Here is a 90,903-nt window from a genome sequence, read left to right on the forward strand (position 1 = left end):
TGTTGGACGGCTGGCCGATCAGCCAGCAGCCCAGACGCGGACGGGCCGGGTTCAGGTCGGTGATCAGGGCGCAGGAATCGCCGGGCGACGAGTTCTGCTCGTCGTACTCGTTGACGCCGTACGAGATCGAGGTCGTCAGCCAGTCGGTCCAGATGCCGGTGTAGCGGCCGATCCAGTTCTCGCCGCCGAAGCGGAACACCGACTCGCCCTGGGTGGTGACCAGCTGGCCCGTGGCCGGGTCGAACGTCGTGGTCTCGCTGGTCTGCTCCTGCTCGTCCTTGAAGTAGGTGAACTCCAGGCGGTGGTCGTCGGTCAGCAGGAAGTCGACCTTGGCGCCGTAGAACGGATCGTCCGTCATGACGCGCGTGCCGGTGCCGTTCACCGTGCCGTTGAAGAACTCACGGTCGCGGATGTTGTACAGACCGAAGATGAACAGGCGGTCGCGGATGATCGGGCCGCCGAAGTCGAAGATCAGGTCCGACGACTCGGTTTCGTCGTACTGGTTCAGGGCCAGATAGGTGTCCGGCGAGTTCTCCTGCAGGCTGTTCGGCTCCCAATAGGCGGTGATGCCGAACTCCCACTCGTTGCCGCCCGACTTGGTCGTGCCGTTCAGCACGCCGCCGGTGCCGCGGCCGAATTCCGAGGAGTAGCCGCCGGTCTTGGTTTCAAGCGTCTGGTAGAACTCGAACGGAACGATCGACGAGCCGGTGAAGTCACGGAATTTCGTGATGTTCAGGCCGTTGACGAAGTAGGTGTTCTCACCGGCCGAGGCGCCGCCGATGGTCGGGATGCCGCCGAAGGCGTTGTCCGACGCGGTCACGCCCGGGGCCAGCAGGGCCACGGCGTTGCCGCTGCGGGCGATCGGCACGTTGCGCGACAGCTCCTCGACGTTGACGGTCAGACCCGTGGTCGTGGCGTCGAACTCCGACACGGCCTGACGCACGCCGACGACGACGATGTCGTCCACGGCGGTGGCGCCCGAGGTGTCCACGCCGCCGACGCGGCCGACGGTGAAGACCAGCGAGGTGGTGCCGCCGGCGCCCACCGAGATGGTTTCCGTCAGGGTTTCATTGCCCGACGAGGTGACGGTCGCAACGTACTGGCCCTGCGGCAGGGCCACAGCGCGGAACGAACCGTCGGCGCCCGTGGTGTAGGTGCGGGTGAAGCCCTGCGACACCGACTGCAGCGTCACGGTCGCGCCCGAAACCCGCGCGCCGGTCTGGGTTTCGACGGTGCCGGCCACGGCGCCCTGGACCAGGTTCTGGGCGGCCGCCTGGGTCGGGGCCAGCAGCACGGCGGCGGCCGGAACGGCGACGAGCGCCATCAGCGACGCGGAGCCGATCATCGTCGAGTGCAGCAAACGCTGCCGAATGGTGTGAGTCTTCAAGAGACGTCCTCCTAGGGCCGATGCGAAGCTTCCCGTTTCCGGGCCCCTCGTCGCACCGACGTTGAGCATCCGCGAGCCCCAATGCACGCAGATTGCCTCCAACCTAGCCGAACGACGGGCGCCGGGTCACCACAATTACGGCTCCGTAATCCAATCGTCGCGACAATGTCGCAATCGGGCCACACCACCGCAAGGCGCTGATTTGGCGCGAAAAAACTTGGTTTCCGCGAGGTTTCCTCAGCGACCGGCGGTCGCCGCGCGCCCCTGGGCCGCCGTCCTCGCGGCACAATTCGCCGGCGGAGCGAGACGGCGGGAAGCGCGGAGATTCGGCCTCAGCGGATAATGGCGACGCGAGCCGCATAGGGCGCCGGTTCGGGCGTGCAGGAAGCCGCCGCGAGCTGCGCCGCCATGATACAGAGAAACGCGGCGGCCACGGTCAGGAGCCGATTTGACACAGAAAGGGCGGCGGCGACGGCCATGACGAGCATCCTGAAGGGCGTTTACGCCTCGTTAAGGCAAGCCCCGGGCCAGGGGCGCGGCGCATGATCCCCTTCGTGCGCGACTTCGACCCACGCCCCGGCGAGGAAGTCCGCCTGACGCCGCGGGCGTCCCGCGTGACCGCGGGCAATCCCGGCCCCTTCACCTTCACCGGCACGAACAGCTTCATCGTCGGCGGACCCGGCCCGGGCGCCGGCGTGGCCGTGATCGACCCGGGGCCGGACGACCCGCGTCACCTGCAGGCCCTGCTGGAGGCGCTGGACGGCCGTCGCGTCGTCGCCGTGCTGCTGACCCACACCCACCGCGACCACGCGCCCCTCGCCCACCCCCTCGCGGACGCCGTCGGCGCCCCCGTGCTGGCGGCCCCGTCGCCTGCACGGGAGACCCACGCCTCGACCCCGGACGAAGAGGAGACGGCCGGCGTCAGGCCCGATCGCGTCCTGTGCGACGGCGATCTGGTCGAGGGCGACGGCTGGACCCTCCGCACGCTGGCGACGCCCGGCCATGCGTCCAATCACCTGTGCTTCGAGATGATCGAGGAGAACGCCCTGTTCAGCGGCGACCACGTCATGGGCTGGTCGACCACCGTCGTCGCGCCGCCGGACGGCGACATGACGGCCTACATGACGAGTCTGGACAAGGTGATCGGCCGCCGGTTCGGGCGCCTGTTCCCGGCGCACGGCGGGCAGATCGACGACCCGGCGCCCTTCCTGGCCGCCTATCGCGATCACCGGCTGGCGCGGGACGCCCAGATCCTGGCCCGGCTGGACGCCGGCGACCGGACGATCGCGGAGATGGTCCCGGTCCTCTACGCGGACGTCGACCGGCGCCTGTGGCCGGCCGCGTCGCTTTCGGTGTGGGCGCATCTGATCGCGCTGGAGCGCGCCGGCCGCGTCACGGCCCGACCGGCGCCGTCGCCGGACGCGCTCTACGCCCCCGCCTGAGCCGCGATGGCCCGGGCCAGGGCGGAGGCGAGACGGCAGGTCTCGCCCGCCTGCGCCACGTCCGACCGCGCCGTCACGCGCACGTCGGTGCGCCCCGGCCGGATGCGCACCACGGCGTCGTGCGCGAGGCCGAACCAGAAACCCCGGCGCTCTCCCTCGGCCCGGAACGCCGCCGAGCCGATGACGGTGAAGCCCGCGGCCTCCAGCGCCGCGGCGGCGCGTTCCGGGGCCAGCTGACTGGGAGTCGGGACCGCCCCGAGGCAGGCTTGCGGCCCGGCCGGAGACACGGCGCGCACGGCGCCAGCCGCGGCACGGCGCTGACCCAGCATCCGCGAGAACCCCGGAGGGTCGTCCGGATCGCTGGTCACGTCCCAGGGCGAGGGCGTCTGGTAGGTCTGCCAGCGCAGACCCAGGGACGCCGCCGTGCCGCCGGCCGCGAGCACGGCGACCGCCGCGGCCAGCCCCACCGTCCTCGGGCGGCGCATCGACCAGACGGCGAGGGCGATCGCGCAGGCCACGCCGACGAGCGTGAGCGCCGGGGCGACCGCGAAGGTCAGCGTGCGCAGGCCGAATTCGGGCGTCCATAGCCCGGCCCGCGATCCCAGGGCCGCGACGAAGACCGTCGCCCCTCCGGCCAGCGCCCCGGCGACCAGCCAGGACGCCTGCGTCAGGTCGGAGCCCTTGCGCGCCATCGGATCAAGCCTGCGCCGTCGGCAGGCGATAGTCCTTCAGCCGCTCACGAACGAGCTTCTTGTCGATCTTGCCGGTGGCGCCCAGCGGGATGTCGTCCACGAAGACGACGTCGTCGGGCATCCACCACTTGGCGATCTTGCCCTGCAGGAAGTCGAGATGCTCCTGCTTGTTCTGGCTTTCGCCGGGCTTAAGCTTCAGCACCAGCACGGGCCGCTCGTCCCACTTGGGATGGGCCGCGCCGATCACGGCCGCGAGTTCGACCTTGGGGTGGCCGACGGCGATGTTTTCGATCTCGATGGAGCTGATCCACTCGCCGCCGGACTTGATCACGTCCTTGGCGCGGTCGGTGATCTGCATGAAGCCGTGCTCGTCGACCGTGGCGACGTCGCCGGTGTCGAAGAAGCCCTCGTTGTCCAGGATCTCGCCGCCCTCGCCCTTGAAATAGGCGGCGGAGATGGTCGGGCCGCGCACCATCAGCCGGCCGTAGGTCGTTCCGTCGTGCGGCATCTGCTGGCCGGCGTAGTTCTTCAGCTTCAGCTCGACGCCCAGCGGGGGCACGCCCTGCTTGATGCGCCACTTCATGCCCTCGTCGTAGGGCAGGGCCGCCAGTTCGGGCGTCAGGTTCGACAGCGTGCCGATGGGCGAGGTCTCGGTCATGCCCCAGCCCTGCAGCACCTCGACCCCGAACTCGTCGTTGAAGGCGCGGATCAGGCTTTCCGGCACGGCCGAGCCGCCGATCAGCACGCGCTTCACCGTCGACAGCTTCAAGCCCTTCTCGCGCATGTGCGCCAGCAGTCCCTGCCAGACGGTCGGAACCGCAGCCGAGAAGGTGACGCCTTCGCTCTCCAGCAGCTCGTAGATGGCCTCGCCGTCCATCCGCGCGCCGGGCATGACCAGCTTGGCCCCCGACGCCGGCGCGGCGAAGGCGATGCCCCAGGCGTTGGCGTGGAACATCGGCACCACCGGCAGGATCGTCTCCTTCGGAGAGGGCCCCAGCACGGTCGACTGCATGCCCAGCAGGGTGTGGATGAAGTTCGACCGGTGAGAGTACAGGACACCCTTGGGATTTCCGGTCGTGCCCGAGGTGTAGCAGAGGCCGCAGGCCGTCTGCTCGTCGAAGCCGCCCCATTCCACTTCGCCGGAAGCGCCCGCGACGATCTGCTCGTAGCATTCCGCCTGCGGCAGCTTCGTCGCCGGCATGGTGTACTCGTCGGTCATGACGACGACCCGCTCGACCGAGGGGCAGTGCGGCAGCACCGCCTCCAGCAGCGGAATGAAGGTCAGGTCGACGAAGATGATTTTGTCTTCGGCGTGATTGATGATGTAGCCGAGCTGTTCGGGGAACAGGCGCGGGTTCAGGGTGTGGCACACCGCCCCGATGCCCATGATGCCGTACCAGACCTCGATGTGGCGGGCGGTGTTCCAGGCCAGGGTGGCGACGCGGTCGCCGGGCTTCACCCCCCAGTCCAGCAGCGCCTTCGACACCTTCTTCGCGCGACCGTGGATTTCGGAATAGGTGGTGCGGACCACCGGCCCCTCGACCGAGCGCGTCACCACCTCGCGGTGGGGATGCCAGTTCTTCGCATGGTCCAGGATCTTGTCGACCGTCAGGGGCCAGTCCTGCATCAATCCCAGCATCGTCGATCCCCATCGTTTGCCGTCTGATCGCGGCGTGGCGGGCACGCTATCGGCGCGGCGGGGCCAGCGCAACGTGACGCAAGGTCATCCATCGGTCGGCAACGGAGCGGAAACCGTGCCCTGCGCACCATGGTCCGCATGACCTCGGACGCTCTGCGACATCCCGCCGCCCGTGCCCTGACGTTGCTGCCGCTGCCCGGGCTGCTGATCGGCGCCGGCGTCGTCTTCATCGCGGGCGTGATGCCGACGATCGTCACTTTCGGCATCGTCTGGATGGTCATCTTCTGCGCCGCGCCCCTGGCGCTGCTGGTCCAGATGGCCGGAGCCGGCGCCGCCTCGGCCTATTTCGGCTTCGGCGCGCTTCTGCTGCTGCACCTCGTGGTCTTCCACGCGCCCCTGGTCGGAGGACTCGTCGCCCGGAACCGGTCTCTGACGGGGATGGGCCTGAACACGGCGGTGGTCGGCTGGTCGCCGCTGCTGGGCGGCTGGATCGCGCTGCAGCGTCTGGGCGACGCCTGGCCGGGCTAGTCCGGGCGGGCGCGTCGACCTAGAAGGCCTCATGACCCTGCTGATCGCGATCACCGGCGGCTCCGGATCGGGCAAGACGACCCTGGCCGAGGCGCTGGTCGCGGCCATGCGGCCCGGCGCCGCCGTGCTGCTGAGCGAGGACGACTGGTACGTCGACGCCGCCGCCCTGCCCGGCTTCGATCCAGCTGCGTTCGACTTCGACCATCTGGACGCCCGCGACCACGCCCTGATGACCGCCCAGCTGGCCGAGCTGAAGGCCGGGCGGGCGGTCGAGGCGCCCGTCTATTCGATGGAGACCCACGGCCGGGAAGCCTTCACCCGCCGGGTTGAACCGGCCGAGGCGATCGTGGTCGAGGGCGTGCACGTGCTGAGCACGCCGGAGCTCGCGGCTCTGTACGACGTGAAGGTGTTCGTCGACACGCCGGCCGACATCCGCTTCATCCGCCGCCTGCTCCGCGACCAGATCGAGCGGAAGCGGACGGCGGACTCGGTGGTGAGCCAGTATCTGAAGACCGTGCGGCCGGGCCACGAGCGCTTCACCGAGCCGGCGCGCGCGGCTGCGGACTTCGTCGTCGCCGACTCGACGGCGGCCGTCCGGCTGGTCGATTCCGAGGCGGTGCTGCGGCTGGCCGCGCCGCTGATGGTGCATCCGCTGATCCGCCCCCTTCTCGCGGAACCGGCGGCGCCGTAACGTCGTTCGGCACGACTCGCCCCGCGCCTTGGGGCGATCTGCGAACAACGGCGATAGACTGCATGCACGGCCCCTCCTCCGGCGCGGAACCGGATCCCCGACGCGAAGCCATCCTGCGGCATGCGCGACGTCGCTTCACCGCCGATGGCTTCGCCGGCACGAAGATGGAGGCGGTGGCACGCGAGGCCGGGGTCTCCACCGCCACCCTCTACGCCCAGTTCGCCGGCAAGTCGGACCTCTTCTCGGCCGTCATCGACGACGCGGCGGAGGAGTTCACCGTCCAGATGAAGCGGGTGTTCGAGCGCGACGGCTCGGCGCGCGACCGTCTGATCGAATTCGCCGCGGGCTACGCCCGCTTCATGGCCGATCCCTTCGTCCGCTCGGTGTTCCGCCTGGTGATGGCCGAACGGCCGCGGTTCCGCGACGTGGCGGTGAAATTCTTCGAGAAGGGCAAGAGCGATTTCGGCGCCTACGTCATCCAGGTCATCCAGGACATGTGCGTGCGCGGGGAACTGCGGGTCGAGCATCCGTCGTGGGCCGCGGGCCAGCTGTTCGGCATGATCGAGCACCCGGTCTTCTTCATGCCGCTGGTCACGGGCGACGAGGTCATGCCGGTGCGCGCCTGCGACCAGATCGCCGCCGACGCGGTCGAGACCTTCCTGGCCCGCTACGGAGTCGTGCGCCGCTGACCTCTCAGGGCTGGAGCCGCGTCTTCGTCCAGCCCTCACCGGCGTGGTCGAACCGCAGCCGGTCGTGCAGGCGGAACGGCCGGTCGCGCCAGAACTCCACGGCCCGCGGGACCACGCGCCAGCCGGTCCAGTGCGGCGGCCGCGTCACCTCCCCCTCGCCGAAGCGCGCCGTCTCTCGCACCACGGCATCTTCCAGATCGGCCCGGGCCGCCAGCGGCCGCGACTGCTCCGACGCCCAGGCCCCGATCCGGCTTTCCCGCGCGCGGCTGGCGAAATAGGCGTCGGCCTCGGCCGCCGTGACCGGCTCGACGGCGCCGCGCACCCGGACCTGACGCCGCAGGGTCTTCCAGTGGAACAGCAGGGCCGCCCGCGGCTGCCCGGCCAGTTGGCCGCCCTTTGCGCTTTCGGCGTTGGAGTAGAAGGTGAACCCCCGGTCGTCGACGTCCTTGAGCAGAACCATCCGGGCGTCGGGCATGCCCTCCGCGTCGACGGTGGACAGACACATGGCGTTGGCGTCGTTCGGCTCGTGCCGCAGCGCCTCGGCCAGCCAGTCGACGAACAGGCCGATGGGCTCCGGACGGTCGAAGATCGTCTCGTCCCCGTTGGCGGCCAGGGCGGCGGCATAGTCGCGCGCGTACTCCTCACGCGACGGACTGGGCGGGATCACGGGGGCGGTCATGCGTCTGCGATAGCGCGCGGCGGGAAGCGGCGGAAGTGCGGCACGGTTAACCCGGCATTGACCCTGATCGGGGCCTTTGTCAGGGATGCGTGGGGAAGCCGCACCTCTGACCGTCGCCGAGGCCCGGGCCGTCCTGGGGCTGGAGGGGCCCGCGCACGGGCCGGCGCTGACGGCCGCCTTCCGCCGCGCGGTCAAGGCGGCGCGGCCGGACCTGCCCGGCGGCGACGAATGGACCTTTCGCCGCGTCATCGCCGCCCACGACCTGCTGAAGCGGCTGGACGCTCCGCTGGCCCTGCCCTCGCCCGCCGTGCGTCAGCCGGCGCCCCCGACGCTGGCGATCTCGCCGCTGGAGGCCCTGTCCGGCGGCGTGGCCACGGTCCGCACGGGCGGCAGGCGCCTGCGTGCCGCCTACGGCCCGGGACTGCGCACCGGCGATCGGCTGCGGCTGAAGGGCGCGGGACGTGACGGCACGGACCTGTATCTGGCCGTGGTCATCCGCGGGTGCGGGACGCTGTCCGCGGTCGGCGACGATCTGCACATGACCGCCCCGGTGACGCGTCAGCAGCTGCGCCACGGCGGCCGGCTGGAGATCGCCACCCATGCGGGGCCGCGCTCGGCCTGGCTGGTCCCGGACCATCCGACGCTGCGGCTGCGGCTGCGAGACCTGGGCCTGCCGCCGCGCGGAAACCGCCGGCGGGGGCACCTGTTCGTCACGCTGGAGCCGGTCGAGGACGCTCCGTCGGCCTCGGTCGACCTGCGCGCCCGCTTCGCCCGCGACTGGACGCCGGAGCGCCGCGCGGCCTAAGCCTTCGAGGTCATGTCGCACAACACTTTCGGCCACCTGTTCCGCGTCACCACCTGGGGCGAAAGCCATGGGCCGGCCATCGGCTGCGTGGTGGACGGGTGCCCGCCGGGCATTTCCCTGACCGAAGCGGACATCCAGCCGTGGCTGGACCGGCGCAAACCCGGCGGCAGCCGTTTCGTCACCCAGCGCAAGGAGAGCGACGCGGTCCGCATCCTGTCCGGCACGTTCGACGACGGCGCCGGCCCGGTGACGACCGGCACGCCGATCTCGCTGATGATCGAGAACGAGGACGCGCGCTCGAAGGACTACGGCGAGATCGCCCGGTCCTGGCGCCCCGGCCACGCCGACTTCACCTATGACGCCAAGTACGGCGTTCGGGATCCGCGCGGTGGAGGTCGCTCGTCGGCGCGCGAGACGGCCATGCGCGTCGCCGCCGGCGCCGTGGCGCGCAAGGTGCTGGGCGACCGGATCACGATCCGCGCCGGCGTGACCCAGCTGGGCCCGCACCGCATCGCCGAAGACGCCGTCGAGTTCGACGCCGTCCACGACAACCCCCTGTTCGCCGCTTCGGCCGACGTCGTGGCGGCGTGGTCCGACTATCTGGACGGGGTGCGCAAGGCGGGCTCGTCCATAGGCGCGGTGGTGTCGCTGGAGGTCGCCGGCGCCCCCGCCGGCTGGGGCGCGCCGGTCTACGGCAAGCTGGACGCCGAACTGGCCGCCGCCCTGATGTCGATCAACGCGGTCAAGGGCGTGGAGATCGGCGCGGGCTTCGCCTCGGCCGAACTGTCGGGCGAGGACAACGCCGACGAGATGCGCATGGGACCGGACGGACGGCCGGTCTTCCTGTCGAACAAGGCGGGCGGCGTGCTGGGGGGCATTTCGACCGGCCGGCCGATCACCGCGCGGGTCGCGTTCAAGCCGACCTCCTCCATCCTGACGCCGCGCCGCAGCGTGACGCGGGACGGTCAGGACACCGACCTGCGGACCGTCGGCCGTCACGATCCCTGCGTCGCCCTGCGCGGGGTGCCGGTGGTCGAGGCGATGGCGGCCTGCGTGCTGGCGGACGCGATGCTGCGGCACCGGGGACAGGTGGGGTGAAGCCTGTGACTGCCTACCGCCACAAACTCCGTTGGAGGGTATGGCGTATTTGGCAGGCCCTGCGCCGTGCAGCCGGGAATGTCGGCTCCGTGATTGCAGGTCCACTGGCCGTAGCCGTCTGCGTTGTGGTTCCCGGAGTGATCGCGTTCGGCTGGAAATACCTGCCGCCGCATGATCACCGAATCTGGGTGGGGCAGGTGGTTGCAACTGGCCCGGTGCGAGCAACGTCAGCTAACCAGCCCATTGCGCTGATCCGCATCGGTGCAGACGTCGTTCGATTCGAAGGCCCTTCAGTCGCGGGCTGTACCGTCGGCGACTATGCGGACGTTCAGAAGACCTACACCACGCGAAACGGCCGAAGGGGTTCGCCCACCCTCATCGGGACCGATTTGATTAGCCGCTGCCGCCCCCTTCCGTAACCGACACTGTTTCCCATATGGATGTTCAGCGAGGTTTCTAGCCCTCGGATTCCGGGACCTTCCCCATGATCGACGTTCGACCCTTCACCACCCTCGGCGGCGCGGACCACGGCTGGCTCAAGGCGCGCCATCACTTCTCGTTCGCCAACTACTACGACCCGTCCCGCATGGGCTGGGGCCGGCTGCGCGTCTGGAACGACGACGAGATCGCGGCCCAGTCGGGCTTTCCGCCCCACCCGCACGCGGACATGGAGATCATCACCTACGTCCGCAGCGGCGCGATCACCCACCAGGACTCGATGGGCAACCAGGGCCGCACCGGCGCGGGCGACGTGCAGGTGATGAGCGCGGGCACCGGCGTGCGCCACGCCGAGTTCAATCTGGAGCCGGAGACCACCACCCTGTTCCAGATCTGGATCGAGACCGACAAGCCCGGCGCCCAGCCCGGGTGGGGCCAGCGGAAGTTTCCCAAGGCCGACCGCTCGGGCCGCTTCACCGTCGTCGCCTCGGGCGATCCGGCCGACGGCGCCCTGCACATCAACGCCGATGCGAAGGTGCTGGCCGCCACGCTGAAGGCCGGCGAGACGATCACCTACGATCTGGCCGAGGGCCGCCGCGCCTATCTGGTGCCCGCCGTCGGCGAGGTCGAGGTCAACGGCGTGACGCTGAACGCCCGCGACGGCGCCGGCATCAAGGACGAGCCGACGCTCACCGTGACGGCCAGGGCCGACGCCGAGCTGGTCATGGTCGACAGCCTCTGAGCGCCGCCTTGAGAAGGCCCGCGTCGGCGGTCAGTGTTCGTTCACCAAACCGGGCCTAGATCGGGCCCAGTCGGGAGAATGATCATGAAGACCGTCGCGCGGGCCGCCGCCCTGACCGCCATCGTGGGCGGATCGCTCATGCTGCAAGGGTGCCTGGTCGGGGCCGTGGTCGGAACCGGCGCGGCCGTCGTCGGCGGCGCGGCCAAGGTGACCGGCGCGGTCGTCGGCGCCGGGGTCGACGCCGTCACAACGTCCGACGAGGAAACGAAGGCCAGACGCGAGCGCGAGCAGCGCGAGTGGGAACGCGAGCAGCGCCGCTGCGAGCAGCGCCGCGCGTCAGGGCGCGACTGCTAGAGCGTCAGCTCGCACCGTTCCCCGATCGTGGGGCGCAGGACGGTGATCTTCGAAAGTCCCGGAAACGCGGGCGCCAGCCGGTCGGCGAACCAGGCGCAGATCGCCTCCAGACTGGGCGTCTCCAGACCCGGATGCTCGTTCAGCAGGCCGTGATCCAGCTCGGCCGCCGCCGCCTTCAGCGAGGCCTCCAGCCTCGTCAGGTCGACGACGAATCCCATGTCGCCGCCCGGCGTGCCGCGAACGGACGCCTCCACGCGGAACGAGTGGCCGTGCACGCGCCGGTGCGGACTGCCCTCCGGTCCGTGGGGGAAATGATGCGCCGCGTCGAAATGCGCGGCCTTGGTGACTTCGAAAACGCGGGTCATCTCACGCCGATGTACTTGTGCGTCTGGACGCTCAGGCGCCAGCGCGGGTGTCGCAGACAGTAGTCCACCGCCGCGGCGGTGTTCGCGGCCTGATCCGGCCCGTCCATGGGCTGAAGCCAGAAGCGCTCGAAATCGAGACGCTCGAACCGCTCCGGCATGGCCTTCGGCTGGGGAAAGACCAGCTTCAGCTCCTGTCCCCGGGTCTGAACCACCGGCGCGTCGGCCTTGGGACTGACGCAGATCCAGTCGATCCCGTCGGGCGCCGCGACCGTGCCGTTGGTCTCGACCGCGATGGAAAAGCCGCGCGCGTGCAGGGCGTCGATCAGCGCCGGGTCCAGCTGGAGCAGCGGTTCACCGCCCGTGCAGACGACCAGTCGGTCGCGCGCTCCGCCCATCCAGCGCGCCCCGACATGGTCCGCCAGCGCCTCGGCCGTCACGAACTTGCCGCCGCCGTCCCCGTCCGTGCCGACGAAGTCGGTGTCGCAGAAATCGCAGATCGCGCCCGCCCGATCCCGCTCCAGCCCGTTCCACAGATTGCAGCCGGCGAAGCGCAGGAACACCGCCGCGCGGCCCGCCTGTCCGCCCTCGCCCTGCACCGTCAGGAAGCACTCCTTGACCGCATAGGTCATCGGCTGGCCTCCCACTCGGCCCAGCCCCTGGCCCGCAGCTCGCACGCCGGGCAGTCGCCGCAGCCGTGGCCCCAGGCGTGCGGGTCGCCGCGCTCGCCGCGATAGCAGGTGTGGCTGTCCTCAACGATCAGCCGCACGAGAGGCTCGCCACCCAGGTCGTGCGCCAGCGCCCAGGTGTCGGCCTTGGTCAGCCGCATCAGCGGCGTCTCGATCGCCACCGCCTTGTCCAATCCCAGGGACAGCGCCCGCTCCATGGCGTCGATCGTGTCGCGGCGGCAGTCGGGATAGCCGCTGAAGTCCGTCTCGCACATGCCGCCGACCAGCACGTCCAGCCCGCGCCGGTCGGCCAGAGCCGCCGCGCAAGTCAGGAACACCAGATTGCGCCCCGGCACGAAGGTGGTCGGCAGGCCCCGCGCGTCCATTTCGATCTCGCGTTCGGCGGTCAGGGCGCTGTCGGCGATGCGGCCGTAGCCGGTAAGGTCCACGACGTGGTCCGGCCCCAGCCGCGCGGCGCGGTCGGCGTCCAGCCCCGCCATCCGCTCGCGCACCGTCAGCCGCGCCCGCATCTCCACCGCATGCCGCTGGCCATAGTCGAAGCCGACCGTCTCGACGCGCGCGAACCGGTCCAGCGCCCACGCGAGGCAGGTCGCGCTGTCCTGCCCGCCCGAGAACAGGACCAGGGCGGAAGACGCGACGGACGGGGCGGGCTGGACTGCGGACATGACGACCCTGCGGTCGGCCCGGGGGCCGCGCGCATGTGAAGGTTGGTTCCGGCGATGTGCGGAAGGCGCGCCTCATACACCCGCGCGCGCCGCGAGGCAAAAACGAGCGATTTTCCGCTTAACCGTTCCGCAAAGGCTCCGCGCTAATGTCCGGCGGTATCACGGAGTTTCGGCCAGTATGCCGACCATCGAAACCCTGACGCAGCGGATCGACCCCGTTTCGCTCGAGGCCACCGGCGCGCAGATTTTCGCGCGGTTCGACGCCGAACCCGACACATTGTGCCTTCCGGTGGTCGTCGACGGCCGCCCGGTCGGCCTGATCGAGCGCAACGACTTCCTGATGAAGTTGGCGGCGCCGCTGGGGCACGCCCTGTACCTCTCGCGCGACGCGACGCACGTCATGGACCCGGAACCTGCGGTGGTTCAGGCGGGAATGCGGCTGGAGACGGTCTGCGACGTGATGCTCAGGGCGGGTCCGGGCCAGCTGATGCGGGGCTTCGTCGTGACGGACGGCGGGAAGTACCACTCCGTCGGCACGGCCGCCTCGCTGCTGCAGGCGGCCAACCAGATCCATCAGCAACGCGACGCGGCCATGGCCGAGCAGTCGCGCCGCCTGAACGACACCCGCGCCCAGGCCCTCGCCGCCGCGCGCGCCAAGAGCCAGTTCCTCGGAATCATGAGCCACGAGCTTCGCACGCCGATGAACGGCGTCCTGGCCGTCGCCGAGCTGTTGCGGCGCCAGCCCCTGAACGCCCAGGCCCAGGCTCACGTCTCGACCATCGTCGAATCCTCCGAGACCCTGATCCGCATCCTGCAGGACGCGCTGGACCTGTCGCGCGCCGAGGCCGGCGAACTGGAACTCAACGTCGGGCCCACGCCCCTGCGCGCCCTGATGGACGACGTGCAGGCCCTCTGGGCGCCGCGCGCGTCGCAGGACGACGTCAGCCTGATGATCGGCTACGAGGGCGACACCGAACTGGCCGCGCACGTCGATCCCGTGCGGCTCAAGCAGGTCTTCAACAACCTGATCGGCAACGCCCTGAAGTTCGCCCGCAACGGCGTGGTCGAGGCCGGGCTGAAGGCCTGGGCCGAAGGCGATCGGGTCCGCGTCGAGGCCCGCGTGCGCGACGACGGCCCGGGCGTCGACCCCGACCGCGTGGACGCCATTTTCGAACCCTTCGTCCACGGCTCCGGACCGGACGGCGCCGGCCTGGGTCTGGCCATCTGCCGCCAGATCGTCGACCGGATGAACGGCCGCATCTGGGCGGAGAACAATGCCGGTCGCGGCGCCACCTTCGCCTTCGACCTCGATCTGCCGCGCGCCGAGATCGCGGTGGAACGCGCCGCGGAGGTTTCGGACCTGATCGAGCTCAGCGCGGTGGAAAACCCCCACGTCCTGATCGTCGACGACAACGCCACCAACCGCATCGTCGCGCAGGCCCTGTGCGAGATGTTCGGCTGTACCTCCGAGACCGCCGAGGACGGGGTGGAGGCCGTCGAGGCCGTGCGCGAACGCCGCTTCGACCTGGTGTTGATGGACATCAAGATGCCGCGGATGGACGGCGTCCAGGCGACGCGGGCGATACGCGCGCTGGAAGGGGCGGCCGGCCGCGTGCCGATCGTGGCCCTGACCGCCAACGCCGATCCTGACGACGCCCTGGGCTACATGGCCGAAGGCATGGTCGCGGTGGTCGAAAAGCCCATCAAGCCCGAGCGCCTGAGAATGGCGATGCACGCGGCCCTGACCTCCGTCGTACCGGAGGCGGAAGCGGCCCCGACGGCTCGCGCGGTGGCCTAGTCCGCGGCGGACGACGGGTCGTCGTCGTCCTCCTCGTCATAGCCCACCAGCCGCAGCGCCCGCGCCTTCATGCCGTTGATCTCGGCCCAGCGCAGCAGTCCCTCCTCGCGGCCGTGGGTGATCCACACCTCCTCGGGCGACACCTCGGCGAGGGTGGCGGTCAGCTCGTTCCAGTCGGCGTGGTCGGAGATCACCAGCGGCAACTCCACCCCGCGCTGCTTCGCCCGCGCCCGCACGCCCATCCAGCCCGAGGCGAAGGCCGCGATCGGCTCCGCGAAGCGCCGGGCCCAGCGGTCCTGGATCGCCGACGGCGGCGCGATGGCGATCTCACCGGCCAGCGCGTCCTTCGGCAGGCCGGCCGCAGGGGCGACCGGTCCCAGATCGACCCCCTCGCGCTCGTACAGGGCGTTCAGCCGGGCGAGGGCGCCGTGAACGTGGATGGTCCGGTCCCAGCCCCGCTCGCGCAGCAGGCGGATCACCCGTTGCGCCTTGCCCAGCGCATAGGCGCCGACCAGATGCGCCCGGTGGGGAAACTGGCGGGTGGACAGGATCAACCGGTCGATCTCCTCCCCGTCGGGCGGATGGGAGAAGACCGGCAGGCCGAACGTCGCCTCGGTCACGAAGACGTGGCAGCGCACCGGTTCGAACGGCAGGCAGGTGGAGTCGCGCCGTCGCTTGTAGTCGCCCGAGACGGCGATGGTCAGGCCCTTGTGGGACACCACGGCCTGGGCCGATCCCAGCACGTGCCCGGCCGGAACCAGGGTCACGTCCACGCCGTCGCGACTGATCGTCCGGCCATAGGAGAGCGGCTCGGCGCGACCGCAGAAGTCCGGACCGTAGCGCTCCGCCATGATGGCGAGCGTCTGGGGCGTGGCCACGACCACGCCATGTCCGGGCCGCGCGTGGTCGGCGTGCCCGTGCGTGATCACGGCCCGGTCCACCGGGACCACGGGATCGACGGCGAATCCGCCCGGCGGGCACCACAGGCCCTTGTCCGTGGGATGAAGCAGGGCTTCTGGACGCATGGTCCCGATATGGTGGCGGACCCCGCCCCGCGATAGGGAGGATGCATGTCGACGCCCTCCCTGACCGACCTCCTGCCCCAGCTCGCCTCCGGCGCGGCCCACACGCATGCGCTCGGCTTCGTCTTCGCCGGCGTCGAGGGACGCAAGGTGCGCATCCGCGTGCCGTGGCGACAAAATCTGGTCGGTGATCCGGAGACCGGCGTGCTGGCCGGCGGGCTGGTGACGACCATGCTGGACCACGTCGGCGGTCTGGCGGTTTGGACGGCGCTCGACGCCTTCCGACCGCTGGCCACCCTGGACCTGAGGGTCGACTACATGCGCGCCGCCGAACCGCGGCGCGACCTGTGCGCCGAGGCCGAGTGCTTCCGGCTGACGCACTCCATCGGCTTCGTGCGGGCCTGGGCCTTCGAGGACGATCCGTCGGATCCGGTCGCGGCCTCGCAGGCGGCCTACATGCTGGACTCCGACGGCGGGCGGAAGGCCGGTCACAACAGGCGCGAGGGAGGCGAGCCATGACGGCGCTGGACCGCATCCCCTACGCCGCCTTTCTCGGCCTGACCTCGAGGCGGGTCGACGGTCAGCTGGTCGTCACCCTGCCCTTCGCCGACTCGTTGATCGGCAATCCGATGTTGCCGGCCCTGCACGGCGGCGCGACCGCGGCCCTTCTGGAGATGACGGCGGTCGCCCAGGTCGCCGCGACGTGGCCCGAGACGCGGCTGCCCAAGCCGATCAACGTCTCGGTCGCCTATCTGCGCTCCGGCCGCCCCCAGGACGTCCACGCCCGCGCCCGCATCGGCAAGGCGGGGCGCCGCGTGGTCCACGTTCTGGCCAAGGCCTGGCAGGACGATCCGGACCAGCCGATCGCGACGCTGACCGCGCACTTCCTGCTCGCAACCTGATTTCTGGTTGTGCACGTGAGCACGTCATGATTGTTTCCTGACGCGACGCTTCCGTCGCGCAGGAGATTCGACATGACCCGACGCACCGTGGGCGAAACCCTTGCCCACCGCCTCTACGCCGCCGAGGCCGCCGTGGACGCGGCGCTGGCGGCGGCGGCCCGACTGGCCGCGGAACTTCCCGTCGCGCGAGCCGGCGCCATGGTGTCCGCCGTCACCGGCCAGCGCGCCTTCGACGGCGCGGCCGGCGCGGTGTCCGCCCTCGTTCAGGCCCGCTCCCAGCTGGTGCGGACGCACGGGGTGCTGGCCGCCGTGGCGCGCAAGCTGAAGCTGGACGACCTCGCCGTCGGTCCGGTGGACAAGCCGGAGGACGATCCGCCGATCGGCGGCGGGGTATCGAGGCGGAAACCGGTGGAACCATGGTGAATTTCGTGTTAACGCGACGTTTACCGCAGTTAATGAGGGGTAAACGTTCATGGATAAGTCCACGGTGATCGCCGGCGTCGCCGCCGATCTGCACGCCACCGAAAAGGCCGTCGACGCGGCCATCACCCAGGCCACCACCCTGGTCCAGTCCATGATCGGCGCCCGCGCCGCCCTGGCCGTCTCGCCCGTCGCGGGCGCCGGCTCCCAGGCCAAGGCCATGGAGACCATCGCCGCGCTGGGCGTCGCCCGCGAAGCCATCGTCGCCTGCCACGCCGAGCTGCAGAAGGACCACCGCCGCATGGGCTGGGGCGTCTACGCCGTCGGTCCGGTGGACAAGCCCGACGATTGGGAGACCCCGATCGGCAGCCCGCCGCCGACCAAGACCGGTCACCTGCGCGTCGCGTCCTAAGGTCGCGCCTTAATTCGACGTCATGTACGGGACCGGGCATTCCGGTTCCGTCGGACTCGAGGCATCATCGCCCCCGAGCTTCGGCTTGGGGGCGTTTTGATGCTGGATACCCTTTATTCCCAGGTCGGGGCCGTGATCACGGTGCTGGTCGTGGGCTTCGCCTTCTGGAAGGGCGAGGAGCCGGAGAAGATCGCCGCGGCGGCCTATGGCCTCGGCTGGTTCGCCTCCATGCTCGTTCAGGACGACGCCAACCTCTACGGCATCCAGTGGAGCATGCTGGCGGTCGACCTGATCATGCTGTCGGTGCTGGGCGCGCTGGTCTGGAAGGCCCGGAGAGGGTGGACGGTCTGGGCCACGGCGATGCAGTTGCTCGTGGTCATGAGCCACCTCATGGCGCTGGTCGACGTCCGCCCCTCGGCGTCGTCGTTCTACTTCGTCATCAATCTGGCGGGCTACGGCGTGCTGTTGGCCATCGCCATCGGCACCTTCTGGACCTGGCAGGAGCGTCGCGCGGCCGGTCTGGAATAGGATTTCATTCCTGTTATGCTGCGGCCGACTCACCGGCGGCCCGGCCCATGCCCCTCTCACATCCCCGCCTCTGGCGCGCCCTCGACCGTCTGGCGGAGACGCACGGCCTGAGCCCGTCAGGGCTCGCCCGGCGGGCCGGCCTGGATCCGACCGCATTCAACCCCTCCAAGCGGGAGACCGGCGGGCGGCCTCGCTGGCCTTCGACCGAAAGCCTGAACCGCGTGCTGGAGGTCACCGGCGTCTCGCTGGCCGAGTTCGCGGCGCTGGCGGACGATCCCGGCCCCGCACCCGCCCTGCCCATGCTGGGCCTCGCCCAAGCCGGTCTTGACGGCTTCTTCGACGAGGCGGGCCTGCCCACCGGCGACGGCTGGAGCTGGACCGACCTGCCGCGCCAAGGGCGCAACCTGTTCAGCCTGGAGATCGTAGGCGACTCCATGGTTCCGCTCTACCGCCCCGGCGACAAGGTCATCGTCGACCGCGACGGGCCGGCGCCGCGCCGCGGCGACCGCGTCGTGGTGCGCACCCGGACGGGCGAAACCCTGGCCAAGGAACTGGCGGCCGCCAGCGGCCGCAACCTGACGCTGCGCTCCATCAACCCGGAACACGCCGACAGGATCGTGCCCCGGACCGAGGTCGACTGGATCAGCCGAATCCTCTGGGTCAGCCAGTAACGGGCCCTGAAACGGCGCGCGCCCCCGGCGCGAGCGGCAGGGCGACAAGAAAAAGGCCGCCCCGAAGGGCGGCCTTTCCGTCTCCGCTCGCGCGGATCAGTAGGTCAGGTAGTTGGCGTTGACCCAGCCGCCGCTGGAGATCTGAACCCATTCACCCGACGAGCTGATGGCCTGCAGCGCCTGACCGCGGCTCACGCTGCCGACCTGGCGGTAGTTGGTGCCCGGACCCGAGCGAACGCGGACGTTGGTGGTCGGACGCACGATCGAGGCGTTGGCCGAAGCGCCGGCCCGCGCGCGCTGCTGGTTGCAGCCGATGTAGCTGCCGGCCGCGGCGCCCGCGCCCGCGCCGACCACGGCGCCGAGGGTGCGTTCGTTCTTCGAGATCTGGCTGCCGGCGAGGCCGCCGACGACCGCGCCGATCAGGGCGCCGGCCTGCTGGCGGCCGCCCGGTGCGTCGCAGCTGGTGATGCCGTTCGACTGCGCCGCAGCGACGCCGGGGATGGCGGCGGCCGCGGCCAGGGCGGCGCCCGCGATCAGGGTGTTCTTGATGCCGTTCGACATGGCTCATCTCTCCTTCGAGTTGGTCGATGGAGTGAGAATGCCCCAGCCTGCCCGTCGTATCCGCTGAACCGCTTGTTGTTTTCGGTTCAGATTTCAGCCCGCCAGATCGCCGTTTGCGCCGCGTTCCAGCAGATCGACGGTTTGCGGAAGCCCGTAGATGGCGGCGAAGGAGCCGAACCGCGGCCCCTGCTTCTCGCCCAGCAGCACCTCGTACAGCGCCCCGAACCACGCCCGCAGCGGCTCGAAGGCGTGCGCCTTGCCCACCGCATAGACCTCGTTCTGGATCACCTCGCCGTCGGTCGTGTCCGTCGGCAGGGCCCGAAGACGCGACGCCAGGTCGCGGAACGCCGCCGCCTCCTGCTCGGTCGGCGCCCGGAACGCCTTCGCCGGCCGCACGAAGTCGTCGAAATAGTTCAGCGCATGGCCCATCAGGCGGTCCAGCGTCGGCTCGCTCTCCGGCGTCGCGTCCGGGATGTACCTGGCCATGTAGGCCCACAGCTGCTCCTTTGTGGACGCATTGGCGACGCCGACCAGGTTCAGCAGCAGGCTGAACGACACCGGGCTGGCCACCTTCGGCGGATCGCCCGCGTGGATGTGCCACACGGCGTTGTCGATCCGCTTGGCCGGCTCCTGCGCCTGATACTGGTCGATGAAGCTCAGATAGTCGTCGATCGCCCGCGGGATCACGTTGAAGTGCAGGCTCTTGGCCGACTTGGGCGACTGGAACATGTACCAGGCCAGGCTCTCCGGCGTGCCGTAGCGCAGCCATTCGTCCATGGTCAGGCCGTTGCCCTTGGACTTGGAGATCTTCTTGCCCTCGACGTCGAGGAAGAGCTCGTAGTTGAAGCCCTCCGGCGGCACGCCGCCCATGACGCGGCACAGCTTGGACGACTCGCGCACGCTCTCGATCAGGTCCTTGCCCGACATCTCGTAGTCGACGTCCAGCGCGGTCCAGCGCATGGCCCAGTCGGGCTTCCACTGCAGCTTCACGTGCCCGCCGGTGACCGGCACGGTCGTGCGCCCGCCCGCAGGGTCGTCGAAGGTGATGGTCCCCGCCTCCACGTCCCGCTCCAGCGTCGACACCTGCAGCACGTGGCCCGTCACCGGGCTGATCGGCAGGAAGGGGGAATAGGTCGCGCGCCGCTCCTCGCCCAGCGTCGGCAGCATCACCGCCATGACCTCGTCGAACCGCTCCAGCACGCGCAGCAGCACCGCGTCGAACCGCCCCGAGCGATATTGATCGGTCGAGCTCATGAACTCATAGTCGAAGCCGAAGCCGTCCAGGAACGCCCGCAGCCGCGCGTTGTTGTGCGCGCCGAAACTGTCGTGCGTGCCGAACGGATCGCGCACCTTCGTCAGCGGCAGGTGCAGATCCTCCTTGAGCATCTCGGGGTTCGGCACGCCGTCCGGCACCTTGCGCAGCCCGTCCATGTCGTCGCTGAACGCCACCAGCCGCGTCGGCCAGTGGTCGCCGGTCAGGGCGCGGAAGGCATTGCGCACCATCGTCGTGCGCGCCACCTCGCCGAACGTGCCCATATGCGGCAGACCGGACGGGCCGTAGCCGGTCTCCAGCAGCACCGGCTTCCGCAGCGCCTCGAACGTCGCCAGCGCCTCGTCCGCCTTGCCCGCGTCGATCAGCAGCTTGGCCGCGACGCGGTCCGCGTCCGACAGCCGCTTCTTCAGCACGTGGTCCAGCAGGTTGCGGGCCTGTTCGAACGGCCAGGATCGGGCGTCGCGCGCGAGGGTTTCGAGGTTCTGCAGCATGGCGGGCGGTTTGACGCCTGCGCCCGGCGCGGTCAACGGCGCGTCAGGTCTTCGGTCGCTTCGGCAGCTGCATCCAGTTCTCGAAGCTCATGACGATCTGGCCGTTCTGGTTGCTGACCTCGGTGATGGTGCGCACGCGGCCTCGGTCGGGCTGCTTCTCCGACGGAACCAGCTCCAGCACCTCGCGCCGCACCGTCAGCCGGTCGCCCGGCCGCACCGGCACGCGCCAGCGCAGGTCGTTGACCCCCAGCCCCAGCAGCGGCACGTCGCCGTACAGGTTGGCGTCGACGAAATCCCGCATCACCCGGCTGGCCACGTGCCACCCGCTGGCGATCAGCCCGCCGAACCGCTTCGCCTGCGCGCTGTCGGGGTCGACGTGCATCGGCTGCGGATCGAACTGCCGCGCGAAGTCGATGATCTCCTGCTCGGTGATCTCGAACGCGGGCCCCGTCCAGCTCTCGCCTACGGTCAGGTCGTCGAAATAGCGGTCGGTCATGCGAGAGCTCCTGTCCTGAGCCCTAGATAGCGCGCCGCGCCCGCCCGTCATCGGTCAGGTCCGAAAACTTTCCCACGCCTCGCCCGTCGCCTATCAACGCGCCATGATCGACCGCGCCACACCGATGCTCGTGAGCCTCGACCCGATCCGCACATGGAAGTTCTGGCGCTATTTCGGATTCGAACTGGTCTCGCCCCGGGAAGAGGCGCTGGCTGACGACGACGCCTTTCACTTCATCCTTCGGCGGGGGGAGGTGCAGTTGTACTTCGGCCGGACCGACACGGACTTCACCCAGGCGGAGCACCTCATCAACAGCCGATCCTGCCTCATCGAGGTCGACGACTTCGAAGGCTGGCGCGCCGCCTTCGCCCGCTCTCGCATGGGCTGGAAGATGTTCTATCCGCGTCTCGGCGAGGTGACGGAACACCACTGGGGCCGCCCGGCCTTTTGCGTGGTGGACAGGGACGCCAATCTGGTCTGGATCATCGAGCGACGCGACGATCCGCTTCCGTGATCCCGCTCAGAATCGCGGATTCGGGTTGACCCCGTCGGTCACCGGGGGCGCGACCACGTCCCAATGCTCCACGATGCGACAGTTCTCCACCCTGAACAGGTCGGCGAGCGCGTAGTGTCCCACCCCGGGCGCGGGCGAGAAACGGGCGTGAATGAAGACCAGGTCGTCGTCGGCGACGCTGCGCAGGATTTCCCACCGCGGCTCGGGCACCTCGGCGATCAAGCCTTCCAGAAAGGCGATCGTGGCCTCGCGCGTCCCGCCGGAACGTCCGGCTTGTGCTCCACGAATTCGGGCGACACGAAGCTCTCGAAGGCCGTGCGCGGCTGCAGTTCCACCAGCCCCAGCCGGTAGAAATCAAGCACGAGCTGCTTGTTGGCTTCCGGCGACGAGACGCAACCCTGGGCCAATGCGGGTCCGGCGGCCGCAAGGCCGAGGACGAGGCCGAGGACGACGAGGGTCGGGGCGCGCATGAACTCACAATCCCCAGCGCAGCAGGCGTCTGTCCATACGTCTTGACCGCCCCCGTCGCCCGTGGCCATTGCCGCCGCCTGATGAAGACCGCCGACTTCGACTTCGACCTGCCCGAGGACCGCATCGCGCTCCGGCCCGCCGAGCCGCGCGATTCCGCGCGTCTGCTCGTCGTGCGCGACGGGGGGCTGGAAGACCGCGTCGTCCGCGATCTCCCGGACTTCCTGCGGCCCGGCGACGCTCTGGTGTTCAACGATACGCGCGTAATCCCCGCCCGCATGCCCGGCAGCCGCCACCGCATCGGCGACGACGGACAGACGCTCAGCGTCCCGGTCGAGGCCACCCTGCATCACCGCGACGCGCCGGACGTCTGGTCGGCTTTCATGAAGCCAGGCAAGCGGATCAAGCCCGGCGACCGTATCGTCTTCGGGACCCAGTGGGATTTCGCCCTGATCTTCGACGGGCTGGAGGCCGAGGTCGTGTCCAAGGGCGACGACGGCCTGGTCACCCTGCGCTTCGGCCTGTCGGGTCCGGACCTGGACGCGGCGATCCGCGAGATCGGCGTCATGCCCCTGCCGCCCTATATCTCCGCAAAGCGCGCCGAGGACGACCGCGACCGCGACGACTATCAGACCGTCTATGCCGCCCACGACGGCTCGGTCGCCGCCCCCACCGCCGGGCTGCATTTCACGCCTGAGCTTCTGGACGCGATCCGGGCCCGGGGGGTCTCAACCCACGCCGTCACCCTGCACGTGGGCGCGGGCACCTTCCTGCCGGTCAAGGTCGACGACCTGGCCGAGCACCGCATGCATTCCGAATGGGGCACCGTCCCGGATCACACCGCCGACGCCCTGAACGTCGTGCGCGCCGCCGGGGGCCGCATCGTCTGCGTCGGCACCACCAGCCTGCGCCTGCTGGAAAGCGCGACGGGCGAGGACGGGGTGATCCGCCCCTTCCACGGCGACACCGCCATCTTCATCACGCCCGGCTACCGCTTCCGCGCCGCCGACGTGCTGATGACCAATTTCCACCTGCCGAAGTCGACCCTGTTCATGCTGGTGTCGGCCTTCGCGGGTCTGGAGACGATGCGCGCCGCCTATGCGCATGCGGTGGCCTCGGACTACCGGTTTTACTCTTACGGCGACGGAAGCCTGTTGTTCCGAAAGGACAATCCGGCCTGAACCTTACACGCTTCCCGACCAGGCTATAATGGTCACCCACCGCTGATCCGGACTCTCCGGACTCTCCGGACTCAATTTTTTTGAGGGTGCACCCGGTGCCTCTCGTGCCCCTGTGAGACGCCTTGCCCTTTCCCTTCGACATCACCGCCACCGACGGCCGCGCCCGCACCGGCGTGCTGAAGACGCCCCGCGGGGACATCCGCACGCCCGCCTTCATGCCCGTGGGCACCGCCGCGACGGTCAAGGCGATGACGGTGGATCAGGTGAAGCAGACCGGCGCCGACATCATTCTGGGCAACACCTACCACCTGATGTTGCGGCCCGGGCCGGAGCGGATGGAGAAGCTGGGCGGCCTTCACAGGTTCATGCGCTGGGACAGGCCGATCCTGACGGACAGCGGGGGCTTCCAGGTCATGTCCCTGTCGGGCATCTCGAAGCTGACCGAGGAGGCCGTGACCTTCTCCAGCCACGTCGACGGATCGAAACACGTCCTGACGCCCGAACGCTCCATCGAGATCCAGGCCGATCGCATCGGCGCCGACATCTCGATGCAGCTGGACGAATGCGTCGCCTGGCCGGCGGAGGAACGGCGCGCGCGCGAGGGCATGGAGCTGTCGGCGCGCTGGGCCAGACGGTCCAGGGATGCCTTCGGCGCCCGCGAGACCCAGGCCCTGTTCGGAATCCAGCAGGGCTCGACCTACGAACACCTTCGCCGCGAGAGCTCCGACCGGCTGCGGGAGATCGGCTTCGACGGCTACGCCATCGGCGGCCTGGCCGTCGGAGAAGGCCATCAGGCCATGTGCGAGGTGCTGGACTACGCCCCCGACATGCTGCCCGCCGACCGGCCCCGCTATCTGATGGGCGTGGGCAAGCCCGTCGATCTGGTCGAGGCCGTGTGGCGCGGGGTCGACATGTTCGACTGCGTCCTGCCCACCCGCGCAGGCCGTCACGGACAGGCCTGGACATGGGATGGGCCGCTGAATCTCAAGAACGCCCGTTTCGCCGAGGACGAAAGCCCGCTCGACGCCTCGGTCCCCTGCCCCGCGTCGCAGGAATATTCCCGCGCCTATCTGCACCACCTGATCCGGACCGATGAGATTCTGGGCAAGATCCTGCTGACCTGGCACAATCTGGCTTTTTATCAGGTACTTACGGCGGCCATGCGCGAGGCGGTGGCCGCCGGGCGGTTCGACGGCTTCCGGCGTGACTTCCACGCGCGCCACGCCCCGGCCGGTTAACCGAAACACTCGCGCGTCAGGCTTCATCAGCTTGACAAATCGGCGATTTATTGGAGAACGCCGATTCGGGAGGCGTTCACCATGTCGCTGCAGTCCATCTTCTGTCGACACACCTGGTACTGGTCCGAGCGACATGGCGCGGACCGCTGCCGTCACTGCGGCAAGCTGTCGGACGGCGACGCCGTTCCGGTCATGCCGGCCCCGACCTTCGACCCCCCGCCCGTCACCGCGCCGCCGGCGCGTCCCTTCCAGCTGGCCTCCCAGATGCGCGCCCGCACCCTGGTCGAGCGACTGGACATGCTGGCGGACGGCGGCGACCTGACCCGCGACGAGGTCCTGCAGACCGTGGTCGAGCTGATCGAGGACGGTCAGACCGCGCGGCCGCGCCTGACCGCCGACATGGCGGCCCGCTACTTCGCGGCCCTGGCCGGCGCGCGCCGCCTGCACGCCTGACGCGGGCTCAGCGGGGGCTGACCCCGTGGCCGATGGCCTCGGCCCGGTCCCGGTCGGCCCCGTCGACGCTGGCGATCCAGACGTGGATGTGGTTCGGCGCGGCGGACTGGCGGAACAGGTGCTCCAGCGCCCGGCGTCGCCCCTCCTCCATGACGACGACGGTGGTGCGGCCCCCGGCCTCGACCATCTCTCCATCGTGGATCGGGAACTGGGCGTTCGGCCCGGCATAGATCATCAGCTGGGCCAGACCGCCCTTGCGCACCGTCCAGACCTGGAAGTCGGGACCGGGTCGGCCCGCCGTCAGCGTGTAGCCCTCCGGCAGAGTCACGGCGAACGGCAGGGCCTCGAGCTCGGCCCGCGTCAGCGCGCGCGGCGCGGCCGGCGCGGTCGACGCCGGGGCGGGCGTGGGTGCAGGCGGGGCGCTCGCGGAGGCGGTGGGGCGCGGCTCAGGCGCTGCGGAGACCGGCGCCGGAGTCGCCGGCTGCGGCCGGGTTTGGGGCTGCGGGGCGGCCTGCGTCGGCGGCGGGGCCGCGGGCTCCGGCTGCGGGACCGTTCGGCTTTCGACCGGCCGGCTCTCCGGCTGCGGCGTCGGAACGGTCGCGACGGGACGCGCCGGCATGGCGTTCAGATCGGCGGTGTAGTCCGGCGTCGACTGGGCCGAGACGGCTCCGGCGGCGGCCAGCGTCGACAGGGCTGCGGAGAGGGCGAAGGCGGTGCGGGTCATGCCGCCAGCTTCCTCCCTTAGCCCTTCCCGGGCAAGCGGGACGTCAGGCGGCCGGCAGCTCGATCCAGAAGGTCGCGCCCGCGCCCGGCGTGGACTCCACCCCGATCACGCCGCCCTGCAGCTCGGTGAGGCGCTTGGCGAGGGCCAGGCCGATGCCGTGACCCTCGATCGCCGACCGCTCAAGGCCCAGGCGATTGAACGGCTCGAACAGCTGGGCCTGCTTCTCCGGCGTCAGGCCCGGACCGCGGTCGATGACCTCGATGCGGACGCCGCGGGGGATGCGCCGCGTGGCGAACCGCACCACGCCGCCCTCGGCCCCGTACTTGACCGCATTGCTGGCCAGGTTGCCGATGACCTGGGCCAGACGCTGGGAGTCGGCCAGGGCGACCAGACCGTCGCCGGCGCAGTCCATCTCAAAGCGCAGATTGGCCGCCTCGGGGCGCAGGGCGACCGTACGGCGGACGTCCTCCAGCAGGCCGGGCACGTCGGTGGGGCGCAGGTCGACCTTCACGGCGCCCGCTTCGGCCCGGGCGACGTCCAGCAGGTCGTGAGCCAGCGCCTCGACCTGGCGCGCGGTGCGCACCATCATGTCGGCCATCTCGGCCTGCTGTTCGGTGACGGGCCCGAGCTGGCCGCCCTTCCAGAGGTCGCCGATCCCGATCACGCCGCCGATGGGGCTCTTGATCTCGTGGGCCACGTTGGCCAGCAGGCGGGACTTGGCTTCCGAAGCCGCCTCGGCCCGCACGCGCCCGAGACGGGCCCGTTCGGTCAGGGCGTCGCGCTCCTCAAGCAAGGCCGCGATCAGGAAGATCGGCAGGCAGCCAAGGAAGACCATGGTCTGGGCCATGAGCGCCCGGTCGGCCAGGTCGACGTTGGGTCCGCTGAACGGGCCGACCCCGGCCATGGCGCCGCCGACGGCCGTCAGGGTGACGATCACCAGCGCCGCGGCCGTGCCGAGAATGCGCAGACGCGCCGCGACCAGGATCATCACCGGGATGATGGCGAACCCCATGGGCGAGCGGATCATCACGAACACGGCGACCGTGACGGCCGCCACCAGAGCCATCAGCAAGGCGGCCTCGAGGGCCCGCCACGGCCGCTTCAGCACGGCCAGGTGAGGGCGCGTCAGCGACACGCCGAAGGCCCCGAAGACGGCGAGGCCCAGGGCGTGACCGAACCACCAGGTCTGGAAGGAGGTCAGGGGATCGGCGCCCGCGGTGACCGTCAGCCAGATCGCCGAAAAGGCCGCCGCGGGAATGGGCGCGAGCACCGCGCCGGCCATCAGGAAGCGGATGGCGCCGTCCACGGTCGACAGATTCAGGGTCGGGGCGAAGCGGCGCACCAGCACCACCGCGCCCACGATCTCGATCATGTTGGCGGCGGTGAACATGACCGACAGGCCCGGCGGATTTCCGGCAAGCACCTCGCCCGCCATGATGCCGACCGCCAGCAGGCCGCCGAGGCACAGGTCGTACGCCCGGTCCCGGGACGTTCTCAGCCACACCGCGACGGCCAGGCCCCCGGCGCCCCACAGCGCCGCGACCAGACCTGCCGAGCGCGCGAAGTTGATCGCCGCGACCACCAGGATCAGCACGCCCATGGCGGTCAGGATCGGCACCAGCGGCTGGGCGAAAAAGGCCGACGCGCCCTGTGCGACCGGTGGCGCCTCCGCGCGCGAAGGCGCCGCGTCGGACGCGGGTTCGGCGAGGTCGAGCGCGCGGCTCAGGGGCATGGGGAGGTCACTCGGGCGGACGGATGTCCCTGAATGAACCACAGGTTCCCTAACGATCCCCTGCGATCCCGGTCAGCGCTCGATCGAACGCCCGAACCGCCGCGGCCGGACCTTCCGGATGCTTCCAGACCGCCGCGCTGACGGCCACGAAGTCCGCGCCCGCCCGCGCCAGATCGCCGGCGTTGTCCGGGGTGATCCCGCCGATGGCGACGCAGGGCACCTCCATGGTCTCCTGCCAGATGGTCAGGATCTCCGGGTCGGGGCGGTGGGTCGTCTCCTTCGTCGCCGTGGGGAAGAAGGCGCCGAAGGCGACGTAGTCGGCCCCCGCCTCCGCGGCTTCCATCGCCAGATGCCGGCTGTCGTGGCAGGTCGCGCCGATCATGGCGTGAGGCCCCATCAGCCGGCGGGCCTGCGCCACAGGGGCGTCGCCCTGACCCACATGGACGCCGTCGCAGCCCAAAGCGGCCGCCAGATCCGGCCGGTCGTTCAGGATCACGGCCACCCCCCGCGCCCGGGCGATCGGCCCCAGCCGCCGGACGGCCCGCTCGATCGCCGCGTCAGAAGCCGGCTTGAGGCGGATCTGCAGGGCCGCCACGTCGCCGGCGTCCAGCGCCGCTTCCAGCAGGTCGGCGAACCCTTCGAGATCGTCGATCGCCGACGGGGTGATGAGATACAGGCGACACGCCGGACGGGCGACGGGGGGGCGGGACATGATCCGCCGATGCGCCGCGCCCGCTCCGCGGTCAATCCCCACGTGAGGCCGGGGGCGAAAAGTCCAGCCGCGCCACCTCATGCACTCCCCGTCCGTCCAGCCGACCTTCCACCAGCTCGTAGCCCAGAAGGGCGAACATGCGGTCTCCGAGGAAGATCGGCCGCGCATCGCCGTACCAATCCACGCACGATGCCCGGCAGCCGTCGTCGAAGCCTCTGCGCCGCGCTCCGCCCAGCGCGCCGAGGCCCGTGAGAGTCGCCCCTTCCCGGCGGACGAAGATCATGGAAACCCGTTCGGTCAGGTCCGCGGACGGATCCCGGCTCCAGTCGATCAGCGGCAGGGCCAAGGCGCCGCGCCGGCCGCCCGCGCCCGGGTCGCTTCTGAAGAAGAAGCCGTGACTGCGGGACTCCGCTTCGGCGCCTTCCAGACCGGACAGTCTGGCTGCGATCCGCCCCTCCTCAGACAGGTCCACCAGGTTCAGGGTCGTATGTTCGTGCCCGGTCACGACGAGGGCGTCCGTCCCGACGGGCTCGATCCGCCCCATGCGGCCGGTCATGTCCAGCCGGGTCACGCCGTGGCCGTCCAGTGAGGCCACCAGAAGGACGCTCTTCCTTTCCCCGAGGTCGGCGCCGATCAGCAGATGGTCGCCCACGAAGCGGTTCCGGATCGACCAGGAATCGCCGACCTGATCGTGCAGGCGGCGCATCTCGGGATCGCGCACGACGCCGGATCCGTCGCCGAACCGATGGAGCGGGAGCTGCAGCAGATGCAGGCTTCCGGCCGCGCCTCCCGGCCACATCGCATCGCCGGTCCCCTCGTCGGCGATGAGAACCTCCAGCGCCCCGGCCCGCTCCCTGAACGAGAACTGGTCGACGGGCATGCCCCGGGCGGCGATCGCCTGCGGAGCGCCCTCCGCCAAGGGAAGCCGCACCAGCGTCGCGGGAGTCGCCGCACGCCACGATCCTCGTGGACCCGGGCGAGCGGCCCACAGGTAGAGGGCGTCGGCCGAGGCGTAGAAGGTCCGCGCGTCTCCGCCGACGACGCCGCGCGCGCGACAGTCGAGCGGCACGCTGCCGACGTCGCAAACCGTCACGGCATGAAGGACCTGGGCCTCGAGGGGCGACGCGCGGTCCGCGGCGGAGAGATGAATGTCGCGGGGGCCGGCGATGGTGCGCCAAGGGGCGTCGCGGTCCGCGCTCCAGCGCCGCATCGCGGGCAGCACGTCTTCGGCCAGGACGCGGTCAGATCTCCGCCGACGCACCTCCAGCGGCAGAGGCGCGTAGAGGACGAGCCGGTCGCCGATCAATCGACTGGCGAAGTTGCCGCTCGAGTAGTAATCGGCCGTCCGGATCTGGTGCGCGTCGCGGAAGGCGAGGCGGCCCTCGGGAGAGAGGTCGAAGCGCACGATCTCCGTTGCCCCGGCCAGGTAGTCGTAGCCGATGACCAGGGCATGGTCGCCCGCCAGCAGAAGCTCGTCGTACCAGGCGCCGCGAGCGTCGGCGCCCGGTGGGAAGGCGTCGATCCGGTCGATCGCGCGCATGCCGCCGTCGGCCGTCGAGATGGTGAAGAGACGGCCGCGCCTCAGCACGACCAGGAGATCCCCCCGCGCCTTGACCAAGCCGCCCTCGTCGACGCCGACCTCCTGCACGTTCGTGATGGACGAGTCTTCCGAGTATCCGGCATCCGGCGGCGCCGCGGCGGCCTCCGAGGCGAACATATGCAACTCGACCGCCTCATCGGTGTGCTGCCGCGCCGAAGCGTCCAGCAGATCCGACCTCCTCTGCAGGAAGCCCTCGAGGTCGGCGACGTCGGCGAAGGCCGGGAGCGAAGGTCCCCGATCGGCCCGCGACGCCGCTCCTGCCGCCGCGCCGGCGACCGCCGCCGCCAACGTGAGCGCGAGGCTCGCCAGTGGTTTCATGAAATCCCTCCGTCGAGGAAGCTCAGCCGCAGTCCGTGGCGAATGGATGGCGCGCCCATGCGAACGACTTGCAATCGTCGGAACGAACCTGTTAAAGCGAACCAGTCGCATCTTGATCGAGTTCGCCCGCGTGTACGTCTGCAACTGCAACGGTCTTCGCCAGCGTGACGTCCGGCAGGCCATCGAGGCCGGGGCGACGCGTCCGCGCGACGTCTTCGCTCGCCACAAGTGCCAGGCCCAGTGCGCCAAGTGCGTATGCGACATGCGGAAGATGATCGACGAGACCTGTCGGGCCTACGCCATGGCGGCGGAATAGGCGCTTCCGACTTTCACTCGCATTTTCAATGTGATGAGAAGTGTTCGCAGGTGAACACTTCCTCTGGGCGCGTGTTATCCTGTCGTGACTCGAGGCCCTCCCCGGCCGACCCGCATCAAGGACAGCGCTCATGAAGGCCGACCCCGCGATCATCCGCACGCTCAACGCGGTGCTGACCAACGAGCTGACGGCGGTCAATCAGTACTTTCTGCACGCCCGCATGTTCGAAAGCTGGGGCCTGAAGCATCTCGGCAAGGTGATCTACGACGAGAGCATCGGCGAGATGAAGCACGCCGACATGCTGATCAAGCGGGTGCTGTTTCTCGACGGCCTGCCGAACCTGCAGGACCTGCATAAGCTGAAGATCGGCGAAACCGTGGTCGAATGCCTGGGCGCCGACCTGCAGCTGGAACGCGGCGGGCGCGAGACCCTGATCGCCGGAATCGCCCAGTTCGAGGAGGCCCGCGACTACGTGAGCCGCGAGATCCTGCAGCACATCCTGTCGGACACCGAGGAGCACATCGACTTCCTCGAGAACCAGTTCAAGCTGATCGAGATGATGGGCGAGCCGAACTACATCCAGTCGTCGCTGGGCGAGATCGGGCCGGACGGATCGGCGACGGGGAAGTGATCCCCGTCACCTGACCTCCCGCGCGCTGAGGTGGCTCAGGGCGAGGATCAGGACCAGGGCCCCCAGCCCGCCGCCCAGACCGAGGGCCACATTCACGCGCCACGCCTCGGTCGCCAGCATGTTCACCGGCATCTGCCAAGGGAAGAAGACGCCCGCCTCGGCCGCCGTCGCGACGACGGAGAAGAAGGTGCCGCCGATGCCGATCGCGAGGGCGGGCACGAAGCTGGCGAACCGCATGGCGGTCCAGAACTGGATCGCCGTCAGCAGGATCGCCGCAAGCCACATGCGCCCCACGACGGTGAGATGCTGCATCAGGGCGAGATCGCCGGTCGGCTCGAGCACCGGTTTGATCGTTGCGGCAGCCCGGACGGCGCCCCAGGTCACGGCGAGGTTGAGCAGGCTCATGGCGGCGACGAGGAGCAGCACGCACGCGGCCTTGGCGGCATAGGTCGTCCACCGCGGTCGAGGCAGGGCGCGCAGATGATCCCAGGCCTTCGGCCCATGCTCCATGTGCGCGACCAGCGCCGTCAGGGCGGTCACGCTCATGGGCAGCATGAAGAAGGCCCATATGCCGGCCGAACTGCCCATCCACATCTCCCATGCCATGGGCGCCTTTCCGCGCAACATGTTGAAGAAGATGAAGACGCCGATCAGGCAGGGCGCGGCGACGGCCAGCAGCAGGGCCAGCGAGCGGTTCAGCTTGCGGGCCTCTACGATCAGGGCGGTCAGCATCAGGCGAGCTCCTTGCTGCGTGCCGGCACGGCGTCGGGCGCCGAGGCCTGGCGATAGATTCCTTCCAGCGAGCGGGCGCGCGCGCCGATGGCGAAGACGCCGACCCCTGCGCCGACCATCGCGCGGGTGAGCGCCGCGACGACCGCGTCGTGATCCTCGCCCGGTCGCAGGCGGGCGATCAGACCGCCGTCGCCCGCGACGACCGTCAGGTCGTGGCCGCGCAGCACCCGCGTCGCCTTGGCGGCGTCGTCGACGCGCAGGGCGATCTCCGGCGCCTGATCCGCCTTCAGCCGTGCCAGTTCCCCCTCCAGCACCAGCCGCCCCTCGTGCACTATGCCGACGTGGGTGGCGGTCTGTTCGATCTCGCTGAGCAGATGGCTCGACAGCAGGACGGTCGCGCCGGTGCGATCCGGCAGGGACTTCAGGAAGCGGCGCATGTCGGCGATGCCGTCGGGGTCGAGCCCGTTGGTCGGTTCGTCGAGGATCAGCACCGGCGGCGCGCCGAGCATGGCGCGGGCCAGACCCAGCCGCTGGCGCATGCCCAGCGAATAGTCCGAGACGCGGCGGCGGCCGTTCTCCGTCATCTCGACCACCTCCAGAACCCGGTCGACCTCGGCGGCGGGAAGGCCCAGCAGGGTGCGGGTCAGGTCGAGGTTCTCGCGCCCCGAGAGGTTGGCGTAGAAGCCGTGCGCCTCAAGAAGAGCCCCGGTCTTGCGGGCCGCGGCGATGCGGTCCGCGGCGACGTCTACGCCTCCGACGCGCGCCGAACCGGCCGTGGGCTTCAGCAGGCCCAGCAGCATCTTGAGGGTCGTGGTCTTGCCCGCGCCGTTACGCCCGAGGAAGCCGTAGACGGCGCGCTCCGGCACCGTCATCGAAACGGAGTCGACGGCGGTGTGCCGGCCGAACCTGCGCATCAGGCCCCGTGTCTCGATCGCCGCCATGAGCCGCCTCGCTTGTTTAACTCCGAGCTAAAGTTGCAAAGCGACCGCGTTTAAGTCAAGATTAAAGATCAGACAGCTTCGGAGCCCCTCGTGAGCCAAGCCGACCTCACCCGTTTCCGCGCCATGTGCGGCCAGTTCCGCTGGCTGGCGGTGTTCATGGTGGTGAGCGTGGGCCTGCTGCTGGCACTGATCCACCTGATCTTTCCCGCCATGATCGCCGTCCGCGACGGCGCCCCGCCGCCGGGTTGGATCAACGGCGTGCTGTTCGCCTCGCCGACCGTCTTCTATCTGTTCGCCGTCTGGTCGATCGGCCGGGCGATGGGCCAGCTGGCGCGTGGCCGTCTGATCCAGACGACGTTGGCCAGCGCGCTGAGACGTGTGGGTCTGGCGTTGGGGACCGGGGGGGTGACCAGCGTCTTCCTGGTGACCAACCTGGCCCGCGTGCTGGAAGGCGGCCGCGGCGGCTGGCTGCACTTCGACGTGGCGGGGATGACCCTGGGCATGATCGGGGGCGCGCTGTTTCTGCTGGGCCGGGTCATGGAACAGGCCGGCCGGGTGCAGGCCGAGCTGGACGAGATGATCTGATGCCCGTGCGCGTGACGCTGGACGCGCTGATCGTCCGCAAGGGGCTGAAGGCCAAGGACCTGGCCCAGGAGGTCGGACTGTCGGAGACGCAGCTGTCCCTCTTCCGGTCGGGCAAGGTGAAGGGCATCCGCTTCCGCACCCTGGCGCGACTTTGCGCGGCGCTGGAGTGCACCCCCGGCGACCTGCTGGACTATGCGTTCGATCCGGCGGATCTTGATCCCGCTTCTGACGACGAGTGATCCGTTCGGGACGTGAGGCGTTCGCCCTGCGACCCCATGCCGACTGGCCACGACGGCCCGTCCGAAATATTCACCACTCCATGAAATCCGGAGCGGTCGCCTGATGGACTTCGACGCCCTGCTGCTCTCTCGGATGCAGTTCGCGTTCACGATCGCGTTCCACATCCTGTTTCCGGCCTTCACCATCGGGCTGGCGGCCTTTCTGGCGGTGCTGGAGGGGCTGTGGCTGTGGACGAAGCGGGACGCGTTCAAGACGCTGTACCTGTTCTGGATCAAGATCTTCGCCCTGAGCTTCGGCATGGGCGTCGTGTCCGGCGTGGTGATGAGCTACCAGTTCGGCACCAACTGGTCGGAGTTCATCCGCCTGACCGGCGGGGTCATCGGCCCGCTGCTGGCCTATGAGGTGCTGACGGCCTTCTTCCTCGAGGCGTCGTTCCTGGGCGTCATGCTGTTCGGCTGGAGCCGGGTGGGCAACAAGCTGCACTTCCTCTCGACCGTGCTGGTGGCGATCGGCACCACGATCTCGGCCTTCTGGATCCTGTCGGCCAACAGCTGGATGCAGACGCCCGCCGGGTTCGAAATCCTGCCAGACGGACGGTTCGTGGCGACGGACTTCTGGCAGGTGATCTTCAATCCCAGCTTCCCGTCGCGCCTGGCGCACATGCTGCTGGCGGCCTTCCTGACGACGGCGCTCGTGGTCGGCGCCGTATCCGCATGGCACTTGCTGAAGGCCCGCCGGAACCCGCACCACCCGGGGGTCGTGGAGAGCCGGGTCGGGCTCGTCATGGCCATAGGCCTGCTGGCCGTCGTCGCCCCGCTGCAGCTTGTGGTCGGCCACTGGTCGGGCGAGGTGGCTCACGAGCATCAGCCGTCCAAACTGGCCGCCATCGAGGGCTACTGGGAGACCCGTCCGGATCAGCCGCTGATCCTGTTCGGGATCCCCGACCGGCGCGTTCAGGACAATCATTTCGAGGTCGCGATCCCCGGGCTGGGCAACGTCGTCCAGAACGTGCCGCGCGACGAGGCGATCACGGGGCTGGACGCCTATGCCGTCGCGGACCAGCCGCCGCCGGTCATTCCCTTCTTCGGTTTCCGCATCATGGTGGGGCTGGGCCTGCTGATGATCGCCCTCGGCCTGTGGGGCGCATGGCTCACGTTGCGCATGAAGGTGTTCGCGAGCCCCGCCTTTCTGCGCTTCGCGGTGGCCATGGGGCCATCCGGCTTCATCGCCGTGCTGGCCGGTTGGATGGTGACGGAGGTCGGTCGCCAGCCCTGGGTGGTCTATGGCGTGCTGCGGACGGCGGACGCCGTGTCGCCCGTGCTGGCCAGTCAGGTGGCGACGTCGCTGACGGCTTACGTCGTCGTCTATGCCATCGTGTTCACCGCAGGCGCCCTGTTCATCCTGCGCCTGATGGCGGAGGGGCCGGTGGCGGCGGTGACCGAGCCGGAGCCGCGTCAGGACAGACCGCCGGGCTGGGCCCTGGCCAAGGCCCCCGAAGACGCGCCGGGAGACCCGTCATGAGCCCGGACCTTCCGCTGATCTGGGCCGGGCTGCTGGCGGTGGCCGTGCTGCTCTACGTCCTGCTGGACGGGTTCGATCTGGGCATCGGCATCCTGTTTCCGTTCGCGCGGTCCAAGGAGGACCGGGACGTGATGATGAACACCGTCGCCCCGGTGTGGGACGGCAACGAGACCTGGCTGGTGCTGGGCGGCGGGGGACTGCTGGCGGCCTTCCCGCTGGCCTACTCGATCCTGATGCCCGCGCTTTACCTGCCGGTGCTGCTGATGCTGGGCGGGCTGATCCTGAGGGGCGTGGCGTTCGAGTTCCGCTTTCGGGCGCGCAGGCGGGGCCGGGCCTTCTGGACGCGGATGTTCGCCGGCGGCTCGATGCTGACCACCTTCGCGCAAGGGCTGATCCTGGGCGGCTTCATCCAGGGCGTGACCGTGATCGACGACCGGTTCGCCGGCGGCCAGTTCGACTGGCTGACGCCCTACACCCTGCTGGTCGCATGCGGCCTGACCGCGGGATACGCCCTTCTGGGCGCGACGTGGTTGATGCTCAAGACGAAGGACGACCTGCACGGCGACGCCCGCCGCTGGGCGCGATGGTCGGCGGCGGCGACCGCCGTCCTGCTGGTCCTCGTCAGCGTCGCAACCCTGCTGGTGCATCACCGCGTCGGCCTGCGCTGGGGCGTCGACGTGGCGGAGATGCAGATCCGCTGGGACATGCTGGCGCCGCGCCTGGCCATCCCGGGGCTGGGCCTCGTCGGTCTGGGACTGGTCTTTGCGGGCCTGAGGCGCGGCTCGCACGTGAGACCGTTCGTCGGCGCGCTGGTGGTGTTTCTGTCAGGCTACCTGGGATTGGCGGTCGGCTTCATGCCCTACGTCGTGCCCTATGCGATCGACTTCCGGCAGGGGGCGGCGCCCGACAACGCCCTGGGGCTCATGCTCGTCGGCGCGGTCGTGATCATCCCCATGATCCTGGCCTACACGGCCTGGGTCTACTGGGTCTTCCGGGGAAAGGTCGATGCGGAGAGCGGCTATCATTAGACCCCGGCCTCCCGCCGAGCCGGGGACGCCGCCCCCGCCCTTGTGGCGAAGGCTGGCCTGGTTCCTCGGGCTCTCCCTCGCATCGGCCGGAGCGGTGGCCGCGGTCGCCTATGCCCTGCGCGCCCTGCCCTTCATGGGCGCGGGCTGAGCGGAACCGCCGGCGCGGTCGCGGGCTTTTCCCTCCGTCAACCGAGGAGGCCCCGCATGAGCGTCGAAGACACCCTGGACCAGGCGCTGGACGGCGCGGCGGAGTTCCTGAACGCGGGAGACCGCCCGGCGCACCATGTCGCGCTCGGTCTGGCGCTGACGGTAGGCTTCGCTCTCGCCTCGGCCGCTCTGGCCAAGGGCGTCGTAGAGCCGCGCCGGCGCAGCCGGGCGCAGGCGCTGCGGCGTGAGGGCCCGGTCACCGAGCGACCGCGCGGCTCCCTCGGCCTGCTGATCCCGGCGGTGTTCTCCGCCACGACGCTCTCGGCCCTTCGCGTCTGGAACGCGCCGTCGCGCAAGGAGCGTACGACCGCCCTGTCGCTGTGGGCGGTGGCGCAGGCGGCCAATGCGGCGCTGCTGGCCTTCCGCCCGTCCAGCCGCGCGGGCCAGATCGCGGCGGCGATGACGTCGGCGGGGCTGGCGGCCGCGTTCGCCCACGAGGCGCGCCGCGTGGACGTTGGCGCGGGCAAGCTGGCGGCCCCGTTCGGCGCCACCACGCGGATCGCCAACCGCGTCGAGGATCGGGCGACGCTGCACTGACCGTCCTTGCCCGGACCCGGCCGATCCTCTAGGGACTGCGCCCGTTCCGCGCGCCGCGTCGGCCGCGCCTCCAGACAGCGAATTCTCCGATGGCCAAGATCAACGGCAACACCATCAAGCCGGGCATGGTGCTCCAGCACAACGGCGGCCTGTGGGTCGTGACCAAGGCCAGCCACGTCAAGCCCGGCAAGGGCGGCGCCTTCGCCAACGTCGAGGCCAAGAACCTCGAAACCGGCAACAAGCTGAACGAGCGCTTCCGCTCGGAAGACAAGGTCGAGCGCGTCACGCTGGAGCAGAAGGATTTCTCCTACCTGTACGACGGCGGCGACAGCCTGGTGTTCATGGACGACGCCACCTACGAGCAGATCGAGCTGCAGAAGGACTGGGTGGGCGAAGAGCGCATCCCCTACCTGCAGGAGGGCATGAAGGTCGTCATCGAGATGCACGAAGAGCGTCCGATCGGACTGGAGCTGCCGGAGCAGGTCACCCTGACCGTCGCCGAGACCGAGCCGACGGTGAAGGGCCAGACGGCCTCGTCCTCCTACAAGCCCGCCATCGCCGACAACGGCGTGCGCATCATGATCCCGCCCTACATGTCGGCCGGCGAGCGCATCGTCGTCGACACGACCACGGGCGAATACGTCCGCCGCGCGGACTGACTTCCGCGGCTCCGACCGGGGCCGTCAGCGTTTGAACTTCTCCGCATGACCGGGCCGCGCGCCTTTGAGGTCATGCGGACCAGGAGATCCCCATGGCCCTCGCCTCCGCCCTCTTGCAAGTGATGATGGACGCGGTCCGCAAGACCGCCCGTCCGATGGTCCGCGATTTCGGCGAGGTCGCCCAGCTTCAGGTGTCGCGCAAGGGGCCTGCGGACTTCGTCACCGCCGCGGACGTCAAGGCGGAGCAGACCCTGTTCGAACTGCTGACCAAGGCCCGCCCCGGCTACGGCTTCCTGGGCGAGGAGCGCGGCATGATCGAGGGGACGGACAAGACCCACACCTGGATCGTCGATCCCATCGACGGCACGACCAACTTCATGCACGCCATGCCGCAGTTCGCGATCACCGTGGCCCTGCAGCGCACCGACCACGACGGCCGCGCCGAGATCGTGGCGGGCGTGACCTACAACCCCGTGCAGAACGAGATGTTCTGGGCCGAGAAGGGCAAAGGCGCGCACCTGAACGACACGCGCATCCGCGTGTCGGGGCGCAAGGACCTGGCCGACGGCCTGATCTCGACCGGCCTGCCCTTCCTGGGACGTCCCGGCCATGCGCAGGCGATCAAGGACCTGCACGGCGTGGGCCAGCGCGTGGCCGGCATCCGCCGCCTCGGCGCCGCCTCGCTGGACCTGGCCTGGACCGCCTGCGGCCGGTACGACGCCTTCTACGAGCGGGGCCTGAACATCTGGGACGTGGCGGCCGGCGTGCTGCTGGTCACCGAGGCGGGCGGTGTGGTCACCACCGTCGACGCCGATGGCGACCCGCTGAACGGCAAGCAGATCGTCGCGGGCGGCCCGGACATGCAGGCGAACCTGCGCAAGGTGCTGCAGGCGGCCTGACCCGTCCTCACTCGCCCCTGAACTGAAGCTCGGCCAGACGGGAATACAGGCCGCCGCGGGCGACCAGGTCGTGGTGCGTCCCCTCCTCCACCACCCGGCCTCCGTCCATGACGACGATGCGGTCGGCGCGCAGGACCGTGGCCAGACGGTGGGCGATGACGAGAGTGGTGCGCTCCTCCATCGCCTGATCCAGCGCCGCCTGCACCAGGTGTTCGTTCTCCGAATCGAGGGCGCTGGTGGCCTCGTCCAGCAGCAGTATGGGGGCATGGCGGATCAGCGCGCGGGCGATGGCCAGGCGCTGGCGCTGGCCGCCCGACAGGGTTTTGCCCCGCTCGCCCAAGGGGGTGTCGAACCCCTGCGGCAGGGCCTCGATGAAGGTTCGGGCCTGCGCACGGCCGGCGGCGTCCATGATTTCGTCGTCCGTCGCTGTCTCACGGCCGAATCGCACGTTTTCGGCGGCGGAGCCGGAGAACAGCGGCGCCTCCTGCGAGACCCAGGCGAAGCGGTCGCGCACCTGACCGGGATCGGCCTCGCGGACGTCGACGCCGTCGACCAACACCACGCCGCTCTGCGGGTCGTAGAAGCGCAGCAGCAAGCGGAAGACGGTGGACTTGCCGGCGCCCGACGGGCCGACCAGGGCGACGGTCTCGCCGGGACGCACGGTCAGGGAGAAGCCGTTCAATGCCGGCAGGTCCGGCCGGCCCGGATAGGCGAAGTCGACGCCGGACATCGAAACCTCGCCGCGTGGCGGCGAGGGCAGGACGCGAGGCGACGCCGGAGCCGCGATCAGCGGCTCGGCCCGCATCAGCTCGTCTATCCGTTCCATGGCGCCGGCGGCCTTCTGGACGTCGCCCCAGCTTTCGCCCAGCGCGCCGACGGCGCCGCCGGCGAAGGTGGACAGCAGGACGAACTGCAGCAGGGCGCCCGGGCTCATGCGGCCCGCGATCACGTCCTGGGCGCCGAGCCAGAGCACCAGCGTCACGCCGCCGAACATCACGCCGATGATCAGAGCGGTCATGACGGCGCGGGCCTGCATGCGCCTGATCGAGGTGGCGAAGGACGCCTCGACCGCCGCCTCGAAGCGGCGGACGGCGGTGGCCTCGCGCCCGAAGGCCTGGACCGTCTCGACGCCGTCCACGCTCTCTCCGGCCGAGGCGACGGCCTCGGCGAAGGCGTCCTGGGTCTTGACCGTCAGGCGGCGCACGACCCGACCGAACAGGAAAAGCGGCACGATCAGGACCGGCACGATCAGAACCACCAGCCCGGTCAGCTTGGGCGAGACGAAGAACAGCAGGATGATCGCTCCGATCAGCGTCAACAGGTTGCGCAGGGCGTAAGAGACCGACGTTGTCAGCAGCGTCTCGACGAGAGCGATGTCGGTGGTCAGCCGCGAGAGCACCTCGCCGGTGCGCATCTTCACGTAGAAGCCGGGGTCCAGGGTCAGCACGCGCCGGAACAGTCCCTCGCGCAGGTCGGCGACGATGCGCTCGCCCGTGCGGGTGACGAAGTAGTAGCGGAACGCCGTGGCCAGGCCGAGGAACAGGGCGTTCAGGCCCAGCAGACCGAACCAGAAGTTCAGGCCGGCGCCGCCGCTGAGGAAGCCGTTGTCGATGGCGCCCCGCGCCGTCACGGTCAGGCCGAGCGAGGCGGCGGTGGACAGGAGCAGCCACAGCGCCGCCATCCCCGCATGGCCCGAATGGGCCGCCGCATAGGGCAGCAGGCGCGCGAGCGGCCGGACGTCCTTGCTGCGCGCGCGACGCTCGCCGGCCTCGGACATCCTCTCGGTCAGCTGGGCGCCGGCGCCGGGGCGGCCGGCGGCGGAGGGATCGGCGGAGGCGGGGGCGTCGGTCATGGCCGCGCCTCTTGCCCCGGAACCGTCTCCGGTGTAAACGCCCGCGCTCGCCGCAGGCCCCGTCTGCGGCTCACGTCATTTCAGCGCACCGACGGTCGGCATCGTCACCGCGCGTTTCTGGACCGGATCATCGCCATGAAGGCCGACACCCACCCCGACTACCACTTCATCACCGTGACGATGACGGACGGCACCACCTATCAGACGCGCTCGACCTATCAGAAGGAAGGCGCGACGCTGAACCTGGACATCGACCCGCTGACGCACCCGGCGTGGACCGGCGGCAACGCCCATCTGATGGACCGCGCCGGCCGCGTCTCGAAGTTCAACAACAAGTTCGGCGGCTTCATCAAGAAGTGACGCCCTCCGCGCGTGTGCGCGGAGACACAGGATGCGACTTCGCGTCGCCGCAGCGCCGGTCCGGAAGGGCCGGCGCTTTCGATTCGGCCGGAACGTCGATAAGCTGACCGACGTTTCCCATATGGGGCGCGGGCGGCGAACGCCGTCGCCCGGAACCGTGAGACGGACCGAGCATGAATCGTCGAGAATTGGGCTTGGGCGCCGCGATGGCGGCCCTGACGGGCGCAGCCGCTCCGGCCATGGCCCAGTCCCGGGACCCCGACGCGGTCCAGTTCTACAACACCTTCAACGATCAGCTGGCGCGTCTGCCCGCCACGCTGCAGCCGGACGTCCGCGCCTTCTACGAGAAGAACGGCTGGACCCCCGTGTGGACGCCCGCCCGCCTGCAGCAGCTGCGGACCGTGGCCTCGCGCGCGGAGCGCCACGGGCTGGCCGAGGGCGATCACTTCGACTTCCCGAGGCTGGCCGCCGACCGCGCCCGGTCGGAGATGCTGACGACGGCCGCCCTGCTGTCCTACTGCCGCGTCCTGTCCGAAGGTCGCATCCGTCCCGAGATGGTCGAGGACCTGTGGGAGATGCGCAAGAACCGCGTCGACCTGCCGACCGGCCTGCACGACGCCCTGGCGCGCGACGCCCTGCTGGACTGGGCCGAGGGACTGGCCCCCACGGACATCGGTTACGCCAACCTGTCGGCCGGCTACGTCCGCTATCGCCGCCTGATCCGCGACGGCGGCGGCTGGCCCACGTTCCGCGTCGGCGCGAACATCGAGCCCGGCCAGAGCGACGCGCGCATCCCCGTGCTGATCGAACGCCTGATGGCGGAGGGCGACATCTCGGCGCCGGACGGCGCGCGCCTGCTGGCCGAGGGGATCGTCTACGGGCCGGAACTGCAGGAGGCCGTGCGCGGCTTCCAGGTGCGGCACGGGCTGCTGGGCGACGCGCGCATCGGTTCGGGCACCCAGCGCTCGCTGTCGGCCAGCGCCGAGAACCGCGCCCGCCAGATCGCCCTGAACCTCGAACGCCGCCGCTGGCTGGCGCGCGACGTTCCCGACGAGCGCATCGAGGTGAACACCGCCGCGGCCATCATGGTCTACTGGAAGGACGGTCGTCCGGTTCATTCCAACCGGGTCGTGGTCGGCACGCCGGCGAACCAGACGCCCAGCCTGGAGCGGCCCTTCGCCTCGGTGGTCGCCAATCCGCCCTGGTACGTGCCCGCCGGCATCGCGCGGAACGAAATCCTGCCCAAGGGCCCCGGCTATCTGGCCGCCAACGACATGTACATCCAGAACGGGACGGTCATCCAGCGCGCCGGACCGCGCTCGGCTCTGGGCTACGTCAAGTTCGAGCTGCAGGACAGCTACGCCATCTTCCTGCACGACACGCCGTCCAAGGCGGCGTTCAACAACGCCTATCGCCATCGTTCTCACGGTTGCGTGCGGGTGCAGGGCGCGGTCGACTTCGCCCGCCTGCTGCTGTCGCCCGATCCGGTCAAGCTGGCCGAGTTCGACGCGGCGCAGGACAACCGCCGGACCACGCGCGTGACCACGGGCCGCGAGATCGGGGTGCGCCTGCTGTACTGGACGGCCTTCGTCGACGGTCAGGGCCGCGTCGCGTTCCGCGAGGACGTCTACAAGCGCGACGACAAGCTGGCCGACGCCCTGGGCATCGCGGTGAACCTGCCGGCCCCGGTCATCGACGGCCGCGCGGACGAGAACGACGTCGGGCCGTAAGGATCAGTTCCTGAAGGCCGCAGTCAGCCGGTCCATCTGGCTGAGCACCGGGTTCACCGGAACTTCGGCCTCCGCGTCGACGTACATGCGGCGGTCGAGGTGCAGGGCGCGTTCGTACAGGCGCTCGGCGCGGACGACGTGCTCGATCAGGGCGATCGGCAGATCCGGATGGCTGGGCTCGGTGCGCAGGCGCAATGAGGCGAGACGGTAGCGCGCGTCGCAGGCGGCTTCTGCGGTCATGTCGCCCTCGCGCACCGCGCGCTGAACCAGCAGCCATGAGGCCATCTGCATCAGGCGCGTGGTCAGAGACATGCTTTCCGAGGCATAGGCCAGAGCGGCGGCGCGGCTGAGCAACTTGGATTCCCGCCGCCCGTCGCCGTCCAGATATGCGGCGACCTCCTCGACCAGTTCCATACCCTCGCGGAAGGTGCGCTCGAACAGCTCGGAGGCGGCGAACTCGCGCACCACGACCGCACGCGGCCGACCGGAGGCGACGTCGGGACCGGCGTCGTCAATCATGGAATCCATCGACAGCATACGGGAACGCTCTTGGCACGCGCGGACGGACGGGGCCCGCAGCCCTTGCGCGTGCAACGGTCATGCCAGCGCCGCCCACCCGCGTCACTGACCGAAATTGAACAGGGCGTCAGCCGCCGACTTGCGCTCGGCCTTGCGCTGCATGGCCGCGCGCGTCCGGGCGATCTCGGCCTCCAGGGCGGCGATGCGCTCCTGACAGTCCTCGACGGAGTGCAGGTCCAGGTCCTCCCGTCCCAGTTCGGCCAACGGACCGCGAACGCGCTGGGGCTCCAGATCCTCGAACGACATGACGGCCTCCTTGGCGGCGAGCGGCGCAGCCCTCTATGAAGCGCCGGGGCGCGACGATTGGCAAGCAGCGAGGGCCGGATGCGGGCGATCGGGATCGAGGGCGGGTCGGGGCCGGCGGAAGCGCTGCGCATGGTCGAGCTACCCGATCCGACGCCGGGCCCGGGCGAAATCCTGATCCACGTGCGGGCCGCGGGCGTGAACCGGCCAGACCTGCTGCAGAGGGCAGGTCTGTATCCGCCGCCGCCGGGCGCCAGCGCCGTTCCGGGACTGGAAGTCGCGGGGACGGTCGCCGCGCTGGGAGCGGGAGCGACCCGCTGGCGCGTCGGAGAGGAGGTCTGCGCGCTGCTGGGCGGCGGCGGCTATGCGGAACTGGCCGTGGTGGACGCCCGACACGCGCTGCCCGTTCCGGAAGGTCTCGACCTGATCAAGGCCGCCGCCCTCCCCGAGACGGTGATCACCGTCTGGGCCAACGTGTTCGAGGCCGGGGCGCTGAAAGCCGGGGAGACCCTGCTGCTCCATGGCGCCACCAGCGGCATAGGCGTCACGGCGATCCGGATGGCGAAGGCGCACGGGGCGCGCGTGATCGCCACCTCGCGCGGCGCCGAAAAGGCGCGGGCCGCGGCAAGTCTGGGCGCGGACGTCAGTCTGGACGCGACGGCGGTCGATCTGGCAGCGGCGGTGCGGGAGGCGGGCGGCGCGGACGTCATCCTGGACATGGTCGGCGCGGCCTATGCCGCGGTGAACCAGACGGCGCTGAACCCCTTCGGCCGCTGGGTGGTGATCGGGACCCAGTCGGGGGCGCTGGCGGAGATAGACCTGACGCGGCTGATGCTGAAGCGTCAGGTGCTGACGGGATCGACGCTGAGGTCGCGGCCGGCGGACGAAAAGGCGCGGCTGATCGCGGAGGTCGAACGGGTCGTCTGGCCGTGGGTCGCGGCCGGGCGGGTCAGGCCGCCGATCGACGCGACCTTCCCCCTGGACCGGGCGCGGGACGCCCACCTCCGGCTGGAGGCGGGCGTCCACGTCGGCAAGATCGTGCTGACGGTCTGACCTACCAGCGACCTCCGCCGCGCACCGGGCGCATGGACGAGATGCGGTCGTTCAGGCCGGTGTTGCCGAGGTTGCGGACGTCGCCGTCGAGGGTCTGGCAATAGCCGCGGAAGTAGGCGTCGGTGCACACTTCCCACCGGCCGCGCAGCTGGATCGAGCTGATGCGGTCGTTGAACCCGGTGTTGGACAGGTTCGGCATCTCGCCGTCGATCCGTTGCGACGCGCCGCGGAAGTTGGCGTCGGTGTAGATCACCGCCGAGCCGCGGCCGCCGCCCCAGCCGCCGCCGGGACGGTCGTCGCCCCAGCCGCCGCCCGGACGTCCCGGACGATCCTCGTACTGTCCGCGATGCGGCCCGCAGACCAGGCGACCGTCGTCGTTGGCGATGTTGTACGGGCCGCACTGGGCCAGCTCGATCGACGTGCCGCGCATGCGGCCCTGGCGGTCGCGGCAGTCGGCGTACAGCCGGCCGCGGTTGACGTATTCTTCCTGACAGCTGTCGCGATAGCTGCCCCGCGGGGCGACCCGTTGGGCCCCCGGATCCTGGGCGAAGGCCGGATCCTGGGCGGCCAGGCTGAGCATGGCCACCGCGGCCAGTTCGACAATCGACATGGTTCCCTCCTCGAGAATCTCTCCGACGCAAAACGCGTCCTGGGGAGCGTTGTTCACCCTGCCAGATGAACCTTGGCTGTATGGAGTCGTCGGCGATCCTGCAGACGTGGTTTTCGTTCCCTTTTCGAACGAACCCACCTATAGGGATTTCATTCCGCGCCCGGCCGAAAGGTCGGGCGCCGTCATTTCCGGCGCGTCGCATTCGCTGCGGCCGCCCCGCAGGGAAACGTCATGACCGACATCCTCATGCCCAAGGCCACCGCGGTCTGGCTGGTCGAGAACACCTCGCTGACCTTCGAGCAGATCGCCGACTTCTGCGGCCTGCATCCGCTGGAAGTGCGGGGCATCGCCGACGGCGACGTGGCGCGCGACATCCGCGGGGCCGATCCGCTGGTTAACGGCCAGCTGACCCGCGAGGAGCTGGACAAGGCCCAGAACGACGACTCCTATCGCATGAAGGCCGTGGTCAGCCGCCACGCCGAATTGCTGAAGTCGGCGAAGCCGGCGCCGAAGTACACGCCCGTCTCGCGCCGTCAGGACCGTCCGGACGCCATCATGTGGTTCGTCAAGAACCATCCCGAGGTGACCGACGCCCAGATCGCCAAGATGCTGGGCACCACCAAGGCGACCATCGAGAGCGTTCGCAACCGCACGCACTGGAACACGGCCAACATCAAGCCGGTGGACCCCGTGACGCTGGGTCTGGTCGGTCAGCTGGCGCTGGACGAACTGGTGAAGAAGGCGGCCGAGAAGAAGGCGCGCGACGACGCGAAGTCGGGCGGCGCGACCCTGGCCGCCGCCGGTCAGGCCGAAGAGACCCCGGCCGAACCGGAATTCGTGCCGGAAGAGCGGGAGCGCCCGGGCGCCGAGCCCACGGCCGAGTCGGTTTTCGGCACACGCGACTGACGCGAAACGAAGACGGCCCCGGGGATCATCCCCGGGGCCGCCGTTCCGTCGGTGATTTCGGATCGGGGCCGATCCGCTAGCGCGCGTCCTGCAGCGCGTTGATCTGGTCCTTCAGCCTGAGCTTCTGCAGCTTCAGCGCCTTCAAGTGCAGCGAGTCCGCGGCAGGTCGGCCCGTTTGGCGCTCAATCTCCGATTCCAGAGAGCGGTGACGGTTTCCCAGTTCGCGAATACGAGCCTCGATGGTCATGGCTTGCGCCTCCATGTCTTAGGGACAAGAGCAGTGAGCCTCGCTATTGACGACCTGTGGAATCACATTCCGGTGACGCTCGCCAAGCGCGATGCCCGAATCCAGCCTGGACGCGAAAATGGCCGATGATGTGAACGGAGCCGTATCGGAACGCCCCCGGGTGGTGGTCGGAATCTCGGGCGCCTCGGGGGTGATCTACGGCTTGCGGGCGCTGGAGGCGCTGCGGGAGCTGGGCGTCGAGACCCATCTCGTCGCCACGAAGGCGGCCCTGCTGACCCTGTCGCAGGAGACCGAGCTGTCGGCCGACGACCTCGCGGCCCGCGCCGACGTGACGCACCGGTTGGCGGACGTCGGGGCTTCGATCGCCTCGGGCAGTTTCCGGACGCTGGGCATGATCGTGGCCCCCTGCTCGGTGCGCACGATGAGCGAAATCGCGACGGGCGTGACCTCGTCCCTGCTGACCCGCGCCGCCGACGTGACGCTCAAGGAACGCAGGCCGCTGGTGCTGATGGTGCGGGAGACGCCGCTGCACCTGGGCCATTTGCGCACCATGACCGCGCTCGCCGAGATGGGCGCGATCATCGCCCCTCCGATGCCGGCGTTCTACGCCCGGCCCGCGTCGCTTGAGGAAGTGGTCGACCAGTCGGTCGGGCGGGCCCTGGACGCGCTGGGACTGAACTGGTCGTCGACGCGTCGCTGGACGGGCATGCGTCCCGGATGAGCGACGCGACGGCTCTGTGGGCGTGGGCCGTCCGGGCCTATGGCCGGGAGGGGGTCGCCGAGACCTGCCTGTCCCTGCAGGATCGGGATGAACAGAACGTGCCTCTGCTGCTGTTCGGGGCCTGGTGCGCCGCGACCGGCCGCGCGCTGGACGACGAAACGGTCGAAGCGGCCTGCGACGTCGCGCGGGTCTGGGGCGAAAAGGCCATCGCGCCGCTGCGCGCCGTGCGCCGGGCGCTGAAGGCGCCGCTGATCGACATGGACGGCGACGCGCGGGAGGCCGTCCGTGCGCAGGTGAAGGCGGTCGAGTTGGAAGCCGAGCGGCGGCTGCTGGCGGACCTCGCCGCGCTGACCGGGCCGCCCGGCGCGCCCCGTGCTCCCCTGCCCGAACTGGTCCGGCTGTCGCGGTCTTGGGGCGGCCCCCTGCCCCGGCCCGTGCTGGCCCGTCTGGCCGAACGCCTCTCTGCGTGACATAAGCCGCCGCGCGGACGAGGCTCATGAACGACGAACAGGTTCCCGACGAAGTCGAACTGGCCCTGCGCAAGCGGCTGACCGAGCTGCAGCAGGAGCATGCGGACCTCGACGCGTCGATCGACGCCCTGAGCCGCATGCCCATCCCGGATCAGCTGATGATCGCGCGCCTGAAGCGGAAGAAGCTGACGCTGCGGGACGAGATCGTGAAGATCGAGGCGCGGATCCTGCCGGACATCATCGCCTAGCGGCCGCGCTTGCGCACCCACATCGCCGCGTCGGCCTCGGCCAGCCAGACCTCGGGGTCCTGCTGAGCCGCGAAGGCGCGGACGCCGAAAGACCCGCCCAGGACGGCCGGGTGGCCTTCCCAGCGGAAATCCTCGGCGGCCAGAGCTTCCGAAAGACGACGGGCCTTCTCGCGTCCCTCGTCCAGACCTGCGTTGAGCATCAGCAGGCCGAACTCGTCGCCGCCCAGACGGCCCACGGCGTCGGATTCGCGCAGGTTGGCGACCAGCAGCTCCGCGACGCGGACCAGCGCCGCGTCGCCCGCCGCATGGCCCAGGACGTCGTTGACCGACTTGAACCCGTCCAGGTCGAGATAGAGGAGGCAGGCAGGCGTCCGGTGACGCCGGCAATAGGCCATGGCGCGGTTCAACGCCTCGACGAACCCGCGGCGGTTCAGAGTCGGAGTCAGCACGTCGTGATCGGCCGCCGCCTCGGCGGCCTCGGCGCGCGCGCGGAGCTCGGCCACCTCGGCGCGCAGGCGTTCCACCTCGGCCAGCAGGTCGGCGTCGGACCGGACTTTGGCGGCGGACAGGGACACGGCGCACTCGGGAAGGACGCGACTCAGCCGGCGGCGTCCCCGCGATCCTATCCGCCCCGGTTGCGGGCGCAACGCGAACGCCGTAAACCCCGCGCTTTCCGCGCGAGGGGCTCCGCATGACCGCAGCGGCTCAGGTGGCCATCGTCATGGGCAGCCGTTCGGACTGGCCGACGATGAAGCGCGCCGCCGACGCCCTTGACCGTCTGGGCGTGGCCTGGACCGCGCGGGTCGTCTCCGCCCATCGCACGCCGGACCGTCTGGTCTCGTTCGCGCGCGGCGCGGCGTCCGAGGGCTTCAAGGTCGTGATCGCCGGCGCCGGGGGCGCGGCGCACCTGCCCGGCATGGTGGCCTCCATGACGGAACTGCCGGTGATCGGCGTGCCCGTGCAGTCGAAGGCGCTGAGCGGCCTCGATTCGCTGCTTTCGATCGTCCAGATGCCGGGCGGCGTTCCCGTGGCTACCGTGGCGATCGGCGAAGCGGGCGCGACCAACGCGGGCATTCTGGCGGCCCAGATCCTGGCCCTGGGCGACGCGGAACTGAGCGGACGCCTGAAGGCCTTCCGCGAGGCCCAGACCGAGGCGGTCCACGAGACGGTCGAGGACTGAGTGGACGCCCTGCCCCCCGGTTCGACCCTGGGCATCCTGGGCGGCGGCCAGCTGGGCCGCATGCTGTCGCAGGCCGCCAGCCGGCTGGGCTTCGACGTCGTCATCCTCGATCCGGAGGAAAACAGCCCGGCGGGCCGCGTCTCGCGCGGCCAGATCGTGGCTCCATACGACGATCCGAACGCGCTGGACGTCATGGGCCGGGTCTGCGACGCCGTCACCTTCGAGTTCGAGAACGTGCCGGCCGCCTCGGTCGACCGCATCCGGGCCGGAGGCGCGCGCGTCGCGCCCGGCCCCTTGGCGCTGGCCGTCGCGCAGGACCGGCTGGACGAGAAGACCTTCCTGAACGGGGTGCGGGCCACCACGGTGGCCTTCCATGCCGTGTCGACGATCGAGGACCTGCATGCGGGCCTGGACAGGCTGGGGATGCCCGCCCTGCTGAAGACCCGGCGCGAGGGCTATGACGGCAAAGGGCAGGTCTGGATCAAGTCCACCAGGGACGCGGCGGAAGCCTGGGACGCCCTGGGCGGCCGGCCGTGCATCCTGGAGGCGCGCGCGGACTTCGTGCGGGAACTGTCGATCATCGCCGCGCGCGGCCCGGACGGATCGGTCGCGATCTATCCTCTGGGCGAAAACCGCCACGCGGGCGGCGTGCTGCGCACCACCGTCGCCCCGGCCGCAGTGGACGCCCGCACGGACAAGGCCGCCCGACGCATCGCCCGGGCCGTCCTGAACGGGCTGGACTACGTCGGCGTCGTCGGCATCGAGCTGTTCGACCTCGGCGAGGGGCGTCTGCTGGTCAACGAGATCGCCCCGCGCGTGCACAACACCGGTCACTGGACCCAGGACGGCTGCGCCTGCGACCAGTTCGAACAGCACGTCCGTGCCGTCATGGGCTGGCCGCTGGGCGCCACGCTCCCGCATTCGCGCGTCGAAATGACCAATCTGCTGGGGGACGAGGTGGATCGCTGGGCCGCCCTGTCGGGCAAGGCGGACCTCCGCATCCATCTGTACGGCAAGTCGCCGGCCCGGCCCGGACGCAAGATGGGTCACCTGAACCGCGTGCGCCCGCTGCAACACTGAGCCCAGGCTTCCCCAACGGCATCTTGCGCAAGGAAAATTCCGGCGCACACTGATCTCCAACGACCGCGAAAGTCGACGGTCGAGGGAGGATCATCGATGTCTCGTCTTCTGCGCACCGCCACGCCCGCGGCGCTGGCCGTCGCCGCCGTTTGCGGTCTGGCCTCGGCCGCCTCGGCCCAGAGCTATGGCCGTCTGGTCGTCTTCGGCGACAGCCTGAGCGACAACGGCAACCTGTACGCCGCCAGCTTCAACACCCAGCCGCCCGCCGCCTTCTACTTCAACGGCCGCTTCTCCAACGGGCCGGTGTTCACCGAGCTGCTGGGCTTCAACGCCGGCGTTTCCGCGACCGGCGCGCCGGTGACGGGCAGCATCAACTACGCCTACGGCGGCGCGCGCACCGACGCCTCAGCCTTCCCGCCCGGCATGCGCAATCAGCTGCTGGCCTACACCGGGGCCGGCGGCACCTTCGGCGCCAACGACCTGGTCAGCATCCTGGGCGGCGCGAACAACATCTTCCAGGGAATCGGACCGGCGGTGCTGTCCGGCACGCCGCAGCCGTTCATGCAGAACGTCGCCACCCTGGCGGCGGCGGACGTGAACTTCATCGTCAACAACGTGGCCACGGCCGGGGCCGGCACCATTCTGGTGACCAACCTGCCCAAGCTCAGCCTGACGCCGCAGTTCCGCTCCGGGCCCAACCTCGCGGCCGCGCCGCTGGCTGACTTCGCCGTGACGACCTTCAACGGGGCCCTCTCCACCGGGCTGTTCACCACGGCCGCGGCCCGTCCGGGCACCAACATCATCCTGATGGACATCTACAAGATCGGCGACGTCATCGCCGGCAGCCCCGGCAGCTTCGGCTTCACCAACGTGGTCGACGCCTGCTTCAACCAGACGACGCTGACGGTCTGCTCCTCGCCCAACACCTATTTCTACTGGGACGGAGTGCACCCGACGGCGGCGGGCCACGCCCTGCTGGCGACGCTGGCCGAGGACTATCTCTACTACGGCGACGCCGGCGCGAAGACGGCGCTGCAGGGCGAGACGGCCATGCGGTTCCGTGAGGACATGCTGGACGCCTCGTCCGAGGGCCTGTCCGGCTCGCGCGGCTGGGAGGCCGGCGCCGGCCTGACCTTCGGCGCGCTCTACGATTCGAGCGAGTTCGACGCCCGTGGCCTTGTGCCATCGGCGGATTCGCAAGGCTGGGGCGCGCGCGGCGGCCTGGTCTGGAGCCCGTCGGAAACGTGGCGCGCCTCGCTGTCCGCCTCGTTCCGCAACGCCGAGGTGACGTCGCCCGGCCAGACGTTCGACGTCGAATCGTATGCGGTGGACGTGGCCCTGGGCTGGCGGTCGGGCGACGTCTTCGCCAACGTCGCCGCCGGCGCGGGGGTGGACGACTATGAGAACATCACCCGGCAGACGACGCTCGCACCCATCGTCCACACGGGCGAGACCCGGGGGTCGAGCGTGGGCGCCCGCGCCCAGGCCGGCTTCTGGTTCGGGGGCGACGACTTCCGCATCTCGCCGCGCGCCGCCATCACCTGGACCTCGAGCGAGGTCGAGGGCTACTTCGAGCAGGGCGTGGCGGCGCAGTACCGCTACGAGGACCGCACGGTCACCGCGACCACGGCCGAGGCGACGATCCGGGCCGAGACCCACAAGGGCGGCACGACCATCTTCCTGGAAGGCGGCTATCGCGACGACCTCGACGACGGGTCGGACGCGGTCGGCACCTCGATCGCCGGCAGCCCCTCGCAAGTGCTGTATCGCGACGTCGAGGGTCCGTTCGGCGGTCACATGATCGCCGCCGCGGGCATCGAGGGCGACTGGGCCGGAATGAAGGTCGCCTTCGGCTATCGTGGCCGCTTCGGCGAGCACGCCGACAGCCATCAGGGCGGAATCCAGTTCACCATCCCGCTGCCCTGACGACTTCGTGATCTCCCGGGAAAGGGCGCGGGCACGGGGTCCGCGCCCTTTTCTCATGCCGGGTTCCATGGGTGCGACCGTCCGCCGCGCCCCGTGCCTCATTGTCGTCTCCCCACCCCCTATAACGACGGTTTCATCCGCGCCGGACCCGAGCGTCCGCCGCCCCCAGTTCGACGAACGCCACCGACAGGGAGACGCCGCACGCATGCGACGCCTTATGCCGACCGTCCGCCGCATTCTGATCCACACGGGTCAGGCCGCCGCTCTCGCCACCACCGCCGTGCTCGCCATGGCCGCCGCCCCCAACGCCGATCCCGACCCCGGGGTGGTCGAGGCCTCCGCCACGCCCGCCGCCGTGCCGGTGGTCGCCGTCGCCGAGCCCGCCGGGCCCGTGATGCGCGAAATCATGTTCCATGAGCCCGTGAAGGGCTTCGCCATCAACTCCCGCTACGGCACGCGCCATCTGCCCGGAGAGGCCGCTGCCCGGGCGCACAAGGGAGTCGACTTCGCCGCGCCGACCGGCACGGGCGTCTTCGTCGCCGCCGAGGGCACGGTGCTGCGAACCGGCTATCAGCCGACCGGCTTCGGCCGCTTCGTCGAGGTGCGCCACCCCAACGGCATGACGAGCCTCTACGCCCACCTGAGCCGCGTGGACGTGCGTTCGGGTCAGCAGCTGTACTCGGGCGAACGCGTCGGTCTGGTCGGTTCGACCGGCTATTCGACGGGCCCGCACCTGCACTTCGAGATCCGTCGGAACGGCGCGCACGTCGATCCCAGCCGCATCATCGGCCGGACGTTCGACGTCGTCGTCGAGGGCTGATCAGGCCTTCTTCGTCGTCACCTGCCCGCTGAGCCAGGCGCCGGCCAGAATGGTCAGGATGCAGGCCGCGGGGAACCACGTCGGGTGCCAGAGCGTGCTGATGTTCAGGAAGGTGCCGACCAGCAGCAGGCCCGCCGGAACCCAGGCGTGCCACCCGCGGCCCTTAGCGACCAACGAAGCGATCCAGCCGCCGGCGAAGGCGGCGAGGCCGTAGCCGAGGACGATCACGGCGAACTTCCACGCCGGCATGGCGCGCATGAACGCGGTCACGGCGGCCGCGTCGTTCCAGTTCATTCCAGTCGGCGGCGGGTCGATCATGTGGGTCAGCGCCTGCCACGCCATGACCACCGCGACGGCCACGACCGCGCCGACGACGGCGGCGAGACTCTTTTGAAGCATGTGCGGCCCCTCCCCGGCCGCCCGCACCATCGGATCACGCGCGCCCGCGGTCAATCCGCCGAAGATGACGGGGAATTCACGAACGGGACGCCGGCCGCGGTTGTCAAACGTCCTTTACACCCCTAGCCTTGATCCGAGGCAGACTTCAGGGGCGACGACATGGCGGCGGCACTCACGCTTGACGGCATCGGCAAGCGCTACGGCGAGTTCCAGGCGGTGCGCGATCTCAGCTTTTCGGTCGAGAGGGGCACGATCTGCGGCTTTCTGGGGCCGAACGGGGCGGGCAAGACGTCGACCCTGCGGATGATCCTGGGCCTGCAGCCGCAGACGGAGGGTCGGCTCGAGATTCTGGGCGCGCCCGACGGTCGCAAGGTGCGGGACCGCATCGGCTTCCTTCCCGAAGAGCGCGGGCTCTACAAGAAGATGACTCCCATCGACGCGATCGCCTTCTTCGGCGCGTTGAAGGGACTGCCGACGGGCGAGGGCAAGCGGCGCGCGCGGGCGATGTTGAAGGATCAGGGGCTGGAGCACGCCCAGACCAAGAAGATGAAGGAGCTGTCCAAGGGCATGGCCCAGAAGGTGCAGCTGATCGCCTCGGTCGTGCACGGTCCCGAGTTCGTGATCCTGGACGAGCCGTTCTCCGGTCTGGACCCGGTCAACCAGCAGGGGCTGGAGGCCATGATCCGCGGGCTGGCGGCGAACGGATCGACCGTCCTGTTTTCGACCCATGTGATGCAGCACGCCGAGCGGCTGTGCGACAAGGTCGTGCTGCTGGCGCGCGGCCGTAAGGCCTTCGAGGGCACGGTCGACGAGGCCAAGGCGACGACGCGTCGCTTCCTGGAGCTGGAGGGCGAGATCGCGGAGGACGCGGCGAAGGCCCTGCCCGGCGTGGTCGCGGTGGAGACCCTGCGCACAGAGGGCGCGGTCCGCGTGCTGAAGGCGCAGTTGGCGCCCGGAGGGCGCGGGCAGGACGCGTTGAAGGCCGCCTTTCTGGGCGGGCTGGACGTGCGCCGCTTCGAACTGCGCGAGCCGACGCTGCACGACGCCTTCATCGGCCTGACCGGCGACGACCCGGATCAGGACCAGACCGTCCGCCGCGAGACCGTTTCGGAGGCCGCCCGATGAACCGCACCCTGCTGATCGCCCGTCGGGAGTTCGCCGCCTACGCCAAGACCGTGGGCTTCTGGCTGTCTCTGCTGGCGTTTCCCATGTTCGCCGTGCTGGGCGGCGCCATCCCCATCCTGATGCGGACCTCGGAGCCGGTGCGGGCCGTCGTCCTGGTGGAGGAAGGTCCCGGGGCCCAGGGGCTGGCCGGATCGGTCCGCGACGCCCTGCGCGCCGACGCCGAACGCCGCGCCGAGAACGCCCGCCGGGCGCAGGAGCAGGCGGCCAAAGCCACCGGCATGCCCAAGGAGGCTGTCGCCGCCGCCGAGAAACAGGGCGGCGGGCTGAGCGCCTCGCTGAACCGTCAGCGCCTGCGCATCGTCGACACCCCGGCCGCCCTGGCCTCGGCCGCCCCCGGCGAGGCCCAAACCGAGGCGGCGCGGGACCTGCTGACGGCCGACGTCGAACGCGACCAGCGCATCGACTCGATCGTCTTCCTGACCCGCGACGCGACCGGCAAGCCGTCTGCCCGCGTCTGGACCCGACGCGCCACGGACGACACGGTGGAGGACTTCGTCCGCGACGCGCTGAAGACCACCAACCGCCGCGAGGTGTTCGAGGGCGCGGGCATCGACGGTGCGGTCGTAACCGACACCGAACGGTTCCGGCCCGAGGTGACGGCCTTCTCGCCGCAGTCGGTCAGCGGCGGCGAGGTGTCGTTCCGCGACCGTCTGCCGACCATCATCGGCCTGGCCTCGGCCTTCATCCTGTGGTCGCTGATCATCACGGGCGCCTCGATCCTGCTGAACAGCGTCATGGAGGAGAAGTCGAACAAGATTCTCGAGGTGCTGCTTTCCTCCGCCTCGGCCACCGAGATTCTGACCGGGAAGGTGCTGGGCGTCGCCTTGCTGACGCTGACGGTCATGCTGGTCTGGGTGGGCATCGGCGCGGCGGGCCTGATCGGGACGCGGCCGGACTGGGCCGCGGACGTGGCTTCGGTGATCACCGAAGGAGGCATGATCTGGTACTTCGTCGCCTACGCCGTCGGGGGCTATCTGATGTACGCGGTGCTGTTCGCCGCCATCGGCGCCTTCTGCGAGACGCCGCGCGACGCCCAGACGCTGATGGGGCCGATCATGATGATCCTGGTGATCCCCATCATCGTCGTGCAGATGGCGCTGCGCACGCCCGACGCGCCGCTGGTGAAGATCATGTCGTGGATCCCCTTCTTCACTCCCTTCCTGATGCCCGCGCGCGCGCCGGCCGATCCGCCGCCGGTGGAGGTGTTCGGCACCATGGCCGGCATGTTCGCGACGGCGCTGCTGATGGTCTGGATCGCCGGCCGCGCCTTCCGGGCGGGCGCCCTTTCGGACGTGAAGCTGAGCTGGAAGACCTTCGGCCACGCCATCCGCTCGGGCGGGCGCTGAAGTCGTGACGGCGGGTCGGTGCGCCTGGTGCGGGACCGACCCGCTGTACGTCGCCTATCACGACGAGGAGTGGGGCGTGCCCGAGCGCGATCCGCGCGCCCTGTGGGAGAAGCTCGTGCTGGACGGGATGCAGGCCGGGCTGGCCTGGATCACGATCCTGAGGAAGCGCGAGGGCATCCGGGACGCGTTCGATCAGTTCGATCCGGACGCGGTGGCCGCCTATGACGAGGCGGACGTGGAGCGCCTGCTGGCCGATCCGCGCATCATCCGGTCGCGCGCCAAGATCCGGATGGCGATCGACGGCGCCCGCATATGGGTGCGCATGCGGGACGAAGGCGAGGACTTCTCCGGCTGGCTGTGGAGCTTCGTCGGCGGCGAGCCGATCCAGCGCTCAACGGGGCTGGACGGCCACCTGACGCAATCCCCGGAGTCCGTCGCCATGGCCAAGGCGCTGAAGGCGCGCGGCTTCAAATTCTGCGGCCCGGTGATCGTCTACGCCTTCATGCAGGCCACAGGCATGGTCAACGATCACGTCGACGGCTGCTTCCGGCAGGCCGAGGTCCGTGGCATGTCGGGGGCATGACGGCCGCCCGCCCGAGACCGATTCCCACCCTGACGCTGGAGAAGACGCTGGCGAAAGCCGTCGGCGGCCTGATCTGCGGCGTCGACGAGGCGGGGCGCGGACCGTGGGCGGGGCCGGTGTCGGCGGCGGCGGTGATCCTCAACCCGCGCCGGGTGCCGAAGGGCATAGACGACTCCAAGGTCCTGACCGCCGCGCGGCGCGAGGAGCTGGAGGTCGAAATCAAGGCCAGGGCGGTCGCGTGGGGCGTCGGTTTCGCCTCCGTCGACGAGATCGCCGAACTGAACATCCTGCACGCGACCGGACTGGCCATGTGCCGGGCGATCGAGGCGCTGTCGGCGCAACCTGCCGCCGCTCTGGTCGACGGCAACTATCGCTTCAAGCTGCCCTGCGAGGTCCAGACGGTCGTCGGCGGCGACGGCCTGTCGCTGTCGATCGCCGCGGCGTCGATTCTGGCCAAGACGGCGCGGGACCGGCTGATGATCCAGCTGGACGCGGAGTTCCCCGGCTACGGCTTCGCCAGTCACAAGGGCTACAACGCGCCCATCCATCAGGCGGCGCTGAGGGAACTGGGCCCCTGCCCCGCGCACCGTCGCGGCTGGTCGCCGATCCGGGCCCTGCTGGAAAACGCCTAGAGCCGGAAGGCCGCGCCCATCATCACGCCGAGGAAGGCGCTGAACGCGCCGCCCGTGGCGATCACGACCCAGCGCGGCAGGGCGCGCAGTTCGTCCATCACGGAGGGCATCTCGTAGCCGTCATTGGCGGTGACGTCGTGGAAGCGGCGGGCCTCGGGCGCCTTCCACGCCACCGCGTCGAAGGCGTCGGCGGCGCGGCCGTACATGCGATGGGCGTACTGGCGACGTTCGGGGGTCATCGTCATCTGGTCCATGACGCGGAAACGGAAGGATTCCGCGTCCGGTTCCGAACCGTCAAGCCGCGTCGGCCAGATCGACGCGGCGGTCGGTGACGACGAACAGGTGTTCGACGTTGCGCAGGCGTCCCACGGCGCCGACCTTGTGGCCCTGCGGATTGTGGATGCCGATCCGGGCGCCGACGTAGCGCGGGCGCTCGATCTCGACGACCTGCACCTGCCCCTTGGCCGACAACATCTCGGTCAGGTCGCTCCGGCTCAGATAGCCCTCGTCGTTGAAGCTGACGATCAGGTTCGGCGCCCGCAGCCGCTCGACCACGGTCGCCAGCGCGGGGCCGATGCCCGGACGGCTGTTGAAGGCGCTCTTGCGGGCCTTCACGTCGATCCGCTTGTTGGCGACGCCGTAGACCTCCGGCTTGTCCCAGCGGATCAGGCTCTCCCAGCAGTGATAGTTCGCCAGATAGCTGTGCTGGTTGTAGGGCGGGTCGAGGTAGACGAGGTCGGCCTCGACGTCCGCCGCCGCCTCGACGGCGTCCCTGCAGGTGGCCCGGCCGACGCCCGGCAGCAGGTCCGGCATCCGCAGCTGCAGCGGTTTCAACGCGCGCGGCGCCCAGCGCTTCATGTAGGCCATGTGCACCCCGGCGGTGCTGTCCACCCGGTCGGCCGCCTCCATGAGGGCCACCAGCGCGATGGCCTCCAGCTCCGGCTCGAGCGCCATCTGCGCGATCCGCTCGCGCATGGCGTCGATGCGGGCGCCGTTGTCGGGATGAAAGAAGCGGGCGTCCTCGCAGAAGGTGCGGGTGAACCAGCCCGGCTCGGGCTTCACCGCCGCCAGTTCGGAAAGAGCCCGCTCGGCGGGGCCCAACCAACGGTCCCGGTCGGCCTGAACGTAGGCCGTGGCGAGTACATGGGCGTAGGCGTTGTGATCGTTCGAATGGACCGCGAAGCCTTCGCGCTTCAGCGCGTGCCCCACGCGGGCCGAGCCGCTGAACAGGTCGCAGACGCGGCCTCCGTCGGGCAGGCGCCCCCGCACCGCATGAACGATGCGGTCCAGCAGCGCGCGCTTGGAGCCGAGGTATTTGATCACGCGGAACCCTCGGGGCCCGCGGTCAGCGCTTGCCCTTCTTCGCCGGAGCATGGGCCAGGCGGAGCAGATTCGCAGCCCCCGGGGCGCCGAAGGGGGTGCCGGCCAGGATGAGGATGCGCTGGCCGGGCTGGGCGAGGCCGTACTCCATGGCGGCGGCCACGGCGTCGTCGGTGACCTCCTCCAGCGAGGACGGCTCCCGCCCCAGCCGAGACTCCAGCCCCCAGACCAGCGCCAGCCGACGCGCCGTCGACGCGTTGGGCGTCAGCGCCAGCACCGGTTGCAGCGGCCGCTCGCGCGCCATGCGCCGCGCGGTGCCGCCAAGGGTGGTGAACACCACGACGCAGGCGGTCGACTGGGCCTCGCCGGCCTTGCGCGCCGCAGCGACCAGGGCGTCGGCGTCGATGTCGTCCATGCCGGCGTGTTCGGCGTCCATCAGGCTGGGCCACATGGGGTCGCGCTCGACCCGCTCGATGATGCGGCTCATGACGCCGACGGACTCCAGAGGATAATCCCCCGACGCCGTCTCGGCCGAAAGCATCAGGGCGTCGGCGCCCTCATAGGCCGCATTGGCGACGTCGGAGGCCTCGGCGCGCGTGGGCGCGGGCGCGGACGTCATCGACTCGAGCATCTGGGTGGCGACGATCACCGGCACGCCGCGCTGGCGGGCGGCGCGGATGATCTGCTTCTGCGCGACCGGCACCTCCTCCGGCTCCAGCTCCACGCCCAGGTCGCCGCGCGCGACCATCACGCCGTCGCAGTAGTCGAGGATGGAATCGAGCTGGGCCAGAGCCTGCGGCTTCTCGATCTTGGCCAGACAGGCCGCCTTGCCGCCGACCAGCCGCTTCAGCTCGGCCATGTCCTCGGCCTTCTGCACGAAGCTGAGCGCCACCCAGTCGACGCCGATGCGCAGGGCGAAGGCCAGGTCCTCGCGGTCCTTGGGCGTCAGGGCCGAAACGGGGATGATCGCCTCGGGCACGGCCACGCCCTTGCGGTCCGACAGCTTCGAGCCGCTCTCGACCTCGACGTCGGCCCAGTCGTCGGCGCGTTGGCCGACGCGCAGGCGCACCCGGCCGTCGTCGAGCAGAAGCAGCATGCCGGTGCGCAAAGCCCGGAAGATCTCCGGATGCGGCATCTGCACCCGCGTGGCGTCGCCGGGCGTGGCCTCGAGGTCGAAGCGCATCCGGTGGCCCGGCTTGATGTCGATCTCACCGTCCGCAAACTTGCCCAGACGCAGTTTGGGCCCCTGCAGGTCGGCCAGAACCCCCAGCGGCCGCTTCAGCGCCATCTCGGCTCCCCGCACGGCCTTCAGCGCGGCGGCGTGATCCTCATGGCTGCCGTGGCTGAAGTTCAGGCGGAACACGTCCGCCCCGGCCTGGGCCAGCGCCTTGACCGTGCCCGGCGCACGGCTGGCGGGCCCCAGGGTCGCGACGATGCGGGCGCGGCGGGCTCTGTTCATTCGGCGGTCCTGAGTGACGTCACGCCCTGCATGCCGGGGAAAGCGCCGGCGGGCAAAGCCGGTTCGCGGCCGGAAACACGAAGTTATGGCCGGAGGGTGCGGAAGGTCACGGAATAGCGCAACGCCGCGCCCGGCGCGATGGAGTGCTGCCACCGCGTCCGCGCCGGCCCGTCGAGCAGATAGGCGGAGCGCGGCTCGACCGTCAGCGCCGCCCGTCGCCAGCGCTCGCCCTCGCGCAGCCGGAAGCGCAAGTTCGCCGGAGCGCCGAACGACAGGCCGACGACCCTGTCGAACTCCGGGCGGTCGCGGTGCCAGCCGATGCCGGCGCCGGGGGCGTACTCCGTGACCAGCACGTGACCGAAAGCCTCGGGCGCGACGCCCGCGAACGCGGCCGCCGCCTCCCGCGCCGGTTCGAGGAGGGCGGGAAGCGGAGCCGCGTCACGCAGGCGAGACGCGCTGAAGTCATAGCGCGCGCCATAGGACACGATGCGGCGCAGGCCCTTGAAGCCGTGGAAGTCGAAGGCCTGGAACGGCAGGTCGGCGAACCCGGCCATGATCGCCCCCGCCGCGTCGGGCGGCAGGACGCCCTCCGCATAGGTCAGCCCCCCAGGCAGGACGGGCGGCGCGGCGAACAGATCGGACTGGGCCATGGCGGCTGAACGCCCGGCCGGGCCGATGGTGCGAGCGGCGGGGGTCGAACCCGCATGACCGAAGTCGAGGGATTTTAAGTCCCTTGCGTCTACCAGTTTCGCCACGCTCGCCGAGGGCTACTGCGCCGGACGCAAGGCCCTGAAGTCCACATCGGAGTTGGCCAGCAGCCACAGAAAGGCGGCCCAGGCGGCGACGTTCTGGTCCATGGCCTCGGGATCGATCCGGTCCAGCACGTCGTCGGCGGTGTGGTGCCAGTCGAAATAGTCGGTGCCGTCCTGGTTCAGGCGGAAGGCCGGGACGCCCATCGCGACGGTCGGGCCGGTGTCGGGCCCGCCGCCGGTCGCCGGCGCGCCGTCCCAGATGATGCCCAGCGGCGCCAGCACGGCCATGGCCGCCTTCTGGAAGTCGGTGCTTCCCGCACCCGCCGGCAGGGCCAGGCTGTAGATTGGTCCGGCGCCGAAGTCGCTCTCGCTGATGGCGACGTGGTTCGGCATCGCGTCGCGGCGGCGCTCGGCATAGAAGCGGGCGCCGGCCAGGCCCTGCGCGGGCGGCGGCTGGCTGACTTCTTCCGCGCCCCACCAGACCACGCGGATCGTGCGGCGCGGCTTGACCGGCATGTCGGCGATCAGGGCCAGGGCCGCGGCGGTGATGGCCACGCCCGCGCCGTCGTCGATGGCGCCCGTGCCGAGGTCCCAGCTGTCGAGGTGCCCACCGATGACGATGACCTCGTCGGGGTTCGTGCCGACCACTTCTCCGATGACGTTCTGGGACTTGCTCTCGCGACCGTATCCGCTGGTGGAGGTCAGGCGCAGGCGGATCGGCTGGTCGGAACGGGCCACGATGCGGCGCACCTGATCGGCGTCGGGCGGGCTCATGGCGAAGGCCGGCACCTGCCCCTCGCCCACCGTGGTGGCGCCGGCGTGGGCGAAGCGGTGGTCGTGGGTTCCCAACGACCTCAGCACGAAGGCGACCGCGCCACGCTTGCCGGCCTCGATCGGCCCGCGCCCGCGGATCGGCGAGGTGGCGCCGTAGCCCCGCCCGTCCTGGGCCTGCACCGTGTCCTGCAGCACCATGGCGATCTTGCCGGTCAGGGAGCCTTCTGGCGCGTCCAGCAGTTGCTGGAACGTCTCGAACACCACGACCTCGCCCTCGACGCCGCCGCGCGGCGTGGCGGGCGAGCCGCCGAGAGCCACCACCACCAGCGGCTGCGGGAAGGGCGCGAGGATTTCGGCGGAAGCCGTGCCCCGCTCCCAGTACGCCAGCGGAAAGCTCTCGATTTCGACGTTGGCGAAGCCCAGCTCGCGGAACAGTTCCGCGCCCCAGGCGGCCGAGGCCTGTTCGGACGGCGAGCCGGCGAGACGAGGGCCGAACCGCGTGGTCAGGTCGCTGACGATCTCATAGCCGGCATTGTCGGCCAAAGCCCGGTCGCGCAGCTGGACGGCCTGGGCCACGACCTCGGGCGACTGGGACAGGGCGGGCGTCGCGGCCAGCGTCAGGGCGGACAGGGCGACGGCGGCGAACGATCGGATCAAGGCGCATCCTCCAGCGAGGACGCAGGCGTAGCGCGATCCGTCGCCGGACGGAACGGGGATCAGCCGTTCTGGAAATAGGGCTCCACCGGCCCCTGCAGCTTGACCGTCAGGGCCTTGCCGCGACGATCGACCCGGTTGCCGACGGCCAGGCGGACCCAGCTTTCGGACACGCAGTATTCCTCGACGTTGGTCTTTTCCTCGCCCTTGAAGCGGACGCCCACGCCGCGCGCCAGCACGTCGGCGTCGTGGAAGGGGCTGTCGGGATCGACGGACAGGCGGTCGGGAGGCGTGTCGGACATGGCGGCGCGGTCTCAAGCAAAGGGTCGGGGCGGACGCATAGCCGCCCCTCGCGTTCACGCCAACCTATTCGACCGACTGGCGGGGTCGCTGGGGCGGCTCTGCGGAAGAGGCGGCGGGCGCGGTCTGCGGCTGGGACCGGGCGGGCGTGCTCTGCGGCGGCCGGCTCTGGCTGCGGCGCGGCGTCGGCGCCGGTCGCGTCGATTGCTGGCGCGCCGGGGAAGTCGCGGCGCGCTGGGCCGGCGGCGGGGCCGTCGTCGTGGCGGCCGGCGGCGTGCCAGCGCCGGACGCGGGGGTCGTCGCCGCGGGCGTCGTGGGCGGGGCCGAGGCCGGCGCCGTCGCGGCGGCGGCGCGGGCTGCCAGCGGCGCGGACTGGAATCGGGCCGCCAGCTTCTCCGTCAGGGCGCGGGCCTGGGCCGGCGGCATCTGGGCCATGATGGCGGCCAGGGTGCGCGGCCGCATCGCCGCCGCGACCGGCAGCAGCACCGAATCGTCCAGCTGGGTGAAGACGGCCGCGGCCTCACGGGGACGCATGGCGGAATAGACGGCGACCAGGCGGTCGGTCTCGGCCTTGGCCTTCTCGTCGACCTGGCCCAGCAGGCCCTCGACCTCGCCCTTCACCTTCTCGAGTTCGGCCGTCTGTTCGGCCAGCTTCTGCTCGGCGGCGGCCAGCAGGGGCAGCATGGTGGCGAAGTCGGCGTCGCGGGCGTCGAGCTCCTTGCGGCGATCTCCCAGAGACGAGATCACGCGCAGTTCGGCGGGCGAGATGCCGATCTGGGCCGCCAGCTGCTCCTCCGACAGGGCGCAGACGGCCGTCGCAGAGTTGGCGTTCGCCGTCGCGGCGGCCGGCGCGGCCTCTTCGGCCCACGCCACCGCCCCCTCGAACAGGCCCGGCGCCACGCCGACGGCGCGGACCAGGATGACGCCGCCCACGGCGACGGCGGCGAGGGGCAGGATGCGGGGCAGCTTGCTCATGCGGGAACGCGTCCGGTCAGGCGGCGAAAAGGTCGTCGTCCTGGGCTCGCACGGTCCGGTTAGGGATCCGTTCGGACACAGGGTTAGCGGTCATGGCGCGCACGATGGCGGCGACGTCGTCCCGGCCGGCCCCGGCGCCCGGTCCGGCCAGGGCCTGAATGCGCTGGGCCAGAGAGGCCATGCGGTCGGCGGGTTCGGGCGAGGTGGCCGCAGGCGCAGGCCTTTCGACGCGGCGCGCGGCGGCCGGCGGCGCGGCGGGGTGGCGCTCGGGCAGGTCCCCTCCCCGTGCGATCAGCTTCTCCAGCTCGCCCTTGAGCTCGCGCGCCCTGACGATGCGGTCGTGCAGCAGGTCGGTCTCCTGTCCCGCCGCACGGAGGGAGGCCAGCGCGGCCTCGGCGCGGCCGGCCGCCTCGTTCAGCTCGGTCACCGCCCCGGCGAAGGCCAGCTGGCCCTCGCGCAGGACCTTCAGCCGACGCTCCAGCCGGACGCCGAAGCCGACGGCGCAGACCAACAGCAGCATCAGGACCGAATCCATGACCAGACCGATCATCAGAAACCTCCCTTGGTCAGACCGGCCGCGGCGTCTTTCGAGATCGGGCGTTCGACCCGGACCGCGATGTGCGCGCCCTTTCGGCCCATCTTGCCGACGGTTAGCGGGATCTGGCCGGCGCGGATCGAGACGTCGCTGTCCGGCGTGGCGTTCAGCATCAGGGTGTCGCCGACCTTGAGATTCAACACCTCGGACAGCGGAACCTGGTGCTCGTCCAGGACCGCACGGACCTCGGTCTGGGTCGTCCAGAGCTCGCTGGCCAGGTGGCCTTCCCAGATGTTGTCGCGCCCGAACTTCTCGCCCATGAACTGCTGCAGCAGCATCTTGCGGATGGGCTCCAGCGTCGCATAGGGCAGCAGCAGCTCGATGCGCCCGCCGCGGTCCTCCATGTCGACGCGCAGCTTCACCAGAATGGCGGCGTTGGCGGGCCGGGCGATGGCGGCGAAACGCGGATTGGTCTCCAGCCGGTCGAGGTTGAAGTGCACCGGCGTCAGCGGCTCGAACGCCTGCTGGGCGTCGTGCAGCACGACCTCGACCATGCGCTGGACCAGCACCCGCTCGATGGTGGTGTAGGGCCGGCCCTCGATGCGCAGGGCGGCGGTGCCGCGCCGGCCGCCCAGCAGCACGTCGACGATCGAATAGATCAGGTTGGAATCGACCGTCAGCAGGCCGTAGTTGTCCAGCTCCTCCGCCCGGAACACCGCCAGGATGGCCGGCAGCGGGATCGAGTTCAGATAGTCGCCGAAACGGATCGACGAGATGTTGTCCAGCGACACCTCGACGTTGTCCGATGTGAAGTTGCGCAGGGACGTCGTCATCAGCCGCACGAGGCGGTCGAAGACGATCTCCAGCATCGGCAGCCGCTCGTACGACACGAGGGCCGAGTTGATGATGGCGCGGATGCCGGTGCGGTCCGACGCGTCGTCATCGCCCAGGTCGAACCCAAGAAGGCTGTCGATCTCGTCCTGGTTCAGCACGCGCTCGGGCACCAGCCCGCCGCGGTCGGGCTCCCCGCCGAACGGGTCCGAGGTTTCCAGATTCTCTGCGGTCGCCGCGCTCACTGGACCAGCATCTCCTCGATAAGCACGGCGTCGATCTTGCCGGGCGCCAGGATCAGATTGACGCGGCGAGCCAGTTCGGAGCGCAGCTGGAAGCTGGCGGCCGAGCCCTGCAGCTCCTCCGGGCGCAGCTCCCGCAGGAAGGCCTGCAGCATGTCGTGCAGGCGCGGCATCTGGGACTGGATGACCTCGGCCTGGTGGGCGTCGGACATCTCCAGGGTCAGCTTCAGCTTCAGAAAGGTCGGGCGGCCGTCGGAGGCCTGCACGTTCACGACCATGTCGGGCAGCGTCAGGAAGGTGACGCCGTCGGGGCCCTCGGTGATCTTGCCCAGGGCCGGATCGGCCTCCGCCTCCCCCCCCTTGCCGTGCCCGCCCTTGGCGTCCTTCTTCTCGTCCTTCTTGCCGTGATCGCCGCCCTTTGCCTCGCCGTGGCCTTCCCCGGCGGCGGCCGGCTTGGGCTGCATCAGGAAGAAGGCCGCGCCGCCCCCGCCGCCCAGCAGGAGGACGCCGGCGCCGATGGCGATGAACAGGATCGGCAGCTTCTTCTTCTTCGGCGCGGCTTCGCCGTCGACGGCCCCCTCGCCCTCGACGACCGCGGGGACGTCCGCCCCGCCCTTCTTCTTGCCGAACTTCAGCATCGAATCCGCCCGCACCGTTCCGTCGGTCATTTCGGCCGGACTTGGTTAACGCGCCGTTTAGAACCGGCAGAAGCTGCCGGGCGCCGACGTCGCGATCCCGCGCTGATCCAGCGAATCCGGGGCCGGCCATGTTGGCACGGGCATTGCGACGAGGTTGTGCGAAAGGAGCCGCCCGTGGAAAACGCCGCCTACGTCGGACTGTCCCGCCAGATGACCCTGCGCCGCGAACTCGACGTCGTGGCGAACAACATCGCCAACGCCGAAACGACCGGCTTCAAGGTCGAACAGCTCCTTGTCGGCACCGAGGTGGGCGAGCGCGCCCGCAACGATTCGGTCCGACCGGGCGTCAGCTTCGTGCTGGATCAGGGTCTGGGCCGCGACTATTCGCAGGGCGCCCTGGAGCAGACCGACCGCACCCTGGACTTCGCCATCGAGGGCGAGGGCGCCTTCTTCGTGGTGCAGGACGGGGCGGGCGAGGCCTACACCCGCGACGGCGCCTTCACCCTGGACCCCGAGGGCCGGCTGGTCAGCGGCCAGGGGCGGCCTGTTCTCGGCAACGGCCAGGAGATAGTGCTGGACCCCGCGCTGGGCTCGCCCTCGGTGGCCGCCGACGGGACCATCAGCCAGAACGGCGTGCAGATCGGTCGGCTGACGGCCGTCCGCTTCGACACCCTTTCGGTGCTCGAGAAGGGCGGCGACGGCCTGTACCGCAACACCTCCAACGCCCAGCCCGTCGAGGCCGCGGACGTCCGCATCCATCAGGGAATGCTGGAGGGATCGAACGTCAATCCAATCCTTGAGATCACCAATCTGATCGAGATCCAGCGCGCCTACGAGCGGATCACGAAGATGATCGAAAACGCCAACGACCTGTCGCGCCGCTCCGTCGAGCGGCTGGGCAAGGTCAACTAAGAGAGGGAGCCCACCATGCGCGCTCTTCGCACAGCCGCCTCGGGCATGGCCGCCCAGCAGACGAACGTGGAGGTCATCTCCAACAACATCGCCAACATGAACACGGTGGGCTTCAAGCGTCAGCGCGCCGAGTTCCAGGACCTGCTGTACCACAACGTCGAACGCATGGGCGCGACCTCATCCAGCGCCGGAACCGTGGTGCCGACCGGCATCCAGATCGGCGCGGGCGTGAAGACCGGTTCGGTCTATCGCATCACCGAGCAGGGCACGCCGACGCAGACCGGCAACCGCTTCGACCTGGCCATCGACGGCAAGGGCTATTTCCAGATCACCCTGCCCTCGGGCGAGACCGCCTTCACGCGGGCGGGCAATCTGAGCCTGAACGGCGAGGGCCAGATCGTCACCGACGACGGCTATCTCCTGGAACCCGCCATCAGCATTCCGCAGGACGCGGTCGACGTGTCGATCTCCAAGTCGGGCGAGGTCCAGGTGATCGTCTCGGGCAGCCCGGAACCGCAGGTCGTCGGCACGATCCAGATCGCCACCTTCTTCAACGAGGCCGGTCTGGAGGCCGTCGGCGACAACCTGCTGCTGGAAACGGCCGCCTCCGGCCCGGCCACCGTCGGCACGCCCGGCGACCCCGGCTTCGGCCAGCTGCTGCAGGGCTACACCGAGGCGTCGAACGTGGACGCCGTGTCCGAGATCAGCGCCCTGATCATCGCCCAGCGCGCCTATGAGATGAACTCCAAGGTCATCTCCACCGCCGACGAGATGATGGCCGTCTCGGCGCAGGTGAAGTCGTGATCCGCGCCCTGATCGCCGCTGCGGCCCTGCTGGTCTCCGGGCCGGCCCTCGCCTCCGACGTCACGCTGAAGGCCAATCCGGTCGACGACGACGGTCAGGTCACCCTGGGCGAGGTGTTCGACGGCGCCGGGTCGGCGGCGTCCGTGGTCGTGGCCCGCCGCGTCGGGCCGACGGTCGTGATCGAGGCCGGCACGCTGCAGGCCAGCGCGCGCCGCGCCGGGCTGATCTGGGCCAATCCGCAGGGGCTGCGGCGCGTCGTGGTGCGCGAAGGGGCCCCGGCCGCCTCCGGCCCCGTCGGCGCCGCCCCTTCCGCACGCCGCGCCGGACCGACCGTCGAGGCGCTGACCTATGCGCGCAGCATCGCCGCCGGCGAGGTGATCCAGCCCGAGGACGTGATCTGGGCGCCGATGCAGAACCATCTCGTTCCCGCCGGCGCGCCGCAGGACGTCGACGCCGTCGTCGGCATGTCGGCCCGCCGCGCCCTGCGCTCCGGCGCCGCGGTCCAGCCCAACGATCTGACGGCTCCGAAAGTGATCAGCCGCAACGAGATGGTCACCGTCACCTACTCCGCCCCGGGGGTCACCCTGACCGTCACGGGCCGGGCCCAACGCGACGCCGCGCGCGGCCAGCCGGTGGCGATCACCAATCTGCAGTCGGGCCGCACCATCGACGCGGTCGCCGTCGGCCCCGGCCGTGCCGTGACCGGCCCCGCCGCCCAGGCCGCCCGTTCCAATCCCCAAGCGTTCCAGTGATGGGAAGTCCGCACATGCGTCTGAAGAGCCTCGCCGCCGCCCTGCCCCTGCTCGCGCTCGGCGCCTGCTCCACGGCCATGGAGGCAGTCCGGGGGCCGGAACTGGCGCCCATCGGCTACCCTGCCGCCCTGGTCCCGGTCGAGCAGCAGTACCTGGCCGCGCCGCAGGCGGCCTACGGCTCCGCCCCCCAGGCGGCCAGCGCCAACAGCCTGTTCGCGGGCTCTTCCCGCAGCTTCTTCGGGGACCAGCGCGCCCGCCGCGTCGGCGACATCCTGACCATCGAGATCGACATCGACGACCGGGCCCAGACCTCGAACAGCACGGTGCGCAGCCGCTCGAACGAGATTTCGGCAGGCGTCTCGAACTTCTTCGGTCTTGAGAACAGCCTGGGCCAGGCCTTTCCTGGCGGATTCGACCCCGGGAACATGGTCGGCATGGGAGGCGAGTCCAACGCCCAGGGCACGGGCAGCGTGAATCGGTCGGAGCGGGTGAACCTGACCATCGCCGCCGTCGTCACCGCGGTTCTGCCGAACGGCAACCTCGTGATCCAGGGTCGGCAGGAAGTGCGCACCAACCGTGAAGTCCGCGAATTGACGGTCGCCGGCATCGTGCGGCCCGAGGACATCTCTTCCGCCAACGTCATCCAGCACGACCAGATCGCCGAGGCGCGCATCAGCTACGGCGGCCGGGGCGACATCAGCCGCGTGCAGGCGACCCCCGCGGGCCAGTCGCTGGTGGAGCGGTTCAGTCCCTTCTGAACGGCGCTGCCGCTCGCCAAGCGGTCGCGCGCCACGTGAGCCGCGGGGGTTGCGAATGGAACGCAGCCCCGCCGCGCCAACGGCCACGCTGAAACTCTTAACAGAAACTCGCGTTTGGCCAGTCAGACGCGAGTTTTTTGCCATGCTGAAGTATCTGATCCCCGTCGCCGCCACCCTGTCGCTGGTCGCTTTCGCCGCCCAGAGCCGGTCCGAGGCCGTGATCGACGAGACGCCGCTGGAAGGGCGCCTGGCCTGGCACCTGAGCCATGAGGGCGAGACGGCCAAGCTGGCCTATGGCGTGGCCCATTCCGATCAGATCGTGATCATGCTGACCTGCGCGCCGGGCGACCGCCAGGTTCAGGCCTTCGGCGTCGTCACCCCCACGGGCGCGGCCGTGCAGGAAGGCCCCGTGCCGGTCGATCCCCTGACGGGTCTGGCGATGAGCGACGTCGCCGTGGACATCGACTCCGAGGCCCTCACCTCGCTTCGCGATCGCGACGGTCTGCCGGTCATGGGCGAGGCAGGTCCCGCCGACCTGCCCGTCACGCAGGGTGACAAGGCCGTGATCGACGGCTTCTTCTCCCATTGCGGCGCGACGCGGGCCTAGGGCTCTGCTAGCTTGACCGTTCAGCCGGGGGGCCGGACATGATCCTCGCCATCATCGCGACCGTCGGCGCGCTCGCCCTGCAGGGCCCACGCGACGGCTGGACGTGGACCCTCTACGAGAGCGGGGACAACCTGGTCCTCGCCAACGAGATCCCGGACACCGAGCACCTTCGGGCCACGCTGGAATGCGACGCCGGTTCGGGGGCGGCGACGGTCCGCATCTACGGCTTCGGCCAGGCGGCGGAGTTTTCCCAGCTGCGCGCGGGTCGCGCGACGGCGCAGTCGCAGTCAGACGCGGACGCCGACGGATCTCTGGGCGTGGGCCTGCGCATCGACCATCCCGTCTTCGCCGCCTTCAGCGCCGGGGGGCGGCTGGACGTCAGTTCGGGTGGACGCGCGGGCGCCGTGGCGGTGAACCGCGCCAACCTTGCCAAGCTGCGCCGCTTTGGCGAACTGTGTGCGGGCTGACGCGCAGAGGTCCTCATGTCCCCCATCCGCCTGTCCCTGCTCGGGCTCGCCGCCCTGTCGGTCGCAGCGTGCGCGTCGGTCGAGCCGGCAGGCCCTCTCCCGACCGACGCGTCCGCGCCCCAACCGCTGGCCGGACACGACTGGTTCGGGGCCACCGACGAGGGGATGGCGCACCTGACCTATGGGCGGGCGGAAAGCGACGACGTCTGGCTGACCCTCAGCTGCGCCGCGGGCTCGGGCCGGCTGGCGCTGACCCAATACACCGGCCCGGACGACGGTACGCGCATCGCGCTCGAATCCGGCGGCGAGACCGAGAGCTGGCCCGCGACGCGCGAGCCGGACGAGATGAACGGCGGCGTCTATCTGACGGCCCAGGCGGACGCCGACACGCCGGTGTTCCAGAGGTTCCGCCGCGTGGGCTGGCTGGCCGCCTATGGAGACGGCTGGCGCGAGGCGATGGTGGTCCAGCCGGGCTCGGCCCCGCGCGTCGAGCGCTTCTTCGCCGCCTGCGGCTGACTTGACCGCGCGCTGACCTCCGACGCACCCTCCCCGCCAACGAGGGGGAAAGTCATGCATCGCACCGCCATCACCGCCGGGGCCGCCGCCTTGCTGCTCGCCGCGTGCGCCGCAGACGGCGGCGTCATGGCCCCGACGCAGGCCGCGCGCCCGGCCGCGACGCCGCTGGCGGCCCTCATCGCGGACTATGAGACCTTCCTCCGCCGCCACGATCCGATCACGGCCGGACAGGAGGGTGACGGGGAGGCCCTGACCCGACTGCCCGACAACAGCCGGGAAGGCGAGCTGGCCCGACGACCGGAACTCGTCGCCTTCAAGGCCCGGCTGGACGCCATCGACGCCTCGGCCCTGTCGCTCGACGACCGCATCAACCACGCCTTGCTGGACCGGCTGATCACCCGCGAGATCGAGGGCATCGATCTCGACACCGGCCGCCTCGCCTTCAACTCCGAGGGCGGCGTGGGCCAGTCGTTGGGCTATTTCGCCTCGGTCACCCGCATCGCCACGAAGCAGGACGCCGAGAACTGGCTGGCCCGGATGGCCGGCATTCCCGATCTGTATGCGGCGTCCACCGCCAACGCCCGACGCGGACTGGACACCGGCATGATCCAGCCGCGCTCCGTCGTCGTCAGCGCCGTCTCCCTGGCCGAGACCGACGCGGCGATGACTATCGACCGCGATCCGCTGATGCGGCCGTTGGCCAACCTGCCCGCCTCCATCTCCGAGGCCGATCAGGCCGATCTCCGCGCCCGGGCGCGGACCATCATCGTCGACCGGATCATGCCCGTGCGCCGGGCGTGGCTCGACTTCCTGAAAACGGACTACCTGCCCCGCGCGCCCGAGGCCCCCGGTCTGGGCCTCAAGCCCGGCGGGCGCGACATGTACGCCTGGCTGGTGCGCGGCTACACGACCACGGAGATGACGCCGGATCAGGTCCACGAGCTGGGCCTGCAGGAGGTCGCCCGCATCCGCGCGCGCATGGACGTGGAGATGCGCGCCGCCGGCTGGACCGGCGACTTCGCCGGCTTCCTGAACTTCCTGCGCACGGATCCCCAGTTCTATGCGACCAGCCGCGAGCAGCTGCTGGAAAAGGCGTCGGAGATGTCCAAGCGCGCCGACGACGGCCTGCCCGCCCTGTTCGGCGTCCTGCCCCGCACCCCTTACGGCGTGCGCCCCGTGCCGCTGGAGATCGAGGCCACCTACACCACCGGCCGCTATTTCCCGGGCTCGCTGAAGGGCGGGGTGGCCGGCGGCTACATCGTCAACACCGGCAAGCTGGATCAACGCCCGCTGTACGAACTTCCGGCCCTGACGCTGCACGAGGCGGTGCCCGGCCACCACCTGCAGATCGCCCTGCAGCAGGAGGCCGAGGCCCAGCCCTATTTCCGGCGCGCCGCCGACGTCACCGCCTTCACCGAAGGCTGGGGCCTGTACGCCGAATTCCTGGGCGAGGAGATGGGCTTCTACCGCACGCCCTATGAGCGCTTCGGCCGCCTGAGCTACGAGATGTGGCGCGCCTGCCGGCTGGTCGCCGACACCGGCATGCACTGGAAGGGCTGGTCGGTCGAACAGGCCCGCGCCTGCTTCCGCGACAACTCGGCCCTGGCCCCGCACAACATCGAGACGGAGCTTCAGCGCTACGTCGGCTGGCCCGGCCAGGCCACGGCCTACAAGGTCGGCGAGATCCGCCTGCGCGACATCCGGGCCCGGGCCGAGGCGGCGCTGGGCGACCGCTTCGACGTGCGCCGCTTCCACGACGCCCTGCTGGTGGACGGGCCCCTGCCGCTGGACCTGCTGGACCTCAGAATGGACGCATGGATGGACGCGGAGCGCGGCCGGAACTAGAGCCCCAACTCCGCCCGCGCCTTCTTCGTCAGCTTCTGCGCGACGATCCCGTGGGCGATCTTCAGGTGTTCGGCCAGCTCGTCGTGGGGCCAGTCGGAGGGGTCCTCCAGGTTCACCCACTTCGCCCGGGCCATGTAGGGCGCCGGCCGCGCCCGGCCGCTCTCGGTCAGCACCTCAAAGGCGATGTCCGACGCCTTGAACGACAATCCGCCCGTGGAGCCGAAAACGGCGAACATCTTGCCGCCGACCCGGTAGGCGTCGTGATCCGGGTCCCAGGGATGATCCACCGTCACCCCGGGCAGCGCCAGGCAGACCCTGCCCACTCCGGCCCGATCCATGCTCAGGCCTCGACCCCGACGCCGATCGGGCAGGTCACGCCCGTGCCTCCGATGCCGCAATAGCCGGCGGGGTTCTTGGCCAGATAGCCCTGGTGGTAGCCCTCGGCGAAGTAGAAGGGTCCGGCCGGCACGATCTCGGTCGTGATCGCGCCCCGGCCCGCCGCCGTCAGCGCCGCCTGATAGGCGTCGCGCGACGCCTCGGCCTCAATCCGCTGGGAGTCGTTCAGGACGTAGATGCCCGAGCGGTACTGAGTGCCCAGATCGTTGCCCTGACGCATGCCCTGGGTCGGGTCGTGGTTTTCCCAGAACGCCTTCAGCAGCTCCCCGTACGAGGTCTTCGCAGGATCGAAGACGACCTGGACGAGCTCGTTGTGCCCGGTCTTGCCGGTGCAGACCTCCTCGTAGGTCGGGTTCGGCGTGTAGCCGGCGCCATAGCCGACCGCCGTCACCCAGACGCCCGGCAGGTTCCAGAACACGCGCTCGACGCCCCAGAAGCAGCCCATGCCGAAGATGGCCGTCTGGAACCCCTCGGGATGCGGCCCCTTCAGCGGGCGGCCGGTGAGGAAGTGAACCTCGTCGGTCTCCAGCGGCGTCGCGCGGCCCGGCAGGGCGGCGTCGGGCGAGGGCATGTTCATCTTCTGGGGCAGCATGGCGGTCTCCTCGAAACTCGTCCGCCCATATGGGAGGTCGCGCGCCGCTTGCCGAGGGGGGCGCCATCGTCTATCTCGCACGCCTTCCCCGCCGGGCCCGACCCGACGGCGTCCGCGCAGGTGGACATGGACAGGTGGCCGAGTGGTTGAAGGCGCACGCCTGGAACGCGTGTATAGGGGCAACTCTATCGAGGGTTCGAATCCCTCTCTGTCCGCCACCGGCTTTTCCCTGTAGTCTTGACCACTTGGGTGGATGATCAGGGTCCCGACGCGTCGGGAGGGTTACGCGGGCGAGCGACCTTGCTCCCGATCGGCTCATTGCAATCGTCGGTCTTTTCGGATCGCCAGGTCGGTGCTCGCCGGCCAATGCGACAGCACCGTCCGACGCATTGAGGCCGACGTGACTTCGGCTAGATTGTCGGGGCATTCCGAGAGAGCCCATGCCCGAGCCCGTTCGTTCCATCCTGATCGTCGGCGGAGGCACCGCGGGGTGGATGGCGGCCGCCGCGCTGGAACGCGCGTGCGGGCCGCACGTGACGGTCTCGCTGCTGGAGTCCGAGGAGATCGGCATCGTCGGAGTCGGCGAGGCGACGGTGCCGCCGATACGGGACTTCAACGCCATGATCGGCCTGGACGACGCGGAGTTCATGCGGGCCACCCAGGCGTCTCTGAAACTGGGCATCGAATTCGTCGACTGGGGGGCCAGAGGGACGCGCTATTTCCACCCGTTCGGCACCTTCGGTCCGGGACCGACCCTCGGCGACTTCCAACAGACCTGGATGACGGCCCATGCACGCGGCTCGGGAGGAGACCTGGAAGCGCATTCGATCTGCGCCGCGGCGGCGAAGCTGGGAAAGGCGGGGGTGCGTGACCCCGACCCGCGTTCGCCGCTCGCCAGCCTGTTCACCGCCTATCATTTCGACGCCGGCCTCTATGCCCGATACCTGCGCAAGGTCTGCGAGGCCCGCGGCGTCGAGCGGGTCGAAGGCCAGGTCGTGGAGGTGGTGCAGCGGTCCGGGGACGGATTCGTCGCCGCTGTCACGCTGAAGGACGGCCGCAGCCTGTCGGCCGATCTGTTCATAGACTGCACGGGGTTCCGGGGCCTGCTGATCGAGGGCGCGCTGAAGGCCGGATACGAGGACTGGTCGCACTGGCTGCCGATGAACCGCGCGTGGGCCGTGCCCTGCGCGCGCGTGGGGCCGGCGACGCCCTACACCACCTCGACGGCGCGCCCGGCAGGCTGGCAGTGGCGCATCGCCCTGCAGCACCGCACCGGCAACGGTTACGTCTACTGCTCCGACTTCGCCTCCGACGACGAGACGCGGGAAACCCTGCTGGCGAATCTGGACGGAGAACCGCTGGCCGAGCCGCGTCAACTGAAGTTCGTCACCGGACGGCGCAAGGCCTACTGGCTCAGAAACGTCGTCAGCCTCGGCCTGTCGTCAGGCTTCATCGAACCGCTGGAGTCGACCAGCATCCATCTGGTCCAGTCGGGGATCACCCGTCTGTTGCAGCACTTCCCGGATCGAGAGTTCAGTCAAACCAACATCGACGCCTACAACCGGCGTCTTGGACGCGAGGTCGAGCTGGTGCGGGACTTCGTCATCCTGCACTACCACGCCACCGCCAGGGACGACGAACCCCTGTGGCGGCACGTGCGCGACATGCCCATTCCCGACAGCCTCGCCGAACGGGTGGAGCCCTTCCGCGACCGCGGCCAGCTGTTTCAGGTCGGAGCGGACGAATACTTCTCGATGGGCAGCTGGCTTGCCGTCATGTGGGGCCAGGGCATCCGGCCGCGCGGACTCAATCCCCTTTACGGATTCCAGGATCCGACGCGCGTCGAGGCTTTCCTGGAGGCCTCCGCCGGTCGCGTCGCCCAGGCCGCGCGAGCCCTGCCGGACCACGAGGACTTCCTGAAAGCGCGCGGAATGTGGGCAGGCGAACCGGCCAACGCCGCCTGAGCGGAACCCGGACAAGAAAAAGCCGGACGCGGAAGGGGCCTTCGCGTCCGGCTTTCAGTCGAGGAGCCCGGAGCCCGGAGGCCCGAACCGCCCCAGGAGATCAGTAGCGGTAGTTCAGGCCGAACAGGAAGGTCCGGCCATAGACCTGATGGTCGATGATCCGACGCTCGTCCCCGTTCTCGTAGGTGTAGAAGGGCTCGTCGGTCAGGTTGTTGACCTGGAACAGGACCGAGAAGCCGTCCAGCGGACCGGACTGGAACTCGTAGCCGATCTGCGCGTCGATGATGCTCTCGGCGCCGACCTGACGGAAGGTCCGGCCGTTGCCGAAGCCGGCGACCTCGCCCAGGAACTCCGAGCGATAGCGGTTCGAGGCACGGGCCTGGAAGCCGTCCTTCTCGTAGTAGATCGTGACGTTGGCCACGGTCTCGGACAGGCCCGGGATCGGGTTGGAGCTGCCAGGACTGGTTTCGATGTTGCTCTCGGTCTGCGAGATCGAGAAGTTGCCGCCGAAGCCTTCAAGCGCCGGGTGGAACATGTCGAACGGCAGGGAGACGGCCGCTTCGATGCCGTAGATTTCGCCGCCCGTCCCATTTTCCGGCGTCGACACCGTGCCCTGGCGATAGACGGCCGTTGTCGGCGAATAGCCCGTGTAATCGAACGGCAGGGTCTGGTTGTAGATGTAGGATTCCAGATCCTTGTAGAACACGGCCACCGAGAAGTAGGCCTGCCGGCCGAAGTACTGCTCGAAGGACAGATCGACCACGTTGGCGATCCACGGACGCAGCTCCGGGTTGCCGCCACCGCCGGTGAACGGCGGGTTGGACGGGTCGAACGGAGCCGGCGAGTCCAGGGTGGAGTTGTAGTTGAAGGTCCGGCTGGCGCGCATCTCGTCCATGCGCGCACGAGCAAGAGTGCGCGCCGCGGCGAAGCGCAGGATGCGGCCTTCCTCCAGTTCGAAGATGAGGTTCGTGCTGGGCAGGATTTCCCAGTACTCGTCTCCGCCCTCGACCGCCTGGGTCGAGGACACGCCGGTGCCGATCTGGCGCGAGGCGAAGCCCTGCGAGTCCTGGTCGGTATGCACGAACTGGACGCCGAAGTTGCCGCGCGTCGGCAGGCCGAACATCGTGGTGTCGACGTCAAACTTGACGAACGGCGTCACCACGCTTTCGGTGACCCGCCAGTTCCCCGCGGCGACGTCGGCGTTCGGGTTGCGGACGAGATTGTAGAACCCGCTGTTGACCAGCCCCAAGGCGTCGTAGCTGATCATCCGCGGAATGCCGAGGTAGTCCAGCGACGTCGGCGCGAGGCGGAACTCGTTCGGCACCACGACCGTCGCGCCGCCCGGAACGCCCAGGAAGAACTGGTCGTTCACGAACTGCTTCTCCCGGTGGGAGACGTGCAGCCCCACCTCGACGCCGTCGACGAAGCCCATCATGTCGACGTCGCCCTTGACCGACGTACGCAGCGACGTCAGCTCGTCGGTGATCGACGGGTTGTTGAGGTAGCCGTCCTGACCGCCGGGGATGATGTCGCCGCCCCAGCCCTGCGGGCTGGTGAGGCGGATCAAGTTGAAGTCCCCGTAGTCCAGCATCGGGTCGAAGCGGGTGATGTCGCCGCCCGTCTCGAAGTCGATGGTGTCGGTGGCGCCCGCCGGGCCGCGGCCGGTGCCGGCATAGGTTTCCAGGATGACGTCGGTGCGGTCGACCGAGGAGAAGCTCAGGTCAGCCGAGAAGGACCAGTCGTCGCTGATCTGCTGCTCGATGTTCCAGCCCAGCGAGAGCAGTTCGCTGTCGCGTGTGTTGACGTCGTTGCGGACGACGCCCTTGACCCCACTGTAGGTGCCGGCGGTCACCAGGCCGTCTTCGACCGTGTACCCGGGCTGCAGCGTCGCGGCCGACCAGAACAGCGGCAGTTCGATGCCGCGCAGGATCTGGGTGTTGTCGAACTGCGAATAGAAGGCGTCGAACGTCATGTGCAGCTGGTCGTTCGGCCGGTACTCGAGCACGCCGATCCAGCCGTCGCGTTCCAACTCGGACGACATCACATAGGGCTTGGAACCGCCGATCACGCGGGGACCGCCGCCCGTCACTTCAGGATAGCCCCAGGCGTTGAAACGTTCGGACTGATAAGGGCTTTCGATGTGGGCGTAGCCCAGCACGATCCCGATGGTGTCGTCGGCGAACTGGTCGATGTACGAGATGCTGAAGCGGTTGCCGCTGTCAGTCGTGCCGGCGTTCAAAGCGCCAATGTCGTTCTGCTCATAGCGGAAGTTGGCGGCCAGAGCGCGGCGCCCGTACTCCAGCGGCCGGACGACGCGAAGGTCGGCCGTGCCGGCCAGCCCCTGACCCGTCAGCGCCGCGTCCGGCGTCTTGTAGACCACGACGCTGCCAAGGAGCTCCGACGGATACTGGTCGAATTCGACGCCGCGGTTGTCGCCGGTGGAGACCTGTTCCCGGCCGTTGAGCAGGGCGGTCGTGAAGTCAGGGCCCAGGCCGCGGATCGAGATGTTCTGGCCGCGGCCGTCCAGCCGCTGCAGCGCCAGTCCGGGCAGGCGGCCCAGCGATTCGGCGATGGAGACGTCGGGAAGCTTGCCGATGTCCTCGGCGGTGACGACCTCGACGATCGACGTCTCTTCCCGCTTGGTCGCGATCGAGTTCTCGATCGAGGCGCGGATGCCGGTGACGATGATCTCGTCGACCTCGGTCTCCGGATCCTGGGTCGACGACTGCGCATGGGCTGCGCCCGCCAGGGCCAGACCTAGCGCCAGGGCGGCGCCGCCGGTCAGCAGGCGTGCGCGACGGGTATGCATGGTTCTCATCTCGATCCTCCCGAGCGGCCGCCCTCTAGCGAAGCGATCCGCGGTTCGCAAATCAATGCAAACGCGTTCGAACATTGCAAGTGATTAATCTGCGCGGCCCCGGGACGCCCTCGCAGGAAGCGCAGATTCCCCGCGATTGTTGTCGGCCCTGACACATTATGGCCACATGGCCGCCGCGCCACTGTCTCGTTGACAGGGGGCTCCTGGACTGCAAAAACTTGCAAACGCACGCTGAGGCAATGCACCCCGGCGGCGGGAGGACGTGTCGGAATGGCGGGATGGCGAACGTGGGCGGGCGCGATGGCGGGCGCGGCTGCGCTGACTCAGGGCGTCGGCGGATTCGCCCGCGCGCAGGTCGTCGACGCGACCGCGGAAATGCGGACCCGTCTGCCGCAGGACGAGGTCATCTATTTCCTGCTGCCGGACCGCTTCGCCAACGGAGATCCGGCCAATGACCGGGGCGGCCTGAACGGCGACCGCCTGACCACCGGGTTCGACCCGGCCCATCCGGACTTCTATCACGGCGGCGACCTTGCCGGGCTGACGGAGCGGCTGGATTACATCCAGGGCCTGGGAGTCACGGCGATCTGGATCGCCCCCGTGTTCCGCAACAAGCCGGTCCAGGGCCCGCCGGGCCGGGAGACGGCCGGCCATCACGGCTACTGGATCCTCGACTTCACCTCGGTGGATCCGCACCTCGGCACGGACGCGGAACTGAGGGCGTTCGTCGACGCGGCCCACGCCCGCGGCATCAAGGTCTATCTGGACATCGTCACCAACCACACCGCCGACGTGATCCAATATCGGGGGTGCACCGGCTGCACCTATCGCGGCACGGCGGACCATCCGTGGACCCGCACGGGAGGTGTGGAGGGCCCGGAGATCAACGCCGGCTTCGATCCCACCCGGCCCGAGACCTTCTCCCTCCTGACGCGGGTCGACTGGGCCTACCAGCCCTACGTCCCCGACGCCGAGCGAGACGCCAAGACGCCCGCCTGGCTGAACGACCTGGGCGTCTATCATAACCGTGGCGACTCGACCTTCCGCGGCGAGAGTTCGCTGCTGGGCGATTTCGCCGGGTTGGACGGGGTGATGACCGAGCATCCGCGGGTGGTCCAGGGCTTCATCGACGTCTACGGCGACTGGATCGACAGGCTGGGCATCGACGGCTTCCGGATCGACACGGCCAAGCACGTGAATCCGGAGTTCTGGCAGGCCTTCGTGCCCGCGATGCGGGCGCGGGCGGCGGCGCGAGGCATTCCGAACTTCCACATCTTCGGGGAGGTCTACGACCACGACCCGGCCGCCCTCGCGCGTCACACGCGCGTGGACGGCCTGCCGTCGGTGCTCGACTTCGCCTTCCAGACCAAGGCGACCGACGTCGCCGCCGGGCGGGCCGGGCCCGACGCCCTGGCCCGCGTCCACGCGGCGGATCCGGTCTATGAGGGCGGGGAGCAGGCCGCGCTGACGCTGCCGACGTTCCTCGGCAATCATGACATGGGGCGGATCGGCTGGTTCCTGGCCAAGGACCGGCCGGACATTTCCGACGAGGAACTGCTGGCACGAACCACCCTGGCCCACGCCCTGATGATGTTCTCGCGCGGCGTGCCGGTGATCTATTACGGCGACGAGCAGGGCTTCATGGGCGAGGGCGACTATGGCCGGTCGCGCCACGACATGTGGGCTTCGGACGTTCCGAGCTATCGCGACGGACGCCGCGTCGGCGGGCTGCACGGGCCCTACGACGCCTCAGCCCCCCTCTACGTCCGCCTGTCGGAGATGGCGCGCATCCGGCGCGAGACGCCGCTGCTGCGTCGTGGACTTCAGGTCACGCGTCACGCCGACGACGTGCCCGGCCTTTACGCCTTCTCGCGTCTCGCCGACGATCTGCCGGGCGAGGTTCTGGTGGTCTTCAACACCGGCACGACGCCCCTTGAGGCCCGGGTCGCCGTCCAGCCGACCTCCGCCGACTGGCGCGCGCTTCACGGCGCCTGCGCCCCGCGGGCCTCGGCGCCCGGCTCCGTCACCGTGCGGCTGGCGCCACTCGACTACATCGTTTGCGTATCCGAGGACCCGCGTTGACCGTCCAGACCCTGACCAAGGCCGCCGCGTCGTCCGCGGACCAACCCGCCGAGTGGTGGCGCGGCGCGGTGATCTATCAGATCTATCCGCGCAGCTTCGCCGACTCGAACGGCGACGGCGTGGGCGATCTGCCCGGAATTCTGGCGCGTCTCGATCACGTCGCCTCGCTGGGCGTCGACGCGGTGTGGCTGTCCCCCTTCTATGCCTCGCCGATGAAGGACTTCGGCTACGACGTGGCCGACTATCGCGCCGTTGATCCGATCTTCGGCGATCTCGACGATTTCGACCGCATCCTGGCCCGGGCGCACGACCTGGGCCTGAAGGTCATCACCGACCTGGTCTTCGCCCACACGTCGGACCGGCACGCGTGGTTCCAGGAGGGCCGCCGCGCCCGCACCGGTCCATACGCCGACTGGTACGTCTGGGCCGACGCCAGGCCGGACGGCAGTCCGCCGTCGAACTGGCAGTCGGTCTTCGGCGGCCCTGCGTGGACCTGGGACGCGCGACGCGGCCAGTACTACATGCACAACTTCCTGCCCGAACAGCCGCAGCTGAACCTGCACCTGCCGGAGGTTCAGGACGCCCTGCTGGACGTGGCGCGGTTCTGGCTGGACCGGGGCGTGGACGGCTTCCGCCTGGACGCCATCAACTTCGCGATGCACGACCCCGCGCTGACGGACAATCCCCCCCTGCCGCCCGGCGGCAAGCGGACGCGGCCGTTCGACTTCCAGGACAAGGTTCACAATCAGTCCCAGCCGGGCATCGTCGACTTTCTGAAGCGCGTGCGCGCCCTCACTGACTCCTATGAGGGCCGGTTCACGGTGGCCGAGGTCGGCGGCGATCATGCGGAGCGCGAGATGCAGGCCTTCACCATGGGCGACGAAAGGCTGAACAGCGCCTATGGCTTCCTCTACCTCTATGCCCCTGCCCTCACAGCCAAACTGGCGCGCGAGGGCGCGGAGATATGGCACGGCCGCGATCGCCAGGGGTGGCCCAGCTGGACCTTCTCCAACCACGACGCGCCGCGCGCCGTGTCGCGCTGGGCCGCCGGCCGCGACCGCAAGGCCTTCGCGGAAATGGCGCTGGTCCTGCTGATGTGCCTGCGCGGCACCGCCATCATCTATCAGGGCGAGGAACTGGGCTTGCCCCAGGCCGAGGTGCCGTTCGACCGGCTGAAGGACCCGGAGGCCATCGCCAACTGGCCCCAGACGCTGGGCCGCGACGGGGCACGGACCCCCCTGCCCTGGCGCGCCGACGCGACGTTCGCGGGATTTTCGACCGTCGAGCCCTGGCTCCCCGTGGACCCGGCCCACGTCGATCTTGCCGTGGACCGACAGGAAGCCGATCCGACCTCGACCCTTCACGCCGCACGGAAGGCGGTGGCCCTGCGCCGCCGGCATCCGGGACTGCGTGCGGGCGACATGACCATGCTGGACATGGCCGGCGACCTGCTCGGCTTCACCCGGGGCACCGGGGCCGAGCGGCGGCTGTGCGTCTTCAATCTGGGCTTCCAGCCGGAGAACTGGTCGGCGCCGGACGGCTGGACGGTGGTCGAGCGCGTCAACACGCCGAAAGACCCGATCAAGGCCCTGCCGCCGCTGGCGGGCGTCATCCTGGCGCCGGTCGGATGACGTCAGCCGCCGCAGCTCTCCCGCACGATCAGGTCCGCGGGCACCCGCTCGGAGCGACCGGCCGTCTCGCCGCCGGCGTCCAGCAGTTTGGACACCATCAGGCGACCGGCCTTCTGGGTATCCTGGGCGATCGTGGTCAGGGCGGGGCGGCTGTAGCGGCTGAACGGGACGTTGTCGAAGCCGATCACCGAGACGTCGTGCGGCACGCGCCGGCCCTCGCGTTCCAGCGCCCGCATGGCGCCCAGCGCGATCTGGTCCGAGGCGCAGACGACGCCGTCGAAGGCCACGCCGCGATGGATCAGCGAATCCAGCGAGGCCTCGGCCGACTCGACCTCGAAGTGGGCGTCGACGACCAGATCCGGATCGAACGGCAGGCCCGCAGCCTCCAGCGCCTCGACGTAGCCGCGCTGGCGTTGCATGGCCTCGGGCGGGTCGAGGTCGCCCAGAAACACGATCCGCTTGCGCCCGAGCCGCGCCAGATGAAGCGTCGCGCGGCGCCCGCCTGCGATGTTGTCGGAGCCGACGCAGCAATAGTCCTGGTCCGGCAGCTGGGCGCCCCAGACGACGAACCGCGCCTCGGTCTGAACCAGCCGGTTGAAGGCGCCGTGCAGGGTGCTCTGCCCCAGAAAGATCACGCCCTCCGCGCGGCTGGTCGTCATCGCGGAGATCAGGTCGTCATAGGAAGTCGGCGAGAAATGGCTGATCAGCAGGTCGCAGTCGCGATCGCGGGCGGCCTCGCTGACGCCGGCCATGAGCTCCAGCATGAAGGGGTCGAACAGGCGTCCGTCGCGACCCTGCGGCCGCGGGACCACCAGCGCCAGCGTGGCTTCCGCCCCGATCGGGCCGGACGGCATGTGGCGGCGGAACGGATAGTCGTGCTCGCGCGCCAGCTTCCAGATCAGCTGCTTGGTCCGGTCGTTGACGGCCGGGCTGTCGTTCAGCGCGCGCGAGGCGGTGGAGATCGACACGCCGGCCAGCTTGGCCAGATCCTCCAGACGGGTGGTCTTGCGGCTCACGCGGATTCTCGTCTCTCGAACGCCCTTGCTGCAAAATTTGCTGCAAAGTTTGTGACCGCCCTCATGCGCCCGGAAACCCGGGGTTGGCAAGAGGGCAAGCTTGACCTTGGGAGCGCCGCATGATCGCCCGCCGTCACCTGCTGGCTATGGCCGGCGCCTCGCTGCTGCCGCTGGGCGGAACCGCCGCCGCGCAGACCGCGCCGCTGGTCGCCAAGGCCGCCTCTCCCGACGGCACGATCGAGGTCCAGATCGCGACCGACGGCGACGGCCGGCCGCTGTATTCGGTGACGCGTCTGGGGGCGCCGGTGATCACGGCGTCCAAGTTGGGCTTCATCCTGACCGACGCTCCCAAGCTGGAGCGCGGCTTCCGCCTCGGCGCGCCGGTGATCCGCTCGTCGGACGAGACGTGGGAGCAGCCTTGGGGCGAGCGTCGCACGATCCGGAACCGCTTCACCGAGATGCGCGTGCCCCTGACCGAGCGTGGGGCGCTGGCCCGGCGCATGGACGTGGTCTTCCGCATCTACGACGACGGGCTGGGCTTCCGTTACGAGTTTCTGGAGCAGGCCGCCCTGCCCGCCCTGAACGTGGGCGTCGAGTTGACGGAGTTCACCCTGGCCGAGCCGGGCGAGGCCTGGTGGATCCCGGCCTGGGAGTGGAACCGCGAGGAATATCTCTATAACCGCACGGCCATCGACGCCGTCGGCGCGGCGCAGACGCCGATGACGGTGCGCGCGGCGTCGGGCCTGCACGTCTCGATCCATGAGGCGGCGTGCGAGGACTATGCCGGCATGAACCTGTCGCGCGCCGAGGGCCGCCGGTTCCGCGCCGCCCTGACCCCCGGCCTGTCGGCCGCCGCGGTCGAGCTGACCGTGCCGTGCGTCACGCCCTGGCGCACGCTCCAGATCACCGACACGGCCGGCGAACTGGTCGAATCCAGCCTGATCCTGAACCTGAACGAGCCGAACGTCCTGGGCGACGTCAGCTGGGTGAAGCCGATGAAGTACGTCGGCATCTGGTGGGACATGCATCTGGACCGGAAGACCTGGGCCAGCGGGCCCAGGCACGGCGCCACCACCGACTACACGATCCGGCACATCGACTTCGCGGCCGAGCACGGCTTCGACGGCGTGCTGGTCGAGGGGTGGAACGTCGGCTGGGACGGCGAGTGGTTCGGCAACGGCTGGGACTACAGCTTCACCCAGGCCTATCCGGACTTCGATCTGGAGCGCGTCGCCGCCCATGCGCGGGCCAAGGGCGTGCAGTTGATCAGCCACCACGAGACCGGCGGCAACGGCCACCACTACGAGCAGCAGATGGAGGCCGCCTTCGCCCAGATGGAGCGGCTGGGCCAGCACGCGGTGAAGACCGGCTACGTCGCCGACGCCGGGGGCGCGCGCGTCACCGGCCCGGACGGCAAGCCGCATCTGGCCTGGCACGAGGGCCAGCCGATGGCCCGGCACCACATGCGGGTCATCAAGGCGGCGGCGAAGCACAAGGTCGCGATCAACGCCCACGAGCCGTTCAAGGACACCGGCCTGCGCCGCAAATACCCGAACATGATCACCCGCGAGGGCGCGCGCGGCATGGAGTTCAGCGCCTGGGGCCAGCCGGGCAATCCGCCTGAGCACGAGGCGAACCTGGTCTTCACCCGCCTGCTGGCCGGGCCGATGGACTACACCCCCGGCATCTTCGGCATGGAGACGCGCAGCCCCGACGGCATCGCCACCACCTGGGCCAAGCAGCTGGCGCTGTACGTCGTGATCTACAGCCCGCTGGTCATGGCCGCGGACCTGCTGGAAAACTATGAGGCCAATCCGGAGCCGTTCCGGTTCATCAAGGACGTGCCGGTCGACTGGGCCGAGACCCGCGTCCTGAACGGGGAGATCGGCGACTACGTCACCATCGCCCGCAAGGACCGCAACTCCGACGTCTGGGCTCTGGGGTCGCTGACGGACGAGAATCCCCGCGTGCTGACGGCGCCCCTGACCTTCCTCGACGCCGGCCGCCGCTATCGCGCGGAGATCTATCGCGACGCGCCCGACGCCCATTGGAAGACCAACCGTGAGGCCATCGTCATCGAAAGCCGCGAGGTCACCTCGGCCGACGTTCTGCCCCTGCGTCTGGCCCCCGGCGGCGGGCAGGCGATCCGCTTCGTGCCGCTGGGAAGGGCGCGTCGATGACCCTGGAAACCGCCGCCGCGCCCCCGATGTCCATCCGGCCGCGCCTGTCGCGGCTGGCCATCTGGAACATGTGCGTCGGCTTCTTCGGCATCCAGATCGGCTTCGGTCTGCAGAACGCCAACACCAGCCGCATCTTCCAGACGCTCGGCGCCGAGGTCGACAACCTCGCCATCCTCTGGATCGCCGCGCCCCTGACCGGCCTGATCGTCCAGCCCATCATCGGCCATTTCAGCGACCGCACCTGGGGCCCGCTGGGCCGGCGCCGGCCCTATTTCCTGTTCGGGGCGATCGCGACCACGATCGCCCTGATCTTCATGCCCAACGCGCCCGTGCTCTGGATGGCGGCGGCGACGCTGTGGATCATGGACGCGGCGATCAACGTGACGATGGAGCCGTTCCGCGCCTTCGTGGGCGACAACCTGCCGGAGGAGCAGCGCACCGCGGGCTATGCGATGCAGAGCTTCTTCATCGGCACGGGCGCGGTCTTCGCCTCCTGCCTGCCGTGGCTGCTGACGCAGATGGGCGTGGCCAACACGGCGCCGGAGGGGATCGTCCCCGACAGCGTCCGCATCAGCTTCTACGTCGGCGCCGCCGCCATGCTGACGGCCGTGCTGTGGACCGTCTTCACGACGAAGGAGTACAGCCCCGAACAGATCGACCGGTTCGAAGCGGCGCGCGAGCCCGCGCCGGCCCCGACCGCGGCGCCCCGCGGCCAGACCGCCTGGGCCGTCGGATGGCTGATCGTCGGCGCGGCGCTGTTCGTCGCCATCCAGATGATTCGCGGCCAGGCCGCCGGCCTGCCCGAGGCCGCCGACGACTGGCGTCTGGCGGTCGGAAAGGAGCTGTACGTGCTGGCCGGCTTCGTCGCCGCCTTCGGCCTGCTGAAGCTGCTGGCCGGCTTCATGGGGCGCGGGGGCCGGTCCAACGGCCTGACCGAGATCCTCGACGACATGGCGGCCATGCCCGCGACCATGCGGGACCTGGCCTGGGTCCAGTTCTTCAGCTGGTTCGCCCTGTTCGCCATGTGGATCTACACGACGGCCGCCGTCACGGCGGTCCACTTCGGCTCCAGCGACACGACCTCGGCCGCCTACAATCAGGGCGCCGACTGGGTGGGGGTGCTGTTCGGCGTCTACAACGGCGTCGCGGCGCTGGCGGCCTTCGCCCTGCCCGTGCTGGCCGGCCGGATCGGCAAGCGCGGCGCCCACGCCGCGGCGCTGACGATCGGAGGGATCGGGCTGATCGGCATCTTTCTGATCCGCGATCCGGAGCTGCTGTGGCTGCCCATGGTCGGCGTCGGCGTCGCCTGGGCCTCGATCGTGTCCCTGCCCTACGCCCTGCTCGCGGGGGCCGTGCCGGGGCGCAAGATGGGCGTCTACATGGGGGTGTTCAACATCTTCATCGTGGTGCCCCAGCTGGTCGCCGCGACCCTGCTGGGCCTGATCCTGAACGCCGCCTTCGACGGGCAGGCGATCTGGGCGCTGGTGGTCGGCGGCGGCAGCTTCCTGATCGCGGCCCTGCTGAGCCTGCGCGTGCGCGAGGCAATCCGATGAACCGCCGCGACCTGCTGGCCGCCGCCCTCGCCGCGCCGGCGCTGACGGCCTTCCGCCCGCCCGTCGCCGGCGGGACGCTGGTCGAGCTGACGCAGATGACCTCCGCGCACGTCGCTCCGCGCGACGTCACCGTCTGGCTGCCGCCGGGATACGAGACCGGAGCGGATCGTCATCCGGTGCTCTACATGCACGACGGCCAGAACCTGTTCGATCCCGCCCGCGCGCCCTTCGGCGAGTGGGGAATGGACGAGCATCTGGTGCGGCTGATCGAGACCGGACAGGTGCGCGCCCCGATCGTCGTCGGCGTGCACAACACGCCCCTGCGCCTGCGCGAATACGTGCCCGCCACGATGATCGCCGCCCTGCCGGGCGAGGTGCGGGCGGACCTGATCGGCCTGTACGGCGGCGAGCCCCTGTCGGACGGCTACCTCGCCTTCCTGACCGGGGAGCTGAAGCCGCTGGTCGACCGGACCTGGCGCACCCTGCCCGGCCGCGACGACACGGCGATCATGGGTTCCAGCATGGGCGGCCTGATCTCGCTCTACGCCATGATGCAGAGGCCCGAGGTGTTCGGCGCCGCCGGCTGCGTCTCCACACACTGGCCCCTGCGCATCGAACGGCTGGACGAAGGGCGGCTGGAGGCGTGGCGCGAGGTCGTCGTCCGGACGTGGAGCCGCGTCGTCCGCGACGGCCTGCCCGATCCGGCGACGCACCGCCTCTACATGGATCGGGGCGACGAGACGCTGGATCAGTTCTACCCCTTCTTCCAGTCGCGCATCGACCAGGTGATCCGCGACGCCGGCTGGGGCCCCGACCGCTTCCGTTCTCTGGTCTTCCCCGGCGCGGCGCACGACGAGCCAAGCTGGAACCGGCGGCTGGACGTGCCCCTGACCTTCCTTCTTCCCCCCGTTTCGTGAGTTCCCCCATGCGTCTGCTCGCCGCCGCCTCCGCCCTGGCCCTGCTGACCGCCGCGCCCGCGCTCGCCCAGGACGTCGGCCCCGCCCCCGGCGCGCCGGGCGACGCGCCGACCTGGGTCAACGCCGCCAAGGTCGGCGCCGGGGCGTCCTACGAGGCCTACGTCGACGGCCAGTACCGCGACGGCGGGCCCACCGGCGAGGTGTCCAAAGTCTGGTTCTCCATCGCCGACGGCGTCCTGACGGAGACCATGTGGGGCCTGATCCACGAGGCCCAGATCAAGCAGATGCGTCTGGCCGTCGTCGTCGGCGACGAGGTGGTGGTCGAGGGCGAGGGCACGGACTTCACCGTCGACTACCTGACCAGGGATGATCAGGGCCGGCCCCTGTCGCCGTCGTACCGCGTGACCACCCGGGATCGGCAGGGCCGGTTCGAGATCGAGAAGCGTCTCTTCACCGATCCCGATGGGCAGGCCCTGGTGGTGCGGGTCGAGGTGCGCGCCCTGACCGCCTCGGTCGTGCCGTTCGTCCTGCTGGAGCCGCACATGGCCAACACGGGCGTGGGCGACGCGGGGCGCGTGACGGTCGACGGCCTGTTCGCTCATGAGGGCGCCAGTCATCTGGCCCTGATCCCCGACGTGCCCTTCACCGCCGCCTCGGTGGGCTTCGTCGGCGCCTCGGACGGCCTGACGGACCTGCAGGACAACGGCCGCATGAATCGCGCCCACCCGACCACGGGCGAGGCGACCGGCAACATCATGCTGACCGGCGCCCTGCCCCGCGTGCGTCGCGGCCAGACGCTGAGGCGCGACTTCGTCATCGGCTTCGGTCCCGACGCCGGCGCGGCCGAGGGCGAGGCGCGCGACGCGCACCGGGCCGGGCTGGATCAGGTCCAGGCCGCCTATGACGGAACGGGCGCGGCCGTCGGGTGGACGGATTATCTCGCCTCTCTGGACCAGCTGCCCCGGCTGGCCGCCCAGTCCGGCGACGGCGGCAAGCTGGCCTGGGCCTCGGCCCTGATGCTGAAGGTGCAGGAGGACCGGACCCACGCCGGCGCCCTGATCGCCTCGCTGTCCAACCCGTGGGGCGACACGGTGGACGCCACCAATCCCTCGACCGGCTACAAGGCGGTGTGGCCGCGCGACTTCTATCAGGTGGCCATGGCCTTCCTGGCGCTGGGCGACGCCGAGACGCCGCTGGCGGCCTTCCGCTATCTGCCCCAGGTGCAGGTCCGCGCCGACACGCCGGGCAACAGCGGCGCGACCGGCTGGTTCCTGCAGAAGACCTGGGTCGACGGCACCATCGAATGGGTCGGGGTCCAGCTGGACCAGACCGCCATGCCGATCATGCTGGGCTGGCGCCTCTGGAAGGACGGCCATCTGAACGACGCCCAGATCGCCGCGGCGTACCGCGACATGCTGAAGCCGGCGGCAGACTTCCTGGTCGACGGCGGCACGGTCGGCATCCTGTGGAACGACCGCACCATCACCCCGCCCTGGACCCAGCAGGAGCGGTGGGAGGAGCAGGAGGGCTTCAGCCCGTCGACGACCGCCGCCGTCATCGCCGGCCTGACGGTCGCGGCCGACATCGCCACCGCGTCCGGCGACCCTGAGTCCGCCGCCCGCTATCTGGCCGCCGCCGACGACTATGCGGCCAAGGTCGAGGCTCGCATGTTCACGACGGACGGCTCACTGGGCGACGGCGACTATTTCCTGCGCCTGTCGCGCAACGAGGACCCCAACGACAAGGGGACGCTGGGCGAGAACAACGGCCAGCCGGGCCTGCCGGAGGACCGCATCATCGACGGCGGCTTCCTGGAGCTGGTGCGCTACGGCGTGCGCCGCGCCGACGCCCCGTCCATCGTCGCGACCCTGCCCGAATACGACGACCAGACCCGCGAGGACCGGCTGCGCGTCCGCTACGACTTCGGCCCTGAGGGCGACCGCACCCCGGGCTACAGGCGGTACGGCAACGACGGCTATGGCGAGCAGGCCGACACCGGCGGCAACTACGGAGTCGGCGGCCAGATGCACGCCGGCCAGCGCGGTCGGGTCTGGCCCTTCTTCACTGGCGAGCGCGGCCACTATGAGCTGGCCGCCGCCGCCCTGGACGGCACGGTCACCGAGGCCGAGCGCGCCGCGATCCGCCAGACTTACGTGCGCGGCATGGAACGGTTCGCCAACGCCGGCCTGCTCCTGCCCGAACAGGTCTGGGACGGCGTCGGCGATCCGACCGCCCACCGCTACGCGCCGGGCGAGGGCACCAACTCGGCGACGCCCCTGGCGTGGACCCATGCGGAATATCTGAAGCTGCTCCGCTCGCTGGCCGACGGCGCCGTCTGGGACCGCTACGCCCCGGTGGCCGAGCGGCACGGACGCTGACGCCATGCAGGTCGGTGGACCCACGCCATGAACGCCACGGAGCTGTTTCTCGTCGCGATGCTGGCGGTGTTCACCGTGCCGTATCTGATCTGGCGGGGGTTGCGGACGGAGCACTGGGCGCCTCTGGTGGTGGTGCAGATCGTGACGGGGATCCTGCTGGGGCCGGGGGTTCTGGGGGCGGCGTTTCCGCAGGCGCATGCGGCGGTGTTCTCGCCGACCGTCATCGCGTCGCTGAACGGCGTGGCCTGGTGGGCGGTGATGATCTTCGTCTTCGTCGCGGGGGTCGAGCTGGACCTGCGGCAGGCGTGGCGCGACCGGGTGGAGACCGGGGTGACGGCGGGGCTGGCGCTGGTCGTGCCCCTGGCCTTCGGGGCGGTGGCGGCCGTGGGCCTGCTGCGCTTTCCCGGCTGGGCCGGTCCGGACGCGGCGGCGTGGCAGGTGGTGCTGGGCGTCGGCATGGCCTGCGGCGTCACCGCCCTGCCCATCCTGATCCTGTTCATGCAGAAGCTGGAGATCCTGCGGCAGCCGCTGGGCCAGCGCATCCTGCGCTACGCCAGCCTCGACGACGTCGCCATCTGGGGGGTGCTGGCGCTGATCCTGCTGGACTGGGAGCGGATCGGCCGTCAGGGCGCGTTTCTGGTCGGCTTCGCCGTCGCCGCGGTGGCGGTGCGGGCCTTGATGAAGCGCATCCCGGAGAAGGACCGCTGGTACGTCGCCCTGATCTGGCTGGCCCTGTGCGGCCTGGCCGGCGACTGGTCGGGACTGCACTTCATGGTCGGCGCCTTCCTGGCCGGGGTCGTGCTGGATCAGGAGTGGTTCGGGCGCGAGAGGATGGACGTCTTCCGCGACCACGTCCTGCTGGCGATCATGCCGGTCTTCTTCCTCAGCACCGGCCTGCGCACCCAGTGGGACATGGGCGGCGCCGCCGTCTTCCTGGCCGCCGGCGTCCTGCTGGCCGCCTCGGTGGCGGGCAAGCTGGCGGGCGTGCATCTGGCCGGACGCCTCCTGAACTGGCCGCGCGGACAGGCCTCGGTGATCGGCTGGCTGCTCCAGACCAAGGCCCTGATCATGATCATCTTCGCCAACGTCCTGCTGGACCGCCAGATCATCACCAACGACGCCTTCACCGCCCTGCTGCTGATGGCGGTGGGATCCACCATGCTCACCGTGCCCGTCGTCGCCCCGATGCTGCGACGGTCGACCGCTTCCCCACAGGAACCCGCATGACCGACATGACCGACACGCCGACCGCTTCGAAGGGGACGGGGCTGGCCTTCGCCTATGTGACCACCCTGTTCTTCGCCTGGGGGTTCGCCACCTCGCTGATCGACCCGCTGATCGCGGCGGTGAAGAAG

At 70.1% G+C, this 90,903-nt stretch carries 100 protein-coding genes and 2 tRNA genes (1 of these 102 only partly in view); 60 read left to right on the forward strand and 42 right to left on the reverse strand.

All coding sequences use genetic code 11. The features are described from left to right. Both EFJ44_RS12370 and EFJ44_RS13890 read right to left on the reverse strand, forming a co-directional pair. Nucleotides 1-1,387, reverse strand: partial view of a TonB-dependent receptor gene (locus tag EFJ44_RS12370; RefSeq protein ID WP_164511913.1) — the 5' portion only. Its footprint begins 1,712 nt before the window's first position; the window shows 1,387 of its 3,099 coding nt (coding positions 1-1,387); it begins with the start codon at nucleotides 1,385-1,387; its stop codon lies off the left edge, out of view. A gap of 332 nt (nucleotides 1,388-1,719) precedes the next feature. After that, nucleotides 1,720-1,866 (reverse strand): hypothetical protein, encoded by a 147-nt coding sequence (locus tag EFJ44_RS13890; protein WP_164511914.1) that lies wholly within the window; start codon nucleotides 1,864-1,866, stop codon nucleotides 1,720-1,722. A gap of 63 nt (nucleotides 1,867-1,929) precedes the next feature. Here EFJ44_RS13890 and EFJ44_RS12375 point away from each other — a divergent pair, with 63 nt between their 5' ends. Then, on the forward strand, nucleotides 1,930-2,829 hold the full coding sequence (locus EFJ44_RS12375; protein WP_125257535.1) for an MBL fold metallo-hydrolase: 900 nt from the start codon (nucleotides 1,930-1,932) through the stop codon (nucleotides 2,827-2,829). On the opposite strand, the gene EFJ44_RS12380 is transcribed toward EFJ44_RS12375, so the two are convergent. Continuing rightward, complete coding sequence (locus tag EFJ44_RS12380; protein ID WP_125257536.1) at nucleotides 2,814-3,521, reverse strand: DUF1499 domain-containing protein; 708 nt, start codon at nucleotides 3,519-3,521, stop codon at nucleotides 2,814-2,816. The two genes, EFJ44_RS12375 and EFJ44_RS12380, sit on opposite strands and share 16 nt — an antisense overlap. A 4-nt stretch (nucleotides 3,522-3,525) precedes the next feature. Beyond that, nucleotides 3,526-5,160, reverse strand: coding sequence for a long-chain-fatty-acid--CoA ligase (locus tag EFJ44_RS12385; protein ID WP_125257537.1), 1,635 nt, complete (start codon nucleotides 5,158-5,160; stop codon nucleotides 3,526-3,528). A gap of 138 nt (nucleotides 5,161-5,298) precedes the next feature. On the opposite strand from EFJ44_RS12385, the gene EFJ44_RS12390 reads away from it, so the two are divergent. The 3 genes from EFJ44_RS12390 (at nucleotide 5,299) to EFJ44_RS12400 (ending at nucleotide 7,068) form a co-directional block, all read left to right on the forward strand. After that, a complete protein-coding gene (locus tag EFJ44_RS12390; RefSeq protein ID WP_125257538.1) occupies nucleotides 5,299-5,688 on the forward strand; it encodes a hypothetical protein in 390 nt (129 codons plus the stop codon). A 31-nt stretch (nucleotides 5,689-5,719) separates the two neighbouring features. Then, entirely contained in the window at nucleotides 5,720-6,379 is a 660-nt protein-coding gene (gene udk, locus EFJ44_RS12395; RefSeq protein ID WP_125257539.1) for a uridine kinase, read from the forward strand. Between the two features lie 62 nt (nucleotides 6,380-6,441). Then, nucleotides 6,442-7,068: a TetR/AcrR family transcriptional regulator gene (locus EFJ44_RS12400; protein WP_125257540.1), complete on the forward strand. Its 627-nt coding sequence runs from the start codon at nucleotides 6,442-6,444 to the stop codon at nucleotides 7,066-7,068. 4 nt (nucleotides 7,069-7,072) lie between these two features. Here EFJ44_RS12400 and pdxH read toward each other — a convergent pair whose 3' ends face one another. Beyond that, nucleotides 7,073-7,747, reverse strand: a complete 675-nt coding sequence (gene pdxH / locus EFJ44_RS12405) for a pyridoxamine 5'-phosphate oxidase (RefSeq protein ID WP_125257541.1) — start codon at nucleotides 7,745-7,747, stop codon at nucleotides 7,073-7,075. 85 nt (nucleotides 7,748-7,832) lie between these two features. On the opposite strand from pdxH, the gene EFJ44_RS12410 reads away from it, so the two are divergent. The 4 genes from EFJ44_RS12410 (at nucleotide 7,833) to EFJ44_RS12425 (ending at nucleotide 11,184) form a co-directional block, all read left to right on the forward strand. Further along, the gene (locus tag EFJ44_RS12410) at nucleotides 7,833-8,552 is read left to right on the forward strand and encodes a DnaJ C-terminal domain-containing protein (protein WP_125257542.1); all 720 of its coding nucleotides are present in this window, start codon (nucleotides 7,833-7,835) and stop codon (nucleotides 8,550-8,552) included. Nucleotides 8,553-8,564: 12 nt separating this feature from the next. Beyond that, nucleotides 8,565-9,650 (forward strand): chorismate synthase, encoded by a 1,086-nt coding sequence (gene aroC, locus EFJ44_RS12415; RefSeq protein ID WP_125257543.1) that lies wholly within the window; start codon nucleotides 8,565-8,567, stop codon nucleotides 9,648-9,650. Nucleotides 9,651-10,134: 484 nt separating this feature from the next. Then, complete coding sequence (locus EFJ44_RS12420) at nucleotides 10,135-10,830, forward strand: pirin family protein (RefSeq protein WP_125257544.1); 696 nt, start codon at nucleotides 10,135-10,137, stop codon at nucleotides 10,828-10,830. A gap of 84 nt (nucleotides 10,831-10,914) precedes the next feature. After that, nucleotides 10,915-11,184, forward strand: coding sequence for a hypothetical protein (locus tag EFJ44_RS12425; protein ID WP_241209801.1), 270 nt, complete (start codon nucleotides 10,915-10,917; stop codon nucleotides 11,182-11,184). On the opposite strand, the gene EFJ44_RS12430 is transcribed toward EFJ44_RS12425, so the two are convergent. From EFJ44_RS12430 to queC, 3 genes are read right to left on the reverse strand one after another with little or no spacing between them, the layout of a single operon-like run. Further along, nucleotides 11,181-11,549, reverse strand: coding sequence for a 6-pyruvoyl trahydropterin synthase family protein (locus tag EFJ44_RS12430; protein ID WP_125257545.1), 369 nt, complete (start codon nucleotides 11,547-11,549; stop codon nucleotides 11,181-11,183). The two genes, EFJ44_RS12425 and EFJ44_RS12430, sit on opposite strands and share 4 nt — an antisense overlap. Continuing rightward, complete coding sequence (gene queE / locus EFJ44_RS12435; protein ID WP_125257546.1) at nucleotides 11,546-12,178, reverse strand: 7-carboxy-7-deazaguanine synthase; 633 nt, start codon at nucleotides 12,176-12,178, stop codon at nucleotides 11,546-11,548. Before queE ends, EFJ44_RS12430 begins: the two co-directional genes overlap by 4 nt. Further along, nucleotides 12,175-12,900 carry a 7-cyano-7-deazaguanine synthase QueC gene (gene queC, locus EFJ44_RS12440; protein WP_125257547.1) on the reverse strand — a complete coding sequence of 242 codons (726 nt, stop codon included), beginning with the start codon at nucleotides 12,898-12,900 and terminating at the stop codon, nucleotides 12,175-12,177. Before queC ends, queE begins: the two co-directional genes overlap by 4 nt. A 178-nt stretch (nucleotides 12,901-13,078) precedes the next feature. Here queC and EFJ44_RS12445 point away from each other — a divergent pair, with 178 nt between their 5' ends. Beyond that, complete coding sequence (locus EFJ44_RS12445) at nucleotides 13,079-14,698, forward strand: response regulator (RefSeq protein WP_125257548.1); 1,620 nt, start codon at nucleotides 13,079-13,081, stop codon at nucleotides 14,696-14,698. Here the strand turns inward: EFJ44_RS12445 and EFJ44_RS12450 are convergent. Next, nucleotides 14,695-15,723, reverse strand: a complete 1,029-nt coding sequence (locus tag EFJ44_RS12450) for a ligase-associated DNA damage response exonuclease (RefSeq protein ID WP_125257549.1) — start codon at nucleotides 15,721-15,723, stop codon at nucleotides 14,695-14,697. The genes EFJ44_RS12445 and EFJ44_RS12450 overlap by 4 nt on opposite strands. A 45-nt stretch (nucleotides 15,724-15,768) precedes the next feature. Between EFJ44_RS12450 and EFJ44_RS12455 the strand changes: the two genes are divergently transcribed. The 6 genes from EFJ44_RS12455 (at nucleotide 15,769) to EFJ44_RS12480 (ending at nucleotide 18,653) form a co-directional block, all read left to right on the forward strand. Then, the gene (locus tag EFJ44_RS12455) at nucleotides 15,769-16,239 is read left to right on the forward strand and encodes a PaaI family thioesterase (RefSeq protein ID WP_125257550.1); all 471 of its coding nucleotides are present in this window, start codon (nucleotides 15,769-15,771) and stop codon (nucleotides 16,237-16,239) included. Beyond that, the gene (locus EFJ44_RS12460; protein WP_125257551.1) at nucleotides 16,236-16,622 is read left to right on the forward strand and encodes a PaaI family thioesterase; all 387 of its coding nucleotides are present in this window, start codon (nucleotides 16,236-16,238) and stop codon (nucleotides 16,620-16,622) included. Before EFJ44_RS12455 ends, EFJ44_RS12460 begins: the two co-directional genes overlap by 4 nt. A gap of 72 nt (nucleotides 16,623-16,694) precedes the next feature. Beyond that, complete coding sequence (locus tag EFJ44_RS12465; protein ID WP_125257552.1) at nucleotides 16,695-17,045, forward strand: hypothetical protein; 351 nt, start codon at nucleotides 16,695-16,697, stop codon at nucleotides 17,043-17,045. A 49-nt stretch (nucleotides 17,046-17,094) separates the two neighbouring features. Further along, complete coding sequence (locus tag EFJ44_RS12470) at nucleotides 17,095-17,454, forward strand: hypothetical protein (protein WP_125257553.1); 360 nt, start codon at nucleotides 17,095-17,097, stop codon at nucleotides 17,452-17,454. Nucleotides 17,455-17,553: 99 nt separating this feature from the next. Then, on the forward strand, nucleotides 17,554-17,982 hold the full coding sequence (locus EFJ44_RS12475) for a hypothetical protein (protein WP_125257554.1): 429 nt from the start codon (nucleotides 17,554-17,556) through the stop codon (nucleotides 17,980-17,982). Nucleotides 17,983-18,029: 47 nt separating this feature from the next. Beyond that, on the forward strand, nucleotides 18,030-18,653 hold the full coding sequence (locus EFJ44_RS12480; RefSeq protein WP_125257555.1) for an XRE family transcriptional regulator: 624 nt from the start codon (nucleotides 18,030-18,032) through the stop codon (nucleotides 18,651-18,653). Nucleotides 18,654-18,749: 96 nt separating this feature from the next. Here the strand turns inward: EFJ44_RS12480 and EFJ44_RS12485 are convergent, their stop codons facing one another. The 3 genes from EFJ44_RS12485 to EFJ44_RS12495 all read right to left on the reverse strand — a co-directional run bounded on the left by EFJ44_RS12485 (nucleotide 18,750) and on the right by EFJ44_RS12495 (nucleotide 21,474). Next, complete coding sequence (locus tag EFJ44_RS12485; RefSeq protein ID WP_125257556.1) at nucleotides 18,750-19,214, reverse strand: SH3 domain-containing protein; 465 nt, start codon at nucleotides 19,212-19,214, stop codon at nucleotides 18,750-18,752. A 93-nt stretch (nucleotides 19,215-19,307) separates the two neighbouring features. After that, the gene (locus EFJ44_RS12490) at nucleotides 19,308-20,978 is read right to left on the reverse strand and encodes a lysine--tRNA ligase (RefSeq protein WP_125257557.1); all 1,671 of its coding nucleotides are present in this window, start codon (nucleotides 20,976-20,978) and stop codon (nucleotides 19,308-19,310) included. Between the two features lie 43 nt (nucleotides 20,979-21,021). Further along, entirely contained in the window at nucleotides 21,022-21,474 is a 453-nt protein-coding gene (locus EFJ44_RS12495; protein WP_125257558.1) for a MaoC family dehydratase, read from the reverse strand. Between the two features lie 103 nt (nucleotides 21,475-21,577). Here EFJ44_RS12495 and EFJ44_RS12500 point away from each other — a divergent pair, with 103 nt between their 5' ends. Then, nucleotides 21,578-21,988: a VOC family protein gene (locus EFJ44_RS12500; RefSeq protein WP_125257559.1), complete on the forward strand. Its 411-nt coding sequence runs from the start codon at nucleotides 21,578-21,580 to the stop codon at nucleotides 21,986-21,988. A gap of 6 nt (nucleotides 21,989-21,994) precedes the next feature. Here the strand turns inward: EFJ44_RS12500 and EFJ44_RS12505 are convergent, their stop codons facing one another. Together EFJ44_RS12505 and EFJ44_RS12510 are read right to left on the reverse strand one after the other, a co-directional pair. Then, complete coding sequence (locus tag EFJ44_RS12505) at nucleotides 21,995-22,210, reverse strand: nuclear transport factor 2 family protein (RefSeq protein ID WP_164511915.1); 216 nt, start codon at nucleotides 22,208-22,210, stop codon at nucleotides 21,995-21,997. Beyond that, entirely contained in the window at nucleotides 22,207-22,458 is a 252-nt protein-coding gene (locus tag EFJ44_RS12510) for a hypothetical protein (protein WP_125257561.1), read from the reverse strand. The genes EFJ44_RS12505 and EFJ44_RS12510 overlap by 4 nt, the downstream gene beginning before the upstream one ends. Before the next feature lie 81 nt (nucleotides 22,459-22,539). Here EFJ44_RS12510 and queA point away from each other — a divergent pair, with 81 nt between their 5' ends. From queA to EFJ44_RS12525, 3 genes are all read left to right on the forward strand, one after another. Next, entirely contained in the window at nucleotides 22,540-23,637 is a 1,098-nt protein-coding gene (gene queA, locus EFJ44_RS12515; RefSeq protein WP_125257562.1) for a tRNA preQ1(34) S-adenosylmethionine ribosyltransferase-isomerase QueA, read from the forward strand. A gap of 122 nt (nucleotides 23,638-23,759) precedes the next feature. Beyond that, nucleotides 23,760-24,875 carry a tRNA guanosine(34) transglycosylase Tgt gene (tgt, locus tag EFJ44_RS12520; RefSeq protein ID WP_125257563.1) on the forward strand — a complete coding sequence of 372 codons (1,116 nt, stop codon included), beginning with the start codon at nucleotides 23,760-23,762 and terminating at the stop codon, nucleotides 24,873-24,875. Between the two features lie 81 nt (nucleotides 24,876-24,956). Further along, a complete protein-coding gene (locus EFJ44_RS12525; protein ID WP_125257564.1) occupies nucleotides 24,957-25,328 on the forward strand; it encodes a hypothetical protein in 372 nt (123 codons plus the stop codon). A 7-nt stretch (nucleotides 25,329-25,335) separates the two neighbouring features. Here the strand turns inward: EFJ44_RS12525 and EFJ44_RS12530 are convergent, their stop codons facing one another. Genes EFJ44_RS12530 through EFJ44_RS12545 form a run of 4 tightly spaced genes read right to left on the reverse strand, consistent with a single transcriptional unit; the run spans nucleotide 25,336 to nucleotide 30,414 of the window. Then, complete coding sequence (locus tag EFJ44_RS12530) at nucleotides 25,336-26,052, reverse strand: hypothetical protein (protein ID WP_125257565.1); 717 nt, start codon at nucleotides 26,050-26,052, stop codon at nucleotides 25,336-25,338. 43 nt (nucleotides 26,053-26,095) lie between these two features. Then, entirely contained in the window at nucleotides 26,096-27,784 is a 1,689-nt protein-coding gene (locus tag EFJ44_RS12535; RefSeq protein WP_125257566.1) for a sensor histidine kinase, read from the reverse strand. A gap of 49 nt (nucleotides 27,785-27,833) precedes the next feature. Beyond that, entirely contained in the window at nucleotides 27,834-28,496 is a 663-nt protein-coding gene (thiE, locus tag EFJ44_RS12540; RefSeq protein WP_125257567.1) for a thiamine phosphate synthase, read from the reverse strand. Between the two features lie 31 nt (nucleotides 28,497-28,527). Further along, nucleotides 28,528-30,414 carry a beta-propeller domain-containing protein gene (locus EFJ44_RS12545; RefSeq protein ID WP_164511916.1) on the reverse strand — a complete coding sequence of 629 codons (1,887 nt, stop codon included), beginning with the start codon at nucleotides 30,412-30,414 and terminating at the stop codon, nucleotides 28,528-28,530. A 130-nt stretch (nucleotides 30,415-30,544) separates the two neighbouring features. On the opposite strand from EFJ44_RS12545, the gene EFJ44_RS12550 reads away from it, so the two are divergent. Both EFJ44_RS12550 and bfr read left to right on the forward strand, forming a co-directional pair. Next, entirely contained in the window at nucleotides 30,545-30,730 is a 186-nt protein-coding gene (locus EFJ44_RS12550; protein WP_125257630.1) for a (2Fe-2S)-binding protein, read from the forward strand. 130 nt (nucleotides 30,731-30,860) lie between these two features. Continuing rightward, nucleotides 30,861-31,361, forward strand: a complete 501-nt coding sequence (gene bfr, locus EFJ44_RS12555) for a bacterioferritin (RefSeq protein WP_125257569.1) — start codon at nucleotides 30,861-30,863, stop codon at nucleotides 31,359-31,361. A gap of 6 nt (nucleotides 31,362-31,367) precedes the next feature. On the opposite strand, the gene EFJ44_RS12560 is transcribed toward bfr, so the two are convergent. Beyond that, nucleotides 31,368-32,093, reverse strand: a complete 726-nt coding sequence (locus EFJ44_RS12560) for an ABC transporter permease (protein WP_125257570.1) — start codon at nucleotides 32,091-32,093, stop codon at nucleotides 31,368-31,370. Further along, entirely contained in the window at nucleotides 32,093-33,034 is a 942-nt protein-coding gene (locus tag EFJ44_RS12565) for an ABC transporter ATP-binding protein (protein ID WP_241209802.1), read from the reverse strand. The genes EFJ44_RS12560 and EFJ44_RS12565 overlap by 1 nt, the downstream gene beginning before the upstream one ends. 90 nt (nucleotides 33,035-33,124) lie before the next feature. Between EFJ44_RS12565 and EFJ44_RS12570 the strand changes: the two genes are divergently transcribed. The 7 genes from EFJ44_RS12570 to EFJ44_RS12605 all read left to right on the forward strand — a co-directional run bounded on the left by EFJ44_RS12570 (nucleotide 33,125) and on the right by EFJ44_RS12605 (nucleotide 38,710). Continuing rightward, nucleotides 33,125-33,619, forward strand: a complete 495-nt coding sequence (locus EFJ44_RS12570; RefSeq protein WP_125257571.1) for a DUF2975 domain-containing protein — start codon at nucleotides 33,125-33,127, stop codon at nucleotides 33,617-33,619. Next, nucleotides 33,619-33,858, forward strand: coding sequence for a helix-turn-helix domain-containing protein (locus EFJ44_RS12575; RefSeq protein WP_125257572.1), 240 nt, complete (start codon nucleotides 33,619-33,621; stop codon nucleotides 33,856-33,858). Before EFJ44_RS12570 ends, EFJ44_RS12575 begins: the two co-directional genes overlap by 1 nt. A 103-nt stretch (nucleotides 33,859-33,961) precedes the next feature. Further along, nucleotides 33,962-35,380 (forward strand): cytochrome ubiquinol oxidase subunit I, encoded by a 1,419-nt coding sequence (locus EFJ44_RS12580; protein ID WP_125257573.1) that lies wholly within the window; start codon nucleotides 33,962-33,964, stop codon nucleotides 35,378-35,380. Then, entirely contained in the window at nucleotides 35,377-36,408 is a 1,032-nt protein-coding gene (cydB, locus tag EFJ44_RS12585) for a cytochrome d ubiquinol oxidase subunit II (protein WP_125257574.1), read from the forward strand. The genes EFJ44_RS12580 and cydB overlap by 4 nt, the downstream gene beginning before the upstream one ends. A 204-nt stretch (nucleotides 36,409-36,612) precedes the next feature. Next, nucleotides 36,613-37,152, forward strand: coding sequence for a TspO protein (locus EFJ44_RS12595; protein ID WP_125257576.1), 540 nt, complete (start codon nucleotides 36,613-36,615; stop codon nucleotides 37,150-37,152). Between the two features lie 89 nt (nucleotides 37,153-37,241). After that, a complete protein-coding gene (gene efp, locus EFJ44_RS12600) occupies nucleotides 37,242-37,811 on the forward strand; it encodes an elongation factor P (protein ID WP_125257577.1) in 570 nt (189 codons plus the stop codon). A gap of 92 nt (nucleotides 37,812-37,903) precedes the next feature. Continuing rightward, the gene (locus EFJ44_RS12605; RefSeq protein WP_125257578.1) at nucleotides 37,904-38,710 is read left to right on the forward strand and encodes an inositol monophosphatase family protein; all 807 of its coding nucleotides are present in this window, start codon (nucleotides 37,904-37,906) and stop codon (nucleotides 38,708-38,710) included. Nucleotides 38,711-38,717: 7 nt separating this feature from the next. Here the strand turns inward: EFJ44_RS12605 and EFJ44_RS12610 are convergent, their stop codons facing one another. Further along, nucleotides 38,718-40,562 carry an ABC transporter transmembrane domain-containing protein gene (locus tag EFJ44_RS12610; RefSeq protein WP_125257579.1) on the reverse strand — a complete coding sequence of 615 codons (1,845 nt, stop codon included), beginning with the start codon at nucleotides 40,560-40,562 and terminating at the stop codon, nucleotides 38,718-38,720. Between the two features lie 135 nt (nucleotides 40,563-40,697). Here EFJ44_RS12610 and rpmE point away from each other — a divergent pair, with 135 nt between their 5' ends. Further along, a complete protein-coding gene (rpmE, locus tag EFJ44_RS12615) occupies nucleotides 40,698-40,922 on the forward strand; it encodes a 50S ribosomal protein L31 (protein ID WP_125257580.1) in 225 nt (74 codons plus the stop codon). Between the two features lie 173 nt (nucleotides 40,923-41,095). Beyond that, on the forward strand, nucleotides 41,096-42,652 hold the full coding sequence (locus EFJ44_RS12620; RefSeq protein WP_125257581.1) for a L,D-transpeptidase family protein: 1,557 nt from the start codon (nucleotides 41,096-41,098) through the stop codon (nucleotides 42,650-42,652). A gap of 3 nt (nucleotides 42,653-42,655) precedes the next feature. On the opposite strand, the gene rcdA is transcribed toward EFJ44_RS12620, so the two are convergent. Both rcdA and EFJ44_RS12630 read right to left on the reverse strand, forming a co-directional pair. Further along, on the reverse strand, nucleotides 42,656-43,171 hold the full coding sequence (rcdA, locus tag EFJ44_RS12625; RefSeq protein ID WP_125257582.1) for a protease adaptor protein RcdA: 516 nt from the start codon (nucleotides 43,169-43,171) through the stop codon (nucleotides 42,656-42,658). A 102-nt stretch (nucleotides 43,172-43,273) separates the two neighbouring features. After that, complete coding sequence (locus EFJ44_RS12630; protein WP_125257583.1) at nucleotides 43,274-43,477, reverse strand: DUF1192 domain-containing protein; 204 nt, start codon at nucleotides 43,475-43,477, stop codon at nucleotides 43,274-43,276. Nucleotides 43,478-43,555: 78 nt separating this feature from the next. Between EFJ44_RS12630 and EFJ44_RS12635 the strand changes: the two genes are divergently transcribed. After that, entirely contained in the window at nucleotides 43,556-44,527 is a 972-nt protein-coding gene (locus EFJ44_RS12635) for an NAD(P)H-quinone oxidoreductase (protein WP_125257584.1), read from the forward strand. A 1-nt stretch (nucleotide 44,528) separates the two neighbouring features. Here EFJ44_RS12635 and EFJ44_RS12640 read toward each other — a convergent pair whose 3' ends face one another. Then, nucleotides 44,529-45,137, reverse strand: a complete 609-nt coding sequence (locus tag EFJ44_RS12640; protein WP_125257585.1) for a beta/gamma crystallin-related protein — start codon at nucleotides 45,135-45,137, stop codon at nucleotides 44,529-44,531. Nucleotides 45,138-45,368: 231 nt separating this feature from the next. On the opposite strand from EFJ44_RS12640, the gene EFJ44_RS12645 reads away from it, so the two are divergent. Next, nucleotides 45,369-46,043 carry a DUF1013 domain-containing protein gene (locus EFJ44_RS12645; protein WP_125257586.1) on the forward strand — a complete coding sequence of 225 codons (675 nt, stop codon included), beginning with the start codon at nucleotides 45,369-45,371 and terminating at the stop codon, nucleotides 46,041-46,043. 76 nt (nucleotides 46,044-46,119) lie between these two features. Here the strand turns inward: EFJ44_RS12645 and EFJ44_RS12650 are convergent, their stop codons facing one another. Further along, the gene (locus tag EFJ44_RS12650; RefSeq protein WP_125257587.1) at nucleotides 46,120-46,290 is read right to left on the reverse strand and encodes a YdcH family protein; all 171 of its coding nucleotides are present in this window, start codon (nucleotides 46,288-46,290) and stop codon (nucleotides 46,120-46,122) included. A 118-nt stretch (nucleotides 46,291-46,408) separates the two neighbouring features. Here EFJ44_RS12650 and EFJ44_RS12655 point away from each other — a divergent pair, with 118 nt between their 5' ends. The 3 genes from EFJ44_RS12655 to EFJ44_RS12665 are packed head-to-tail and all read left to right on the forward strand — an operon-like array spanning nucleotide 46,409 to nucleotide 47,729. Further along, nucleotides 46,409-47,011, forward strand: a complete 603-nt coding sequence (locus tag EFJ44_RS12655) for a UbiX family flavin prenyltransferase (protein ID WP_125257588.1) — start codon at nucleotides 46,409-46,411, stop codon at nucleotides 47,009-47,011. Next, a complete protein-coding gene (locus tag EFJ44_RS12660; RefSeq protein WP_125257589.1) occupies nucleotides 47,008-47,481 on the forward strand; it encodes a TIGR02444 family protein in 474 nt (157 codons plus the stop codon). The genes EFJ44_RS12655 and EFJ44_RS12660 overlap by 4 nt, the downstream gene beginning before the upstream one ends. Before the next feature lie 26 nt (nucleotides 47,482-47,507). Beyond that, the gene (locus EFJ44_RS12665; protein ID WP_125257590.1) at nucleotides 47,508-47,729 is read left to right on the forward strand and encodes a YdcH family protein; all 222 of its coding nucleotides are present in this window, start codon (nucleotides 47,508-47,510) and stop codon (nucleotides 47,727-47,729) included. On the opposite strand, the gene EFJ44_RS12670 is transcribed toward EFJ44_RS12665, so the two are convergent. Then, nucleotides 47,726-48,304: a GGDEF domain-containing protein gene (locus tag EFJ44_RS12670; RefSeq protein ID WP_164511917.1), complete on the reverse strand. Its 579-nt coding sequence runs from the start codon at nucleotides 48,302-48,304 to the stop codon at nucleotides 47,726-47,728. The two genes, EFJ44_RS12665 and EFJ44_RS12670, sit on opposite strands and share 4 nt — an antisense overlap. A 116-nt stretch (nucleotides 48,305-48,420) precedes the next feature. On the opposite strand from EFJ44_RS12670, the gene purE reads away from it, so the two are divergent. From purE to EFJ44_RS12690, 4 genes are all read left to right on the forward strand, one after another. Continuing rightward, nucleotides 48,421-48,909 carry a 5-(carboxyamino)imidazole ribonucleotide mutase gene (purE, locus tag EFJ44_RS12675; RefSeq protein WP_125257591.1) on the forward strand — a complete coding sequence of 163 codons (489 nt, stop codon included), beginning with the start codon at nucleotides 48,421-48,423 and terminating at the stop codon, nucleotides 48,907-48,909. After that, entirely contained in the window at nucleotides 48,910-49,989 is a 1,080-nt protein-coding gene (locus EFJ44_RS12680; RefSeq protein ID WP_125257592.1) for a 5-(carboxyamino)imidazole ribonucleotide synthase, read from the forward strand. Between the two features lie 96 nt (nucleotides 49,990-50,085). Further along, complete coding sequence (locus tag EFJ44_RS12685) at nucleotides 50,086-51,915, forward strand: SGNH/GDSL hydrolase family protein (RefSeq protein WP_125257593.1); 1,830 nt, start codon at nucleotides 50,086-50,088, stop codon at nucleotides 51,913-51,915. Between the two features lie 205 nt (nucleotides 51,916-52,120). After that, nucleotides 52,121-52,735, forward strand: coding sequence for a M23 family metallopeptidase (locus EFJ44_RS12690; protein WP_125257594.1), 615 nt, complete (start codon nucleotides 52,121-52,123; stop codon nucleotides 52,733-52,735). Here EFJ44_RS12690 and EFJ44_RS12695 read toward each other — a convergent pair whose 3' ends face one another. Continuing rightward, the gene (locus tag EFJ44_RS12695) at nucleotides 52,736-53,134 is read right to left on the reverse strand and encodes a hypothetical protein (RefSeq protein WP_125257595.1); all 399 of its coding nucleotides are present in this window, start codon (nucleotides 53,132-53,134) and stop codon (nucleotides 52,736-52,738) included. 159 nt (nucleotides 53,135-53,293) lie between these two features. Between EFJ44_RS12695 and EFJ44_RS12700 the strand changes: the two genes are divergently transcribed. From EFJ44_RS12700 to EFJ44_RS12715, 4 genes are read left to right on the forward strand one after another with little or no spacing between them, the layout of a single operon-like run. After that, nucleotides 53,294-54,259, forward strand: coding sequence for an ABC transporter ATP-binding protein (locus EFJ44_RS12700; RefSeq protein ID WP_125257596.1), 966 nt, complete (start codon nucleotides 53,294-53,296; stop codon nucleotides 54,257-54,259). Then, the gene (locus EFJ44_RS12705; protein ID WP_125257597.1) at nucleotides 54,256-55,665 is read left to right on the forward strand and encodes an ABC transporter permease; all 1,410 of its coding nucleotides are present in this window, start codon (nucleotides 54,256-54,258) and stop codon (nucleotides 55,663-55,665) included. The genes EFJ44_RS12700 and EFJ44_RS12705 overlap by 4 nt, the downstream gene beginning before the upstream one ends. Before the next feature lie 4 nt (nucleotides 55,666-55,669). Next, nucleotides 55,670-56,248, forward strand: coding sequence for a DNA-3-methyladenine glycosylase I (locus EFJ44_RS12710; protein ID WP_125257598.1), 579 nt, complete (start codon nucleotides 55,670-55,672; stop codon nucleotides 56,246-56,248). Continuing rightward, nucleotides 56,245-56,880, forward strand: a complete 636-nt coding sequence (locus EFJ44_RS12715; RefSeq protein WP_125257599.1) for a ribonuclease HII — start codon at nucleotides 56,245-56,247, stop codon at nucleotides 56,878-56,880. The genes EFJ44_RS12710 and EFJ44_RS12715 overlap by 4 nt, the downstream gene beginning before the upstream one ends. Here the strand turns inward: EFJ44_RS12715 and EFJ44_RS12720 are convergent. The 11 genes from EFJ44_RS12720 to EFJ44_RS12770 form a co-directional block, all read right to left on the reverse strand. After that, nucleotides 56,877-57,134 (reverse strand): hypothetical protein, encoded by a 258-nt coding sequence (locus EFJ44_RS12720; protein ID WP_125257600.1) that lies wholly within the window; start codon nucleotides 57,132-57,134, stop codon nucleotides 56,877-56,879. The two genes, EFJ44_RS12715 and EFJ44_RS12720, sit on opposite strands and share 4 nt — an antisense overlap. A gap of 40 nt (nucleotides 57,135-57,174) precedes the next feature. After that, nucleotides 57,175-58,203 (reverse strand): DNA adenine methylase, encoded by a 1,029-nt coding sequence (locus EFJ44_RS12725; protein WP_125257601.1) that lies wholly within the window; start codon nucleotides 58,201-58,203, stop codon nucleotides 57,175-57,177. 22 nt (nucleotides 58,204-58,225) lie between these two features. Further along, on the reverse strand, nucleotides 58,226-59,659 hold the full coding sequence (gene pyk / locus EFJ44_RS12730; protein WP_125257602.1) for a pyruvate kinase: 1,434 nt from the start codon (nucleotides 59,657-59,659) through the stop codon (nucleotides 58,226-58,228). Between the two features lie 83 nt (nucleotides 59,660-59,742). Next, nucleotides 59,743-60,309, reverse strand: coding sequence for an alpha-ketoglutarate-dependent dioxygenase AlkB (locus tag EFJ44_RS12735; RefSeq protein ID WP_125257603.1), 567 nt, complete (start codon nucleotides 60,307-60,309; stop codon nucleotides 59,743-59,745). Nucleotides 60,310-60,335: 26 nt separating this feature from the next. Next, nucleotides 60,336-60,420 (reverse strand) — tRNA-Leu (locus tag EFJ44_RS12740). A 6-nt stretch (nucleotides 60,421-60,426) separates the two neighbouring features. Then, nucleotides 60,427-61,842, reverse strand: coding sequence for a M20/M25/M40 family metallo-hydrolase (locus tag EFJ44_RS12745; protein ID WP_125257604.1), 1,416 nt, complete (start codon nucleotides 61,840-61,842; stop codon nucleotides 60,427-60,429). A 59-nt stretch (nucleotides 61,843-61,901) separates the two neighbouring features. After that, a complete protein-coding gene (locus EFJ44_RS12750) occupies nucleotides 61,902-62,141 on the reverse strand; it encodes a DUF3297 family protein (RefSeq protein ID WP_125257605.1) in 240 nt (79 codons plus the stop codon). A 64-nt stretch (nucleotides 62,142-62,205) separates the two neighbouring features. Then, complete coding sequence (locus EFJ44_RS12755) at nucleotides 62,206-63,114, reverse strand: MotE family protein (RefSeq protein WP_125257606.1); 909 nt, start codon at nucleotides 63,112-63,114, stop codon at nucleotides 62,206-62,208. Nucleotides 63,115-63,130: 16 nt separating this feature from the next. Beyond that, nucleotides 63,131-63,664 carry a DUF6468 domain-containing protein gene (locus tag EFJ44_RS12760; protein WP_125257607.1) on the reverse strand — a complete coding sequence of 178 codons (534 nt, stop codon included), beginning with the start codon at nucleotides 63,662-63,664 and terminating at the stop codon, nucleotides 63,131-63,133. Further along, complete coding sequence (fliM, locus tag EFJ44_RS12765; RefSeq protein WP_420897395.1) at nucleotides 63,664-64,725, reverse strand: flagellar motor switch protein FliM; 1,062 nt, start codon at nucleotides 64,723-64,725, stop codon at nucleotides 63,664-63,666. Before fliM ends, EFJ44_RS12760 begins: the two co-directional genes overlap by 1 nt. Then, nucleotides 64,722-65,390: a flagellar basal body-associated FliL family protein gene (locus EFJ44_RS12770; RefSeq protein ID WP_420897396.1), complete on the reverse strand. Its 669-nt coding sequence runs from the start codon at nucleotides 65,388-65,390 to the stop codon at nucleotides 64,722-64,724. The genes fliM and EFJ44_RS12770 overlap by 4 nt, the downstream gene beginning before the upstream one ends. A 144-nt stretch (nucleotides 65,391-65,534) precedes the next feature. Between EFJ44_RS12770 and flgF the strand changes: the two genes are divergently transcribed. The 8 genes from flgF (at nucleotide 65,535) to EFJ44_RS12810 (ending at nucleotide 72,021) form a co-directional block, all read left to right on the forward strand. Further along, a complete protein-coding gene (gene flgF / locus EFJ44_RS12775) occupies nucleotides 65,535-66,272 on the forward strand; it encodes a flagellar basal-body rod protein FlgF (RefSeq protein ID WP_125257608.1) in 738 nt (245 codons plus the stop codon). Nucleotides 66,273-66,287: 15 nt separating this feature from the next. Next, complete coding sequence (flgG, locus tag EFJ44_RS12780; protein WP_125257609.1) at nucleotides 66,288-67,076, forward strand: flagellar basal-body rod protein FlgG; 789 nt, start codon at nucleotides 66,288-66,290, stop codon at nucleotides 67,074-67,076. Continuing rightward, complete coding sequence (gene flgA / locus EFJ44_RS12785) at nucleotides 67,076-67,828, forward strand: flagellar basal body P-ring formation chaperone FlgA (RefSeq protein WP_125257635.1); 753 nt, start codon at nucleotides 67,076-67,078, stop codon at nucleotides 67,826-67,828. Before flgG ends, flgA begins: the two co-directional genes overlap by 1 nt. A gap of 14 nt (nucleotides 67,829-67,842) precedes the next feature. Continuing rightward, nucleotides 67,843-68,586: a flagellar basal body L-ring protein FlgH gene (flgH, locus tag EFJ44_RS12790; protein ID WP_125257610.1), complete on the forward strand. Its 744-nt coding sequence runs from the start codon at nucleotides 67,843-67,845 to the stop codon at nucleotides 68,584-68,586. Nucleotides 68,587-68,728: 142 nt separating this feature from the next. Next, complete coding sequence (locus EFJ44_RS12795; protein ID WP_125257611.1) at nucleotides 68,729-69,193, forward strand: hypothetical protein; 465 nt, start codon at nucleotides 68,729-68,731, stop codon at nucleotides 69,191-69,193. A 38-nt stretch (nucleotides 69,194-69,231) separates the two neighbouring features. Next, nucleotides 69,232-69,660 carry a hypothetical protein gene (locus tag EFJ44_RS12800; RefSeq protein ID WP_125257612.1) on the forward strand — a complete coding sequence of 143 codons (429 nt, stop codon included), beginning with the start codon at nucleotides 69,232-69,234 and terminating at the stop codon, nucleotides 69,658-69,660. A gap of 15 nt (nucleotides 69,661-69,675) precedes the next feature. Beyond that, entirely contained in the window at nucleotides 69,676-70,176 is a 501-nt protein-coding gene (locus EFJ44_RS12805; protein ID WP_125257613.1) for a hypothetical protein, read from the forward strand. A gap of 54 nt (nucleotides 70,177-70,230) precedes the next feature. Next, a complete protein-coding gene (locus EFJ44_RS12810) occupies nucleotides 70,231-72,021 on the forward strand; it encodes a DUF885 domain-containing protein (protein WP_125257614.1) in 1,791 nt (596 codons plus the stop codon). Here EFJ44_RS12810 and EFJ44_RS12815 read toward each other — a convergent pair. Then, nucleotides 72,018-72,359 (reverse strand): MmcQ/YjbR family DNA-binding protein, encoded by a 342-nt coding sequence (locus tag EFJ44_RS12815; protein ID WP_125257615.1) that lies wholly within the window; start codon nucleotides 72,357-72,359, stop codon nucleotides 72,018-72,020. The two genes, EFJ44_RS12810 and EFJ44_RS12815, sit on opposite strands and share 4 nt — an antisense overlap. Nucleotides 72,360-72,361: 2 nt before the next feature. Then, nucleotides 72,362-73,009 carry a peptide-methionine (S)-S-oxide reductase MsrA gene (gene msrA / locus EFJ44_RS12820; protein ID WP_125257616.1) on the reverse strand — a complete coding sequence of 216 codons (648 nt, stop codon included), beginning with the start codon at nucleotides 73,007-73,009 and terminating at the stop codon, nucleotides 72,362-72,364. Between the two features lie 128 nt (nucleotides 73,010-73,137). On the opposite strand from msrA, the gene EFJ44_RS12825 reads away from it, so the two are divergent. After that, nucleotides 73,138-73,227: transfer RNA gene (locus EFJ44_RS12825), tRNA-Ser, on the forward strand. A gap of 222 nt (nucleotides 73,228-73,449) precedes the next feature. Continuing rightward, nucleotides 73,450-74,973: a tryptophan halogenase family protein gene (locus EFJ44_RS12830; RefSeq protein WP_125257617.1), complete on the forward strand. Its 1,524-nt coding sequence runs from the start codon at nucleotides 73,450-73,452 to the stop codon at nucleotides 74,971-74,973. 100 nt (nucleotides 74,974-75,073) lie between these two features. Here the strand turns inward: EFJ44_RS12830 and EFJ44_RS12835 are convergent, their stop codons facing one another. Then, nucleotides 75,074-77,782 carry a TonB-dependent receptor gene (locus EFJ44_RS12835; RefSeq protein ID WP_338142294.1) on the reverse strand — a complete coding sequence of 903 codons (2,709 nt, stop codon included), beginning with the start codon at nucleotides 77,780-77,782 and terminating at the stop codon, nucleotides 75,074-75,076. 279 nt (nucleotides 77,783-78,061) lie between these two features. Between EFJ44_RS12835 and EFJ44_RS12840 the strand changes: the two genes are divergently transcribed. Continuing rightward, nucleotides 78,062-79,873 (forward strand): alpha-amylase family glycosyl hydrolase, encoded by a 1,812-nt coding sequence (locus tag EFJ44_RS12840; RefSeq protein WP_420897397.1) that lies wholly within the window; start codon nucleotides 78,062-78,064, stop codon nucleotides 79,871-79,873. Beyond that, nucleotides 79,870-81,504, forward strand: coding sequence for an alpha-amylase family glycosyl hydrolase (locus tag EFJ44_RS12845; protein ID WP_241209803.1), 1,635 nt, complete (start codon nucleotides 79,870-79,872; stop codon nucleotides 81,502-81,504). Before EFJ44_RS12840 ends, EFJ44_RS12845 begins: the two co-directional genes overlap by 4 nt. Nucleotides 81,505-81,506: 2 nt before the next feature. Here the strand turns inward: EFJ44_RS12845 and EFJ44_RS12850 are convergent, their stop codons facing one another. Further along, nucleotides 81,507-82,610 carry a LacI family DNA-binding transcriptional regulator gene (locus EFJ44_RS12850; protein ID WP_420897398.1) on the reverse strand — a complete coding sequence of 368 codons (1,104 nt, stop codon included), beginning with the start codon at nucleotides 82,608-82,610 and terminating at the stop codon, nucleotides 81,507-81,509. Nucleotides 82,611-82,639: 29 nt separating this feature from the next. Between EFJ44_RS12850 and EFJ44_RS12855 the strand changes: the two genes are divergently transcribed. The 5 genes from EFJ44_RS12855 to EFJ44_RS12875 are packed head-to-tail and all read left to right on the forward strand — an operon-like array spanning nucleotide 82,640 to nucleotide 90,775. Beyond that, the gene (locus EFJ44_RS12855) at nucleotides 82,640-84,700 is read left to right on the forward strand and encodes a glycoside hydrolase family 97 protein (protein WP_125257621.1); all 2,061 of its coding nucleotides are present in this window, start codon (nucleotides 82,640-82,642) and stop codon (nucleotides 84,698-84,700) included. After that, on the forward strand, nucleotides 84,697-86,253 hold the full coding sequence (locus EFJ44_RS12860; RefSeq protein ID WP_241209804.1) for an MFS transporter: 1,557 nt from the start codon (nucleotides 84,697-84,699) through the stop codon (nucleotides 86,251-86,253). The genes EFJ44_RS12855 and EFJ44_RS12860 overlap by 4 nt, the downstream gene beginning before the upstream one ends. Next, nucleotides 86,250-87,170 (forward strand): alpha/beta hydrolase, encoded by a 921-nt coding sequence (locus tag EFJ44_RS12865; RefSeq protein ID WP_125257622.1) that lies wholly within the window; start codon nucleotides 86,250-86,252, stop codon nucleotides 87,168-87,170. The genes EFJ44_RS12860 and EFJ44_RS12865 overlap by 4 nt, the downstream gene beginning before the upstream one ends. 8 nt (nucleotides 87,171-87,178) lie before the next feature. Next, on the forward strand, nucleotides 87,179-89,548 hold the full coding sequence (locus EFJ44_RS12870) for a glucan 1,4-alpha-glucosidase (protein ID WP_125257623.1): 2,370 nt from the start codon (nucleotides 87,179-87,181) through the stop codon (nucleotides 89,546-89,548). Between the two features lie 27 nt (nucleotides 89,549-89,575). Continuing rightward, nucleotides 89,576-90,775 carry a cation:proton antiporter gene (locus tag EFJ44_RS12875; protein WP_125257624.1) on the forward strand — a complete coding sequence of 400 codons (1,200 nt, stop codon included), beginning with the start codon at nucleotides 89,576-89,578 and terminating at the stop codon, nucleotides 90,773-90,775. The last annotated feature ends 128 nt before the right edge of the window (nucleotides 90,776-90,903 follow it).

The organism is Brevundimonas fluminis, from assembly GCF_003934285.1.
GTDB lineage: Bacteria > Pseudomonadota > Alphaproteobacteria > Caulobacterales > Caulobacteraceae > Brevundimonas > Brevundimonas fluminis.

Bases quoted from the DNA above. Each gene is read 5' to 3' on its own strand.
- EFJ44_RS13890 (WP_164511914.1), bottom strand. From the start codon at position 1,866: ATGGCCGTCGCCGCCGCCCTTTCTGTGTCAAATCGGCTCCTGACCGTG.
- EFJ44_RS12375 (WP_125257535.1), top strand. From the start codon at position 1,930: ATGATCCCCTTCGTGCGCGACTTCGACCCACGCCCCGGCGAGGAAGTC.
- EFJ44_RS12380 (WP_125257536.1), bottom strand. From the start codon at position 3,521: ATGGCGCGCAAGGGCTCCGACCTGACGCAGGCGTCCTGGCTGGTCGCC.
- EFJ44_RS12385 (WP_125257537.1), bottom strand. From the start codon at position 5,160: ATGCTGGGATTGATGCAGGACTGGCCCCTGACGGTCGACAAGATCCTG.
- EFJ44_RS12390 (WP_125257538.1), top strand. From the start codon at position 5,299: ATGACCTCGGACGCTCTGCGACATCCCGCCGCCCGTGCCCTGACGTTG.
- udk (WP_125257539.1), top strand. From the start codon at position 5,720: ATGACCCTGCTGATCGCGATCACCGGCGGCTCCGGATCGGGCAAGACG.
- EFJ44_RS12400 (WP_125257540.1), top strand. From the start codon at position 6,442: ATGCACGGCCCCTCCTCCGGCGCGGAACCGGATCCCCGACGCGAAGCC.
- pdxH (WP_125257541.1), bottom strand. From the start codon at position 7,747: ATGACCGCCCCCGTGATCCCGCCCAGTCCGTCGCGTGAGGAGTACGCG.
- EFJ44_RS12410 (WP_125257542.1), top strand. From the start codon at position 7,833: ATGCGTGGGGAAGCCGCACCTCTGACCGTCGCCGAGGCCCGGGCCGTC.
- aroC (WP_125257543.1), top strand. From the start codon at position 8,565: ATGTCGCACAACACTTTCGGCCACCTGTTCCGCGTCACCACCTGGGGC.
- EFJ44_RS12420 (WP_125257544.1), top strand. From the start codon at position 10,135: ATGATCGACGTTCGACCCTTCACCACCCTCGGCGGCGCGGACCACGGC.
- EFJ44_RS12425 (WP_241209801.1), top strand. From the start codon at position 10,915: ATGAAGACCGTCGCGCGGGCCGCCGCCCTGACCGCCATCGTGGGCGGA.
- EFJ44_RS12430 (WP_125257545.1), bottom strand. From the start codon at position 11,549: ATGACCCGCGTTTTCGAAGTCACCAAGGCCGCGCATTTCGACGCGGCG.
- queE (WP_125257546.1), bottom strand. From the start codon at position 12,178: ATGACCTATGCGGTCAAGGAGTGCTTCCTGACGGTGCAGGGCGAGGGC.
- queC (WP_125257547.1), bottom strand. From the start codon at position 12,900: ATGTCCGCAGTCCAGCCCGCCCCGTCCGTCGCGTCTTCCGCCCTGGTC.
- EFJ44_RS12445 (WP_125257548.1), top strand. From the start codon at position 13,079: ATGCCGACCATCGAAACCCTGACGCAGCGGATCGACCCCGTTTCGCTC.
- EFJ44_RS12450 (WP_125257549.1), bottom strand. From the start codon at position 15,723: ATGCGTCCAGAAGCCCTGCTTCATCCCACGGACAAGGGCCTGTGGTGC.
- EFJ44_RS12455 (WP_125257550.1), top strand. From the start codon at position 15,769: ATGTCGACGCCCTCCCTGACCGACCTCCTGCCCCAGCTCGCCTCCGGC.
- EFJ44_RS12460 (WP_125257551.1), top strand. From the start codon at position 16,236: ATGACGGCGCTGGACCGCATCCCCTACGCCGCCTTTCTCGGCCTGACC.
- EFJ44_RS12465 (WP_125257552.1), top strand. From the start codon at position 16,695: ATGACCCGACGCACCGTGGGCGAAACCCTTGCCCACCGCCTCTACGCC.
- EFJ44_RS12470 (WP_125257553.1), top strand. From the start codon at position 17,095: ATGGATAAGTCCACGGTGATCGCCGGCGTCGCCGCCGATCTGCACGCC.
- EFJ44_RS12475 (WP_125257554.1), top strand. From the start codon at position 17,554: ATGCTGGATACCCTTTATTCCCAGGTCGGGGCCGTGATCACGGTGCTG.
- EFJ44_RS12480 (WP_125257555.1), top strand. From the start codon at position 18,030: ATGCCCCTCTCACATCCCCGCCTCTGGCGCGCCCTCGACCGTCTGGCG.
- EFJ44_RS12485 (WP_125257556.1), bottom strand. From the start codon at position 19,214: ATGTCGAACGGCATCAAGAACACCCTGATCGCGGGCGCCGCCCTGGCC.
- EFJ44_RS12490 (WP_125257557.1), bottom strand. From the start codon at position 20,978: ATGCTGCAGAACCTCGAAACCCTCGCGCGCGACGCCCGATCCTGGCCG.
- EFJ44_RS12495 (WP_125257558.1), bottom strand. From the start codon at position 21,474: ATGACCGACCGCTATTTCGACGACCTGACCGTAGGCGAGAGCTGGACG.
- EFJ44_RS12500 (WP_125257559.1), top strand. From the start codon at position 21,578: ATGATCGACCGCGCCACACCGATGCTCGTGAGCCTCGACCCGATCCGC.
- EFJ44_RS12510 (WP_125257561.1), bottom strand. From the start codon at position 22,458: ATGCGCGCCCCGACCCTCGTCGTCCTCGGCCTCGTCCTCGGCCTTGCG.
- queA (WP_125257562.1), top strand. From the start codon at position 22,540: ATGAAGACCGCCGACTTCGACTTCGACCTGCCCGAGGACCGCATCGCG.
- EFJ44_RS12525 (WP_125257564.1), top strand. From the start codon at position 24,957: ATGTCGCTGCAGTCCATCTTCTGTCGACACACCTGGTACTGGTCCGAG.
- EFJ44_RS12530 (WP_125257565.1), bottom strand. From the start codon at position 26,052: ATGACCCGCACCGCCTTCGCCCTCTCCGCAGCCCTGTCGACGCTGGCC.
- EFJ44_RS12535 (WP_125257566.1), bottom strand. From the start codon at position 27,784: ATGCCCCTGAGCCGCGCGCTCGACCTCGCCGAACCCGCGTCCGACGCG.
- thiE (WP_125257567.1), bottom strand. From the start codon at position 28,496: ATGTCCCGCCCCCCCGTCGCCCGTCCGGCGTGTCGCCTGTATCTCATC.
- EFJ44_RS12545 (WP_164511916.1), bottom strand. From the start codon at position 30,414: ATGAAACCACTGGCGAGCCTCGCGCTCACGTTGGCGGCGGCGGTCGCC.
- bfr (WP_125257569.1), top strand. From the start codon at position 30,861: ATGAAGGCCGACCCCGCGATCATCCGCACGCTCAACGCGGTGCTGACC.
- EFJ44_RS12560 (WP_125257570.1), bottom strand. From the start codon at position 32,093: ATGCTGACCGCCCTGATCGTAGAGGCCCGCAAGCTGAACCGCTCGCTG.
- EFJ44_RS12565 (WP_241209802.1), bottom strand. From the start codon at position 33,034: ATGGCGGCGATCGAGACACGGGGCCTGATGCGCAGGTTCGGCCGGCAC.
- EFJ44_RS12575 (WP_125257572.1), top strand. From the start codon at position 33,619: ATGCCCGTGCGCGTGACGCTGGACGCGCTGATCGTCCGCAAGGGGCTG.
- EFJ44_RS12580 (WP_125257573.1), top strand. From the start codon at position 33,962: ATGGACTTCGACGCCCTGCTGCTCTCTCGGATGCAGTTCGCGTTCACG.
- cydB (WP_125257574.1), top strand. From the start codon at position 35,377: ATGAGCCCGGACCTTCCGCTGATCTGGGCCGGGCTGCTGGCGGTGGCC.
- EFJ44_RS12595 (WP_125257576.1), top strand. From the start codon at position 36,613: ATGAGCGTCGAAGACACCCTGGACCAGGCGCTGGACGGCGCGGCGGAG.
- efp (WP_125257577.1), top strand. From the start codon at position 37,242: ATGGCCAAGATCAACGGCAACACCATCAAGCCGGGCATGGTGCTCCAG.
- EFJ44_RS12605 (WP_125257578.1), top strand. From the start codon at position 37,904: ATGGCCCTCGCCTCCGCCCTCTTGCAAGTGATGATGGACGCGGTCCGC.
- EFJ44_RS12610 (WP_125257579.1), bottom strand. From the start codon at position 40,562: ATGACCGACGCCCCCGCCTCCGCCGATCCCTCCGCCGCCGGCCGCCCC.
- rpmE (WP_125257580.1), top strand. From the start codon at position 40,698: ATGAAGGCCGACACCCACCCCGACTACCACTTCATCACCGTGACGATG.
- EFJ44_RS12620 (WP_125257581.1), top strand. From the start codon at position 41,096: ATGAATCGTCGAGAATTGGGCTTGGGCGCCGCGATGGCGGCCCTGACG.
- rcdA (WP_125257582.1), bottom strand. From the start codon at position 43,171: ATGATTGACGACGCCGGTCCCGACGTCGCCTCCGGTCGGCCGCGTGCG.
- EFJ44_RS12630 (WP_125257583.1), bottom strand. From the start codon at position 43,477: ATGTCGTTCGAGGATCTGGAGCCCCAGCGCGTTCGCGGTCCGTTGGCC.
- EFJ44_RS12635 (WP_125257584.1), top strand. From the start codon at position 43,556: ATGCGGGCGATCGGGATCGAGGGCGGGTCGGGGCCGGCGGAAGCGCTG.
- EFJ44_RS12640 (WP_125257585.1), bottom strand. From the start codon at position 45,137: ATGTCGATTGTCGAACTGGCCGCGGTGGCCATGCTCAGCCTGGCCGCC.
- EFJ44_RS12645 (WP_125257586.1), top strand. From the start codon at position 45,369: ATGACCGACATCCTCATGCCCAAGGCCACCGCGGTCTGGCTGGTCGAG.
- EFJ44_RS12650 (WP_125257587.1), bottom strand. From the start codon at position 46,290: ATGACCATCGAGGCTCGTATTCGCGAACTGGGAAACCGTCACCGCTCT.
- EFJ44_RS12655 (WP_125257588.1), top strand. From the start codon at position 46,409: ATGGCCGATGATGTGAACGGAGCCGTATCGGAACGCCCCCGGGTGGTG.
- EFJ44_RS12660 (WP_125257589.1), top strand. From the start codon at position 47,008: ATGAGCGACGCGACGGCTCTGTGGGCGTGGGCCGTCCGGGCCTATGGC.
- EFJ44_RS12665 (WP_125257590.1), top strand. From the start codon at position 47,508: ATGAACGACGAACAGGTTCCCGACGAAGTCGAACTGGCCCTGCGCAAG.
- purE (WP_125257591.1), top strand. From the start codon at position 48,421: ATGACCGCAGCGGCTCAGGTGGCCATCGTCATGGGCAGCCGTTCGGAC.
- EFJ44_RS12685 (WP_125257593.1), top strand. From the start codon at position 50,086: ATGTCTCGTCTTCTGCGCACCGCCACGCCCGCGGCGCTGGCCGTCGCC.
- EFJ44_RS12690 (WP_125257594.1), top strand. From the start codon at position 52,121: ATGCGACGCCTTATGCCGACCGTCCGCCGCATTCTGATCCACACGGGT.
- EFJ44_RS12695 (WP_125257595.1), bottom strand. From the start codon at position 53,134: ATGCTTCAAAAGAGTCTCGCCGCCGTCGTCGGCGCGGTCGTGGCCGTC.
- EFJ44_RS12700 (WP_125257596.1), top strand. From the start codon at position 53,294: ATGGCGGCGGCACTCACGCTTGACGGCATCGGCAAGCGCTACGGCGAG.
- EFJ44_RS12705 (WP_125257597.1), top strand. From the start codon at position 54,256: ATGAACCGCACCCTGCTGATCGCCCGTCGGGAGTTCGCCGCCTACGCC.
- EFJ44_RS12715 (WP_125257599.1), top strand. From the start codon at position 56,245: ATGACGGCCGCCCGCCCGAGACCGATTCCCACCCTGACGCTGGAGAAG.
- EFJ44_RS12720 (WP_125257600.1), bottom strand. From the start codon at position 57,134: ATGGACCAGATGACGATGACCCCCGAACGTCGCCAGTACGCCCATCGC.
- pyk (WP_125257602.1), bottom strand. From the start codon at position 59,659: ATGAACAGAGCCCGCCGCGCCCGCATCGTCGCGACCCTGGGGCCCGCC.
- EFJ44_RS12735 (WP_125257603.1), bottom strand. From the start codon at position 60,309: ATGGCCCAGTCCGATCTGTTCGCCGCGCCGCCCGTCCTGCCTGGGGGG.
- EFJ44_RS12750 (WP_125257605.1), bottom strand. From the start codon at position 62,141: ATGTCCGACACGCCTCCCGACCGCCTGTCCGTCGATCCCGACAGCCCC.
- EFJ44_RS12755 (WP_125257606.1), bottom strand. From the start codon at position 63,114: ATGAGCAAGCTGCCCCGCATCCTGCCCCTCGCCGCCGTCGCCGTGGGC.
- EFJ44_RS12760 (WP_125257607.1), bottom strand. From the start codon at position 63,664: ATGATCGGTCTGGTCATGGATTCGGTCCTGATGCTGCTGTTGGTCTGC.
- EFJ44_RS12770 (WP_420897396.1), bottom strand. From the start codon at position 65,390: ATGACCGACGGAACGGTGCGGGCGGATTCGATGCTGAAGTTCGGCAAG.
- flgG (WP_125257609.1), top strand. From the start codon at position 66,288: ATGCGCGCTCTTCGCACAGCCGCCTCGGGCATGGCCGCCCAGCAGACG.
- flgH (WP_125257610.1), top strand. From the start codon at position 67,843: ATGCGTCTGAAGAGCCTCGCCGCCGCCCTGCCCCTGCTCGCGCTCGGC.
- EFJ44_RS12795 (WP_125257611.1), top strand. From the start codon at position 68,729: ATGCTGAAGTATCTGATCCCCGTCGCCGCCACCCTGTCGCTGGTCGCT.
- EFJ44_RS12800 (WP_125257612.1), top strand. From the start codon at position 69,232: ATGATCCTCGCCATCATCGCGACCGTCGGCGCGCTCGCCCTGCAGGGC.
- EFJ44_RS12805 (WP_125257613.1), top strand. From the start codon at position 69,676: ATGTCCCCCATCCGCCTGTCCCTGCTCGGGCTCGCCGCCCTGTCGGTC.
- EFJ44_RS12810 (WP_125257614.1), top strand. From the start codon at position 70,231: ATGCATCGCACCGCCATCACCGCCGGGGCCGCCGCCTTGCTGCTCGCC.
- EFJ44_RS12815 (WP_125257615.1), bottom strand. From the start codon at position 72,359: ATGGATCGGGCCGGAGTGGGCAGGGTCTGCCTGGCGCTGCCCGGGGTG.
- msrA (WP_125257616.1), bottom strand. From the start codon at position 73,009: ATGCTGCCCCAGAAGATGAACATGCCCTCGCCCGACGCCGCCCTGCCG.
- EFJ44_RS12830 (WP_125257617.1), top strand. From the start codon at position 73,450: ATGCCCGAGCCCGTTCGTTCCATCCTGATCGTCGGCGGAGGCACCGCG.
- EFJ44_RS12835 (WP_338142294.1), bottom strand. From the start codon at position 77,782: ATGCATACCCGTCGCGCACGCCTGCTGACCGGCGGCGCCGCCCTGGCG.
- EFJ44_RS12840 (WP_420897397.1), top strand. From the start codon at position 78,062: ATGGCGGGATGGCGAACGTGGGCGGGCGCGATGGCGGGCGCGGCTGCG.
- EFJ44_RS12855 (WP_125257621.1), top strand. From the start codon at position 82,640: ATGATCGCCCGCCGTCACCTGCTGGCTATGGCCGGCGCCTCGCTGCTG.
- EFJ44_RS12860 (WP_241209804.1), top strand. From the start codon at position 84,697: ATGACCCTGGAAACCGCCGCCGCGCCCCCGATGTCCATCCGGCCGCGC.
- EFJ44_RS12865 (WP_125257622.1), top strand. From the start codon at position 86,250: ATGAACCGCCGCGACCTGCTGGCCGCCGCCCTCGCCGCGCCGGCGCTG.
- EFJ44_RS12870 (WP_125257623.1), top strand. From the start codon at position 87,179: ATGCGTCTGCTCGCCGCCGCCTCCGCCCTGGCCCTGCTGACCGCCGCG.
- EFJ44_RS12875 (WP_125257624.1), top strand. From the start codon at position 89,576: ATGAACGCCACGGAGCTGTTTCTCGTCGCGATGCTGGCGGTGTTCACC.